This window comes from Micromonospora sp. RHAY321 (genome assembly GCF_023896955.1).
Lineage (GTDB): Bacteria > Actinomycetota > Actinomycetes > Mycobacteriales > Micromonosporaceae > Micromonospora.
Genome location: NZ_JAMHIW010000006.1, coordinates 111555 through 226897 on the forward strand (window position 1 = coordinate 111555; position 115343 = coordinate 226897).

At 73.0% G+C, this 115343-nt stretch carries 103 protein-coding genes, 1 tRNA gene and 2 pseudogenes (1 of these 106 only partly in view); 39 read left to right on the forward strand and 67 right to left on the reverse strand.

Annotated features, from left to right (window positions below):
* Positions 1–38 precede the first annotated feature (38 nt).
* Together M8C17_RS16025 and M8C17_RS16030 are read left to right on the forward strand one after the other, a co-directional pair.
* The gene (locus tag M8C17_RS16025; protein WP_252417477.1) at positions 39–776 is read left to right on the forward strand and encodes a phosphatase PAP2 family protein; all 738 of its coding nucleotides are present in this window, start codon (positions 39–41) and stop codon (positions 774–776) included.
* Between the two features lie 10 nt (positions 777–786).
* On the forward strand, positions 787–2025 hold the full coding sequence (locus M8C17_RS16030) for an APC family permease (RefSeq protein ID WP_308209443.1): 1239 nt from the start codon (positions 787–789) through the stop codon (positions 2023–2025).
* Here M8C17_RS16030 and M8C17_RS16035 read toward each other — a convergent pair.
* Positions 1948–3915, reverse strand: a pseudogene (locus M8C17_RS16035) (TrkA family potassium uptake protein); the annotation flags it as partial. The gene M8C17_RS16030 and the pseudogene M8C17_RS16035 sit on opposite strands and share 78 nt — an antisense overlap.
* Positions 3916–4009: 94 nt before the next feature.
* On the opposite strand from M8C17_RS16035, the gene M8C17_RS16040 reads away from it, so the two are divergent.
* From M8C17_RS16040 to M8C17_RS16055, 4 genes are all read left to right on the forward strand, one after another.
* Positions 4010–4498: an MSMEG_6728 family protein gene (locus M8C17_RS16040; RefSeq protein ID WP_252417261.1), complete on the forward strand. Its 489-nt coding sequence runs from the start codon at positions 4010–4012 to the stop codon at positions 4496–4498.
* Between the two features lie 49 nt (positions 4499–4547).
* Positions 4548–6110, forward strand: a complete 1563-nt coding sequence (locus M8C17_RS16045) for an FAD-dependent oxidoreductase (protein ID WP_252417262.1) — start codon at positions 4548–4550, stop codon at positions 6108–6110.
* Positions 6111–6176: 66 nt separating this feature from the next.
* Positions 6177–7388, forward strand: coding sequence for a hypothetical protein (locus M8C17_RS16050; RefSeq protein WP_252417263.1), 1212 nt, complete (start codon positions 6177–6179; stop codon positions 7386–7388).
* A gap of 226 nt (positions 7389–7614) precedes the next feature.
* Positions 7615–8058, forward strand: a complete 444-nt coding sequence (locus tag M8C17_RS16055; RefSeq protein ID WP_252417264.1) for an HNH endonuclease — start codon at positions 7615–7617, stop codon at positions 8056–8058.
* A gap of 69 nt (positions 8059–8127) precedes the next feature.
* Here M8C17_RS16055 and M8C17_RS16060 read toward each other — a convergent pair whose 3' ends face one another.
* The 3 genes from M8C17_RS16060 to M8C17_RS16070 form a co-directional block, all read right to left on the reverse strand.
* Positions 8128–9699 carry a serine/threonine-protein kinase gene (locus tag M8C17_RS16060; RefSeq protein WP_252417265.1) on the reverse strand — a complete coding sequence of 524 codons (1572 nt, stop codon included), beginning with the start codon at positions 9697–9699 and terminating at the stop codon, positions 8128–8130.
* A gap of 96 nt (positions 9700–9795) precedes the next feature.
* Positions 9796–10563, reverse strand: a complete 768-nt coding sequence (locus M8C17_RS16065) for an enoyl-CoA hydratase/isomerase family protein (protein WP_252417266.1) — start codon at positions 10561–10563, stop codon at positions 9796–9798.
* Between the two features lie 140 nt (positions 10564–10703).
* The gene (locus tag M8C17_RS16070) at positions 10704–13097 is read right to left on the reverse strand and encodes a M4 family metallopeptidase (protein ID WP_252417267.1); all 2394 of its coding nucleotides are present in this window, start codon (positions 13095–13097) and stop codon (positions 10704–10706) included.
* A 195-nt stretch (positions 13098–13292) separates the two neighbouring features.
* Between M8C17_RS16070 and M8C17_RS16075 the strand changes: the two genes are divergently transcribed.
* Positions 13293–13817 (forward strand): protealysin inhibitor emfourin, encoded by a 525-nt coding sequence (locus M8C17_RS16075; protein ID WP_252417268.1) that lies wholly within the window; start codon positions 13293–13295, stop codon positions 13815–13817.
* A gap of 11 nt (positions 13818–13828) precedes the next feature.
* Here the strand turns inward: M8C17_RS16075 and M8C17_RS16080 are convergent, their stop codons facing one another.
* The 7 genes from M8C17_RS16080 to M8C17_RS16110 all read right to left on the reverse strand — a co-directional run bounded on the left by M8C17_RS16080 (position 13829) and on the right by M8C17_RS16110 (position 18323).
* On the reverse strand, positions 13829–14467 hold the full coding sequence (locus M8C17_RS16080) for a histidine phosphatase family protein (RefSeq protein ID WP_252417269.1): 639 nt from the start codon (positions 14465–14467) through the stop codon (positions 13829–13831).
* Positions 14468–14534: 67 nt separating this feature from the next.
* Positions 14535–15200: a DUF998 domain-containing protein gene (locus M8C17_RS16085; RefSeq protein ID WP_252417270.1), complete on the reverse strand. Its 666-nt coding sequence runs from the start codon at positions 15198–15200 to the stop codon at positions 14535–14537.
* 10 nt (positions 15201–15210) lie between these two features.
* Complete coding sequence (locus M8C17_RS16090; protein WP_252417271.1) at positions 15211–15630, reverse strand: VOC family protein; 420 nt, start codon at positions 15628–15630, stop codon at positions 15211–15213.
* A 56-nt stretch (positions 15631–15686) separates the two neighbouring features.
* The gene (locus M8C17_RS16095) at positions 15687–16085 is read right to left on the reverse strand and encodes a helix-turn-helix domain-containing protein (protein ID WP_252417272.1); all 399 of its coding nucleotides are present in this window, start codon (positions 16083–16085) and stop codon (positions 15687–15689) included.
* Positions 16086–16206: 121 nt separating this feature from the next.
* The gene (locus M8C17_RS16100) at positions 16207–17262 is read right to left on the reverse strand and encodes a hypothetical protein (RefSeq protein ID WP_252417273.1); all 1056 of its coding nucleotides are present in this window, start codon (positions 17260–17262) and stop codon (positions 16207–16209) included.
* A gap of 139 nt (positions 17263–17401) precedes the next feature.
* Complete coding sequence (locus tag M8C17_RS16105; RefSeq protein WP_252417274.1) at positions 17402–18019, reverse strand: TMEM175 family protein; 618 nt, start codon at positions 18017–18019, stop codon at positions 17402–17404.
* A gap of 227 nt (positions 18020–18246) precedes the next feature.
* Positions 18247–18323: transfer RNA gene (locus tag M8C17_RS16110), tRNA-Thr, on the reverse strand.
* Positions 18324–18678: 355 nt separating this feature from the next.
* Between M8C17_RS16110 and M8C17_RS16115 the strand changes: the two genes are divergently transcribed.
* Entirely contained in the window at positions 18679–19770 is a 1092-nt protein-coding gene (locus tag M8C17_RS16115) for an ABC transporter ATP-binding protein (RefSeq protein WP_252417275.1), read from the forward strand.
* A gap of 119 nt (positions 19771–19889) precedes the next feature.
* Here the strand turns inward: M8C17_RS16115 and rlmB are convergent, their stop codons facing one another.
* Both rlmB and cysS read right to left on the reverse strand, forming a co-directional pair.
* Complete coding sequence (gene rlmB / locus M8C17_RS16120) at positions 19890–21023, reverse strand: 23S rRNA (guanosine(2251)-2'-O)-methyltransferase RlmB (RefSeq protein ID WP_252417276.1); 1134 nt, start codon at positions 21021–21023, stop codon at positions 19890–19892.
* Positions 21023–22438, reverse strand: a complete 1416-nt coding sequence (gene cysS, locus M8C17_RS16125; protein WP_252417277.1) for a cysteine--tRNA ligase — start codon at positions 22436–22438, stop codon at positions 21023–21025. The genes rlmB and cysS overlap by 1 nt, the downstream gene beginning before the upstream one ends.
* A 63-nt stretch (positions 22439–22501) precedes the next feature.
* On the opposite strand from cysS, the gene M8C17_RS16130 reads away from it, so the two are divergent.
* A complete protein-coding gene (locus M8C17_RS16130) occupies positions 22502–23212 on the forward strand; it encodes an IclR family transcriptional regulator (RefSeq protein ID WP_374558488.1) in 711 nt (236 codons plus the stop codon).
* Positions 23213–23352: 140 nt separating this feature from the next.
* A complete protein-coding gene (locus M8C17_RS16135) occupies positions 23353–24273 on the forward strand; it encodes a hypothetical protein (RefSeq protein ID WP_252417279.1) in 921 nt (306 codons plus the stop codon).
* A gap of 239 nt (positions 24274–24512) precedes the next feature.
* Here M8C17_RS16135 and M8C17_RS16140 read toward each other — a convergent pair whose 3' ends face one another.
* On the reverse strand, positions 24513–26222 hold the full coding sequence (locus M8C17_RS16140; RefSeq protein WP_252417281.1) for a S8 family serine peptidase: 1710 nt from the start codon (positions 26220–26222) through the stop codon (positions 24513–24515).
* Positions 26223–26558: 336 nt separating this feature from the next.
* Complete coding sequence (locus tag M8C17_RS16145) at positions 26559–27524, reverse strand: DMT family transporter (protein ID WP_252417282.1); 966 nt, start codon at positions 27522–27524, stop codon at positions 26559–26561.
* Between the two features lie 85 nt (positions 27525–27609).
* On the opposite strand from M8C17_RS16145, the gene M8C17_RS16150 reads away from it, so the two are divergent.
* Positions 27610–28155: a CGNR zinc finger domain-containing protein gene (locus tag M8C17_RS16150; protein WP_252417283.1), complete on the forward strand. Its 546-nt coding sequence runs from the start codon at positions 27610–27612 to the stop codon at positions 28153–28155.
* Here M8C17_RS16150 and M8C17_RS16155 read toward each other — a convergent pair.
* From M8C17_RS16155 to M8C17_RS16180, 6 genes are all read right to left on the reverse strand, one after another.
* Positions 28122–28721 carry a GNAT family N-acetyltransferase gene (locus M8C17_RS16155; RefSeq protein WP_252417284.1) on the reverse strand — a complete coding sequence of 200 codons (600 nt, stop codon included), beginning with the start codon at positions 28719–28721 and terminating at the stop codon, positions 28122–28124. The genes M8C17_RS16150 and M8C17_RS16155 overlap by 34 nt on opposite strands.
* 66 nt (positions 28722–28787) lie before the next feature.
* Entirely contained in the window at positions 28788–30197 is a 1410-nt protein-coding gene (locus M8C17_RS16160; RefSeq protein ID WP_252417285.1) for a class II fumarate hydratase, read from the reverse strand.
* A gap of 35 nt (positions 30198–30232) precedes the next feature.
* Positions 30233–33214 (reverse strand): AfsR/SARP family transcriptional regulator, encoded by a 2982-nt coding sequence (locus M8C17_RS16165; protein ID WP_252417286.1) that lies wholly within the window; start codon positions 33212–33214, stop codon positions 30233–30235.
* Between the two features lie 260 nt (positions 33215–33474).
* Complete coding sequence (locus M8C17_RS16170) at positions 33475–35142, reverse strand: fumarate hydratase (protein ID WP_252417287.1); 1668 nt, start codon at positions 35140–35142, stop codon at positions 33475–33477.
* Between the two features lie 149 nt (positions 35143–35291).
* Positions 35292–36737: a PQQ-binding-like beta-propeller repeat protein gene (locus M8C17_RS16175; RefSeq protein WP_374558560.1), complete on the reverse strand. Its 1446-nt coding sequence runs from the start codon at positions 36735–36737 to the stop codon at positions 35292–35294.
* A gap of 104 nt (positions 36738–36841) precedes the next feature.
* Complete coding sequence (locus tag M8C17_RS16180) at positions 36842–37330, reverse strand: Lrp/AsnC family transcriptional regulator (protein WP_252417289.1); 489 nt, start codon at positions 37328–37330, stop codon at positions 36842–36844.
* A gap of 139 nt (positions 37331–37469) precedes the next feature.
* Here M8C17_RS16180 and hppD point away from each other — a divergent pair, with 139 nt between their 5' ends.
* Genes hppD through hisC form a run of 4 tightly spaced genes read left to right on the forward strand, consistent with a single transcriptional unit; the run spans position 37470 to position 41513 of the window.
* A complete protein-coding gene (hppD, locus tag M8C17_RS16185; RefSeq protein ID WP_252417290.1) occupies positions 37470–38675 on the forward strand; it encodes a 4-hydroxyphenylpyruvate dioxygenase in 1206 nt (401 codons plus the stop codon).
* An 11-nt stretch (positions 38676–38686) separates the two neighbouring features.
* Positions 38687–39385, forward strand: a complete 699-nt coding sequence (locus M8C17_RS16190; protein WP_252417291.1) for an RDD family protein — start codon at positions 38687–38689, stop codon at positions 39383–39385.
* Positions 39382–40413 (forward strand): RDD family protein, encoded by a 1032-nt coding sequence (locus M8C17_RS16195; RefSeq protein WP_252417292.1) that lies wholly within the window; start codon positions 39382–39384, stop codon positions 40411–40413. The genes M8C17_RS16190 and M8C17_RS16195 overlap by 4 nt, the downstream gene beginning before the upstream one ends.
* Positions 40410–41513, forward strand: a complete 1104-nt coding sequence (gene hisC / locus M8C17_RS16200; protein WP_252417293.1) for a histidinol-phosphate transaminase — start codon at positions 40410–40412, stop codon at positions 41511–41513. Before M8C17_RS16195 ends, hisC begins: the two co-directional genes overlap by 4 nt.
* 42 nt (positions 41514–41555) lie before the next feature.
* On the opposite strand, the gene M8C17_RS16205 is transcribed toward hisC, so the two are convergent.
* The 5 genes from M8C17_RS16205 to M8C17_RS16225 form a co-directional block, all read right to left on the reverse strand.
* Positions 41556–42815 (reverse strand): PQQ-binding-like beta-propeller repeat protein, encoded by a 1260-nt coding sequence (locus tag M8C17_RS16205; protein ID WP_252417294.1) that lies wholly within the window; start codon positions 42813–42815, stop codon positions 41556–41558.
* 77 nt (positions 42816–42892) lie between these two features.
* Positions 42893–43375 (reverse strand): SRPBCC family protein, encoded by a 483-nt coding sequence (locus M8C17_RS16210; protein ID WP_252417295.1) that lies wholly within the window; start codon positions 43373–43375, stop codon positions 42893–42895.
* Between the two features lie 132 nt (positions 43376–43507).
* Positions 43508–43717, reverse strand: coding sequence for a DUF397 domain-containing protein (locus tag M8C17_RS16215; RefSeq protein ID WP_252417480.1), 210 nt, complete (start codon positions 43715–43717; stop codon positions 43508–43510).
* A 221-nt stretch (positions 43718–43938) separates the two neighbouring features.
* A complete protein-coding gene (gene fahA, locus M8C17_RS16220; RefSeq protein ID WP_252417296.1) occupies positions 43939–45135 on the reverse strand; it encodes a fumarylacetoacetase in 1197 nt (398 codons plus the stop codon).
* On the reverse strand, positions 45132–46001 hold the full coding sequence (locus tag M8C17_RS16225) for a hypothetical protein (protein WP_252417297.1): 870 nt from the start codon (positions 45999–46001) through the stop codon (positions 45132–45134). Before M8C17_RS16225 ends, fahA begins: the two co-directional genes overlap by 4 nt.
* Before the next feature lie 94 nt (positions 46002–46095).
* On the opposite strand from M8C17_RS16225, the gene M8C17_RS16230 reads away from it, so the two are divergent.
* A complete protein-coding gene (locus tag M8C17_RS16230; protein ID WP_252417299.1) occupies positions 46096–47262 on the forward strand; it encodes a homogentisate 1,2-dioxygenase in 1167 nt (388 codons plus the stop codon).
* Between the two features lie 21 nt (positions 47263–47283).
* Here M8C17_RS16230 and M8C17_RS16235 read toward each other — a convergent pair whose 3' ends face one another.
* The 4 genes from M8C17_RS16235 to M8C17_RS16250 are packed head-to-tail and all read right to left on the reverse strand — an operon-like array spanning position 47284 to position 50056.
* Positions 47284–48312 (reverse strand): tetratricopeptide repeat protein, encoded by a 1029-nt coding sequence (locus M8C17_RS16235; RefSeq protein ID WP_252417300.1) that lies wholly within the window; start codon positions 48310–48312, stop codon positions 47284–47286.
* Positions 48313–48322: 10 nt separating this feature from the next.
* The gene (gene ispF, locus M8C17_RS16240; RefSeq protein WP_252417481.1) at positions 48323–48808 is read right to left on the reverse strand and encodes a 2-C-methyl-D-erythritol 2,4-cyclodiphosphate synthase; all 486 of its coding nucleotides are present in this window, start codon (positions 48806–48808) and stop codon (positions 48323–48325) included.
* A gap of 13 nt (positions 48809–48821) precedes the next feature.
* Positions 48822–49517, reverse strand: a complete 696-nt coding sequence (gene ispD, locus M8C17_RS16245) for a 2-C-methyl-D-erythritol 4-phosphate cytidylyltransferase (protein ID WP_252417301.1) — start codon at positions 49515–49517, stop codon at positions 48822–48824.
* Positions 49518–49570: 53 nt separating this feature from the next.
* On the reverse strand, positions 49571–50056 hold the full coding sequence (locus M8C17_RS16250) for a CarD family transcriptional regulator (RefSeq protein WP_007073334.1): 486 nt from the start codon (positions 50054–50056) through the stop codon (positions 49571–49573).
* Between the two features lie 327 nt (positions 50057–50383).
* Here M8C17_RS16250 and M8C17_RS16255 point away from each other — a divergent pair, with 327 nt between their 5' ends.
* A complete protein-coding gene (locus M8C17_RS16255; protein ID WP_252417302.1) occupies positions 50384–51079 on the forward strand; it encodes a hypothetical protein in 696 nt (231 codons plus the stop codon).
* Between the two features lie 9 nt (positions 51080–51088).
* Here the strand turns inward: M8C17_RS16255 and M8C17_RS16260 are convergent, their stop codons facing one another.
* The 4 genes from M8C17_RS16260 to M8C17_RS16275 all read right to left on the reverse strand — a co-directional run bounded on the left by M8C17_RS16260 (position 51089) and on the right by M8C17_RS16275 (position 54884).
* A complete protein-coding gene (locus M8C17_RS16260) occupies positions 51089–51724 on the reverse strand; it encodes a hypothetical protein (RefSeq protein ID WP_252417303.1) in 636 nt (211 codons plus the stop codon).
* Positions 51725–51755: 31 nt separating this feature from the next.
* On the reverse strand, positions 51756–52805 hold the full coding sequence (locus M8C17_RS16265) for a type III polyketide synthase (protein WP_252417304.1): 1050 nt from the start codon (positions 52803–52805) through the stop codon (positions 51756–51758).
* A gap of 94 nt (positions 52806–52899) precedes the next feature.
* Positions 52900–54069 (reverse strand): acyl-CoA dehydrogenase family protein, encoded by a 1170-nt coding sequence (locus M8C17_RS16270; RefSeq protein ID WP_252417305.1) that lies wholly within the window; start codon positions 54067–54069, stop codon positions 52900–52902.
* Positions 54070–54110: 41 nt separating this feature from the next.
* Positions 54111–54884: a bifunctional 2-polyprenyl-6-hydroxyphenol methylase/3-demethylubiquinol 3-O-methyltransferase UbiG gene (locus tag M8C17_RS16275; protein WP_252417306.1), complete on the reverse strand. Its 774-nt coding sequence runs from the start codon at positions 54882–54884 to the stop codon at positions 54111–54113.
* Positions 54885–54930: 46 nt separating this feature from the next.
* Here M8C17_RS16275 and M8C17_RS16280 point away from each other — a divergent pair, with 46 nt between their 5' ends.
* The 4 genes from M8C17_RS16280 (at position 54931) to disA (ending at position 59548) form a co-directional block, all read left to right on the forward strand.
* A complete protein-coding gene (locus M8C17_RS16280) occupies positions 54931–55770 on the forward strand; it encodes a UbiA family prenyltransferase (protein WP_374558498.1) in 840 nt (279 codons plus the stop codon).
* A gap of 139 nt (positions 55771–55909) precedes the next feature.
* Entirely contained in the window at positions 55910–56689 is a 780-nt protein-coding gene (locus M8C17_RS16285) for a hypothetical protein (protein ID WP_252417308.1), read from the forward strand.
* Between the two features lie 85 nt (positions 56690–56774).
* A complete protein-coding gene (radA, locus tag M8C17_RS16290) occupies positions 56775–58232 on the forward strand; it encodes a DNA repair protein RadA (RefSeq protein ID WP_252417309.1) in 1458 nt (485 codons plus the stop codon).
* 131 nt (positions 58233–58363) lie between these two features.
* Positions 58364–59548 carry a DNA integrity scanning diadenylate cyclase DisA gene (gene disA / locus M8C17_RS16295; RefSeq protein ID WP_252417311.1) on the forward strand — a complete coding sequence of 395 codons (1185 nt, stop codon included), beginning with the start codon at positions 58364–58366 and terminating at the stop codon, positions 59546–59548.
* 6 nt (positions 59549–59554) lie between these two features.
* Here the strand turns inward: disA and M8C17_RS16300 are convergent, their stop codons facing one another.
* The 3 genes from M8C17_RS16300 to M8C17_RS16310 all read right to left on the reverse strand — a co-directional run bounded on the left by M8C17_RS16300 (position 59555) and on the right by M8C17_RS16310 (position 61498).
* Positions 59555–60274 carry a hypothetical protein gene (locus tag M8C17_RS16300; protein WP_252417312.1) on the reverse strand — a complete coding sequence of 240 codons (720 nt, stop codon included), beginning with the start codon at positions 60272–60274 and terminating at the stop codon, positions 59555–59557.
* A gap of 118 nt (positions 60275–60392) precedes the next feature.
* A complete protein-coding gene (locus tag M8C17_RS16305) occupies positions 60393–60989 on the reverse strand; it encodes a peptide deformylase (protein WP_252417313.1) in 597 nt (198 codons plus the stop codon).
* Entirely contained in the window at positions 60986–61498 is a 513-nt protein-coding gene (locus M8C17_RS16310; protein ID WP_252417315.1) for a glycine cleavage system protein R, read from the reverse strand. Before M8C17_RS16310 ends, M8C17_RS16305 begins: the two co-directional genes overlap by 4 nt.
* Positions 61499–61594: 96 nt before the next feature.
* Here M8C17_RS16310 and M8C17_RS16315 point away from each other — a divergent pair, with 96 nt between their 5' ends.
* Entirely contained in the window at positions 61595–62506 is a 912-nt protein-coding gene (locus tag M8C17_RS16315) for an A/G-specific adenine glycosylase (protein WP_252417316.1), read from the forward strand.
* Between the two features lie 86 nt (positions 62507–62592).
* Here the strand turns inward: M8C17_RS16315 and M8C17_RS16320 are convergent, their stop codons facing one another.
* The 3 genes from M8C17_RS16320 to lysS all read right to left on the reverse strand — a co-directional run bounded on the left by M8C17_RS16320 (position 62593) and on the right by lysS (position 67565).
* Positions 62593–65124: an ATP-dependent Clp protease ATP-binding subunit gene (locus M8C17_RS16320; RefSeq protein ID WP_252417317.1), complete on the reverse strand. Its 2532-nt coding sequence runs from the start codon at positions 65122–65124 to the stop codon at positions 62593–62595.
* A 476-nt stretch (positions 65125–65600) separates the two neighbouring features.
* Positions 65601–65945 (reverse strand): Lsr2 family protein, encoded by a 345-nt coding sequence (locus M8C17_RS16325; RefSeq protein WP_252417318.1) that lies wholly within the window; start codon positions 65943–65945, stop codon positions 65601–65603.
* Between the two features lie 111 nt (positions 65946–66056).
* Positions 66057–67565 carry a lysine--tRNA ligase gene (gene lysS / locus M8C17_RS16330; protein WP_252417320.1) on the reverse strand — a complete coding sequence of 503 codons (1509 nt, stop codon included), beginning with the start codon at positions 67563–67565 and terminating at the stop codon, positions 66057–66059.
* Between the two features lie 88 nt (positions 67566–67653).
* Between lysS and M8C17_RS16335 the strand changes: the two genes are divergently transcribed.
* Positions 67654–68403: a class I SAM-dependent methyltransferase gene (locus M8C17_RS16335; protein ID WP_252417321.1), complete on the forward strand. Its 750-nt coding sequence runs from the start codon at positions 67654–67656 to the stop codon at positions 68401–68403.
* Positions 68404–68426: 23 nt separating this feature from the next.
* Here the strand turns inward: M8C17_RS16335 and M8C17_RS16340 are convergent, their stop codons facing one another.
* Entirely contained in the window at positions 68427–69185 is a 759-nt protein-coding gene (locus M8C17_RS16340) for a type III pantothenate kinase (RefSeq protein ID WP_252417322.1), read from the reverse strand.
* A gap of 119 nt (positions 69186–69304) precedes the next feature.
* Here M8C17_RS16340 and M8C17_RS16345 point away from each other — a divergent pair, with 119 nt between their 5' ends.
* Positions 69305–70396 carry a hypothetical protein gene (locus tag M8C17_RS16345; protein ID WP_252417323.1) on the forward strand — a complete coding sequence of 364 codons (1092 nt, stop codon included), beginning with the start codon at positions 69305–69307 and terminating at the stop codon, positions 70394–70396.
* Positions 70397–70414: 18 nt separating this feature from the next.
* On the opposite strand, the gene nadC is transcribed toward M8C17_RS16345, so the two are convergent.
* The 6 genes from nadC to M8C17_RS16375 form a co-directional block, all read right to left on the reverse strand.
* Positions 70415–71311, reverse strand: coding sequence for a carboxylating nicotinate-nucleotide diphosphorylase (nadC, locus tag M8C17_RS16350; RefSeq protein WP_252417325.1), 897 nt, complete (start codon positions 71309–71311; stop codon positions 70415–70417).
* The gene (locus tag M8C17_RS16355) at positions 71308–73002 is read right to left on the reverse strand and encodes an L-aspartate oxidase (RefSeq protein ID WP_252417326.1); all 1695 of its coding nucleotides are present in this window, start codon (positions 73000–73002) and stop codon (positions 71308–71310) included. Before M8C17_RS16355 ends, nadC begins: the two co-directional genes overlap by 4 nt.
* A gap of 99 nt (positions 73003–73101) precedes the next feature.
* Entirely contained in the window at positions 73102–73998 is an 897-nt protein-coding gene (locus tag M8C17_RS16360; protein WP_252417327.1) for a septum formation family protein, read from the reverse strand.
* A 95-nt stretch (positions 73999–74093) separates the two neighbouring features.
* Positions 74094–74522, reverse strand: a complete 429-nt coding sequence (gene panD / locus M8C17_RS16365) for an aspartate 1-decarboxylase (protein ID WP_252417328.1) — start codon at positions 74520–74522, stop codon at positions 74094–74096.
* Positions 74523–74563: 41 nt separating this feature from the next.
* Entirely contained in the window at positions 74564–75412 is an 849-nt protein-coding gene (panC, locus tag M8C17_RS16370) for a pantoate--beta-alanine ligase (protein ID WP_252417330.1), read from the reverse strand.
* Positions 75413–75467: 55 nt separating this feature from the next.
* Positions 75468–76448 (reverse strand): Rossmann-like and DUF2520 domain-containing protein, encoded by a 981-nt coding sequence (locus M8C17_RS16375; RefSeq protein WP_252417331.1) that lies wholly within the window; start codon positions 76446–76448, stop codon positions 75468–75470.
* 163 nt (positions 76449–76611) lie between these two features.
* Between M8C17_RS16375 and M8C17_RS16380 the strand changes: the two are divergent.
* A pseudogene (locus M8C17_RS16380) lies at positions 76612–77791 on the forward strand (SAM-dependent methyltransferase).
* On the forward strand, positions 77788–78975 hold the full coding sequence (locus tag M8C17_RS16385; protein WP_252417332.1) for an NADH-quinone oxidoreductase subunit D: 1188 nt from the start codon (positions 77788–77790) through the stop codon (positions 78973–78975). The pseudogene M8C17_RS16380 and the gene M8C17_RS16385 overlap by 4 nt, the downstream one beginning before the upstream one ends.
* Positions 78976–78993: 18 nt before the next feature.
* Here M8C17_RS16385 and M8C17_RS16390 read toward each other — a convergent pair whose 3' ends face one another.
* From M8C17_RS16390 to M8C17_RS16405, 4 genes are all read right to left on the reverse strand, one after another.
* On the reverse strand, positions 78994–80757 hold the full coding sequence (locus tag M8C17_RS16390) for a hypothetical protein (RefSeq protein ID WP_252417333.1): 1764 nt from the start codon (positions 80755–80757) through the stop codon (positions 78994–78996).
* 109 nt (positions 80758–80866) lie between these two features.
* A complete protein-coding gene (locus M8C17_RS16395) occupies positions 80867–81871 on the reverse strand; it encodes a glycine betaine ABC transporter substrate-binding protein (RefSeq protein WP_252417335.1) in 1005 nt (334 codons plus the stop codon).
* 228 nt (positions 81872–82099) lie between these two features.
* Complete coding sequence (locus M8C17_RS16400; RefSeq protein ID WP_252417336.1) at positions 82100–82837, reverse strand: ABC transporter permease; 738 nt, start codon at positions 82835–82837, stop codon at positions 82100–82102.
* On the reverse strand, positions 82834–83520 hold the full coding sequence (locus M8C17_RS16405) for an ABC transporter permease (RefSeq protein ID WP_252417337.1): 687 nt from the start codon (positions 83518–83520) through the stop codon (positions 82834–82836). Before M8C17_RS16405 ends, M8C17_RS16400 begins: the two co-directional genes overlap by 4 nt.
* A gap of 2 nt (positions 83521–83522) precedes the next feature.
* Between M8C17_RS16405 and M8C17_RS16410 the strand changes: the two genes are divergently transcribed.
* Positions 83523–84527: an ABC transporter ATP-binding protein gene (locus M8C17_RS16410; protein ID WP_252417338.1), complete on the forward strand. Its 1005-nt coding sequence runs from the start codon at positions 83523–83525 to the stop codon at positions 84525–84527.
* Between the two features lie 70 nt (positions 84528–84597).
* On the opposite strand, the gene M8C17_RS16415 is transcribed toward M8C17_RS16410, so the two are convergent.
* The 7 genes from M8C17_RS16415 to folP form a co-directional block, all read right to left on the reverse strand.
* Positions 84598–85098: a hypothetical protein gene (locus tag M8C17_RS16415; protein ID WP_252417339.1), complete on the reverse strand. Its 501-nt coding sequence runs from the start codon at positions 85096–85098 to the stop codon at positions 84598–84600.
* Between the two features lie 56 nt (positions 85099–85154).
* Entirely contained in the window at positions 85155–85463 is a 309-nt protein-coding gene (locus tag M8C17_RS16420) for a hypothetical protein (RefSeq protein WP_252417340.1), read from the reverse strand.
* Positions 85464–85515: 52 nt separating this feature from the next.
* Positions 85516–86730: an ABC transporter permease gene (locus tag M8C17_RS16425; protein WP_252417341.1), complete on the reverse strand. Its 1215-nt coding sequence runs from the start codon at positions 86728–86730 to the stop codon at positions 85516–85518.
* 119 nt (positions 86731–86849) lie between these two features.
* Complete coding sequence (locus M8C17_RS16430; RefSeq protein ID WP_252417342.1) at positions 86850–87389, reverse strand: DUF3180 domain-containing protein; 540 nt, start codon at positions 87387–87389, stop codon at positions 86850–86852.
* 19 nt (positions 87390–87408) lie between these two features.
* Positions 87409–87936, reverse strand: coding sequence for a 2-amino-4-hydroxy-6-hydroxymethyldihydropteridine diphosphokinase (folK, locus tag M8C17_RS16435; RefSeq protein WP_252417343.1), 528 nt, complete (start codon positions 87934–87936; stop codon positions 87409–87411).
* The gene (gene folB, locus M8C17_RS16440; protein ID WP_252417344.1) at positions 87933–88298 is read right to left on the reverse strand and encodes a dihydroneopterin aldolase; all 366 of its coding nucleotides are present in this window, start codon (positions 88296–88298) and stop codon (positions 87933–87935) included. Before folB ends, folK begins: the two co-directional genes overlap by 4 nt.
* A 73-nt stretch (positions 88299–88371) precedes the next feature.
* Positions 88372–89241 carry a dihydropteroate synthase gene (gene folP, locus M8C17_RS16445; protein WP_252417345.1) on the reverse strand — a complete coding sequence of 290 codons (870 nt, stop codon included), beginning with the start codon at positions 89239–89241 and terminating at the stop codon, positions 88372–88374.
* 356 nt (positions 89242–89597) lie between these two features.
* On the opposite strand from folP, the gene M8C17_RS16450 reads away from it, so the two are divergent.
* Genes M8C17_RS16450 through M8C17_RS16480 form a run of 7 tightly spaced genes read left to right on the forward strand, consistent with a single transcriptional unit; the run spans position 89598 to position 97981 of the window.
* A complete protein-coding gene (locus M8C17_RS16450) occupies positions 89598–89912 on the forward strand; it encodes a hypothetical protein (RefSeq protein WP_030327982.1) in 315 nt (104 codons plus the stop codon).
* A gap of 13 nt (positions 89913–89925) precedes the next feature.
* Entirely contained in the window at positions 89926–90288 is a 363-nt protein-coding gene (locus M8C17_RS16455) for a hypothetical protein (protein ID WP_252417346.1), read from the forward strand.
* 49 nt (positions 90289–90337) lie between these two features.
* Positions 90338–93682: an ATP-binding protein gene (locus M8C17_RS16460; protein ID WP_252417347.1), complete on the forward strand. Its 3345-nt coding sequence runs from the start codon at positions 90338–90340 to the stop codon at positions 93680–93682.
* Position 93683: 1 nt separating this feature from the next.
* A complete protein-coding gene (locus M8C17_RS16465) occupies positions 93684–95639 on the forward strand; it encodes an MFS transporter (RefSeq protein ID WP_252417348.1) in 1956 nt (651 codons plus the stop codon).
* Positions 95636–96193, forward strand: a complete 558-nt coding sequence (locus M8C17_RS16470) for a hypothetical protein (protein WP_252417349.1) — start codon at positions 95636–95638, stop codon at positions 96191–96193. The genes M8C17_RS16465 and M8C17_RS16470 overlap by 4 nt, the downstream gene beginning before the upstream one ends.
* Positions 96190–97365, forward strand: coding sequence for a M23 family metallopeptidase (locus tag M8C17_RS16475; RefSeq protein WP_252417350.1), 1176 nt, complete (start codon positions 96190–96192; stop codon positions 97363–97365). The genes M8C17_RS16470 and M8C17_RS16475 overlap by 4 nt, the downstream gene beginning before the upstream one ends.
* A 13-nt stretch (positions 97366–97378) precedes the next feature.
* Positions 97379–97981 (forward strand): hypothetical protein, encoded by a 603-nt coding sequence (locus M8C17_RS16480; protein WP_252417351.1) that lies wholly within the window; start codon positions 97379–97381, stop codon positions 97979–97981.
* Between the two features lie 2 nt (positions 97982–97983).
* Here M8C17_RS16480 and M8C17_RS16485 read toward each other — a convergent pair whose 3' ends face one another.
* The gene (locus M8C17_RS16485; protein WP_252417352.1) at positions 97984–98550 is read right to left on the reverse strand and encodes a hypothetical protein; all 567 of its coding nucleotides are present in this window, start codon (positions 98548–98550) and stop codon (positions 97984–97986) included.
* Positions 98551–98745: 195 nt separating this feature from the next.
* Between M8C17_RS16485 and M8C17_RS16490 the strand changes: the two genes are divergently transcribed.
* The gene (locus M8C17_RS16490) at positions 98746–101295 is read left to right on the forward strand and encodes an FtsK/SpoIIIE domain-containing protein (RefSeq protein ID WP_252417353.1); all 2550 of its coding nucleotides are present in this window, start codon (positions 98746–98748) and stop codon (positions 101293–101295) included.
* Positions 101296–101323: 28 nt separating this feature from the next.
* Complete coding sequence (locus M8C17_RS16495; protein WP_252417354.1) at positions 101324–102043, forward strand: hypothetical protein; 720 nt, start codon at positions 101324–101326, stop codon at positions 102041–102043.
* A 91-nt stretch (positions 102044–102134) separates the two neighbouring features.
* On the opposite strand, the gene folE is transcribed toward M8C17_RS16495, so the two are convergent.
* From folE to M8C17_RS16515, 4 genes are all read right to left on the reverse strand, one after another.
* Positions 102135–102800, reverse strand: coding sequence for a GTP cyclohydrolase I FolE (folE, locus tag M8C17_RS16500; RefSeq protein ID WP_252417482.1), 666 nt, complete (start codon positions 102798–102800; stop codon positions 102135–102137).
* A 35-nt stretch (positions 102801–102835) separates the two neighbouring features.
* The gene (gene ftsH, locus M8C17_RS16505; protein ID WP_252417355.1) at positions 102836–104857 is read right to left on the reverse strand and encodes an ATP-dependent zinc metalloprotease FtsH; all 2022 of its coding nucleotides are present in this window, start codon (positions 104855–104857) and stop codon (positions 102836–102838) included.
* Between the two features lie 467 nt (positions 104858–105324).
* The gene (hpt, locus tag M8C17_RS16510; RefSeq protein ID WP_252417356.1) at positions 105325–105900 is read right to left on the reverse strand and encodes a hypoxanthine phosphoribosyltransferase; all 576 of its coding nucleotides are present in this window, start codon (positions 105898–105900) and stop codon (positions 105325–105327) included.
* A gap of 100 nt (positions 105901–106000) precedes the next feature.
* Positions 106001–106150, reverse strand: coding sequence for a hypothetical protein (locus M8C17_RS16515; protein WP_252417357.1), 150 nt, complete (start codon positions 106148–106150; stop codon positions 106001–106003).
* A gap of 138 nt (positions 106151–106288) precedes the next feature.
* Here M8C17_RS16515 and M8C17_RS16520 point away from each other — a divergent pair, with 138 nt between their 5' ends.
* Positions 106289–107251, forward strand: a complete 963-nt coding sequence (locus M8C17_RS16520; RefSeq protein ID WP_252417358.1) for a GlxA family transcriptional regulator — start codon at positions 106289–106291, stop codon at positions 107249–107251.
* A gap of 204 nt (positions 107252–107455) precedes the next feature.
* On the opposite strand, the gene tilS is transcribed toward M8C17_RS16520, so the two are convergent.
* The 3 genes from tilS to dacB all read right to left on the reverse strand — a co-directional run bounded on the left by tilS (position 107456) and on the right by dacB (position 111114).
* The gene (gene tilS, locus M8C17_RS16525) at positions 107456–108448 is read right to left on the reverse strand and encodes a tRNA lysidine(34) synthetase TilS (RefSeq protein WP_252417359.1); all 993 of its coding nucleotides are present in this window, start codon (positions 108446–108448) and stop codon (positions 107456–107458) included.
* Positions 108449–108458: 10 nt separating this feature from the next.
* The gene (locus M8C17_RS16530) at positions 108459–109529 is read right to left on the reverse strand and encodes a zinc-dependent metalloprotease (protein WP_252417360.1); all 1071 of its coding nucleotides are present in this window, start codon (positions 109527–109529) and stop codon (positions 108459–108461) included.
* A gap of 103 nt (positions 109530–109632) precedes the next feature.
* On the reverse strand, positions 109633–111114 hold the full coding sequence (dacB, locus tag M8C17_RS16535) for a D-alanyl-D-alanine carboxypeptidase/D-alanyl-D-alanine-endopeptidase (RefSeq protein ID WP_374558563.1): 1482 nt from the start codon (positions 111112–111114) through the stop codon (positions 109633–109635).
* Between the two features lie 519 nt (positions 111115–111633).
* Here dacB and M8C17_RS16540 point away from each other — a divergent pair.
* A complete protein-coding gene (locus M8C17_RS16540) occupies positions 111634–112140 on the forward strand; it encodes an inorganic diphosphatase (RefSeq protein ID WP_252417362.1) in 507 nt (168 codons plus the stop codon).
* Positions 112141–112171: 31 nt separating this feature from the next.
* Here M8C17_RS16540 and eccD read toward each other — a convergent pair whose 3' ends face one another.
* Positions 112172–113575 (reverse strand): type VII secretion integral membrane protein EccD, encoded by a 1404-nt coding sequence (gene eccD, locus M8C17_RS16545; protein ID WP_252417363.1) that lies wholly within the window; start codon positions 113573–113575, stop codon positions 112172–112174.
* A gap of 101 nt (positions 113576–113676) precedes the next feature.
* Here eccD and eccCa point away from each other — a divergent pair, with 101 nt between their 5' ends.
* A protein-coding gene (gene eccCa / locus M8C17_RS16550) for a type VII secretion protein EccCa (protein WP_252417364.1) crosses the window boundary here: on the forward strand, positions 113677–115343 show its 5' portion. 2308 nt of this gene lie beyond the right edge of the window; only the first 1667 of its 3975 coding nucleotides appear in the window; the start codon lies at positions 113677–113679; its stop codon lies off the right edge, out of view.

Consider the following 115343-nt stretch of genomic DNA (forward strand, 5'->3'; position numbering starts at 1 on the left):
GTGGTCCCGTGCTCAAAGCCACGGCGGTACGACGTGACCTGCGGCTACGGCCGGTCCGGCCGGCTGGCTGGTGGTTCGATGCCCTGCTGCTGGCGGTCCTGGTCGGGCTGACCGTGGCGCTCGCCGCGGACCAGCTCTTCGGGCTGGACCGGGCGGTGGCGGACTGGGCCGACGGGCACAGGCCCGCAGTCGCGTACTGGGTGGCCCGGGTGCTGAACCTGCTCGGCCAGGGCACCCCGCTCACCCTGATCGCCGCCGGGCTGGGCGTGCTGCTGGCCGTCCGGCTCCGGTCGGTGCGTCCGATCCTGCCGCCCGTGGGCGGGTTCGTGCTGACCTATCTGACCATCGGCCCACTCAAGGTGTGGACCGCCCGGGCGGCGCCGAGCGCGAGCGTCAAGGAGCCCTTCCTGCCGCCCGAGCAGACGCTGCCGCTGTTCCACGACGACCTGCCCGTCCGTTTCGCCCAGTCCTACCCGTCGGGGCACGTCGCCAACGCGATCGTCTGGTACGGCGTCATCGCGCTGCTGCTCGCCCCGCTGGCGCGCAGCTTCGGCCGGCAACTGCCGGCCCGGCTGGTCACCGTGGTCCGGGTGGTGCCACCCCTGGTGGTGCTCACCACCACCACCTACCTGGGCTGGCACTGGTTGACCGACTCGGTGGCCGGGCTGCTGCTCGGGCTGTTGCTGGACCGGCTGCTGCACCGGATGCCGTGGGACGACCTGCCGCTACCCGGCCGGCTCCGTGAATGGGACCGGCCGTTCACCTCGTCCCCCTAGGGTGCGGCGTGTGAACCAACTGGCTCGGCGGCTCGGCGTACCCGATGCGGTGATCATCGGTCTGGGCTCGATGCTCGGCGCGGGCGTCTTCGTGGTCTTCGGCCCCGCCGCCGCGGCGGCCGGCGGTGCCGGCCTGCTGCCCGCCCTGGTGCTGGCCGGCTTCATCGCGTACTGCAACGCGACCAGTTCGGCCCGGCTGGCGGCCCGCTACCCGGAATCCGGCGGCACCTACGTCTACGGGCGCGAGCGCCTCGGACCGTTCGCCGGCTTCCTCGCCGGCTGGGGCTTCGTGGTGGGCAAGACCGCGAGCTGCGCGGCGATGGCCCTGACCATCGGGGCGTACCTGTGGCCGGGTCAGGCCCGGCTGGTCGCGGTCGGCGCGGTGCTCGCGGTGACCGCGGTGAACCTGCGCGGCATCGGCAAGACGGTCACCGTGACCAGGGGCCTGGTCGCGCTGGTGCTCGCGGTGCTGGCCCTGGTCGCGGTCGTCGGCGTCGCCGGTGGCGACCTGAGCCTGGACCGGCTCGGCGACCCGGGTGGCTCCGGCCGGGGCGTGCTCACCGCCGCCGGGCTGCTCTTCTTCGCCTTCGCCGGGTACGCCCGGATCGCCACCCTCGGCGAGGAGGTCCGCGATCCGCAACGGACCATCCCCCGCGCGGTACCGCTGGCGCTCGGCGTGGTGCTCGCGATCTACCTGGTGCTGGCCGTGGTCACGCTCGGCGTACTGGGCGCCGACCGGCTGGCCGGTTCCGCCGCGCCCCTGGTCGACGTGGTGACCGTCGCCGGGCAACCCGGCCTGGCCTGGGTGGTCCGCGCCGGGGCCACGATCGCGGTGATCGGGGTGCTGCTGTCCCTGGTCGCCGGGGTCGGCCGGACCACGCTGGCGATGGCCCGCCGCCGCGACCTGCCGGGCGCGCTGGCCGCCGTGCACCCGGTGTACCAGGTGCCGCACCGTGCCGAGGTGGCGGTGGCCGCCGTGGTGATCGTGGTGGTGCTGCTCGGCGATGTGCGGGACGCCATCGGCTTCTCCAGTTGCACGGTGCTCGTCTACTACGCGATCACCAACGCGGCGGCGCTGACACTGGGCCGGGAGTCGGGGCGGAGACTACCGGTTCAGGTGCTCGCCGGGCTGGGGCTGGCCGGTTGCCTCCTGTTGGCGGTCAACCTGCCACTCGGCAGCGTCCTCGCGGGCTTCGGCGTGCTCGCCGTCGGCGCTGCCTGGCACCTCCTGCGGCAGCGGGCTCGGTGACGGCACCGGAGTCCGCACCGGATGAGCCGCGCCGGGAGCGGAGGCGGCGACCTCCCAGTCCGCCGGCACCGGCCTCGGCACCGTCGGCGGCTCACCGAGGACGGCCCCGGCCGGCCGGGGCACCGAGCCGGTACGGGCGGGCGGGGCGCACTGCCTGGTCAGCCAGTCCAACCCGCGCCGGCGGGCGACCACGGTGAGCCGGTCGCCCGCGAAGATCACCTGTCGGGGGTCGAGGTCCTTCCACCAGATGGTCCTGGCGCCGCCGGCCGGGGTCCGGGCGATCAGGCGGACCTGCCCGTCCCGGTTGACCACGTCGAGCGGCCGGCCGTCCAGCTCGGAGCCGGGGGCGACCGGCACCTCGGCGACCGGCAGCGCGTGCCGGTCGACGGGGATGGTGGTGATCACGGCGCGTTCGGTGAGGGCTCCGATGAAGGCCGGGGCCGCGAGGTAGGACACCGAGCGGGACACTCCGAGGGCGAAGGTCTCCTCCACCCGTTCGGCGAAGTCACCGTCGAAGAGCCGCAGCACCACCCGCAGGTCGTCGCGGAGGTCCCGGGCGGCCAACGCCGCCTCCAGGTTGGCCACGTCGTCGGTCGACGCCACCACCAGCGCCTGGCAGTTCGCCACGGACGCCGCGGCCAGGGTCTCGGGCAGCGCCGCGTCCCCGACGATCAGCGGCACCTCCAACTGGCGGGCCAGGGTGGCGCCCCGCGGCTCCGGGTCCTTGTCGATCGCCACGACCTCGACGTCGTACTCGCGGAGCTGGGCCATCACCCGGGTGCCCACGTTGCCGAGGCCGACCACCACGAAGTGGCCCTCCCGGGAGGGCTGCAGCCGGCCGGTGTGCAGGGCCAGCCGCGCGTTGACGATGCCGTCCACCACGACCGCCGTGATCAGCGGGATCAGCGCCAACCCGGCCAGGTTGAGCACCACCTGCATGATCTGCGCGTCGGCCGCCTTGGCGGTGTCCGGGTCGGCGCCGCTGAGGGTGGTGACCAGCGTCAGGTAGAGCGCCTCGGCCGGGGAGACGCCCTCGGCCCTTGAGATCAACGCGCCGAGCACCGCGATCACCGCGAGCACCAGCATCACCGCGATGCCGATCTTGCGGGTGGCGAAGCCGCGTACCGCGCGCAGCAGCACCGCCATCGGACGGCGGCGCCGTCGCGCCCGGACCAGCCGGCGGGCGGCGACCTCCGTGCCCGGCGGCTGCCCGGTCGCCTCGGCCAGCACCAGGTCGGCGCCGGCCTGGTCGGCCGGCAACAGCTCCACCCCCTGCTGCTCGGTGAAGTACGCCAGCGCGCAGACCACGTCCTGCGGCCGGACGTCGCCGAGCCGGGCCACCCGCAGCGTCTTGTCCCGGTGCTGGAAGGAACTCGGGTCGACCTCGCCGAGCGCGGCGGCCACGAACGCCGGCGCGGCCATCTCGGCGTCGGAGAGGACCTCGACCGGCGCCTTGAGCAGCTTGCGCACGCCGTCGGCGAGCGTGCCGTTGAACATCCGCAGCACCTGACGGACCCGCTGGTCGACGGCCTGCGCGCAGAGCGCCGCGTGCAGGTTGCCGACATCGTCCTGGTGCAGCAGGGCCAACCCCGTCGCACCGGCCAGCCCGGCGGCCTCGAAGGTCGCCACGTCCAGCCGGTCCGAACGGACCACCCGGACCCCGCGCAGCCCGGCCACGTCCGGCCCGTTGCTGCGGTAACGCTCCGGCACCACCACGGTCACCCGCGCCCCGCCGGCCGGCAGGTCGGATTCGAGCATCGCCCGGGCCACGTAGTAGGCGAGCGCATCCCGACCGCAGATCACGTAGTGGGGTCGCGGGTCACCGGCGGAGCGCAGCCGCCAGTTCCACTCGACCGCCCGTCGCGCCCGGTCCCGCCACGGCTCCGCCATGCCCGGATCGTAGTCAGCACCACCACGGTGGGCGACCCCGTCCGGATCATCCCCGGCCAGGCATGCCACCCCGGGCGGCGGGTAGAGCAGCGGCATGCAGACCTTCCTCCCGTACCCGGACTTCCTGGCCAGCGCCCGGACGCTGGACCAGAAGCGGCTGGGCAAGCAGCGGGTGGAGGCCATCCAGGTGCTGCGCGGGCTCACCCGGCCGGGGTACGGCTGGCGCAACCACCCGGCGGTGAAGATGTGGGCCGGGTACGAGGAGGCGCTGACCCGCTACGGGCTGGACATGTGCGCGGTCTGGACCGAGCCGGGGCGGGCCGACACCTGCGCCGCCACGATGACCATCGACCTCGCCGCGGCCTGCGGAGCCGGCGTCGTGCGTACCCAGACCGAGCTGGCCGAGGCCGGCGAGCTGCCGCCCTGGCTGGGCCGCGACGACCTGCACCTGAGCCACCGGTCGTCGCTGCTGCGCAAGGACCCCGGGCACTACCGCCCGATCTTCGGCGACGACGTCCCGGAGGACCTGGAGTACGTCTGGCCCGCCTCCGACCGGGCCCGCCGCTGCCTACCGCTCGACTGACCGGCCGGTGCGGCAGACTGGAGACTCCGTCAGCCCTGGGGAGATGCTCATGGCACTGTCGCAAGTGGTGGGGCGGCTCATCGGCGTACGGCAGCACCAGGTGGACCCGGGCGGCGGTGGCGCCGACCGCGTGCCGGGACCGGTCGCGGCGGTGGTGGTGGGTGGCGGCATCGCCGGCATGTCGGCGGCCGTGGTGCTGGCCGAGCGCGGCGTGGCGGTGACGGTGCTGGAGGCCGCGCCCACCCTCGGCGGCCGGCTGGGCGCCTGGCCGGAGACCCTCGCCGACGGCACCCAGCAGAACGAGCACGGCTTCCACGCGTTCTTCCGGCAGTACTACAACTGGCGGTCGATCCTGCGCCGGATCGACCCCGATCTGGGCTTCCTCACGGCGATCCCCGGCTACCCGATCCTCAGTGCACAGTGGCCGACCGAGGAGTTCGGCAAGCTGCCGCCCGCACCGCCGGCGAACCTGCTCGCGCTGCTGCTGCGCAGCCCCAGCCTGCGCCTGGCTGACCTGAGGTCGATGGACCGGGACGCCGCGCTGCCGCTGCTCACCTACGACCCGGTCCGCACCTACGCCGAGCTGGACGACCGCACCGCCGACGAGCTGCTGGCCTCGCTGCGGCTGCCGGACCGCGCCCGGGCGATGCTGTTCGAGGTCTTCTCACACTCGTTCTTCAACCACGAGGCGGAGATGTCGGCCGCCGAGATGGTCGCCCAGTTCCACTTCTACCTGCTCGGCAACCCGGAGGGGCTGGCCTTCGACTGCCCCGACGAGGACTACGGCTCGGCCATCTGGGAGCCGCTGACCCGGCACGTGGAGAAGCACGGCGGCACGGTGCTCACCGGGGCCGCCGCGACCGGGGTGCACCGTGACGGCGGCGGCTGGCGGGTGACGACCGCTGACGGCGGCAGCCACCCGGCGGGCCATGTGGTGCTGGCCGTGGATCCACCGGCGCTCGCCGCGCTGGTCGGGGCATCCCCCGACCTGGCCGCGCACGCACCGGAGCTGGTCGCGCGGATGCCCGCCTTCGGCACGCCCGGGCCGCCGTACGCGGTGGCGCGGTACTGGTGCGACGGGGACGTGGCCGCCGAGCGGGCGGTGTTCAGCGGGGTGTCGAGGCAGCCCACGCTGGATTCGGTGACGCTCTACCACCGGCTGGAGAACGAGTCACGGCGCTGGGCGCGGCGGACCGGCGGGTCGGTCGTCGAGTTGCACGCGTACGCCTGTGAGCCGGGGTTGCCGGCGGAGGAGCTGGCCGAGCGGATGCGCCGCGAGCTGGTGACGCTCTGGCCGGAGGCCGCCGGCCTGCGGGTGCGCGAGCTGCGGGCGCGGGTGGAGGCGCAGGCGCCGGCGTTCACCCCGGGCAGCCACGCCTGGCGACCGGGGGTACGCACCGACGCGAGCGGCCTCTACCTGGCCGGGGACGGGATCGCCACGGACTTCCCGAGCGCCCTGATGGAACGCTCCGCGGCGACCGGCATCATCGCCGCGAACCACATCCTGCGTGCCGAGGGCGGCGCGGCCGAGCCGGTGCGCTCGATCCGGCCTCGGGGCCTGCTGGCCGGGCGGGGCCGACCTCACCACGAAAAACCATCAAAACTGCCATAAGGGACAATACGCTGCCGTACGCTCGGTTGATCATCCGTCGATCGACCGGGCGGGAGGCAGCGGGAGATGTCGCCACTGCACCGCGCCGGCGCGCAGAGCGGGCCACCGGTCGAGGAGATCGGCCGGGACGACGCGTACCCCCTGATCCGCGACGAGCGCGCCTGCATCGTCACCGCCCTGCGGCTGGGCTGGTGGATGGCGGACGCGTACCACCACGGCCAGCACGCCGAACTCGGCCTAGCCGCCGACGCCCGTTCGCCCGGCCCACCGGCCAAGCTCTCCAACTTCACCGAGATGTCCGCGCCCCGGCGGATGCGGATGTACCTCGACGGAGTGGACGTCGCGCTGGGCCAGATCGCCGAGCTGACCCGGCACACCGGGCCACTGCCGGACACCTCGGCCTCCCGGGAACGACTACCCGACCTGGACCGACCCGGCCCCGCCGACCCGGGCCCGCTGCTGCTCGCCCTCGACGACCTCAACATGGAGGTCCTGCGCTGGGCGATGGCCACCAACCACCGGATCGGGCTCGCCTACCGGCTCGGCCGGTCGCTGGCCGACACCGTCCGATCCGGTGACGCCGCCCAACTGGCGCGGCGCTTCGGCGGGCGGCAGATCGAGATCAGCCGGTGGCTGGAGGAGCTGGCCAGTGTCCTGCCGCCGTACTCCGCGGCGGTGGTGCGCCGCTCGCTGACCACCTGGGCGACCGCCGTGGAGAAGGCGGGCCGGGGCGACCCGACCGAACCCGCCCTCGCCGAGCTGGCCCGGGAGCTGCGCAACCAGGGCGACCTGTGGCGTGGCGTGCTCACCGGCGGCCTGCATCCGCGCGACCTGCTCGACGAGGAGGACTACGCGGTGGTCGCCCGGAACCTGATCATCCGAGATCGCCGGTTGGTGGCGCAGGCGGCCCGGGGCATCTTCTGGCCGGTGCTGGTGCCCCTGCTGGTGGTGCTCTTCGCGGTGGTCGGGGTGAGTGCCGCCGCGGCGTCCGGCTCGCCGGCGACCCGAGCCACCGTCGCCCTGCTGGGACTCGGTGCCGGGCTGGCCGCCATCTGGCGGTCGGTCTCCGGGCCCGCTCTGGCGGTCGCCGGCGAGGTCAACCGGCCGCTGCTGGACAGCGAACTCGCCGCGCGGATGGCCGTGCGGGTGGACCGCCCGCTGGCCACCGCCCGGCAGGCGGCCGGAACCACCAGCCGGAGGAGCCGTCAGCGCCGCCCGGACGAGCCGGACGGGCGATCGAAATACGTTGCCCACCTCTCCGGTGCGGACCTACCGTGAGCGCGCAAGGTCAACCACCGCCGCGGGAGCAGATCATGACGATGTCGCACGTCACCACCGTGCCATCTGTGCTGCCCGGCGACGGTTGCCGAGCGGAAGGTCCCCGGGCGGGCCGGCCCGACTGACGCGTGTCCGTACGCGCCGAGCCGCCCGTCCGACAGCCGGACCGGGCGGCTCTTCGCTGTCCGGAGCAACTCGTCCGTCACTGCCCTGGAGGGAGATCCCGGTGGACGCCGTCCTCGTCATCAACGCCGACCTCGGCCCGCTGCACCGGGTCACCGTTCAGCACGCCGTCCGGATGCTCTGCCGCCGGGTGGCCGAGATCCACGAGGCGGAGCCGGACCAGGTGATCGGGGTCTTCCCGATGCCCCGGGTGGTGCGGCTCGTCCGCTACGTGGTCACCCGGTGGCGGTTCAGCTCCGGGCCGGCCTGGTCCCGGGCCGGGGTGTTGCGCCGCGACGACCGGTGCTGCGCCTACTGCGGCGGCTCGGCGTCCACCATCGACCACATCCTGCCCCGCTCGCGCGGCGGCCGGAACACCTGGCGTAACACCACCGCCGCCTGCTACGGCTGCAACCAGCGCAAGGGCGACCGCACGCCGGCCGAGGCGGGCATGCCGCTGCGCCGGGAGCCGGTGAACCCGGGCTGGGCGGCACTGGCCGGGCGGTGACGGACCGGCCGGCGGGAACGGGGGGCCGCGTCGGGGTACGCCCCGGCGCGGCACCCGCCGGCCCCCCGGTCAACCGGTGCGCTCCTTGACGTTCGGCTTCGGGCGCCCGTTGGCGCAGTGCACCCGGATCTCGCTGCGGTGCTCGGCGGAGGTCAACTCGACGCGGATCTGCTTCGCCGGGCCCTGGTCGTACGCCTCCGCCCGGTAGCCGGCGGCGGGCGTCACCGCCAGCACCTCGGCCGACCCCCCGAGGCAGCGAACGGTCACCGTCCCGCCCCGGGCGTCCACCGGCACGCCCGGTCCCGGAGCGGGCGGCGGGGCTCCGGTCGGGGCCGGCGCGGAGGTGCTGGTGGCCGGACTCGGGGACCGTGTGCCCGCCGGACCCGTCGGTGTGCCGGTCGGCGCGACGGCGGGCGGGCGGGGAACGGCGGGCTCGATCGGCTCGGCGGGCTCGATCTGCTCGGCGGTACGTGGCAGCCCGACCGTGGTCGTGCCGTCCGGCCCGGTGCCGGTGCGGGGCGCGCCCGATTCCTGTCGCCGGCCGCCGGGGTCGCCGAGTGACCCGCCCATCGCCACCGCGGCGACCACCGCGCCGCCGACCGCCAGGACGGCTCGCCGTCGACGCCACGATTCCCGCCGCACGGCACCACCCACCGGTCCGGCCGACCGGGCGGTCGGCACGTCCGCGTTCTCACCGGACGGCGGCGGGCTCGGTCCGTCCACGTCGGCAACCGCCTCGGCCCGGACCTGAGCCGGTTCACACGCGCCGCCGATCACTTCGGCGCCGGCCGCTTCGGCGCCGGCCGCCGTCGATCCGCTCGCGACGGCGGCCGCCTCGCCCGCCGTGAGCAGGATGCGGGCCGCCTCGGCGGCCGGGGGGCGGTCGGCAGGGTCGTGAGCCAGACACCAGCGGTAGAGCCGCTGGATCTCAGGTGGCACCCCGTCGATCGCGGGCAGCGGGTCCGGCTCGACGTGCGCGGGTGCGCTCGGCATCCCGGTCGTCGCCTCGGTACGCCAGGGCAGCCGGCCGGTCAGCACCCGGTGCAGGAGCAGGCCGAGCGCGTACACGTCGCAGGCCGGCAGCACGTCGCCGGCTTCCAGCCGTTCGGGCGCGAGGTAGGCCGGTGTGCCCAGCAGCCGCCCCTCGAAGTCGATCTCCGAATCGCCGACGGCCGCCGCGATGCCGAAGTCGAGCACCTTGACGCCGGTGGGGGTGAGCATCACGTTGCCCGGTTTGATGTCCCGGTGCACCAGCCCTCGGGCGTGCGCGGCAGCCAGGGCGGCCGCCACCTCGGCGCAGACCCGCAGGCCCGCGCGGGGCGGCAGCGGCCCGGTCGCCAGCCGCTGTTCGAGGGTGTGGCCGCCGAGCAGTTCCATCACCACGAACGGAACGTGCGAGCCGTTGAACGACGACTCGCCGTAGTCGTAGACGCTGGTGACGTGCGGGTGCGACAGCCGGGCCGCCGCCTTGGCCTCGGCCCGGATCCGTTGCCGGGCGCTGGCGTCCGAGGCGACGAGCACCTTCACCGCCACATCCCGTTCGAGCACCTCGTCGTACGCCCGGTGGACCGCGGACATGCCGCCGCTGCCGAGGCGCTCCAGGAGCCGGTAGCGGCCCGCAAGCAACTGATCACGCTGCACGATGGACAGCCTGCCGCACCACCAGGGTCACGCGCCAACCGGGTATCGAACCGGCCCGATACGGACCACCCGCTGACGAGGTCGTCCGCGACTGGATCAGTCGCCGGCCGGAGGCCGCCAGGCGAAGCGGGGCGGCCTCCGCTCGGCAATCGCCGCCACCCCCTCCCGGGCCTCGCCGCTGGTCGCCACCTTCCGGTGCCACCAGGCGACCCGGGCCGGGCCGGCCCGGTCGTCGACGATCTCCTTGGCGGCGGCGACACTCAGCGGCGACCGCTGGGCGATCGTCGCGGTGAGGTCGTCCACCCGCGCGCCGAGCCTGTCACCGGGCAGCACCTCGTCGACCAGGCCGATCCGGAGCGCTCGCTCGGTGTCGATCAACTCGGCGGTGAACAGCAGGTGCTTGGCGGCGGACGGGCCGACCAGCCGGGCCAGCCGGCGGGTGGTCGGCGCCGGGTAGACCAGCCCGAGCCGGGCCGGCGGTACGCCGAACCGGGCGTCGTCGGCGACGATCCGCAGGTCGCAGGCGACCGCGAGCTGGCAGCCACCCCCGACGCAGGCGCCCCGGATGACCGCTACGGTCGGCTTGCTGAAGCCGGCCAGCCGCTCCTCGGCGGCCACCGCGATGCTGGCGTCACCGGCGTCCAGCAGCTCGGCCAGGTCGCCCAGGTCGGCGCCGGCGCAGAAGGCGTCGCCCGAACCGGTGAGCACCAGCGCGCGAATGTCGGGGTCGGGCTCCAACCGGTCGAGCAGCTCGGGGAGCTGGCGCCACATCGCCGCCGTCATGGCGTTGCGGCGAGCCGGGTTGTGGATGACCACCGTCGCCACCGGTCCGTTCACCTCGACGGTCAACTCCGCGTCCGACACGTCCACCCCTTCCCGCGTCACCTGTCCGACGCCGCCGATCCGGCCCGCCCGCGGCGTGCGCCGGTGCCGCGACCATAACGGCGCGGACCCGGCGACCACCGTCGAGGGTGGCCGCCGGGTCCTGTCGGCGATCGGTCAGGTCAGGAGACGGTGACCGCGGTGTCGTCGACCACGAAGGACGTCTGCAGCGAGGAGTCCTCGGTGCCGGTGAACCTCAGGCTGACGCTCTGGCCGGCGTACGCGGCCAGCGAAAAGGACTTCTGGCTGTAGCCGGTGGCCCTGTTCAGGTTCGAGTAGGTCGCCAGCGTGGCCAGCACCGTCCCGCCCGAGTTCAGCACCTGTACGCGCAGCGTGTCGTACGCGACGCTGGTGGTGGTCTCGGCGGAGTCGATGTGCAGCCAGAAGCTGACCGTGTAGGACGAGCAACCCGGCGGCAGGCTCACCGACTGGGCGAGCGTGTCGGTGCGGGTGGTGCCGTACCCGTTCAGCCACGCCTTGTACGACCCGGTGCGGGCGGCCTGGCCGCTGGAGTTGGTGATCACGCCGGAGCTGGCCGTCCAGCCGGTCGCGCCGGACTCGAAGCCCGGGTTGGCGAGCTTCTGGCCGGGCGCGGTGCACCCGCCCCCGGTGCCGTTCACGGTCAGCGTGTACGTCGCGTTCCGGGTGACCGAGCCCGCGCCGTTCACGGTGACCGAGTAGGTGCCGGGCGGGGTGCCGGCCGAGGTGCTGATGGTGAGGGTGGACGAGCCGCCCGAGGTCACCGAGGCGGGGCTGAACGCGGCGCTCGCCCCGCTCGGCAGGCCGGACGCGGAGAACGTCACCGTCTGCGCCGAACCGCTGGTGGTCGCGGTGGCCACGGTGGTGGAGGCCGAGCCGCCCGGGTTCACCGAGCCGGCGGTCGGCGAGAGCGACACCGAGAAGTCGTTGCCGGTCGAGCAGGGTGCGTCGTTGCCGGCCACGTTCACCGCGGTCCAGGCCGCCTGCACGGCCCGGTACTCGGTGGAGCAGCTGCCGTACAGGTCGGTGGCGGCCCGCAGGCTGTACGCCCGGGCGGTGTTCGCCGGGTTGCTGGTGTTGACGTACGACGTGTTGGACGTGAAGTAGATGTCCAGCGCCCGGAACCAGATCTTCTCCGCCTTGGCCCGGCCGATGCCGGTCATCGCGGGTGCGGAGCCGCAGAGCGGCGAGGTGCCGTACGCGGTGGCGCCGGTGCCCTCGGCAAGGTTGAAGTAGAAGTGGTTGGCGACTCCGGAGGAGTAGTGCACGTCCTTGTTCTTGGTGCTGGTGGACCAGCAGGTGTCGGACGAGCCGTCCAGCGACGGGTTGTACATGTAGCGCAGCGGCGTGCCGTTGCCGTTGATGTTGATCTTCTCGCCGACCTGGTAGTCACCCGGGTCGGCGGAGGTGTTGGCGTAGAACTCGACCATGTTGCCGAAGATGTCGCTGGTGGCCTCGTTGAGGCCGCCGGACTCACCGGAGTAGGTCAGGCCGCCGGGAACAACGTTCTCGGTCACGCCGTGGCTCATCTCGTGCGCGGCCACGTCGAGAGAGACCAGCGGGCGGGAGTTGCCCGAGCCGTCGCCGTAGGTCATCCGGGAGCCGTCCCAGAAGGCGTTGACGTAGTTGTTGCCGTAGTGCACCCGGCTCGGCACGCCGGTGCCGTTGCCGAAGATGCCGTTGCGGGCGTGCGTGTTCTTGAAGTAGTCGAACGTCTTGGCGGCGCCGAAGTGCGCGTCCACCGCGGCGGACTGCCGGTTGGAACTGGCGCCGGTGCCCCAGGTGTTGTCCGCGTCGGTGAAGGTGGTGCAGCTCGACGTGCCGTTGTTCATGTCGCAGGTCGAGCCGTTGCCGTGCGACGGGTCGATCATCTGGTACGTGCTGCCGGAGAGCGTCGTGTCGACGGTGACCGCGCCGGAGTAGATGCTGTTGCCGGTGCCGTTCACCGCCTCGATCTCGTCGTATGACCCCACGGCCGCGCCGGTGGTGGCGTCGGTGATCACGTGCAGCCGGGACGGGGTCTGCCCGTCGGGCTGCCAACCGCTGACCACGGTCTCCCAGGCCAGCCGGCCCTGGCCGGAGCTGGCGTCGACGAACAGCTCCGGGGCGCCGACGGCCTCGACCGTGCCGGTGAACCCTGCGCGGGCGGTCTTCTTCGCCGCCGCGGCGGCGACCTTGGCCGTGGTGCCCAGGGTCAGCGGTGCGGCCAGGCCGACGGAGCTGCCGGCGTAGGTGCCGCTGGGCGTGGTGTGGATGACGAAGTCACCGCCGTACACCCGCAGGCCCTGGTAGGTCCGGGTGTAGCGGGTGTGCGCCGCGCCGGTGGCGTCCACCCTGGTGCTGTGCACCTGGTAGGACTCCGCGCTGGAACCCTGGACGGCGCCGGGGTTCGCTCGCAGGACGGTCGCCGCCCGGGCCGCGGCGGAGGCGTCCGGCGCGGGGGCGGTGGGTGGTGCCGCATGCGCCGAGGTGGCGACGCAGGTCAGCAGGCCGCTGGTGAGCAGCGCTGCGCTGACGGCGGCGAGTGGTCGTTTCACGTGCCCTCCTGAAAGGAGAAAGATTGTGACGGGGGTAGTCACGCATGTAGATATAACTATGTGTCGAGGAAAAGAGAAGCCTTGGACCGCTTGCAGACATCGACAGTGGCCGTTCGGATGAGGGGTGTGACAAGGGAACCGACCAAACGAGCCGCGCGTCCGAGCGGCATGAGACCCGCCTCGACGACCGGCGTCATGATCGCCCTCCTGGCCGCCACCCTGGCCGGCTGCACCGCCGCCGACCCGGCCGACAGCACCCCGGACCGACCCCCGGCAACCGCCGGCCCGACCTCGACCGCCACCACACCGCTGCCGACCACGGCGCCCGCCACCCCGGGCGTCCCCGCCCCGACCGGCCCCACGGCCACCGACGGCGCAACCGGACGCGTGATGCTGTTCCGCTCCGGTGGCTTCGCCGGCCGCGGCGACGCCGTCACCGTCGAACCCGACGGCCGGTGGACGATGGTGGACCGGGCCGGCAGCCGACGAACCGGCCGGCTCGACCCCGCGGACCTCGGTCGGCTGCGGGGACTGGCCGCCGATCCCCGGCTGACCGCCGAGGCCCGCCGCCCGACCGCCTCGACCGGCTGCGCGGACGCGTTCAGCTACCGGCTGACCGTCGGCACCGTCGAGACCGGGTACGTCGACTGCCCCGCCGACCCCGCCCCGCCACCGGCCACCCGGGCGCTGGTCGAGCTACTGCTTCGGGCCACCGGCTGACCGCCCGCGGCTCAGACCAGGTAGTCCGGGGGCAGGCCGGTGCCGCGCAGCTCCGGCGGCAGGTGCGCCACGTCGTTGACGGCGACCAGGTTCGGCGGGCCGGCCGGGCCGTACCGGATGACGGTCAGCCCCGCGTTGTGCTGGTTCAAACCCAGCCACCGCTGCTCCGGCGCGTCGAGGGCGTGCCGGATCAGCCAGGCGATCAGGAAGCTGTGCGTCACGACCAGCTCGCGGACCGGTTCGGCGCCACCCACGCCCCCGGCTTCCTCGGCCACCGGGCCGGCGAACCGCCGTACCGCCTCCGCCGTCACCCGTGGCCCCTCGACCCGTTCGGCCGCCGAGAACTGGGCCAGGAAATGGGCGTACGCCGGAGGCAGGCCGGCGGGCTCCGTGTCGTGGGGGAGGTGGTCACCGGCCAGCTCCGTGGCGTACACCGGAACGCCGGGCAGTGAGGCGGCGACCAGCTCGGCGGTCTCCGCGGCCCGGCGCAGCGGCCCGTGGTGCACGGCGGTGAACGGCCGGCCCCGCAGCCGCTCGCCGAGCAGCCTGGCCTGCCGCCGACCCCGCTCCGACAGGCCGGCCTCCGGCGACTCGGTCGCCGCGTCCTCCTGCTCGCCGTGCCGGGCCAGGTACAGCAACCGGGTGATCATGTCCCCCAGCCCAGCACACGGGAGGCGCGGAGTCGACCCCGCGCCTCCCGGTCTGACGGCAGCCGGCTCAGTCCACCCGGCCGGACGCCGCCTGAGCGAAGGTGACCGACACCCACAGCCAACCGACCGTCACCGCCAGGCCGAACGCCACCATGACGGCCGGAGCCGGGCGGACCATCAGCGCCACCCAGGCCACCGCGAAGAAGGCCCCGGTCGCCAGGCTGAACCCGGCCCGACCTCGCGCCCCACGCCGCGCGGCCCGGCGGCCGGCGACCACCGTCGCCACGATCAGCGAGACGAAGGCGACCGCCGCCACCAGGAAGTGCAGGCCGCCGTGCCAGCTGATCTGGCCGGCGCCCCGGGGCGTGCCGACGGGAAACCCGTCGGCCGGGTCGGCGCTGAATATCGCCGCACCCACCAGGCCCAGCCCGTACAGGACGAGCAGCCGGGGCACCCACGCCGAACCGGTGTCGGTGGAACGCCGGAGCGCCCCGGCGGCCAGCACGCAGAGCGCTCCGGTGACCAGGAATGTGGTGATCTGAATCCAGCCCAGCTCACCGGTGCTCAACACGCTGGCCGGATGCCGCCGGAAGTCGAAGCCGTCCCTGGTCAGCCCCTGGAGCAGCGCCGAGCCGACGAAGATCGGACCAGCGAGCACGCCGCCGGCCAGCAGCGCACGGTCCAGGCCGGCGACGGCCGGTCGGACCCCGGGAAACGGAACCGCCTGGCTCATCGGTGGTCCCTCAGGCCCGGGGGAACATCTGGCCGATGCGGATCCGGTTGCCGAACGGGTCCCGGATGCCGAAGTCGATCCCGTACGGGCGCTCGGTCGGCTCGTCGGTGATCTCGACCCCCCTGGCCACCAGCTCCTCGTACGTCTTGTGGGCGTCGTCGGTGGTCATGAAGAGGGAGCCGCCCAGCGCCCCCTTGGTGAGCAACTCCCGGACCGTCGCCGCGGTGGCCGGGTCCATCGCCGGCGGGCCCGGCTTCTCCAACAGGATCTCGCGCTCCGGGTCGCCGGGCAGGTTGACCGTCAGCCACCGCATGAAGCCGAGGTCCTGGTCGGTGTTGAGTTCCATGCCGAGCTTGTTCACGTAGAAGTCGAGCGCCTCGTCCTGGTCGAGGACGTAGATCTGAGAGCGGCTGATCGCGTTCATCGTCATGGCAGTCACGCTAGACGTGGCCCCTGACCTGCTGCTTATCCAAAACTGACCTGTTGCTATCCAAAACTGCTTGGTCGGGTCCAGGCCTTGGTGAAACAGGACGGCACGTTCGTCGGCGTCCCGCGCCGACGGAAGTCCGAGGGTGACTCGCCGACGATCTGCCGGAACGTCCGGCTGAACGTGCCGAGGCTGCTGAAGCCGACAGCGAAGCAGATGTCGGTGACGTCCCGCCGGGTCTCCACCAGCAGCGACATGGCCCGCTCGACCCGTCGACGTTGCAGGTAGCGGTGCGGGGTCTCACCGAAGGTGGCCCGGAAGGTCCGGATGAAGTGCGCCTCGGAGACATGGGCGATCCGGGCCAGCGCCGGAATGTCCAGCGGCTCGGCGTACGCGCGGTCCATCGCGTCGCGGGCACGCAGCATCGCCCGGTTCGACTCCTCCACCGCGCGACTCATCAGCTCGCGTCACACCCGATCCGTTGGACGACACCGTCGCGGGCGGGTGCCCGCGCTCGTGCTGCCGCCCAGCATACGGCCGGTGCCCGCCGCCGCCGCTCGCCTGCGGTCCGGGGGCTGGTCAGCCGCCGGGCGGGGGCAGGACCGACGTCTGGGTGACGTCCTGTGCCCGCAACTTCCCGTACACGGTCTCCGACGTGAAGCCGCCGATGAATCCGATGGCCAACACGAAGAACACGAGCTGCCGCGCGCTGCCGTCGGCCAGCAGATCCGGGTTGGTGGAGAGCTGGGCCGCGACGAACAGGAGGAACGCGATGACGCCGGCCGCCGAACCCACCGCCGCCGCTCGCAGCCAGTTGCCGCTGCCGTCGTAGGCGTTGCGGACGACGGCCCCCCAGGCCGACGCCAGCAGCGGAGCCGCCACCAGCACCGAGATGGCCTGCCAACCGCCAGTGGGCGCGGCATGGGCCAGAGGGATCGTCGCGACGGCGAGAACGAGCAGGACCAACGCCGTGACCAGGCCGGCCACCGTTCGCCGACGGGCGGTGCGCTCGGCCTGTCGGGCGGCCTGCTCCTGCACCCGGTGGCGTTCGACCTGGGTACGGAGCCCTGCGACGATCGACTGGGCGGCGTCCGGCTGCCACGGCCTGGCCAGCAGCGCCACCTCCTCCTCGGTGGCCACGTTGCGCTCACCGTTGAGCCGGTGCCAGACCTTCTCGGCACCACCACCGAACGCCGCCACCGGGGCGATCGGGACGCGCCGGGACAGGCCGAGGAGCCCGGCGATGAACGTGGACCGCCCGCCGCCCACCAACAGCAGGGCGTCGGCCGTCAGCAACGACCGGTAGAAGGCGACCTCCCAGTCGTCGGTCGACTCGGGCACGACCGTGAAGACCGACGGGTTCTGGTGGGCTTCCTCGAAGCCGACGTCCTTCCCGTACCGCCCGCGAACCAGGATCGACCCGCGCTCGGCCCGACCGGAGCCCACGTACCCCCGCACGACGTCGCACTCCAGGTACCTCGGGTCGCTGGAGTAGACGATGATGTGGCATCCCTGTGCGGCGAGTTCCGCTCCCAGCTCCACCGCCGCGGCCGCCGCAGCCTCCGGATCACGCACGGCGGGCGAGTAGGCGCGGTCCACCTGGGCGCTCCCGATGATCGCGACGACCGGGTTCATGCGACTCCTTCGCGGTCGGTGATACCGGCACTATAGGAGTGGCCGGCCATCGAGCGCGGTTGCTGCCGCAATGACCCGCAGCATGGCGACAAAGAGCATCATCATGAGCGGCACAAGGACGCCCTCGCTCGGCAGCGACTCATTGCTGCCGCTCGGCTGTTGGAGAGCCGACCACCTCGAGGCGTTCGAAGATGTAGTAAACGGGGACGGCGCCGATGATGGCCAGTGCCGCCGGCGGGCTGACGAACGCGACGGCGATCGCGGCCAGATACAGGACCGACGCTGCCCCGAATCGCAGCCGCGCCTTCCAACGTGCCCGCTGCGGCAACGGCTGCTTGAGCCGCCCGGAACGCAAGGTCCATTCGAAGATCCCTGCGAAGCTGAATCCCATCCCCATGAAGGCAGCCGCATACAGAAGTACCGCTACCCGGGCGTCCTGCCCGCCCAGTGCGAGGTACTTGGCCACCGTCGCCGTATCTACCGGGATGAGGACGACGAACAGCAGCAGGACGAGGTTGAGGAGGGCCAGGGTCCGGTCAACGACGACGACGTTCTGGACGAGGGCGTGATGGTTGATCCAGATCAGCCCGATCGTGGCGAAGCTGATCAGGTAGGCGACAAATGCAGGCCAGTGGTCGGCGACCTGATGCAGGAGCGGGCCATGACCCGGGCCGGCCACCGCCAGATTCAACGCGAGTAGCGTGATCGCGACCGCGAAGACCGCATCGCTGAATACCTCCAGCCGAGTTCGGCTCACTCCACAGTTCTACCGCAACGGCATGATTTGCCACGGGGATTCAGCCCTGGCCAGGTACCACCGGGCCCGGCCGCCGCAACCCACCCGCCCTGATGGCGGCGTGTCGGAGGCTCGCCGAGGCGGCGGCGCGTGCGGCCCTCTCGGGCGCCTTGACGGGCGGCTGTCGTGACCCGGTTGCGTCAACCGGTCGACTCACGGCAGTGCCCGTCGGGAAAGCCTGGTGGAATTGGAGCCCCCGGCCGGGATCGAACCGGCGACATCTCGCTTACAAGGCGAGTGCTCTGGCCAGCTGAGCTACAGGGGCGCGTGCGTCGAGGTCAGCATAGCGACTGACGTCCGGTTATCCCGCTCGCGAGGCCTCCCGAGCATGGGAAACGTCAACAACCCGACGCCCGTACGGCCTCGCGCCGTCCACTCGTACGTCGATTGATGTCTGACCGTGCCTGAGTGCCCGGATTGTGTAGGCAATGCGCCACCCCTGATACTCCCCTGCCTTGGCAGCGCGGGGAAAGCCGTTTACGGTGCAGTGACACGGAGGACAGGTGCGGTCGCCCTCGCGACCGACCCGGCCGTCCGTTGACCGGCACGGCCACCGTGCCGGTCGCTCCTTCACTCGGATCGTCCGGCACGTTCCTGCCGGTGAAAGGAAGCGCTTCACCATGGCTACGGTCACCTATTCCAAGGCATCCCGGGTCTACCCGGGCCAAGAGCGTCCCGCCGTCAACGAGCTGGACCTCGAGATCGGCGACGGCGAGTTCCTCGTCCTGGTCGGCCCCTCCGGTTGTGGCAAGTCCACCAGCCTGCGGATGCTCGCCGGCTTGGAGGACGTGGACGCCGGCTCGATCTACATCGACCAGCGCGACGTCACCCACCTGCCCCCGAAGGCCCGCGACATCGCGATGGTCTTCCAGAACTACGCCCTCTACCCGCACATGACGGTGTACGAGAACATGGCGTTCGCCCTCAAGCTGCGCAAGACCTCCAAGTCGGAGATCGACCGGCGGGTCAAGGAGGCAGCCGGGCTGCTCCAGCTGGAGGAGTACCTCAGCCGCAAGCCGAAGGCGCTCTCCGGTGGTCAGCGTCAGCGTGTCGCGATGGGCCGGGCGATCGTCCGCGAGCCGCAGGTCTTCCTCATGGACGAGCCGCTGTCGAACCTCGACGCCAAGCTGCGCGTGCAGACCCGTACCCAGATCGCCTCGCTGCAGGCCAAGCTGGGCGTCACCACGGTCTACGTCACGCACGACCAGGTCGAGGCCATGACCATGGGTCACCGGGTCGCGGTGCTGCTCGACGGTGTCCTCCAGCAGGTGGACACCCCGCGGGCGCTCTACGACACCCCGGCCAACGTCTTCGTCGCCGGCTTCATGGGCTCCCCCGCCATGAACATCAAGACCGTCCCGCTGAACGAGCAGGGCGCCGAGTTCGCCGAGCTGCAGATCCCGCTGACCCGCGAGCAGGTCGCGGCGGCCCGGGCCGAGGGCGGCGACGGCAAGGTCACCGTGGGCTTCCGCCCGGAGGACTGCGACCTGGTCAGCCCGACCGAGGGTGGCATGCCGGTCGTCGTCGAGCTGGTCGAGGACCTGGGCTCGGACGCCAACGTCTACGGCCACGCCGCCCTGGGTGGCAACTCGGAGCGCTTCGTCGTCCGCACCGACCGGCGCTCGATGCCGAACATGGGGGACACCGTGTTCGTCAAGCCGCGCACCGGCCGCAGCCACGTCTTCCACGCCACCACCGGCAGCCGGATCTGACGTAACGCCGTACCAACGGGGCGGTCCGCTTCGGCGGGCCGCCCCCGCTGTCTGCCAGGTCCCTCGGACGCGACGAGGCCCCGTCCCCACAGTGGGAACGGGGCCTCGTCGACGTGTCGTTACAGTTCCGCCGCGCGGCGACGGGAGACCTCGGCCAGGGCGACCGCAGCGGCCACGCTGGCGTTGAGCGACTCGACTTCGGAGATCATCGGGATGCTGACGGTCAGGTCGCAGGTCTCGCCGACCAGCCGGGACAGCCCGCGCCCCTCCGAGCCGACCACCACGACCAACGGGCCGACCGCGGCCTCCAGGTCGTAGAGGTCGGTGTCGCCGTCGGCGTCCAGGCCGACGACCGTGAAACCGGCGTCCCGGCAAGCCTTCAGCGACCGGGTCAGGTTGGTGACCTGCGCCACCGGAACCCGCGCGGCCGCGCCGGCGCTGGTCCGCCAGGCGGTCGCCGTGATCCCGGCAGCCCGACGCTCGGGTACGAAGACACCCTGCGCGCCGAACGCGGCCGCCGACCGGATGACCGCGCCCAGGTTGCGGGGGTCGGTGACACCATCCAGCGCCACCAGCAGAGGGGCCTGCTGCTCCACCGCCGCGGCGACCATGTCCTCGAACGGCTGGTACGCGAACGGCGGCACCTGGAGCCCGACGCCCTGGTGCAGCACCCCGCCGGTCATCCGGTCCAGCTCGGCCCGGCTGATCTCCAGGTTGGCGATGCCCCGGTCGGCGGCGGTCCGGATGATCTCGTTGATCCGGTCGTCCATGTCGATGCCCTGGGCGGTGTAGAGCGCCGTCGCCGGCACCTGGGCGCGCAGCGCCTCCAGCACCGGGTTGCGCCCGACCAGCAGCTCCGGCGTGTCCCTCGCCGGGTTGGACTTGCGCCCCGGGGTAACCCGGGGACCCGACCGGCCGCCGGGCTTGCCGCCGCGGCCGCCGGTGCTGCCACCCCGGTTGGCCGGAACGCCCCGGCCGCCACCCCTGCCCCAGGTGGTGTCCTTGCTGCCCGGCTGGCCGATCTTCGGGGCACGCCCCTCCTCAGCCGCCGCCCGACGCTCCTTGTCCTGCTTCCAGGCGGTGCGCTGGGGCAGCTTCTCGGTGCCCGAGTAACCCTTGTGCCAGGGCCGCTCGTCGGCGGGAAGGGTGCGACCCCGCCCGGCCAGGGAGTCCTTGTTCTTGCCGCCGGAGCCCTTGGGGGCGCCCGCCTTCGGCGTCAGTCGCCGGCCACGGCGCTGCGAGTTGCCGGCCATCAGTCCTGCTCTCCAATAGTCCAACGGGGCCCCTGGGGGGTGTCTTCGACCACCACGCCGGCCAGCTTGAGCTGGTCGCGTACCGCGTCGGCGGCGGCCCAGTCCTTGCGGCCCCGGGCCTGCGCGCGCTGCTCCAGGGCCAGCGCGATCAGGGAGTCCACCACGGCACGCAGATCATCCGTACGGCCGCCACCGGTCCAGGCCGGGTCGAGGGGGTCGATGCCGAGGATATCCAGCATCGCCCGCACAGAGGCCAGGGTGGTGCGGACGGTCACATCGTCGCCGGTGCTCAGCGCGGTGTTGCCGTCCCGGAGCTGCTGTTGCAGCACCGCCAGCGCGGCGGAGGTGTTGAGGTCGTCGTCCATCGCCGCGGCGAACCCGGCCGGCAGCTCGCCGAGGTGCCCGGCACCGACCCGCTCGGCGGCCCGCAGCACGAAACCCTCGATCCGGCGGTACGCGGTGGCCGCGTCGCGCAGCGAGTCCTCCGAGTAGTCGATCACGGAGCGGTAGTGCGCGGCGGCGTAGTAGTAGCGCAGCTCCACCGGCCGCACCCCGAGCGAATCCACGTACCTCAGATCCAGGGCGTTGCCGGCGGACTTGCCCATCTTGGCCCCGCCGATGCTGAGCAGCCCGTGGTGCACCCAGTAGCGGGCGAACGGCAACCCGGCCGCCTGGGACTGGGCGATCTCGTTCTCGTGGTGCGGGAACGTCAGGTCCAGCCCGCCGCCGTGGATGTCGAACTCCGGACCCAGGTAGCGCCAGCACATCGCCGAGCACTCGATGTGCCAGCCCGGGCGACCCAACCCCCACGGCGACGGCCAGTAGGCGTCCGCCGGCTCGCCCGGCTTGGCGCCCTTCCAGAGCGCGAAGTCGCGCGGGTCCCGCTTGCCGCGGTCGGGGGCGTCCCCGGCCGACTGCATCGCGTCGGGCGACTGACCCGACAGCGACCCGTACGCCGGCCAGGAGGCCACGTCGAAGTAGACGTCGCCGGAGCCGTCGGAGGCCGGGTAGGCGTGCCCGTCGGCGATCAGCTTCGTGATCAGCTCGTGCATCTCGGGGATGTGCCCGGTGGCGCGCGGCTCGTAGGTGGGCGGCAACACGTTCAGCGCCCGGTACGACTCGGCGAGGATCAGCTCGTTCGCGTACGCGATCGACCAGAACGGCCGGCCCTGCTCCCCCGCCTTGACCAGGATCTTGTCGTCGATATCGGTCAGGTTGCGGATGAAGGTGACCTGGTAGCCGACGGTCAGCAGCCAGCGACGCAGCACGTCATAGTTGACGCCGGAGCGAAGGTGACCGATGTGCGGCGGGGCCTGGAGGGTGAGACCACACAGGTAGACCCCCACCTTGCCGGCTTCCCGCGGGACGAAGTCCCGCACCGATCGGGTGGCGGTGTCATACAGGCGTAGCGTCACCGTACAAGGGTAGCCGTCCGCGCCTGTCCGAGTCCGCCGGTGCCGGGTCGTACGCTGCCAGGCGTGGATGCGACCGCACGCCCCGGCGAACCGCCGGCCCGCCCCAGCGCCAGCGCCCGCCGGGCCGACGACGCCGGCGGACGGGGTGGGGAGGCATCACAGACCCTGGACCGCGGGTTGCGACTGCTGCACCTCGTCGCCGACGCGCCGGGCGGGCTGACGGTCACCGAGGTGGCGAACCGGCTCGGCATCGGCCGGGCGGCCGTCTACCGGCTGGTCGGCCCGCTGACCGGGCACGGCATGCTGCGCCGCGACGGCGACGGGCGGCTGCGCCTCGGCGCCGGGGTGCTGCACCTGGCCCGGCGCGCCCAGCCGCTGCTCGCCGAGGGGGCGCTGCCCGCGCTGCGCCGGCTCGCCGAGCAGGCCGGCGCCACCGCACACCTGACCGTGGTGGAGGGCGGCGAGGGCATCGCCCTGGCCGTGGTCGAGCCGAGTTGGACGTCGTTCCACGTCGCGTACCGGACCGGGGCGCGGCATCCGCTGGACCGGGGCGCTGCCGGTCGGGCCATCCTGGCCGGCCGAGCCGGGGTGGCGGAACCGGTGAGCAGCAGCGGTGAGTTGCAGTCCGGGGCGTACGGGGTGGCTGCGCCGGTGCTCGGTGTGCCCGGGCTGGAGGCCAGCGTCGGAGTGGTCGCGCTCGCGCCGCTGGACGTCGACACGGTCGGCCCCCAGGTGCTGGCCGCCGCCACGGCCGTCGCCGTCGCCCTCCGCTGACCCACCCACCTCACCGAGGCCCGTGCCATACCACGATCCGCGAGTGCGTCCGCTCTTGTCCACAGGGGCCGGCCGGGCACCTGGGCGGGGTTTTCCACAGGGGTTTCGAGGGCCGCTCGGCGGTCGGCACGCTGCCTGCCATGCCGCCACGTCCGCACCGACCCGAGACTCTGGCCTGGCAGGTCTTCCGCGGCTCCGACGCTGTCCGGGACGACCTGCTCACCGAACACCAGCTGCGCAGCACCGCCTGGGTGCGACTACGCCACGACGTGTACGCCGACGCACGACTGGACCGGGACCACGCCCTCGCCTGTCGCGCGGCCCTCCTGCGGCTACCGCCCGGCGTGGTGGTCGCGGGCCCGTCAGCCGCCTACCTGCACGGTGTCCAACACGCCGCCACCTTCACCGACGACGTGCACATCCTGGTGCCATCCCCGCTGCGGATCGGCGCGCAACGCGGCCTGCGCGTGCACGCCAACCCCATCACCCCGCTCCCCGACGTCGCAGCGGAGTGCTCAGCAGGCGTCGGGAACGCGATACCCCGCTCGGACCCCGGTCAGGCCGCCTGGGAGACGGCCGTCTGGTTGGAGCCGGTCCGTGCGGTCACGATCGTCGACGCACTGCTGGGGCAGGGGCTGACGGATCGCGACACCCTGGCCGGCGTGGCCGCCCACAACATGCACCGGTCTGGCGGGCGGCGGGCACGGTGGGTCTTCGAGCTGGCCGATCCGGGCGCCCAGTCGCCGCCGGAGTCGCAGTTGCGGGTTCGGCTGGTGCTCGGCGGGCTGCCCCGGCCGGTGGTCCAGCATCCGGTCCGGCTGGCCAACGGTGTCGTCCTGCATCTCGACCTGGCCTGGCCCCAGTTTCGGGTGGCGGTCGAGTACGACGGGCAGTGGCAATCCGACGCTGATCAGTTGCACCGCGACCGCCGCCGGCTGAACCTGCTCGTCGGCGCCGGGTGGCTGGTGCTGCACGTGACCAGCCGACGCCTGCACGCCGAGTTCCCGGCGGTGCTCCGCGAGGTGCGCGGCGCGCTGGCCGGTCGGGGTTGGCGCCGGTGAGTGCCCCGACTGACAAGGTCGACTCGGCTTCCTGGGAAACCGCGCGGTCCGCAGGCCCGTGACACCCCGCCATCAAGGAACCCGAGTCGATCAAGGCGTGCGACCACAGCGCGAGGCCGAGACGCGCACGGCCGAGACGCGCACGGCCGAGACGCGGACGGCCCAGACGCGGACGGCCCAGACGCGGAAACGACGTCGGGGCCTGGCCGACGTGGTCGACCGGGCCCCGACGTGCTGCCTTACGGCTGGGCGTTCGGCTTGAGCGGGGTCTTCACCGCCGCGTAGGCGTCGACGATCCCGTAGCCGTAGAAGCCGTTGAAGTTGACCCCACCGGCGCAGTAGGCGTCGTAGGTCTCGTCCCGGCCCTCATTGCGGTACTGCTGCAGCCGCGGCTCCGGGCAGGCGTGCTCGGCCGCCGTCCGGTAGAGGTGCTGCTCGACCAGGTCCGGCGACATCCCGAAGCCACCCCGGCGCTCCGCCTTGCCGAACCGGCTGACGATCAGCGCGGCCACACCGGCGGCGTGCGGGGACGCCATCGAGGTGCCCTGGAGGTAGGTGTAGTAGCCGCACTCACCGTTGGCCTTGCACTGCTTGAAGACGAGCGTGGCCACCCGCGGGTCGATGTTGCCGTTGGCGTCCACCCGGGGGTCCGGGATGGTGGCGGAGATCGGCTCCTCCTGGAGCACCTTCAGCGGGTAGGTGGAGAGGATCCGGTTGCCCGGGCTGTTGTACGACGGGGTCCCGAAGCCGTCCCGGGCGAAGCCACCCGGCGCGGCGACCGAGATCTGCTCGGTGCCGTAGTTGGAGAAGTCCGCCTTCTTGCCGGACGGACCGACCGACGACACGCCGATCACGTGCGGGCCCTCTGCGGGCAGGTCCCAGCAGCTGTTGTTGTCGATCGGCCGGTCGTACGGGGCGGCGCCGTAGTCCGGACTGGTGGTGTCCGTGCGCGGGGCGCCGAGGTCCTCGTTGTTGTTGCCGAGCGCGCCGACCAGGGTGACGCCCTTGTTGTGGGCGAAGGTCAGCGCGCGCTTCATCGCCTTGATGATGGCCCGCTGCTCGGCCTGGCTCGTCGGGGAGTCGGCCGGGTTGGCGGTGCAGTTGTAGAGCCACGGGTCGACGTAGAACGACATGTTGACCACGTCGATCCCGGACCGGCCGGCGTAGAGCAGAGCGTTGACGACCGGGTTGAGGAAGAAGTAGCCGGAGTCCTGGCCACCCTTCAGCTCGACCAGGGAGACGTTCGGGGCGACGCCGGAGAGGCCGAGACCGTTGGCCGCGGCGCCGATGGTGCCCGCCACGTGGGTGCCGTGCCCACCGTCGTCGGTGCCCACCGCGTCGAGGCAGCTCGGCACCTCGCACGGGCCGTCCACATCGGTCATGTCGGGCGCGAAGTTGCGCGACAGCGACCAGTTGAAGTTCGGCGCGATGTCCGGGTTGCTGGCGTCGACGCCGGTGTCCAGCACGCCGACGGTCACCCGGCGGTCACCCGGCTCGATCTTGCGGGCCTGGTCGGCCCGGATCATCTCCAGGCCCCAGAGCTTCTCGTCGAGCGGGTCGAGCTTGGCGCCCTTCTTGGCGGCGGCACCGGCGGCGGCCGTGTTGGCCAGCACCTGCTCCTGCTCGACCCGGTCCAGCTTCGGCTTGCGGCCGATGGCCTTCTGCTCGGCGGCGCCGATCAGGGCCGGGGCGGCCGTGGCCCTGGCCGCGAAGTCGGCCCGGTCACTGGTCACCTGGAACATGCCGACCTCGTCGGACCGGGCCACCACCGTGCCGCCGGCGGCACGGATGGCGGCCACCGCCGCGTCGGCGGCGACGCCGTCCTCGGCGACGACGGTGAAGGTTCGAGAGCTGGTCGGCGCGGCGCTGGCCGGTACACCCAAGCCCGCAGCCGTAAGTGCCAGCACAGCCGCGGTCGCGACGGCACCGGCGGTGAAGCGCTTGCTCACCACATCGGATCCTCTCGTTGAGGGACGTGGCAGCCATCACACAGCACCCGGCGGGTTTTCGCCACGTCAGCGTCCGTTATGGCGATGAATCTCTCCTTCATCCACCCGGATCGACGCGAGCCCCGTCCGGGTCGGCGCGAACCCCGGGCAGATCGGTCCGTACCGCCGGCCGGTCAGCCGGCATCGCGGGCAGGTCGGCCAGCAGACCACCGGAAGATCGGCCACGGTGGACACTGCGACGTCGGGTACGCACCCGGCCGGCCTGGGCAGGCCGTGCGGTTCAACCACACCGAGCGCGCAGGCCCGCCCGCCGGGAACCGCCGAACACCACGGTGCCTATCGGCTGTCGGTGGCCAGCGCGGGCTCGGACGCGGCGGGTGCCGGCGCCGACGGCGACCCGCGCAGCTCGTCGAGGCGCACCAGGGCGACCCCGGCGACGATCAGCGCGCCGCCGAACAACTGCCAGGCGGTGGGCAGTTCGTCCAGGAACAGCCAGGCGATCAGCACCGCGAAGAGCACCTCGGTCAGCCCCACGAACGACGAGAGCCGGGGGCCGAGGATCCGGGTGCCGGCGATGCCGGCCATGTACGCGATCACGGCAGCCACCAGGGAGAGCCCGACGATGGGCAGCAGCCAGCTGGTGCGCTGCCCGGCGAAGGTGACCTCACCGAAGGTGGCCCGCAGCGGCAGCACACCGGTCAGCCCGATGATGAGCAGCGCGGCGGCGCCGACGGCCATCCCGCCGCTGGCCATGGCGACCGAGGGCAACCGGGGATCGACCCGACCGGCGAGCACGAAGTAGCCGGCCAGACCGAGTGCGGCGCCCAGCCCCCAGAGCACGCCCACCGGGTGGAAGTCGGCGGTGCCGGCGAGGTCCAGCACGAACGCCAGCCCGGCCAGGGCGGCCACCGATCCGGCCACGGTGAGCTGGCGGGGGCGCTGCCCGTGCCGCAGCCACATCCAGGCGACGACAAGGATGATGCCGAGGTACTCGAGCAGCAGCGCGACGCCGACCGGCAGGTAGCGCACCGCGTTGAAGAAGCAGACCTGGGCCAGCGCCACACCCAGGAGCCCGAACATTCCGATCGCCGCGGTGTTCTGCCGCAGCACGTGCCACCGGCCGCGCAGCGAGAGCAGCGCGGGGATCGCCAGCACCAGGGCGGCCACGCCGACCCGGGCGATCACGGCGGCCTCGGCCGACCAGCCGGCCTCGATGAGCGACCGCGCGAAGGTGCCCGAGGTGGCGAAGGTGAACGCGGAGACCAGCGCCAGCGCGGCACCGGCGGCGGGTCGTGACTGCATCTCGCGCTCCTCGGGACGGCACCGTGTCATGAGCAAACTATCCTTGTGCCCATGACGCTAGGCGGCCCCTGTGACAGGAGTCAAGTTGCTTTTCGCTCATGACACCGAATGTTCGCTGATCGCCGCCGCCGCGCTCGTCAACACGGCGGGCCGGGACGGCGAACTGCTGCCCGACATCGCCGCGCTGGACGCGTTCTTCGTCCGGCACTCCTACAGCGGCCGGCACGAGCACACCGAGGCCGAGCTGCGCGCCGTCCGGGAGCTGCGGCCCCGGCTGCGCCGCATCTGGTACGCCGAGCCCGCCGAGATCGTCGCCGTGGTCAACGGCCTGCTGCTCGAACACCGGGCGCTGCCACAGCTCATCGAGCACGACGACGAGCCGTACCACCTGCACGCCGTACCCCGGGATGCGCCGCTGGCCACCCGGATCGCGGTGGAGGCCGCGATGGCGATGGCCGACCTGGTCCGTGCCGGGGAGCTGAGCCGGCTGCGGATCTGCGAGTACCCGGACTGCGACAACGTGGTCGTCGACCTGTCCCGCAACCGGTCGCGGCGGTTCTGCGACGCCGGGTGCGGCAACCGTGCCGCCGTGACCGCCTACCGTGCCCGGCGGGCCGCCGGCCGTTCCTGAACGGTGTCCGCCCACTCCCCGGCCCGCAACTCGTACTCCACCTCGCCGTGCTCGGTGCCCGGAATCGGGTCGTCCCACTGCAGGTGGAAGGTCCGTACGTAGCGCAGGCCCGCCTTCGCCATCACCCGCCGGGAGCGTTCGTTGACCGCCATCGTCTCGGCCCAGACCCGGCGCACGCCGACGGTGGCGAAGGCGTACCGGACCAGCGCCCGGGAACCCTCGGTGGCCAGCCCACGCCCCCACGTCGAGCGGCGCAGCCGGTAGCCCAGCTCGGCCTCCGTGCCGTCCTCCGACGGGTCGAGCGCGAACCAGCCCAGGAAAGCGCCGGTCTCCCGGTCGAGCGCCGCCCAGCGGCCGAGCCCCGGATGCCGGTCGTACTGGGCCAGCAGCCTCGGCAACTGCTCGTCCCGGACCGTGGCTGGCGGGGTGGCGACACCACCGGTGAGGAAGCGCATCACCTCGGGATCGCTGTCCAGCTCGACCAACGCGTCCACGTCGGCCATGGCGAGCCGCCGGAACCGCAGCCGCTCGGTCACCGGCGGCAGGCCCTCGTCTTCTCCGCCCATGGCGGGATCATCGCGCCGCGAACCGACACCGTCGAGCCGATTTCCGGCGCACCGGCGACCACCCGGTCAGGGATGGGTCATCCGGAGCAGGTCGAGCGCCTCGTCGAGCTGGGTCTCGCTGAGCTTGCCCGAGTCGACATGCCCCCGGGAGATCACCACCTCGCGGATCGAGGTCTGCCTGGCCAGCGCCTCCTTGGCGACCGAAGCGGCCTCGTCGTACCCGAGGTAGCGGTTGAGCGGGGTGACGATCGACGGCGAGCCCTCGGCGTACGCCAGGCAGACCTCGGCGTCCGCGACCACGCCGGCCACCAGGCGGTCGGCGAACAGCCGGCTCGTCGTGGCCAGCAGCCGGATCGACTCCAGCAGGTTGCGGCCCATCACCGGGAGCATCACGTTCAGCTCGAAGTCGCCCTGCGAACCGGCGAAGCCGACCGTGGCGTCATTGCCGATCACCTGGGCACAGACCTGCCGCATCGCCTCGGCGACCACCGGATTGACCTTGCCCGGCATGATCGAGGAGCCGGGCTGGAGGTCGGGGATGCGCAGCTCCCGCAGGCCCGCCCGGGGGCCGGAGCCCATCCAGCGGATGTCGTTGGCGATCTTGTAAAGGCCGATCGCCACCGTCCGCAGCTGCCCCGAGGTCTCCACCAGCGCGTCGCGGGCACCCTGTGCCTCGAAGTGGTTGCGCGCCTCGGCCAGCGGCAACCCGGTCGACTCGCGCAGCTTGCCGATCACGGCGGCGGCGAAGCCGAGCGGGGTGTTGATCCCGGTGCCCACGGCGGTGCCACCCAGCGGCAGCTCGGCCAACCGGGGCAGCGCCGCCTCCAGCCGCTCGACCCCGTAGCGGACCTGGGCGGCGTACCCGCCGAACTCCTGCCCCAGCGTGACCGGGGTGGCGTCCATCAGGTGCGTACGCCCGGCCTTGACCACGGTCTCGAACTCTGCCGCCTTGACCTCCAACGCCTCCGCGAGGTGGGTCAGCGACGGCAGCAGATCCTCCACGATGAACTGCGTGGCGGCCAGGTGGATCGAGGACGGAAAGACGTCGTTGCTCGACTGGGAAGCGTTGACGTCGTCGTTCGGGTGCACGTCCCGGCCCAGCTCCCGGGTGGCCAGGGTGGCGATCACCTCGTTGGCGTTCATGTTGGACGACGTCCCCGACCCCGTCTGGAACACGTCGATCGGGAACTGGTCGTCGTAGCCGCCGTCGGCCACGTGGGCCGCGGCCGCGGCGATCGCCGACGCCACGTCCGCGTCGATCACACCCAGCTCGCCGTTGACCTCCGCGGCCGCACCCTTGATCTGGGCGAGCGCCTTGATCTGGGCCGGCTCGATGCCCCGGCCGGAGATCGGGAAGTTCTGCACCGCACGCTGGGTCTGCGCCCGCCACAGCGCCTCGGCGGGCACCTCCACCTCACCCATCGAGTCACGTTCGATCCGGTAACCGGTCGCCTCTGGAGTCGTCACGCGTACCATCCTGCCGCGCCCGTCGCCGACTTGCAGATGATCCGTCAGTCCAACTCGGCCAGCAACTGCTCCACCTCGCGCTGGTCCGGCGAGTCGATCTCCCGCAACAGGTACATCGCCCTGACCAGGTGCGCGCGGCACGCCGCCGGGTCCGTGTACCGAACGCAGCGGGCCATCCCCACCAGCGCCCGGGACTGCTCCTGACGGGCGGCCAACCGGGTGGCGTCGGCGAGCACCCGGCGGTGCAGGTCGAGGGCGCTGGTCACGTCACCCTGATCCAGGATCGCCCGGGCCAACAGGTTGCGCGTGGCGCACTGGGCGATCCGGTCCCCCGCCTCGGCCATCGCGACGAGGGCCGCGCGGTGCAGGTCGGCGGCGCGCTCCGGGTGACCGGCCTCCCGTTCCATGGTCGCGATCTCGTTGAGCACCTCGCCCTCGCCGAAACGAGCACCGGCCCGCCTCTTGAGACGCAGCGCCACCCTCAGCAGCCGGGCGGCCGGCGCCAGGTCGCCCATCCGGTGCCGGATCATGCCCAGGTGCCCGAAGGCGTTGCCGATCTGCCGCGGGTCGCCGATCTCCCGGCCCAGGGCCAGGTGGCGCCTCGCCGTGCGCAGGGCCTCCTCGTGCCGGCCCCAGAGGAGCAGGGCGATCGACAGATTGTTGAGCACGTTCGCCAGCGCCACCGAGTCCTGCATCCGCCGCGCCAGCGCGGCGGACGCGTCGTAGCACTCCCGGCCCCGGCGGTAACCGCCGTTGGCGGCGTGCGCGGTGCCCAGGTTGCCCAGGGTGTTACGGACATCGCGACGCGACCCGAGCCGGCGGTAGAGGTCGACCGCCCTCTCCATCAGTCGGATCGACTCGGAGTACCCGCCGAGGCGGTAGTGGGCCGACGCGAGGTAGTTCAGCGTCATGGCCACCGCCGCGTCGTCACCCAACTCCTCGGCGGCGCGCAGGCCGACGGTGTGCGTTTCGATCAGCTCGTCGAGTCGACCGCCCTCGAACTGGGCGTGCCAGCAGGCCCGCGCCAACTGCCAGCAGTGGCGCGGAAACCCTTCGGCATCCGCGAGCCGGACCAGGGCGCTCAACGCGGGCAGGTTCTCGTCGAACCAGGCCCGACCCTGCTCCGCGACGAGCGCGACCAGGTCGGGGCGGACCGGCTCGGGCAACAGCGTCAGCGAGTGACCCGACGACAGCTCCGTCCTCTGGGCGATCGTCGCGGCGACGTGCAGGTGGTGGCTGAGCAGTCGCTCGACACCGTCCCGCCGCTCGGCGGCCCGCTCCGGCCCGGCAACCAGCGTCCGCGCGTACTCCCGGACGAGGTCGTGCAGTCGGTACCGGCCCGGCTCCGCCTCCTCCGCGAGGTGCGCGTCGACCAGCTCGTCCAGCAGGTCCTGTGCCTCGGGTAGGGGCAGCTCCGCGAGAACGGCGACGACCGGGTTGTCGAACCGTACCCCCGGGTGCAGGCCCAGCAGCCGGAACGCGCGCTGCGCCGCCGGCGACACCTGGGCGTACGACAGGGCGAAGGCGCGGCCGACGGACCGCTCGCCCGCTTCGAACTCGGCCAGCGGGTCCCGCCGGGAGGTCAGCCGCTCGGCCAGGTCGGCGATCCGCCAGCGGGGGCGGTGCGCCAGCCGGGCGCCGGCCAGCCGGATGGCCAGCGGCAGGTGCCCGCAGCGGCGGACCACCTCGGCGGCGGCCTCCGGCTCCGCCGCCACCCGGTCCGCGCCGGCCACCCGCCCGAGCAGCTCGACGGCCTCGTCGGCGTCGAGCACCGGTAGTGACGACGGTCGTCCCTCGTCCACCCCGACCAGCCGACGGCGGCTGGTGATCAGGACGAGGCAGCGCGGGCTGTTGGGCAGCAGCGGGGTCACCTGGTCGGCGCTGGCCGCGTTGTCGAACACCACCAGGGCGCGCCGGCCGGCCAGCTCCGTCCGCCAGAGCGCCAGCCGGTCGTCCAGGTTCACCGGCACCCGCTCCGCCGGAATCCCGAGCTGACGCAGCAGGGTCGCCACGGCCGCGCCGGGCGTCAACGGGCTGCGCTCGCTGTGCCCGTGCAGGTCGATGAAGAGCTGGGCGTCCGGGTAGCGGTCGGCGAGAGCCGTGGCGACGTGCACGGCGAGGGTGGTCTTGCCGCTGCCGGCCATCCCGTCGATCAGTTGGATCTGGGCGACGTTCTCCTCCACCTCCTTGACCAGGCGGGCGACCGTCTGCTGCCGGCCGGTGAAGTCACCGATGGCGCGAGGCAGCGAGCGGACCGGGGCGACCGGGCGGGTTTCCCGGCCGGCCAGGGCAAGGTCGCCGGCGAGCACCCGTTGGTGCAGTTCCTGCAACTCGGCGCCCGGCTCGATGCCCAACTCGTCGGCGTAGATCCGCCGGCCCTCCCGGTAGACCGCGAGCGCGTCGGCCTGCCGGCCGACCGAGGAGAGCGCGAGCATCAGGTGGACCCGCAGCCGCTCCCGCAGGGGGTGCTGGTCGACGCTCTCGGTCAGCTCCTCGATCAGTTCGGCGGCGCGCCCGAGGCGCAGCTCGACGTCGACGCACTCCTCCAACGCGGTGAGGCGCTGCTCGTCGAGCGCCTGCGCACGACGGCGGACGCTGCGGCCGGGGATGCCGCCGAGCGCCGGCCCCCGCCAGAGCGCCAGGGCAGCACGGAACCGGTCACGGGCGTCGGTCAACCGCCCGGCCGTGACCGCTGCACGGGCTGCCTCCACACCCCGGGTGAAGACCTCGGCGTCCAGCTCCGCAGGCCCGGTACGGACGCCGTAGCCCGCAGGGTCGGTGACGATGGTCTCCGGCGCCAACCCGAGCTCGGCGAGCCGGCGCCGCAACCGCGACACGCAGGTCTGCAACTGTGCCCGGGCGGTGACCGGCGGGTGCTCCTCCCAGACCGCGTCGACCAGCTCCTCGACCGGCACCAGCCGGTGGGCGCGCAACAGCAGCATGGCGAGCACGATCCGGTCGCGACCGGCGGTGACGGTGGACTCGCCACCGCCGACCCGCAGAGGCCCCAGGATCCCGAACCGCATCTGCTTCCCCCGCATTGACCGTGCAACTTCCAGCAGAGTAGCCCGGCGGTCACGGATCGCCCCGATCCGTCGATAGTGATCTGAGAGCGGATCGACAGCGACAACCCGGAGACTCGCTCCGGGTTGTCGGTGACGACATCCGACGGGGGCGGTGCGCCCGTTCCACCCCAGCGGGGCGGGCGCACCGATGTCGGTAGTGCACGGACGACAGAGGGGGCATCGGGCCGATCAGCCCGGTGCCCCCTCGCGTGTCGGCCGGGTCAGCGGCGGCCGACGGTGAGCACCGGCTTGGTGACCTCGGCGAAGAAGTCGTTGCCCTTGTCGTCGACGACGATGAACGCGGGGAAGTCCTCCACCTCGATCTTCCAGACCGCCTCCATGCCCAGCTCCGGGTACTCCAGGACCTCGACGTGCTTGATGCAGTCCTGGGCGAGGCGTGCCGCGGGGCCGCCGATCGAGCCGAGGTAGAAGCCCCCGTGCTGCTGGCAGGAGCGGGTCACCTGGCCCGACCGGTTGCCCTTTGCCAGCATCACCTGCGAGCCACCGGCGGCCTGGAACTTCTCCACGTAGGCGTCCATCCGGCCGGCCGTGGTCGGGCCGAACGAGCCCGAGGCGTAACCCTCGGGCGTCTTCGCCGGGCCGGCGTAGTAGACCGCGTGGTCCCGCAGGTACTGCGGCATCGGCTCGCCGGCGTCCAGCCGTTCGGCGATCTTGGCGTGGGCGATGTCGCGGGCCACCACCAGCGGGCCCGACAGCGACAGCCGGGTCTTCACCGGGTACTTGGACAGCTCGGCGCGAATCTCGTCCATCGGCCGGTTCAGGTCGACCCGGACGACCATCTCGGCGTCGAGAGAGTCGTCGGTGACGTCGGGCAGGAAGCGCGCCGGGTCGGTCTCCAGCCGCTCCAGCCACACACCCGACGGGGTGATCTTGGCAACCGCCTGCCGGTCCGCCGAGCAGGAGACGGCGATGGCCACCGGGCAGGAGGCGCCGTGCCGGGGCAGCCGGACCACCCGTACGTCGTGGCAGAAGTACCGGCCACCGAACTGCGCGCCGATGCCGAAGTTGCGGGTCAGCTCCAGCACCTGGGCCTCCAGCTCCAGGTCACGGAAGCCGTGTGCGCTCATCGAGCCGGCGGTGGGCAGCGCGTCGAGGTACTTGGCGCTGGCGTACTTCGCGGTCTTGAGGGCGTACTCGGCGGAGGTGCCGCCGATGACGACGGCCAGGTGGTACGGCGGGCAGGCGGCGGTGCCGATCAGCCGCAGCTTCTCCTCCAGGAACTGCATCATCCGCGTCGGGTTGAGCAGCGCCTTCGTCTCCTGGTAGAGGTACGACTTGTTGGCCGAGCCGCCGCCCTTGGCCATGAACAGGAACTTGTACGCGTCGGGGTGCCCGTCCGGGTCCTCGGCGTACAGGTCGACCTGGGCCGGCAGGTTGCTGCCGGTGTTCCGCTCGTCCCACATGGTCAGCGGGGCAAGTTGGGAGTAGCGCAGGTTCAGCCTGGTGTACGCCTGGTAGACGCCCCGGGAGATGGCCTCGGCGTCGGCGCCGTCGGTCAGCACGTGCCGGCCGCGCTTGCCCATCACGATGGCGGTGCCGGTGTCCTGGCACATCGGGAGCACCCCGCCGGCGGCGATGTTGGCGTTGCGCAGCAGGTCCAGGGCGACGAACCGGTCGTTCGGCGAGGCGGCAGGGTCGTCGATGATCGCCCGGAGCTGGGCCAGGTGCGCCGGTCGCAGGAAGTGCGCGATGTCGTGCATCGCCTCGGCGGTCAGCGCGGTGAGCGCGGCCGGCTCCACGGTGAGGAACCGGCGGCCTCCCGGGCCGTGTACGACGTCCACGCCCTCGTCGGTGACCAGGCGGTAGTCCGTCTGGTCGGGGCCGGTCGGCAGCAGGGGGGCGTACGAGAATGCGGCGGCACTGCTCATGAGCGGCAAGCCTAGGGCAGACCGGTCGATCATTCCCACCCGCCGGGCTGCTCGTGGGACGCCGCTCTCATCCGCCGGGTGGGCCCGCGCTTCCAACCCCTACCGGGCACCGCCACTCAGGGCGAGGCACGCCCCGAGGGACCGTGAGCTCAGCCGTCCTTGCCATCGGCCGGGTCGGGGCAGAGTTCGCGCTTGGGCCCGCAGGTGCCGCCGTCGTCGGGGTTGGAACCCGGGCCTCCCGGGCCGGGGATGCCACCGTCGCCGGGCGGCGGGGCGGGGCCGCCGCCGGTGGCGCCGAAGCGGACGTACCCGATCTCCCGCCCCTCACCGATGATCATGCCTTGGGGCCCGACGGCGAGGGCGTTGGCGGAGGTCCGCAGGGCGGCCAGTTCCCGGCCGGTCCGCGGGTTCACGGCGACCAACCGGTTCGGTTTCTCGTCGGCGACCACCGCCGCGTACGGGGTGAGCGCGGCACCCGCCTTGCCGCTGGCGGGCCGGGTCCAGAGGACGCGGTCGGTGCCGAGCTCCCGGGCCACCACGGACCGCTTGTCGGCGGCCCGGAACACCGCGTAACGGTCGTCGACGGCGATCAGCCGGGCGTTCGGTTCGCCGACCCAGAGCAGTCGCCCGTCGTACCCGTCGATCACCGCCTCGCGGCCGTCCGGGCCGACGCCGATCAGGACGTTCCGCGCGCCCTGCGGGTCCTCCCGCTGGACGCAGCCGGCGCTGTCGGCGGTGCGCAGGTTGACCCCGGCCCGCTGCCAGGCCTCCTGGCCGGTCGCCGGGTCCCGGGCGGAGATGGCGAAGTAGCAGCTGCCGTCCTGGGAGCGGGCGACGATCCGCAGCATCCGGCCGCCCACCACGGAGAGTCGCTCGTCCTGGCCCGGTTCGACGTTCTGCAGCACGCGCCCGGTGGCGGTGTCGACCACGTGCACGCGGCCGTCGACCGGGAAGCCGAGCAGCGGTGGCGCCGGCTCGGGCCCGGCTACCCCGTCGTCGACCCGGGTGGCGGTGAGCCGGCGGGTGCCCCGCAGGCCGGGATTGTCCGCGAGCAGTCCACTGTGCACTCCGGGCAGGAAGGCCGTCCACAGTGGCGCGGTGCCGCGCGGGTCCCAGGCGCTCAGGGTGCAGTCGGTGGCGTCCGTGCAGTGGGCGTCCAGCAGCAGGTTCCGGTAGGTCCAGACGGCCACCGCGTCGTCGTCGCGCCGCCGGGTCGCTCCGGTGGTCGGGTCGAGCAGTTCGTAGCCCTTGACCAGCAGCTTGCCCACGGCGACGACCGGGTCGCGGTCGCCGCCGGCGACCGCCGACCAGTCGGCCTTGCGCTCCCAAAGCTTGTCGCCGGTGGCGAGGCTGCGGGACTCGACCCGGGTGCGTTGCTCGACCACCACGGTGTCGCCGGCGATGGTCACGCTGCGCGGCGTGCCGCCGACCCGCTGCTGCCAGACCACGTCCGGTTCGGAGATGGGTTGGCTGCGGTCCACCCAGTCCCACAGGCCCGGGAAAGGGTTCCACACCCCGGTGGCGGCGAGGGCGACGACCACGGCGAGGCCGAGCAGCAGGCCACCGCGCACGCTCCCCTTCGCCACACCGCACACCGTAGCCACGATCACGGATCTTCCGTACGCCCGCGCCGCCGTGTCGCCGCGCTTTCTGCGGCCGGAGGTGTTAACAGGGGCCTGCGCGACCGGACGGCCGGTCCCTACTGTCGTACGGCGCTGCGGATCAGGGGCAGCGTGCGGTACGGGATCTGCTCGGCCAGCGCGATGATCGTCGACGCCCGGGTGATGCCGGCGAACGAGACGATCTGGTCGATGACCCGTTGCAGGTCGGTGTTGGAGCGGGCCACGATCCGGCAGAGCAGATCGCTGGAGCCGGTGATCGTGTGGGCCTCCAGCACCTCGGGGATCGCGGCCAGGTGGGCGGTGACCGGGTCGTGGCCCTGCCGCTGACTGATCTCCAGGGTGACGAAGCTGGTCACCCCGAACCCGATCTCGGCGGGTGAGACGTCCGGGCCGAAGCCGCGGATGACACCCCGGTCGACGAGCTTGTCCAGCCGGGCCTGCACGGTGCCCCGGGCCACGCCCAACCGCCGGGAGCACTCCAGCACCCCGATCCGCGGCTCGTCGGCGAGCAGTTCGATCAAGCGCACGTCGAGCGCGTCGAGCTGTACAGCCTGCTCACCGTTCATGGGTTAGGACCATACCGAATGTGCAACCTGACCAGCGTCTACTCCGACAGTTGCCCAGCCGGGGGCGGCAGCGCGATCCTCGCCACAGCAACCGACAACGGCGGCCCACGAGGCCGGCCGGTACGCGAGGGAGGCCACCATGACCCAGGCGATCGACCGACCCCAGTCGACCGAGGACGTCGACGTCGACCAGCTCGTCGGCGCCGTCGACCACGACATCAGCCACGACCCGTTCCCGGTCAAGGGCCTCGACCACGTGCACTTCCTGGTCGGCAACGCCAAGCAGGCCGCGCACTACTACTCCACCGCCTTCGGCATGACCTGCGTGGCGTACCGCGGGCCGGAGCAGGGCTACCGCGACCACGCCCAGTATGTGCTGACCAGCGGCTCCGCCCGGTTCGTGCTGACCGGCGCGGTGCGCCCGGACGCCGACGGCGCCGAGCACGTGGCCCGGCACAGCGACGGGGTCAGCGACATCGCCCTGGAGGTGCCGGACGTCGACAGCGCGTACGCGCACGCCATCGCGCAGGGCGCCGCCAGCGTGGTCGAGCCGCACGAGGTGACCGACGAGCACGGTACGGTCCGGCTCGCCGCCATCGCCGCGTACGGCGACACCCGGCACACGCTGGTCGACCGGTCCCGCTACACCGGCCCGTTCCTGCCCGGCTTCGTGGCCCGCGGCCCGATCGTGGACCGGCAGCCGATGATCGACGCCGGCATCCAGCCGAAGCGCTTCTTCCAGGCCGTCGACCACGTGGTCGGCAACGTGGAGCTGGGCCGGATGGACGAGTGGGTCGAGTTCTACAAGCGGGTGATGGGCTTCTCCAACATGGCGGAGTTCATCGGCGACGACATCGCCACCGACTACTCGGCCCTGATGAGCAAGGTCGTGGCGAACGGCACCCGCAAGGTCAAGTTCCCGCTGAACGAGCCGGCGATCGCTCGCAAGAAGTCGCAGATCGACGAGTACCTGGAGTTCTACCAGGGGCCGGGCGCCCAGCACATCGCGGTCGCCACCAACGACATCCTGGCCAGCGTCGACGCGATGCGCGCCGCCGGGGTGGAGTTCCTCGACACCCCGGACTCGTACTACGAGGACCCGGAGCTGCGCGCCCGGATCGGCAACGTCCGGGTGCCGATCGAGGAGCTGAAGGCCCGCCGGATCCTGGTCGACCGGGACGAGGACGGCTACCTGCTCCAGATCTTCACCAAGCCGGTGCAGGACCGCCCGACCGTCTTCTTCGAGCTGATCGAGCGGCACGGCTCGCTCGGCTTCGGCAAGGGCAACTTCAAGGCGCTCTTCCAGGCGATCGAGCGGGAGCAGGAAGCCCGGGGCAACCTGTAACACTTGCGGGCGTGACGCAGCCTCCGTCGTACCCGACGCCGCCGGCCGGTGGGCCCCCGCCCACCGCCGGCGGCTTCGCGCCGCCCGGACCACACCCCCAGGGGTACGCCGTGCCGCCGCAGTACGCCCCGCCCGGGTACGCCCCGCCGCACTGGTACGCGGGACCACCCCGACCGGTGGCCCCGCCACCGACGCTGAGCCCGGGCGGGCAGCCGCTGGCCAGTTTCTCCGACCGGCTGCTGGCCGCCCTGATCGACACCGCGGTGTTCATGGTGATCGGCATGGTGCTCGCCGTGCCCGCGATGATCATCTTCTTGGTCGTCGTCATGCCCGACCTCGTCCGGGTGGCGCCGGACGGGACCATCGGAGAACCCGACTTCCTCAACGACTTCCTGCTGCCGCTGCTGTGGTTGGAGCTCGCGATCGTCGCGATCTCGCTCGTGATCGGGTACGTCTACTACGTCGAGATGATGTTCAAGACCGGCCAGACCTTCGGCAAGAAGAGCATGAAACTGCGCATCGTGCCGCTCGACCCGACCCGCACCCTCGACCGCCGGGCCGCCGCCAAGCGGTACCTGGTGCAGCAGGGCACAGGCCTGGTTCCCGGTCTCGCCTACCTCGACGGGTTGTGGCAACTGTGGGACAAGCCCTGGCAGCAGTGCCTCCACGACAAGGCCGCCCGAACGGTCGTCGTTAAGGTGTCCGGGTGAGCGTGCAACCCGGCTGGTACGTGGACCCCGCCGATCCTGAGACCCGGCGGTACTGGGACGGTGAGGGCTGGCTCGGTGCGCCCATCCCCGTCGACGCCACCCCGCCGGAGGGACCACCCCCGGTCGAACCCCCGCCCGCCCCGGTCACCCCGGCCGCGCCCACCACGCCGGCCGCCCCCGGCCCAGGGACCGCCGGGCCGGGTTGGCCGCAGCACCCCGGCCCGGGGCACGGCCCGCAGCCTGGGCACGGCCCGGGCTGGGGGCCGCAGGCCGGTCCACCCGGCTCGGCGCCGCAGGATGGCCCGCCAGGAGGGGCACCGCAGGGTGGCTGGGGGCCGCAGGCCGGCCCACCCGGCTGGGCACCGCAGGGTGTTCCGCCAGGCTGGGCGCCACAGGCCGGCCCGCCCGGGTGGCCCGGACGGCCGCCAGAGCCGCGTCCCCACGGTCTGGAGCTGGCCGGCTACGGTCGCCGGCTGACCGCCCGGCTGATCGACTTCGGCATCGTCTTCGCACTGAACGCGGTGGTCAACGGCTGGTTCGTCTGGCGGTTGGTCGAGGAGCTGCTGCCGTACTGGCGGGAGGTGATGCGGCGAGCGCTGGAGGGCAACACCTCCACCGAAGGGCTGCCGCCGATCGGCGAGCAGGCCGGGCTTCTCCAGATCGTGATCCTGATGATCGCCACCGCGCTCTGGCTGGCGTACGAGGTGCCCGCCATGGCCGCCGGCGGGCAGACCGTCGGCAAGCGGGTGATGCGCATCCGCGCGGTGCCGCTCGCCGCCGACCAGCCGCTGGGCTTCGGCCGGGCGCTGCGCCGGTGGACCACGCTGGGCCTGCCCACCCTGCTCTGGTACTGCGCCGGGCTCGGCCTCGTACTGCAACTGGTCGACGCGCTCTCCCCCCTCTTCGACCACCCGCTGCGTCAGGCGCTGCACGACAAGCGCGCGCAGACGGTGGTCGTCCAACTCCCCGTCACCACCGGCTCCGCCGCCCCGAACGACCGCAACCAGCCCTCGGGAGACACCCCATGACCGACTCCGGACGTCAGCAGCCGGCGCTGCGGCTGACCCGCGCCGACCTGGACGCGCTGCCCAACTACGTACCGGGGCGCAGCCCCGCGGACCTCGCACGCGAGCTGGGTCTGCCGGAGGCGATCAAGCTGGCCAGCAACGAGGTGCCGTACGGGCCGCTGCCCGGCGTGGTGGAGGCGGTCACCGAGGCGATCACCGCTTCGCACCGCTACCCGGACATGGGCGTGGTGGCGCTGCGCGAGGCGCTGGCCCAGCGGTACGGCGTCGACGCCGACCGCATCGCCACCGGCTGCGGGTCGGTGGCGCTCGCCGAGCACCTGGTCCGGGCCACCTGCCTGCCGGGCGACGAACTGCTCTACGCGTGGCGGTCGTTCGAGGCGTACCCGATCATCGCGGCGACCAGCGGCGCGACCAGCGTGCGGGTGCCCAACGACGCCGGGCACGGGCACGACCTGGCGGCGCTGGCCGCGGCGGTGACCGACCGGACCCGGATGATCCTGGTCTGCAACCCGAACAACCCCACGGGCACCGCGGTACGGCGTGCCGAGCTGGACCGGTTCCTCGATGCGGTACCGGACGACGTGCTGGTGGTCATCGACGAGGCGTACCGGGAGTTCGTCACCGACCCGGACGTGCCGGACGGGCTCGACTACCTGGACCGGCCGAACGTGGCGGTGCTGCGCACCCTGTCCAAGGCCTGGGGCCTGGCCGGGCTCCGGGTCGGTTGGCTGGTCGCCCAGCCGGTGGTCGCGGCGGCGATCCGCAAGGTGGTGACCCCGTTCTCCACCAGCACGGCTGCCCAGGCCGGCGCGCTCGCCGCGCTGACCCAGGCCGGCGAGATGGAGCGGCGGTGCGCCCTGGTCGTCGCCGAGCGGGACCGGGTGACCGAGGCGGTGCGGAAGTTCGTGCCCGACGTGCCGACCAGCCAGGCCAACTTCGTCTGGCTGCCGTTGGGCGAGCGGGCGGTGGCGTTCGGCAAGTCGTGTGAGGCGCGCGGGGTGATCGTCCGGCCGTTCCCGGGTGACGGGGTCCGGGTCACCATCGGCACCCCGGTCGAGAACGACGCGTTCCTGGTTGCCGCGGAGGCGGCGCTGACCTGATCGAACTCGGCTTCCGTGGCCTGGCCGGCCGACGCCCCACGATCAGGTGGCGGCCAGGATCACCGCTTCGGAGGTCAGGTAGTAGCGCTGGTCGTCTCCGTCCGGGTCGACGGGCTCGCGGAGCCGTTCGACCGACAGGTAGCCGTCCATCGCGGCCACCGCCCCCGGTGCCCAACCCGTCCCGTCGGAGCCGACGTTCAGCGAGAAACGGGACAGCTGCCCACCGGTCACCGGATCAAGCGTCACCAGGTCGTTCTCCCCGGTCAGCAGGTGCGCCCGGCCGGGTTGCACGGCGAGCATCCGGGCCTCCGCGCCCAGGCCACCGACCCGCCACAGCTCGGCACCCGAACGTGCCGACCGGCCCACCGCCACCCCGTCGAGCACGGCGACCGCCTGGTCACCGACGAGAGTGGCGCCGGCCGGGTCCAGCGCGGGTGCGGCGACCGGCTCACCGTCGCCCAGGAGCCAACCCCGGCCACCCGCGTCACCCGGCCCGGCGGTCCGCACCGCCGCGCAGTCGGACCGGCCGGTGCGGCAGCCGAGCGGCGTCACCACCAACCCGTCGGCAACCCCCGACGGGCGCCAGCGGTCACGCACCGCACCGGTGGCCGCGTCCCGGAACTCGACCGTGGCCGGGCCGGCGCAGCTGTCCAGGCCGACCAACTGCCCGGACACGCTGGTGCCGACATCACTGCGGCAGCGGCCGGGCAGGTCGACCCGCCACAACTCCCGGCCGCCGGTCACCTCCACCCCCCGCGCCTGGGTGTCCCCGGTGACCACGAGCACCGACCGGCCGTCGGCCAGGTCGGTGAGGTAGAGCCCGCGCGGGTCCCAGACGGTGGCTGCCCCGGTACGCCGAACCACGGCCCCACTCTCGGCGGGCACCGGACCGTCGGCCCGCCAGAGCACCCGGCCCGTCGGCGCGTCGAGCGCGACCAGCCTGCCGTCGGACCAGCGGCTGACCACCGTTCTGCCGCTGGCCACCACCCCGGTCAGCTCCGCCGGCCAGCGCCGGTACGACCAGTACGGGGTGGTGCGGTGCCGCCCGTCGACCGGGCGGTCGGCATAGACCTGACGGTGTGCGGCGTACACCCGCAGCCGGCCGTCCACGATCAGCGGGGCGACCGGCAGCCGACCGACCACGCCGGCGGGTGGCTCGGCCGAGGCCGGATATTCGCCCCGGGCCACCGTGCTGACCTCGGCCGGCGCGAGCACCCGGTGGACGATGACCGCGACCGCCGTGGTGGCGAGCAGCGCCGCCACCACCGCCACGAGCCGTCGCCGGCCCTTCGGGAACCCCATGCCGCACCTCCGCCCGGCACCCTACCCAGCGGAACCGGCCGGACCCCGGTCAGGTCACGCCGGCTGGGGTGTCGGGGTCAGGCGGCTTCGGCGGACCCGGCGGCATGGGCCGCGACGGTCAGATCGGCGAGATCACGGCGGAGCGCCACCTCGACTGCCCGGGCGGCGAGCCCGCCGAGGAGCAGGGCCACGACCCGGCCGTACGGGGCGGTCGGCACCGCTTCCTGGGTGACGGTGACCGCCGTGCAGCCACGGCGGCGACGCCGGACCTGTCGCAGGCTCCAGGTGATCCGGTAGTCCGCGCCGGCACCGGAGGAGCAGAGGACCAGCCGATGGGGGGCGAGCGCCTCCACCACCAGGAACTCCTCGGTCAGCGTGCCGCCGCCCGGCTGGGCGCGCTCCTCGCGCCACGCGGTGCCCGGCCCGAAGGGGCCGGGGGTGAGCAGCTCGACCGGGCCGGCGGCGGTCAGCCGGGAGGCGCGGCCGGGCAGGTCGGTCAGCAGACGCCACACATCGACAGCGTGCGCCTCGATGAACCCGGTAACCGCCACCGTCGACATGCCACCCTCCCGTGATCTCGACGGTACGCGGGGTGAGGGCTGGACGGGGCCCCCGGGACGGAATTTCCACCGCCCGGAGGCCACGCTGTCCATTTCGGTGGTTGCTCGGCGCCGGTCGTCGACCGGCGCCGGTCAGCGCTCGAAGCGGCCGGCCCGGATCGCTCCGATGAAGGCTGTCCATCCCGGCGGGCTGACGGCCAGTGTGGGACCGGCCTGGTCCTTGGAGTCGCGGACCGCGACCAGACCGAGGACGTCGACCAGGTTGTCCGCCACCTCCACGCAGAGCCCCTGGTCATTGGAACGGCTGCTGGTACGCCAGACCGCGCCCGCGAGATCGTGCATCGTCATCTACCTCCGTGTGCGATGGGATGCCCCACCGCTGCCGGCCAGACGACCGGCCCGTACCGCGCGGCGGGGCGACGGAATCCGGGACGATCAACGGGGAAATCCGGATCGGTGATCGCACAGCGGGTGCGATCAACAGTCCCGCCGACGAGACGGGTCTGTCGGGTGGGTGACCAGCGCGGTTCCCGGCGGCCCGGTCCGTCTGGTGGCCCGGCGACTCAGCGGGCCGGGCGGACCGTTCCGGTGACCTCGCCGAGGGCGATGGTGGTGCCGTCCGGGCCGGGAGCGGTGGCGGTGATGGTCACCGTGTCGCCGTCGGCGAGGAAGGTGCGGCTCTCGTCGCCGAGCTTCACCGGCTCCGCCCCGCCCCAGGTCAGCTCCAGGAACGAGCCGACCTGCCCACGGTCCGGGCCGGAGACGGTGCCCGAGGCGTACAGGTCGCCGGTGCGCAGGGAGGCGCCGTTGACGGTGAGGTGCGCCAACTGCTGTGCCGGAGTCCAGTACATGGTGGCGAACGGCGGCTCGCTGACCCGTTCGCCGTTCCACTCGACCGCCAGCCGGAGGTCCAGCCCCACGTGGGGCACGTCGCGCAGGTAGTCGGCGACCGGCGGATCCTGGTCGGGGGCCGGTACGAAGGCGTCGGCGAGCGCGTCCAGCGGCGTCACCCAGGCCGAGACCGAGGTGGCGAAGGACTTGCCCAGGAACGGGCCGAGCGGCTGGTACTCCCACGCCTGGATGTCACGGGCCGACCAGTCGTTGACCAGCACCACCCCGAAGACGTGGTCGGCGAAGTCGTCGACGGACACGGGTGTCCCCAACGGGCTGGGCACACCGACCACGAAGCCGACCTCCGCCTCGATGTCGAGGCGTACGGACGGGCCGGTGACCGGGCCTTCGGCGGAGGCGCGCTGCCCGGTCGGGCGGACCACCGGCGTGCCGGAGACCACCACCGTGCCGGCACGCCCGTGGTAGCCGATCGGCAGGTGCTTCCAGTTGGGCAGCAGCGGCGGCTGGCCCGGGCGGAAGATCTGCCCGACGTTCGACGCGTGGTGCTCGGACGAGTAGAAGTCGACGTAGTCGGCGACCTCGACGGGAAGCAGCAGCTCCACCTCGTCCAGCGGCACCAGCAGCGGCTCCACCGCGCCCCGGTGCGCCGGGTCGGTCAGCAGCTCGGTGATCCGCTGCCGCACGGCCGTCCACTGCGGACGACCCAGCGCCATGAACTCGTTCAGGGTGGGCCGGCACAGCGCGCCGGCGGCGAGCACCAGGTCGGCGGCCTCCGCCCCGGCCAGGTCGAACACCCACGACCCGATCCGGACGCCGATCCGCGGCCGGCCCCCGTTCTGCCGGAACACCCCGTACGGCAGGTTCGTCACCCCGTACGGCGAACCGTCGGCGCCGGTCACCCAGGTCATGCGTCGTAGCCCCCGTTCACCAGCCCCAGCCGGATCAGATCGGTCAGTGGTTCCAGGATGCTGCACGAGCCGAAGCCGACCCAGAGCGGGCGGGGTGCGTCCAGCCGGCCGGTCGTCCGCTCCAGCAGCGGGCGCGGGTCGGCGACAGTGAGCAGCTCGGCGACCGGGCCCACGCCGTCGCCCTCGGCCGCCGCCAGCGTCGCGGCCAGCACATTGGCGTAGCCGTGGTGGGTGAACCCGGTCTCCGGGTCGAGGTGCCGGACCGCCTGGTGCAGCCCCGCGGTCAGCTTGAACGGCAGGTCGCGGTCCCGGCAGGCGCAGATCACCGCGGCCAGCTCGGCCGGGGTAGGAAAGAGTTCGGCGGCCAGCCCACCGGTGCGGAACTTGGCCGCGACCGGCACCCCGTCGGCCCGGGCGGCGACGAGCGCGTCCAACGCGCCCATCAGCCCGAAGGTCAGCGGCAGCTCGGCGTAGACGGCCTCGACGTCCGGCAGGGAGTCGGCCACCCGCAGCAGCTCGGCGATGCCGGGCAGTGGGTCCTCGCCCCGCCGGGCGACCGCGACCTCGACCTGTCGGGCGGTGACGCCGTCCGGCGCGAGGAACGACAGCGCGAAGGGCAGGTTCCCGATGCCGGTGTCACCGATCGCGCCGATCACCAGGCCCTCGCCCGGGTCGACGAGGCCGCTCAGGTCGCCGCGCGTCAGGGTCGAGGCCGGGACCAGCAGCGGGCCGACCAGGTCGGCGTACCAGGCGGTGCGGTGGCGGCGGTGGGCGGCCAGCGCCTCGTGCAGCGTGGCGCTACCCGGAGGGAAGACGGCGGCGTCGTCCACCAGGCCGTCGAGGAGTGCGGGCACCTGCGTTGACACGGAACAAGAATGTACGGGACGCTACAAGGAACGGACAACAGCGTCCGATTATCGGACGCCTCCGGCCGGTGAACGGGACATATCGGGAGGCGAGATGCCGTACTACCGCAGCGTCGGCGAGGTGCCGCGTAAGCGCCACACCCAGTTCCGCCAGCCCGACGGCAGCCTCTACGCCGAGGAGCTGATGGGCCAGGAGGGCTTCTCCTCCGACTCGTCCCTGCTCTACCACCGGCACGCGCCCACCGCGATCCTGGCCGCCGACGAGTTCACCCCACCGGAGTTCACCCGGACGCCGAACCTGCCGCTCAAGCCCCGCCACCTGCGCACCCACAAGCTCGACACCGGCGGCGCCGACCCGATCCTCGGCCGGCAGTACCTGCTCGCCAACGACGACGTCCGGATCGGGTACGTGCTCGCCGACCAGCCCTCGCCGCTGTTCCGCGACGCCACCGGCGACCACTGCCTCTACGTCGAGTCGGGCACGCTGCGGGTCGAGTCCCCGTTCGGCGTGCTGGAGGCGGTGGCCGGTGACTACGTCGTCATCCCCACCTCGACCATCCACCGGCTGGTGCCCACCGGTGAAGAGCCCGTCCGCCTGCTCACCATCGAAGCGTCCGGGCACATCGGCCCGCCCAAGCGCTACCTCTCGGTACGCGGCCAGTTCCTCGAGCACTCGCCGTACTGCGAGCGCGACGTCCGCGGCCCGGAGGCCCCGCTGCTCGTCGACGGCGAGGAGGCGGAGGTGCTGGTGCGCCACCGGCGTGGTTGGACCCGTTACGTCTACGCCCACCACCCGTTCGACGTGGTCGGCTGGGACGGGCACCTCTACCCGTGGGCGTTCTCCATCCACGACTTCGAGCCCATCACCGGCCGGATCCACCAGCCCCCGCCGGTGCACCAGACCTTCCAGGGCCCCAACTTCGTCATCTGCTCGTTCGTGCCCCGCAAGGTCGACTACCACCCGGACTCGATCCCCGTGCCCTACAACCACCACAACGTCGACTCCGACGAGATGCTCTTCTACACCGGCGGCAACTACGAGGCCCGGCGCGGCTCCGGCATCGAGCAGGGCTCGATCTCCCTGCACCCGTCCGGTTTCACCCACGGCCCCCAGCCGGGTGCCGCCGAGCGTTCCATCGGCGCGGACTACTTCGACGAGTTGGCTGTCATGGTCGACACCTTCCGCCCGCTGGATCTCTGCGACGCGGCCCGCAGTTGCGAGGACGACGGCTACGCCTGGACGTGGGCACGTCGCGCCTGAGCTGGCCGGCCGCGCGCCGGGTCAGCGGATGGCGGTGCGGGTGAAGATGGCGAACTCGGCGACCGCGGTGGCGGCGACGGCCAGCACCAGCGGCCACGGCGAGCCGATCACCGCGTACACCAGCAGCAGCACCGGGGCGGCTCCCACCGCGTAGATCGCCAGGGCCAGCGACCGGTCCGAGTGCAGCAGCTCGGGCAGGACGGTCCGGGTCAGCCCCGGCAGCCGGGCCGCCAGTTGCCACACCACGACCCCGCCGGTGAGCGCGGCGAGCACGGCCAGGAGGCGGGAGAACCCGTCGTTCGCCGAGGCGGCGAACGCCACCACCACCGCGGCCACCAGCGACCAGCCCGCGCCGTAGAGCACCAGCCGGTGCAGGCCGTGGGCGATGGTCCGCCCCGAGTCCATCCGCTTCGGGCTGATCGTGGCCGCCTCGGCGAGGTGCTCCAGCGCCTCCGACCAGCGGCGCTGCTCCAGCCGGATGACGCCCACGTCGTGTCGGGCCTCGGCGAGGCGCGGGTCGAGCCGCAACGCCTCCCGGTAGGCCCGCTCGGCCAGATCGAACAGCTCCAGCCGGGCGGCGACCAGGCCGAGCACCAGGTGCGCCTGCGGCTCCTCGGGGGCCAGCTCGACCCCACGCCAGGCCGCGTTCAGCGCCGGCTGGCCGTTGCGCGCGCCGGCCAGGATCGCCGCCGCGCTGCGTTGCGCGTACGCGTCGGCCGGGCCGAGCGCGAGGATCCGGTCAGCGGTGGCGGCGGACTCGGGGTAGCGCTCCAGGTCGGCCAGCGCCATGCCTCGGGCGACCAGTGCGGGGAGCGCCTCCGGTGCGGCGGCCACGGCCGCGTCGGCGGCGGTGAGCGCGTCGGCCGGCCGGCCGGCGGCCAGGTGTACCCGGGCCAGCATGGTGAGCACGTCGGGATCGTCGGGCTGCAGGGCGAGGCCGTAGGTCAGCTCCCCGGCCGCCTCGTCGTGGCGGCCGAGCTCGGCGAGAAGCTGGGCTCGCTGGAGGTAGCCGTCGGCGGCGGACTGGTCGGGGGCGGGTTCGCTGGACATCGCGGCGAGCCTAGGTGGCCGGCGCGTCGTACACCAGGGCCACCGCGATACCGGCCAGCCCTTCCTCACGGCCGGTGAAACCGAGCCCGTCGGTGGTCGCCGCGGAGAGGGTCACCGGCGCACCGACTGCAGCGGAGAGCACCTGCTGGGCCTCCTCGCGGCGTCGGCTGATCTTCGGCCGATTGCCGACCACCTGCACGGACACGTTGCCGATCTCCAAACCGGCGGCCCGCACGCGCCGAGCCGTCTCGGTCAGCAGGGCGACGCCGGTGGCGCCGGCCCACTCCGGCTGGCCCACCCCGAAGACGGAGCCGAGATCGCCCAGGCCGGCGGCGGAGAGCAGCGCGTTGCAGGCGGCGTGCGCGGCCACGTCGGCGTCCGAGTGCCCGGCCAGGCCGTCCTGGTCGGGCCAGAGCAGACCCGCCACCCAGCACGGCCGGCCAGGCTCGAAGGCGTGCACGTCGGTGCCGATGGCCACCCGGGGAACGATCATGATCAGAGGGTACGCGTCACTCGGCGGCAGCCAGCAGATGCTCCGCCAGCGCCAGGTCGAACGGGCGGGTGATTTTCAGGGCGTACTCCGAGCCCGGCACGCAGCCCACCGTGACGCCCTGCTTCTCGACCAGACCGGCGTCGTCGGTGAGCGGATCACCGGCCGCGGCATGCGCGGCGGTGAGCACGGAACGGCGGAAACCCTGCGGGGTCTGCACCGCGCGCAGGGCGGATCGGTCGACGGTGCCGAGCACCACCTCGCCGGCGCCGACCTCCTTGATCGTGTCGACGACCGGCAGGACCGGGATCACCGCGTCCCGCCCGCCCCGGACCGCGGCGGCGACGGATTCGACCAGCTCGGGCGGGGTGAGCGCACGGGCGGCGTCGTGCACCAGGATGATCTCCGGGCCGGCGGGCACCGCGGCCAGCGCGGCGGCCACCGATGCCTGCCGCTCGGCGCCACCGGGCACCACGGTCACCGGCGCCACCGCAGCGAGCAGCTCGCGCACGGCCGTCACCTCGGTCGCCGGCGCGGCCACCACGATCGTGTGTACCGAGGGCGCCGCGGCCAGCCGGCGCACGGCGTGCACGAGCAGCGGCTCGCCGGCCAGCAGGCGCAGCGCCTTGGGTCGGCCGGGGCCGAGCCGTACACCGGCACCCGCCGCAGGAACGAGGACCGCGACGTCACCGCGCGGATTGAGCTGCGCGGTCACGTCACGGTCCTCGGTTTGTTCGCTACGAAGTGGGTACGACGATGCTGTGCGGACTAGGCCTCGGTGAGCACCTTGTCGAGCAGCGTCTCCGCCTCGTCCTTGGTGCTCTTCTCGGCCAGCGCGACCTCGCCGACGAGAATGTCACGGGCCTTGGCGAGCATTCGCTTCTCACCCGCGGAAAGGCCCCGCTCCCGCTCCCGACGCCACAGGTCTCGCACGACCTCGGCGACCTTCAGCGGGTTGCCGGAGGCCAGCTTCTCCAGGTTGGCCTTGTAACGCCGCGACCAGTTGGTCGGCTCCTCGGTGTGCGGAGCCCGAAGAACGTCGAAGACCTTGCCGAGGCCTTCTTCGCCGACCACCTCACGCACACCCACGATCTCGGCGTTCTCGGCCGGCACCCGGACCGTCAGGTCACCCTGAGCAACCCTCAGGACGAGGTACTGCTTGGGCTCGCCCTTGATGACCCGAGTCTCGATTGCCTCGATGAGTGCGGCCCCGTGGTGGGGGTAAACAACGGTCTCGCCGACACTGAAAACCATAGGTTCGAAACCCCTTTCGCTGTGTCTAGGGTAACACGGTCAGGCACCGATGTCTCACCGATGTCCTGACCGTTGGCGCAGCTCAGGGGCCCTGTGAGAGGTCTTTCTTCAGCTTGACAGGCGGTCAAACCAATGGTTCGAACACGCTCCGTAACGTACGGATGACTTCCCGGTACGGGTGAACAGAACGTCGAGATCAAGGGCTATGCGCTCACCTCATGGTATCCCGCCGAGCGGAACTGCGCCCAGGTGTAGCGGGAGGTGCCCCCGTGGGGGACGCTGGAGGCGGAACCGCACTCCGCTCTCGAGACGCTGTCAGGGGGTCCGATGGGCAGGCCAGACGCAGAGGGCCAGGGGCCGTCCGAAGGGCTGCCCGACCTGCCACCCGAGTGGGGTCGCGTGGTGGTCCCCGACGACGCCTCCGCGCTCGCCGCCGAGGCGGCCGAACTCCGCCGTGAACTGCGCCGGGCCGCCGGCCAGCCCGGCGACGGCCCCCGTGCCCTCGCCCTGCCGCTGCTGGTCCTGCTGGTGGCGCTGCTCACCACGCTGGTCGGCCTGCTCGCGGTCACCTGGCCGCGCGCCGGTCGCGGCACCGACCGCCCGACTCCCGCCCCCTACTCGCCGCCCGCCGCCCTCACCGGGCGGCCGCTGCCCGCACTCGACCTGGTCGACGCCACTCAGGCGCCGGTGCCACTGCGTGGCCTGCTGCCCGCCATGATCATCCTGTTGGACGGCTGCACCTGCCCGGAGCGGGTCGCCGAGGCGGTGGGCGCGGCACCCGCCGGGGTTTCCGTGGTCACCGTCAGCGGAGGGCGGACGGTGACGGCCCAACCGTCGACCGGACGGGACGTACGAGCCCTCGCCGATCCCGCCGGCGGCCTGCGCGCCTTCGTGGGTCAACCGGCCCACCCCGGCACCGCGACCGCGCTGCTGGTCGACCGTGCCGGTGTGGTGACCCGGGTGCTGCCCGAACTGGGGCCGGTCGACGCGTACCGCGCGGACCTGACCGCCCTCGCCGCCTGACCGCCCCGCCTACCGGGGCAGTGCGACGAGCTGCGCCTCGACGTCGACGGGCCGATCGCCGACAGCCGACAGGGACACCCGGAACGGCCCGCCACCGGGCAGCACCTCGGCGGAGGCGATCATGCCGTCGCAGTCGATGCGCGGCGGGCCGGCGATTTCGGCCCCGGTGCTCGTCACCGCCATCGTGCCCGGGCGTGTGCACCTGTACTGCAGCAGATAGCGGGCGCCGTCATCGGTGGACTGCCGGGTCATGCCCTGGCCAGGGACGAGCTCCCTCTGCTCCCGCCAGATCGTCTCGCGGAACGAGGGCAGATCACCCTCGGAGAAGAGCAGTCCCGGATCGCCGTCGATGTCGGTGATCATGCCCGTCGCCGGGTCGATCATCGCTCTCGGGGCGCTCTGCACCCTGAAGCCCTCGCCCGTCTCGGGATCCACCCGCACCGTCACCCGCTCACCAGGGACGGCAGTGGCCATGACGCGCTCCAACTCCGTGCTGACGCTCGGCTCGGCTGTCGGGGGGCCGACCGGCCCGGCCACCGGAGCGGGCGCGGCGGTACGCCACCACCAGCCGCCCACCGTCAGCGCGGCCAGGGTCACCCCGGCCAGCACCGCCGACCGCAGCCGGTCGTCCGCCGCCGCGTCCATGCGGCGAGAGTACCGCCGGGCCGCCGGACGGTCAGCCCTGCTGATCGAGCAGAGCGGCGTACAGGGTCAGGCCGGGGCCGAACGCCAGCATGACGATCCGTCGCGGCGCCGGCGTCTGACGGCTCAGCCGGTCAAGGATCAGCAGGACGGTCGGCGACGAGCAGTTGCCGTGCTCGTCGAGCGTCGCCCGGGACGCGGCCAACGCCTGCGGCGGCAGGGCCAACTCCCGCTCGACCACGTTGAGGATTCGGGGCCCGCCCGGGTGCACCGCCCAGCCGTCCACGTCGGAGCGGCTGGTGCCGTGCCGGGCCAACAGGTCGTCGACCAGCGCACGGACGTGCCGGGAGAGCACCTGCGGCACCTTCGGCGACAACCCCATCCGGAAGCCGCTGTCCGTGACGTCCCAGGTCATGTGGTCGGCGGTGGAGGTGTCGGTGACCGAGGTCAGCTCGCGCATCGCGTACCCCGGGCCGCCCGGCACGACCACGGCGGCGACCGCGGCGTCCGAGAAGAGTGCGTGCGAGACGATCTGCTGGGTGTCCACCCGGGCGCTGGACGGCTGGATGTGCAGGCTGGTCAGCTCCGCGCAGAGCAGCAACGCCGGGCGACCCCGCGCGGTGACGAAGTCACTCGCCGCCCCCAGCCCCGGCAACGCCGCGTAGCAGCCCATGTGACCGATGAACATGCGCTGGGTGTCCGGGGCCATGCCGAGATCCCGGGCGAGCAGGATGTCCAGCCCGGGGGTGGCGTACCCGGTGCAGGAACAGACGATGAACAGCCCCACGTCGCCGGCGCCCAGCCCGGCCGCCGTCAACGCGCGGCCGACCGCCTCCTTGCCCAGCGGCAGCGCCTCCACCTGGTAGCGACGCATCCGCCGTTCGGTCGGCCAGTCCGAGACGTCCTCCAGCAGGGGGTTGACCGCGGCCTGCCGCCGCGTAACCCCGGAGTTCGCGAAGATCCGCTGGGCCAACGACCGGGTGGTGCCAGAGAAGTGCCGGGAGAAGAAGCCCTCCCACAACTCGTCCTGCAGGGCGGACGGCGGCTGCGCCGTCCCGAGCCCCGCGATCACTGGTACGGGCACGATCCCCACCTCTCGTCCGACGCTGTCCTCCCCCGGGCCGTCCCACCGGCCACCGTGGCCGGCCAATCCCCCACGGCGGTCGAACCGCTGCGGCTCACCAACGCGGGGCCGATCCGTCGCGGTCCGGGTCTCCGCCGAGCGCGGCGATGCCGAGCCAGTCGGCGCAGACGTCCGACGTGGCCGGATGCAGCGAGCCACAGCGGGCATCCCGGTAGAGCCGCTCCAACGGATGGCCGCGCCGGGTCGCCGAGGTGCCCGCCGCCTCCAGCATCGACGCCGCCACGTCGGCAGCCGTGGTGCCGGCCAGCAGCTTCGCCCGCCACACCCAGCGGTTGGTCTCCGCGTCGCCCGGCATCTCGTCCACCCGTCGGGCGGCCTCGGCCACCACCAGTTGCGCCGCCGCCGTGGCCGCGTCCGCCCGCCCCAGTCGAGCGCGCACCGCCGGCAGGCCGGCCAGGTTGCGGGCGTTGAGATGCTCGGCCGCCGCGTCGATCGCCGCGCGCGCCACCCCGACGTAGACGGCCGCGTAGCTGGCCACCAGCCAGTGCGGCATCAGCTGGGCGACCACCAGCGCCAGCCCCTCCACCCCGCCGAGCAGCCGGTCCGCCGGCACCTCCACGTCCAGGTGCAGGTCGTGCGAGGAGGTGGCGCGCATGCCGAGCGCGTCCCACGTCGGCTCGACGGTCAGCCCCTCCGGGCCGGCCGGAACCAGGAACTGGGACACCATCGATTGGTCGGCGGAACTGCGTGCGGCGACGAGGTAGCCGTCCGCGTGCCCGGCACCCGAGCAGAACGTCTTGCTGCCCTTGAGACGCCAGCCCCCGTCGGTCGCCTCGTAGACCGTGCTCAACTGGGAGAGCCGGGCACCGGCGCCGCGCTCGCTCATCGCGACCGCGTACCAGGAACCCTGCGCCGCGGCGGTGAGCAGCCGGTCGCGGGCGGCCAGCGCCTCGTCCGGCACACCCAGCGCCTCGGCCAGCTCCTCGGTGACCGCGCCCAGCGCACCGGTCACCGAGGCGTGCATGTTGAACACCAGGGCGGTGGCGCCGTTGCCCCGGGCAAGTTCGGTGGCCACGGCGGCGTACTCGGCGAAGCTGGCACCCAGGCCACCGAGGGCCCGGGGCACCATCAGGCCGAACAGGCCGGCCTCCCGTAGGTCATGGAAGTCCTCGACCGGGAAGGAGCCGTCCCGGTCGTGCTGTGCCGCCCGCGCGGCGAACCGCGGCGCCAACCGGCGGGCCGCCTCAAGCGCGTGCACCGTCATATCGCCCCCTTCTCGGCGTCCCTTACCCCCGCCACGACCGACTATCCGTTGCGGACTCCCCGACCCTGGTACAACACGGCAGTGGAGCGGGTCGGCACGATGCGCGGAGCACGGCCGCCGGTGCCGGCACCGGGCGTCCGGGACCCGCGAGCCCGCCGCAGCAGCCAGGCGACCAGGCCGCCAACCTGCGGGCGGATGCCGCGCAACCGCAGTGTGACACCGTGCCGGGCGCACTCGGCCACCAACGCGCGAGCGTCCACGAACAACCGTGGATCGTGGATGCCGCGCGGCACCGTCGGCAGTCGCTCGGCGATCCGCACCGCGACCAGACGTGCCAACGCCGTGTCGTTCAGGGTGTCCAGCACCAGCAGGCCACCGGGGCGCAGCACCCGACACGCCTCGGCCACCGCGCGCCGCCAGTCCGGCACATGTTCCAGCAGCTCACCGGCGGAGACCACGTCCGCGCAGCCGTCGGCGAGCGGGATGGCGGTGACGTCGGCCTGGAGCACGCGCACCCCGTGCTCGGCGGCCTGGACCAGCGCCGAGCGGGTCAGGTCGACGCCGACGTGCCGGTATCCCTTGCCCGCCAGGTGCGGGGCGAGCAGCCCGGCACCGCAGCCGAGGTCGACCAGGAGCGCGTCGGGTCGGGTGGCCGGTGGCACCATCGCCGCGCGGGCCTCGGCGAGCCAGTGCAGCATCGCGAACGCGCCATCCGGACGCCACCACTCCCCGGCCAGGTCGTCGTACTGGCGCGGATCGTTACGCGGCAGCACCCGGGGGCCGGTCGACGCCGCGGCCGCAGCCACGTCTCGCATGGCTCTGAGCGTGGCACGACTGCTCGGTAACGACCAGACTTCCCTTATGTCGTCGAGGGTGTTAGGGCTGGTCAGGGCGAGCCATCCGGAACCGGGCGCGGCGGTGACCACGGTGGCCGGTCTGCTGGCCTGGGGAGTGGGGCACCGGCCGGCCGGAATCGCCTCGGTGGTGCTCGCCGTGCTGGCCAGCCAGCTCGCCGTGGGCTGGACCAACGACGCGCTGGACGCCGAGCGGGACGCCACCGTGGGGCGTACCGACAAGCCGGTCGCCGCCGGCGCGGTCGGCCGGCGCACCACGGCCTGGGCCGCGGCGGTGGCCGCGGTGGCCTGTCCGCTGGTGGCGCTGACCACGAACCCCACGGCGGCGTTCTGGCTCACCGTCGCCCTGGTCTCCGCGCTGCTCTACGACTGGCCGCTCAAGGCAACGGTCCTCTCGGTGCTGCCGTACGCGGTCTCCTTCGGCGCGCTGCCCGCCTTCGTGGTGCTGGCACTGCCGGGCGAGCCGGCCCCGCCGGCCTGGCTGGTGACGGCGGGCGCCTGCCTGGGTGCCGGCGCGCACTTCGCCAACGTGCTGCCCGACCTGGCCGACGACGCGCGCACCGGCGTGCGCGGCCTGCCACACCGGCTGGGCGCGACCGGCAGCAGGGTGGCGGCCGCCGGGCTCCTCCTCGCGGCGACCGCGGCCCTGGTCCTCGGGCCACCCGGGCCGCCGTCGGCGGTCGGGTTGGCGGCGATCGGCACGGCCGCCGTGGTGCCGCCACTGAGCTGGTACGCCGGACGCTCGGCGGTCCGGGCCGGCCGGCGGCCGGTGGCGGCCTTCCGGGCGGTGTTGCTGGTGGCCCTCATCGACGTGGTCCTGCTGGTGGCGAGCGGTCGGGTGGTGTGACCGGCGCCCGGGAAGGTGGCATTGCCGGGTCCGCGTGCGGGCCTCGATCAGCTCCAACTACCCTGGAGCGCGGTCTGCGCGGGTATGGCCACCGTGCCCGGCGTGCGGCCGGGTGGGGATCGTGACGAGGAGGACCGACGTGACGCGCTCGATCAGGGGATCCCGGCGGGCGGCCCTGCTGCTGTCCGGGATTGCGGCGGCGACCAGCCTGCTGGCGTCCGGGTGCGGCGCCGGCCAGATCGCCGAGACCGCCAACAAGGAGCCGTCGGTCCAGGGCGTCAACCTCACGGCCGGCAACGGGGCCTTCGCGGTGCGTGGCCTGCTCGTCGACTACCCCGGCGCCGAGGGCTACAAGGCCGGGCAGGACGCCCTGCTCAACGCCGTGATCTACAACGACTCGAGGGACACGGTGACGGTCACCGTCACCACCGAGAGCGCCCGCGAGGTCGTGATCAGCGGCGGCTCGGCCAGCCCGTCGCCGTCCGCCTCCGCCTCGGCCAGCCCGTCCGAGTCCGGCTCGCCCAGCCCGTCGACCTCCGGGTCCGACTCGGCCAGCCCGTCGGCGACCCCGTCCGAGACCGGGTCGTCCTCGGCCACCCCGTCCGCCCCGGAGTCGGCGCGGGCGTCGGGCTCGGCCAGCCCCTCCACCCCGGGTCAGCCCGCCCGGATCGAGCTGGCGCCGCTCAGCTACCTCCAGCTCAACTCCGAGGCCACCCAGCAGCTCCGGCTGATCGGCCTGACCGAGGCGCTGCGCTCCGGCCAGAACGTCTTCGTGACCTTCGACTTCGGTAACGGCAACACGGTGACCGGGCCCGCGCCGATCGCGGTGCCGCTCACCCCGGCGGCACCCCCTTCGCCGATCATCGAGCGCGAGGGCGGCTACGAAGGTCAGGAAGAGGGTGGCTCCGGCCACGGCTGACCTGATCCCGGCATCGACGAACACCCCGGCGTGGTGACCACCACGCCGGGGTGTTTTCGTCGTACGCGAGGGCTAGCGTCCTGATGTGACCACCTCCCGATCGGCCGCTCCGCGCGGCGGCACGGCCAGTGGCGCCCGCGGCCGGTCCACCGCCCGCGAGCCCCGTCCGGCCTACGAGTGCGACGCCTGCGGCCACCAGCCGCCCAAGTGGGTGGGGCGTTGCCCGGAATGCGGCGAGTGGGGCTCGGTCGTCGAGAGCACGGTGACCGGTCCGACCGTGTCCGGTCGGGTGGTCAGTTCCCGGCTGCCGGCCGAGCCGGCGCGGCCGATCGCCACCATCAGCGCGGCGCCGGCCCGCGCCCGGCCCACCGGGGTGAGCGAGCTCGACCGGGTGCTCGGCGGCGGCCTCGTCCCGGGCGCGGTGGTGCTGCTCGCCGGCGAGCCCGGTGTCGGCAAGTCGACCCTGCTGCTGGATGTGGCGCAGCAGTGGGCCGCCGGCTCCGGCACCCCCTCGCTGGTTGTCAGCGGGGAAGAGTCGGTCAGCCAGGTGCGGTTGCGCGCCGAGCGGATGGGCACCCTGCACGACCAGCTCTACCTCGCCGCGGAGAGCGACCTGGCGGCGGTGCTGGGGCACCTCGACGCGGTCAAGCCCGGCCTGCTGGTGCTCGACTCGGTGCAGACCATCTCGACCACCGGCACCGAGGGCGTGCCCGGTGGGGTGACCCAGGTCCGCGCGGTCACCGCCGCGCTGGTCTCGGTCGCCAAGGAGCGGGGCATCGCCACCGTGCTGGTCGGGCACGTCACCAAGGACGGCCAGGTGGCCGGCCCCCGGGTGCTGGAGCACCTGGTCGACGTGGTGCTGCACTTCGAGGGCGACAAGCACTCCTCGCTGCGGCTGGTGCGCGGCGTCAAGAACCGGTTCGGCGCGGCCGACGAGGTCGGCTGCTTCGAGATGCACGAGGGCGGCATCAGCAGCCTGGCCGACCCGTCCGGGCTGTTCCTGACCCGCTACTCGGAGCCGGTGCCGGGCACCTGCGTGACCGTCGCGATGGAGGGGCGTCGGGCCCTGGTCACCGAGGTGCAGGCGCTGATCGGCGCGACGGTGGCCGGCTCCCCCCGGCGCACCGTCTCCGGCCTCGACTCGGCCCGGTTGGCGATGGTGCTCGCGGTGCTGCAACGCCGCACCGAGCGGCTGACCCTGCACGACCGGGAGGTCTTCGCCGCCACCGTGGGCGGCATCCGGGTGGTGGAGCCTGCGGCCGACCTGGCGGTCGCGCTGGCGGTCGCCTCCGGGGGTCTCAACCTCGCCATCGCGCCGCACCTGGTGGCGATCGGCGAGGTGGGGCTGACCGGCGAGGTGCGCAGGGTCGGGGCGGTGCCGCGCCGGCTGGCCGAGGCGGCCCGGCTGGGGTTCAAGGTGGCCCTGGTCCCGCCCGGTTGCGGCCCGGCCAGCACCGGTGCCGGTCCCGAGCAGATGCGGGTGACCGAGGTCACGGACGTGCGTTCGGCCCTGCACCATGCGGCCCGCGCGTCCGCCGAGTGACCCACCGTGTCGACGGGGACGGCGATACCGGACAGCACGCCCCAAGCGGGAAACGGTTCGAAGGGCGGCATCGTGACACATCACAGTAACCACGACAGCACCCACCGCACGGCAGTCCGTAGACTGTGCCCGTGCCGATCGACCGCGATACCACCAAGCCTGCCGGCGCGCCGCCTCACGCCCGCACCGGTGGCGTGGGCTCGCCCGCCCGTCCGATCAGCGTGAGCGTGACGGCGGGTGCCGCCGGAAGCGCCGGGGATCCGCTGCGGGCCAACCTGGCCCTGATGGCACCCGGCACCGCGCTGCGGGACGGGTTGGAGCGCATCCTGCGCGGCCGCACGGGCGCGCTCATCGTGCTCGGTTACGACAAGGTCGTCGAGGGCCTGTGCACCGGTGGCTTCCCCCTGGACGTGGAGTTCTCCGCGACACGGGTGCGGGAGCTGTGCAAGATGGACGGCGCAGTGGTGCTCTCCAGTGACGGCACCAGGATCGTCCGGGCGGCGGTGCACCTGATGCCCGACCCGTCCATCCCGACGGAGGAGTCCGGCACCCGCCACCGCACCGCCGAGCGGGTGGCCCGGCAGACCGGCTACCCGGTCATCTCGGTGAGCCAGTCCATGCGGATCATCAGCCTCTACGTCAACGGTCAGCGGCACGTGCTTGACGACTCGGCGGCCATCCTCTCCCGGGCCAACCAGGCGCTGGCCACCCTGGAGCGCTACAAGCTCCGGCTGGACGAGGTCTCCGGCACGCTCTCCGCTCTGGAGATCGAGGATCTCGTCACCGTGCGGGACGCCGTGGCCGTGGTGCAGCGGCTGGAGATGGTCCGCCGGATCGCCGACGAGATCGCCGGTTACGTGGTCGAGCTGGGCACCGACGGCCGACTGCTCGCGCTCCAGCTCGACGAGCTGATGGCCGGCGTGGACGCCGACCGGACGCTGGTCATCCGGGATTACCTCCCGGTCGGCCGCAAGTCCCGCACCCTGGACGAGGCGCTGGTCGAGCTTGACCTGCTGGGTGCCACCGAGCTGATCGACCTGGTGTCGGTTGCCAAGGCGATCGGTTACCCCGCCGCATCGGACGCGCTGGACGCCGCGGTCAGCCCCCGTGGCTTCCGACTGCTGGCAAAGGTGCCCCGCCTGCCGGTGGCGGTGGTCGACCGCCTGGTGGTGCATTTCGGCAGCCTCCAGCGGCTGCTGGGTGCGACGGTGGAGGATCTGCAGGCCGTCGAGGGGGTCGGCGACGCCCGCGCCAGGGGCGTCCGCGAGGGGCTGTCCCGGCTCGCCGAGGCATCCATCCTGGAGCGGTACGTCTGACCCGGCTCAGCCGGTGATGGTGATCTTCACCGGTGCGCTCAGCTTGGTGCCGACCCGGGCGAACACCTGGTACGTCCCGGCCGGCGGGAAGGGCCCGGCGGCCAGCCCGTTGTTGTCGCACCGGCTGGTGTCCCGGCCGTTCCAGCCCACCTGGTAGGCCCGCTCGAAGTTGGGCGTGAAGGACTGCACGTCCGACCCCTGCACCTTGCCGCAGGTGTCCGACGACCAGATCTTCTCGGCACCGGACTTGATGAAGATCTCCTGGAGGTCGGCGCCGACGTTCCGGCTGCACGTCCGCTCCGCCGTGTTTTTGATCTTGAGCTGGAGGTCGACGACCGCTCCGCGCTGCACCGAGGTGGGCTGCGCCACCGAGGTCACGGTGATCTCCGCGTCGGTGCAGGTGCCGTCGTCCACCGACCCGGCCGCGCCCGGCGGCGGCACGTTGCTGGTGATCTCGGGGCTGGGCTCCCCTGCGGCCGGATCGGCCGACCGGGACGCCGGCGGAGCCCCGCTCTGCGGCGTCAACACAGACTCGCCGGGGCCCGGGGCCGCGGCGGACGTCGGCGCCGACGTCGGTGTCGCCCCTGCCTGCGGTCGGCCGCCGGAGCGGCCCGAACCCGTGCAGGAATAGAGCAGGACAATCAGGAAGAGAAGCCCCGCTCCGAGTACGACGGCGCGACGCCGCCAGTACACGGCGGGTGGCAGGGGGCCGACCGTCAGACGCATGATGCCTCCCACCGTAGCGGCGCGGCACCCGGCAGCCCGGCGCGACGCGCCGGAGCGCCACCGGCTCGACCGGTCGACTCTCCAATCAGGACGGACAGTTCGATGGTCCAGCGCCGGGTCAGAGGTAGACCTTGCGCTGGTAGACGGCGTGCGCGCCGGCCACCCGGTCCAGGAACAGCAGCCCGGCGCAGTGGTCGATCTCGTGCTGCAACGCCCGCGCCTCGAAGCCGTCGGTCACCAGCCGGACCGCCTCCCCGGTCCCCGGCAGGTCACCCTCCACCACTAGTCGGCTGGCACGCTTCACGTCCCCGGTCAGGTCCGGCACCGACATGCACCCCTCCCGGCCCGGCTTCCACCGCGTCGCCTCGACCACCCGCGCGTTGCAGAGCACGAAGGTGCCGTGCACGGTCACCGCCTTCGGATGCCCGGTCACATCGACCGCGAAGACCCGGGCACCCACTCCGATCTGCGGTGCGGCCAGACCCACGCAGCCCGGCGAGACCCGCATCGTGGCCACCAGGTCGGCGGCCAGCCGGACGGTCTCCCCCGCGGTTGGGTCGACCTCGCCGCCGGCCCTGCTCAGCACCGGGTGGGGGGCCGACACCACCGGCCGCACCTCGCCCGGCACCGCCAGCGACTCCGGCGTCCAGTCACCCAGACCGGCGTACGTGCCGACCTCCCGGCCCGCGTCCGCCCCGCTCCGCTCGCCCGTCACAGCAGGTCCGGGTCCGCCGGCCGGAGGGTGACCTCCACGCCCAGCTCGGTGGCCGTCCGGTGCAGCCGGTCGGTCAACGTGTCGGCCACGCCGGGCGGCAACTCGACCTCCGCCAGCACCACGTAGAGCGAGCCGGCCAACCGGGTGCTCAGGTCGGTGACGTTCCCGCCGGCGTCCACCAGCACCCGGGTCATGGCCGCGACGATGCCCATCCGGTCCGACCCGTGCACCGCCATCACGTACGGCTCGCCCGCCGGCGGCACCTCCCCGTCCGGGGTGACGGCGCGTACCGTCGCCAACAGCTGGCCCTCGGCGGCCAGCGGCGCCAGCGCGGCCTCGACCTCGGCGGTGGCCGGGCCGGTGCAGATGAGGGTCATCGCGAAATGCCCCCGCAGGCGGGTCATCGTGCTGTCGGTGAGATTCGCGCCCAGTCGGGCCAGTACCTCCGCGACGTCGGCCACGATGCCCGGCCGGTCCCGGCCGATGACGGTGATCGCGAGCTCGTTCATCCGCGCATTCTGCCCGATCCGTCCGCCGCCGCAGCGACACACCGCCCGAGCCGCCCATCCAGCGGGAATGCACCGCGTGACATCATCGACGACGCGATGACTCAACCCGATTTCGCCACCATGGTCAGCCGGTGGTACCAACAGCACGCCCGTGACCTGCCGTGGCGCGAACCCGGAGTCAGCCCGTGGGCCATCCTGGTCAGCGAGGTCATGCTCCAGCAGACACCGGTGGTCCGGGTGGTGCCGGCCTGGCAGGCGTGGCTGGCACGCTGGCCGGACCCGGCTGCGCTCGCGGCCGACAGCCCGGCCGAGGCGATCCGGATGTGGGGACGCCTCGGGTACCCCCGTCGGGCGGTCAGGCTGCGGGAGTGTGCGGTCGCGATCGTGGACCGGCACGGCGGCCAGGTGCCGGACCGGCTGGAGCAGCTTCTGGCGCTGCCGGGAGTCGGCACGTACACGGCGCGGGCGGTGGCCGCGTTCGCGTACGGGCAGCGGCACCCCGTGGTCGACACGAACGTGCGACGGGTGGTCTGCCGGGCGGTGGCCGGCGAAGCCGACGCCGGGCCGGTGACCCGGCCGGCCGACCTGGTCGCCACCGAGGAGCTTCTCCCGCTCGATCCGGCAGCGGCGGCGCTCGCCAGCGCGGCGTTCATGGAGCTGGGAGCGGTCATCTGCACGGCCAGATCGCCCCGCTGCACGGCCTGCCCGGTCGAGTCGATCTGCGCGTGGAGGGCCTCCGGGCAGGAGGCACCGGCCGGACCCACCCGTCGCCCGCAGCGGTACGCGGGCACCGACCGGCAGGTACGCGGGCTGCTGCTCGGCGTACTCCGGGAGGCCACGGGACCGGTTGGGCACCAGCGGCTGGACCAGGTCTGGACCGACGACGTGCAGCGCGCCCGTGCCCTGGCCGGCCTGATGCAGGACGGGCTGGTGGAGCCCGCCGGGGTCGACAGTTTCCGCCTGGTCGGCGACGGCCCGTCGCTGCCCGTCCCCGACCTCACCGCCTGACCCGCGCCCCATCCTTCGGTGGTGGCGAAAAGGCGGGGCCCCGGTGGCTCGCGCCACCGGGGCCCCGCCCCTTGCTACTGGTCGTACTACTCGTCCGCGCCCGCGGCGGCGGTGCCGCCCAGGTCGGCCGGCACGGCGTCCGGAACCTCGACCGGCTTGTCCGCGCCCCGGAAGACGAGCTTGGACTTGTCGATGTCGTTCGGGTCGCCCTCGCAGTCCACCACCACGATCTGACCCGGGGTCAGCTCGTTGAACAGGATCCGCTCGGAGAGGTTGTCCTCGATGTCGCGCTGGATCGTGCGACGCAGGGGACGGGCACCGAGCACCGGGTCGAAGCCCTTCAGCGCCAGGTACTTCTTGGCGTTGTCGGTCAGCTCCAGACCCATGTCCTTGTTGCGCAGCTGCGACTCGATCCGCTGGATCATGATGTCCACGATCGAGAGGATCTCGTTCTGGCGCAGCTGGTGGAAGACGATGGTGTCGTCGATCCGGTTGAGGAACTCAGGCCGGAAGTGCTGCTTGAGCTCGTCGTTGACCTTCTGCTTCATCCGGTCGTAGGTGGACTCGGAGTCCTCCGACTGCTGGAAGCCCAGCGACACCGCCTTGGCGACGTCACGGGTGCCCAGGTTGGTGGTCAGGATGATGACCGTGTTCTTGAAGTCCACGATCCGACCCTGACCGTCGGTGAGCCGACCGTCCTCCAGGATCTGGAGCAGCGTGTTGAACACGTCCGGGTGGGCCTTCTCGATCTCGTCGAAGAGAACCACCGAGAACGGCCGACGCCGCACCTTCTCGGTCAGCTGCCCGCCCTCGTCGTAGCCGACGTAGCCGGGAGGGGCACCCACCAGCCGGGAGACCGTGTAGCGGTCGTGGAACTCGGACATGTCCAGCTGGATGAGAGCATCCTCGCTGCCGAAGAGGAACTCGGCGAGCGCCTTGGACAGCTCGGTCTTACCCACGCCGGACGGGCCGGCGAAGATGAACGAGCCCGACGGGCGCTTCGGGTCCTTCAGGCCGGCCCGGGTACGCCGGATCGCCTTCGAGACCGCCTTGACCGCGTCCTCCTGGCCGATGACGCGCTTGTGCAGCTCGTCCTCCATGCGCAGCAGGCGAGAGGTCTCCTCCTCGGTCAGCTTGTAGACCGGGATGCCGGTCCAGTTGCCGAGCACCTCGGCGATCTGCTCGTCGTCAACCTCGCTGACGACGTCCAGGTCACCGGCCTTCCACTCCTTCTCCCGCTGCGCCTTCTGGCCAAGGAGCTGCTTCTCCTTGTCACGCAGCTGGGCGGCGCGCTCGAAGTCCTGCGCGTCGATCGCGGACTCCTTGTCGCGACGCACCTGGGCGATGCGCTCGTCGAAGTCGCGCAGGTCTGGCGGCGCGGTCATCCGGCGGATCCGCATCCGGGCGCCGGCCTCGTCGATCAGGTCGATCGCCTTGTCCGGCAGGAAGCGGTCGGAGATGTACCGGTCGGCCAGCGTGGCGGCTGCCACGAGCGCGGCGTCGGTGATGCTCACCCGGTGGTGCGCCTCGTAGCGGTCGCGCAGGCCCTTGAGGATCTCGATGGTGTGCGCCAGCGACGGCTCACCCACCTGGATCGGCTGGAACCGGCGCTCGAGCGCGGCGTCCTTCTCCAGGTGCTTGCGGTATTCATCAAGCGTGGTGGCACCGATGGTCTGGAGCTCACCACGGGCCAGCATCGGCTTGAGGATGCTCGCCGCGTCGATCGCGCCCTCGGCGGCACCCGCACCCACCAGGGTGTGGATCTCGTCGATGAACAGGATGATGTCGCCGCGGGTGCGGATCTCCTTGAGCACCTTCTTGAGGCGCTCCTCGAAGTCACCGCGGTAGCGGGAACCGGCGACCAGCGCACCGAGGTCGAGCGTGTAGAGCTGCTTGTCCTTGAGCGTCTCGGGCACCTCGCCCTTGATGATCTTCTGGGACAGGCCCTCCACCACGGCGGTCTTACCGACGCCGGGCTCACCGATCAGGACCGGGTTGTTCTTGGTACGGCGGGAGAGCACCTGCATGACCCGCTCGATTTCCTTCTCGCGCCCGATGACCGGGTCGAGCTTGCCCTCGCGGGCGGCCTGGGTCAGGTTGCGGCCGAACTGGTCCAGCACCAGGCTGGTCGACGGCGCGGCCTCACCCGGCGCGGCGCCAGCGGCGGCCGGCTCCTTGCCCTGGTAACCGGAGAGGAGCTGGATCACCTGCTGGCGGACCCGGTTGAGGTCGGCGCCGAGCTTGACCAGCACCTGGGCAGCGACGCCCTCACCCTCGCGGATCAGACCGAGCAGGATGTGCTCCGTGCCGATGTAGTTGTGGCCGAGCTGCAGCGCCTCGCGCAGCGACAGCTCCAGCACCTTCTTGGCCCGCGGCGTGAACGGGATGTGCCCGCTCGGCGCCTGCTGGCCCTGGCCGATGATCTCCTCGACCTGCTGGCGGACGCCCTCCAGGGAGATGCCGAGGCTCTCCAGGGCCTTTGCCGCGACGCCTTCACCTTCGTGGATCAGGCCCAGCAGGATGTGTTCCGTACCGATGTAGTTGTGGTTGAGCATCCGGGCCTCTTCTTGGGCCAGGACGACAACCCGTCGCGCTCGGTCGGTGAACCGCTCGAACATGCCCTCGTGCTCCTCACGTGCCGTGCGCCTTGATGGTCTAGATCTCGGCGGGGCCGGTGCGCGGACGTCCGGGACGGGCGTCCGTGCCTCCTTACTCTATCGTCGCTGACCGACTCAGCTGAGGTCGTGTGTCTCCGGTGCGGGTCGGTTCCACGTCGTTTTGGACAACCGTCCGCGCTCAGGAGGTGTTCCGGTACCCCTGTCGCTACGCGCAGAGCGAAATCCGACCAGCGCGACGAAGCTCGCTCCCAGCCCTGGAGGGGGGCCGGGAGGGGGGCCGACGCCGACGACGGACGCCGCGCGCGACCCTGGGGGAAGTTCTCCACAGGCTGTGGATAGCTGCTCCACTGGTTGTGGACAACGTCGGGCGGGCGGTAATGCTTCCCGCTGCGGACACGGCGACGCCGGGCCGGAGAATGCCCCGGCCCGGCGTCGGTGTCGCCCTTCGGTGGCCGCTGCCACCAAGCTGCTGACGATCAGCGCTTCGCGTGGAACTCGTCGACGATCTCCTGCGGGATACGACCCCGGTCCGAGATGTCCTTGCCGGCCTTCTTGGCCCAGTCCCGGATCGCCTTGTTCTGCTCCCGGTCGGCGGTCGCGCCACCCCGACCGCGGGCGGCACGCCCACCGATCACCACGCCGCCCCGGCCCACCTTGGTGCCGGCGCCCACGTACGGCGCGAATAGGTCGCGCAATTTCGCGGCGTTGGAACTCGACAGGTCGATCTCGTACTGAACGCCGTCGAGGGCGAACTTGACGGTCTCGTCCGCGTCCCCGCCGTCCAGGTCATCGACCAGCTTGTGAATGATCTGCTTGGCCACGTCCCACATTCCTTTCGAGCAGGGTGCTCCTGCTAACGAGAGCACAATAACCCGCGCGCTGCTCGCCCCGTCAATAGGATGCGGTATCGACGTGGCGCGAGCCGGCCGAGACTACTCGGGCCGGACCAACGGGAAGAGGATCGTTTCCCGAATTCCGAGCCCGGTCAGCGCCATCAACAGCCGGTCGATTCCCATTCCCATACCGCCGGCGGGTGGCATTCCGTACTCCATCGAGCGGAGAAAGTCCTCGTCGAGACGCATCGCCTCGTCGTCGCCACGAGCCGCGAGCTGCGCCTGGGCCATCAGCCGTTCCCGCTGCACCACCGGGTCGACCAGCTCGGAGTACGCGGTGCCCAGCTCGAACCCGAGCACGTACAGGTCCCACTTCTCGGCCAGCCCCGGCTCGCTGCGGTGCGCCCGGGTCAGCGGGCTGGTCTCCTCCGGGTAGTCCCGGACGAAGGTGGGTGCCTGCAGGCCGGGGACGACCAGTTCCTCGAACAGTTCCTCGGCCAGCTTGCCCGGGCCCCACTTCGGGTCCACGGCCAATCCCACCTTGTCCGCGTACTCCACCAGACGGTGCCGTTCGGTGCGGACCGTGACCTCCTCGCCGAGCGCCTCGGAAAGCACCCCGAACAGGGTCACCGACCGCCACTCGCCGCCCAGGTCGAACTCCCGCCCGTCGGCGTGGGTCACCACCGTCGAGCCGCTGACCGCGATCGCCGCCTGTTGCACGAGATTGCGGGTCAACTCGGCCATCGTGTTGTAGTCGCCGTACGACTGGTACGTCTCCAGCATCGCGAACTCCGGCGAGTGCGAAGAGTCGACACCCTCATTACGGAAGTTGCGGTTGATCTCGAAGACGCGGTCGACGCCGCCGACGACTGCGCGCTTGAGAAACAGTTCCGGGGCGATTCGCAGATACAGATCGGTGCTCAATGCATTGCTGTGAGTCACGAACGGTCGGGCCGCCGCGCCTCCGTGCAACAGTTGCAACATCGGCGTTTCGACCTCGATGAAGCCCTGCCCGTGCAGCGAATCGCGCAGGCTGCGCACCGCGGCGGCCCGGGTACGGACCATCTGCCGGGCCTGGGGCCGGACGATCAGGTCGACGTAGCGCTGGCGGACCCGGGCCTCCTCGGAGAGGGGCTTGTGCGCCACCGGCAGCGGCCGCAGCGCCTTGGCGGTCATCTCCCACCGCTCGGCCAGCACCGACAGTTCACCCCGACGGCTGGTGATCACCTCGCCGGTGACGCCGACGTGGTCACCGAGGTCGACGAGGCGCTTCCAGTCCTCCAGGCGCTCCGGCCCGACCCGGTCCAGGGAGAGCATGGCCTGCAGCTCGGTGCCGTCGCCGTCGCGCAGGGTCGCGAAGCAGAGCTTGCCGGTGTTGCGTACGAAGATCACGCGACCGGTCACCGAGACCTGGTCGCCGGTGGCGGTGTCGGTGGGCAGGTCGCCGTAGCGGGCCCGCACCTCCGCCAGCGTGGCCGTACGGGGAAATCCCACCGGGTACGGCTCGACGCCGTCGGCGAGCATCCGGTCCCGCTTCTCCCGGCGGACCTTCATCTGCTCGGGAAGGTCGTCGGCGGGGTCCACTGGCACGGGGTTCTGCTCGGTCACGGCACGCTTCCTCGTCACGGAGATACAGGGGGTCAGGCCCGAGCGTACTCAAGCCCCTGGGGGGCCGTTACCGGATAACCTGCCCGCCATGGCCGATCACACTCAGGCTCTCTCGTTCGGCGCCGCGGCGGCCGATTACGACCGGTTTCGTCCTCGGTATCCGGAGTCCGCCGTACGGTGGGCGCTCGACGGCGGGACCGGCGCGGACAGGCCGCTCCGGGTCGTCGATCTCGGCGCGGGCACCGGGATCCTGAGCCGCTCCGTGCTGGCCCTGGGCCACCGGGTGGTACCCGTGGAGCCCGATCCGGGGATGCGGGCGCAGCTGGAGAGCGCCACCGCCGGCACCACGGCGTTGGCGGGCAGCGCCGAGGCGGTGCCACTGCCCGACGGCGCGGCCGATGCGGTGCTGGTCGGCCAGGCCTACCACTGGTTCGACCGGGAGCGCGCGCACGCCGAGATCGCGCGGGTGCTCCGCCCCGGCGGTACGTTCGCGCCGATCTGGAACATCAGGGACGAGCGGGTCGGGTGGGTGGCGGAGCTGGGGCGGATCGCCCACCTGGGCGACAACGCCGGGAACGTGATCGAGAAGTACACCGACTTCGGCACCGGGTTCGCGCCGATCGAGGTGGGGGAGTTCACCCACACCACGACCCTCACGCCGGACGACGTGGTCGCCCTGATCCGGACGCGCTCCTACTGGCTCACCGCGCCGGCCGAGACCCGGCAGACGGTGGAGCGGGAGCTGCGGGAGCTCCTCGCCAGCCACCCGGAGCTGGCCGGGCGGGAGACGGTCGAGCTGCCGTACCGCACGATCGTGCTGCGGGCCCGCCGACGGTGAGACGTGCCTCGTCCGGGGCGGGGTCAGAGGTTGCGGTCGTAGACCATCCGCAGGCCGATCAGGGTGATCATCGGCTCGTGGTGGGTGATGCTGCGGCACTCGTTGATCACCAGGGAGGCGAGACCGCCGGTGGCGATCACGGCCTTCACCGTGCCCAGTTCCTCGGTCATCCGCTCGACGATCCGATCCACCTGCCCGGCGAAGCCGAAGTACAGGCCGGACTGGAGGCACTCGACGGTGTTCTTGCCGATCACCGAACGGGGCTTGGTCGCCTCGACCTTGCGCAGCTGGGCGGCGCGCGCGGCGAGCGCGTCGAAGGAGATCTCGATGCCCGGGGCGAACGCCCCACCGAGGAACTCGCCCCGACCGCTGATCACGTCGAAGTTCGTGGTGGTGCCGAAGTCCACGACGATCGACGGCCCGCCGTAGAGGGTGTACGCGGCCAGGGTGTTCACCACCCGGTCGGCGCCCACCTCCTTCGGGTTGTCGATCGCCAGTTGCACCCCGGTCCGCACACCGGGCTCGACGATCACGCTCGGCAGGTCGGCGTAGTAACGGCCGAGCATGGTACGCAGCGACCGCAGCGCCGCCGGCACCGTGGAGCAGGCGGCCACCCCGGTGATCTCGACGTTGTCCCCGGCGAGCAGGCCCCGGAACATCAGGCCCAGCTCGTCCGCCGTCGAGCGGGCATCGGTCTTGATCCGCCAGGAGTGCACCAGCTTGTCGCCGTCGAAGGTCGCCAGCACGGTGTTGGTGTTTCCGATGTCGATGCAGAGCAGCACGCACGCAGCCTAGACAACCGCCGTACGGGCCGGTGCGGACCGGCCCGCGGACCGTATCCTTGGTCGTATCGCGACATGAACATGGGTCAATCCACGGCGCGGCCGGACGGGGAGCGGACATGTCGGGGACGTGGTGGATGCGGGGCCGCAACACCCTGCGCCGGCGCCGGAGACACGTGCTGGTGCTGGTCGCGCTGGCCGGCGGCGCCGTCTGGATGATCGTGCAGGCGTGGCGGGCGTCCCTGCGGGAGGCGGGCAGCTTCGCCGGCGATCTCTACCTCAACATCGGCGCCGCGCTGATCATGACGCTCCTGACCTACGTGGTGCTCAACCCGCTCTTCCGCGAACTACAGACGGTCAGCATCATCGAGCACCCCCGGCTGGACCGGGACGCGTTGATCGAACGGGTCGCCCAGTGCCGGGAGATCGTGGCCATCCTGGAGACCTGGACCAGCATGCTGGAGGGCCCGTACGCGGCCCGGTTCGTGGCCGCCCTGCGCTCCGCGCTCGCCAACGGCGCGGCCGTCAAGGTGCTGCTGCTCGACCCGGACTCACCGGCGGTACGGCTGCGCGGCGAGGAGTTGCGCCGACGGGACGCCTCCGTGGCCATCCTCAACAACCTGTGGCACCTGGCACGGCTCAGCGAGGAACTGCCCGAGTCGGCCCGCGCCCGCCTCCAGGTCAGGGTCTACAGTGCCGCCCCCTCGGTGCAGATGTACCGCTGGGACGGCAAGGCGTTCATCTCCTTCTTCCCGGTGCAGGGCAGCACCTTCGACACGCAGCAGATCGAGGCGTTCATCTCCACGCCGCTGGGTGAGTTCGTCGACGACCGGTTCGCCGAGTTGTGGGAGACCGCGCCGCTGGAGGACCTGGCGGCCTGCCTCACCCTGCGGCTCTGCCTGCGCCAGGCCGGTCGGGACCTGGAAACCTGCGAGGCGCTCTACGTCCGCTCCGACGGCGACTGGTACATCGCCGGCACCGACCTGGTGCGCAACGTGGCCCGGCACGGGCTGGCGGGGTTGAGCGTGGTGCTGGACCGGCCCGAGGCGGAGGGCGAGACCTTCGCCATCGGCGAGGCCGACGAGCTGCCGCCGGAGATCTACAACCGGGTGCTGGAACTCTTCCGGGCCAAGTACGGCCTGGACGGCCGGCAGGACACCGAGAACCGGGTGATCTTCAACCTGGCCGCCACCTCGCTGACCACCGTGTGAGCCCGGCCGGGCATCCGATCACTCGATCCGCAGGTCCATGGCGATGTCCAGGATGGGCGACGAGTGGGTCAGCGCCCCCACCGAGAGGAAGTCGACGCCGGTGGCCGCGTACCGGGCGGCCACCTCCAGGGTCAGCCCGCCGGTCGCCTCCAACTCGGCCCGGTCACCCACGGCCGCCACCGCCTCGGCCAGCGTCTCGGGGGACATGTTGTCGCAGAGCAGGAAACCCGCGCCGGCCTCCACCGCCTCCACCGCCTCGTCGACCGTGGTCACCTCGACCTGCACCGGCACCTCGGGGAACGACTCCCGGACCCGCCGGTACGCCGCGGTGATACCCCCGGCGGCCAGCTTGTGGTTGTCCTTGATCATGGCCACGTCGTAGAGGCCCATCCGCTTGTTGGTGCCCCCGCCGGCCCGCACCGCGTACTTCTCCAGCGCCCGCAGGCCCGGCGTCGTCTTGCGGGTGTCCAGCACCATCGCCTTCGTGCCGGCCAGCGCGTCCGCCCAGGCACGGGTGTGGGTGGCCACCCCCGACATCCGGCAGAACAGGTTGAGCGCGGTGCGCTCGGCGGTGAGCAGCAGCCGGGTCGGCCCGGTCACCGTCACGAGCACGTCGCCGCGGGCCACCCGCTCGCCGTCGCGGGCCAGCACCGACACCTCGACGGTACGGCCGAAACCCGTCACCTCACCGACCAGCTCGAACACGGCGGCGGCCACCGCCGTCCCGGCCACCACGCCGTCCGCGCGGGCCACCAGGTCGGCGGTGTCGGTCTGCTCCGCCGGGATGGTGGCCACGCTCGTGACGTCCAGGAAGCCCGGCCCCAGATCCTCGACCAGCGCCTCCTCGATCACCCGCCGCACCTGAGCCGGGTCCAGTCCGGCCGCCTGCAACGCGAGCCGCGTCGACTCCGTCATCGCCTTCCCTCCCACTGCTGCGTCACCATGCCCTGCGCCCCGACCGACCCGACCAGGTGGCCCAGCCACCGCTCGTCGGCCGTCGGGAAGTCCTCCCGCCAGTGGCAGCCCCGGGTCTCACCGCGCGCGTACGCGGCCGCCACCAGCGTCGATGCCACGGTGAGCAGGTTGGTCGCCTCCCAGTCCGCGGTCCGCGGACGGCCCCGGGCGGCACCCACCTCGGTCAGCGTCCCGGCCGTGTCGGCCAGCGTCGCTGCGGAGCGCAGCACACCCGCGCCCCTGGTCATCGCCCGTTGCAGGGCCGGCGTCGCCTCGGCCGGCACGACCCAGCCCGCACCACCACGCCAGGCGCCGGTGTCGGCCGGCTGGACCTGCTCGGGCAGGCCGGCCGCGATGTCGTCGGCGATCCGCCGGGAGAAGACCAGACCCTCCAGCAGCGAGTTGCTGGCCAGCCGGTTCGCGCCGTGCACGCCCGTGCAGGCGACCTCGCCGCAGGCGTACAGGCCGGGGATGGACGTGCGGCCGCGCAGGTCGGTGCGGACGCCGCCGGAGGCGTAGTGGGCGGCCGGGGCGACCGGGATCAGGTCGGTGGCCGGGTCGACGCCGATCGCCAGGCAGGACGCCACGATGGTCGGGAACCGGCTGGCCAGGAAGGCCCCGCCCAGGTGCCGGGCGTCGAGGAAGACGTGGTCCGCGCCGGTGGCCATCAGCACCCGGTGGATGCCCTTGGCCACCACGTCCCGCGGAGCCAGCTCGGCCAACTCGTGCTGGCCCACCATGAAGCGCTTGCCGTCCGCGTCCACCAGGTACGCGCCCTCGCCACGCAGCGCCTCCGAGACCAGCGGCTGCTGCGCGTGCCCGGCACCGGGCACACCCGCGCCGGGCGGGGTGATCAGAGCGGTCGGGTGGAACTGGACGAACTCCACATCGGTCACCGCCGCGCCGGCCCGCATCGCCAACGCCACCCCGTCCCCGGTGGAGACCGCGGGGTTGGTGGTGGCGGCGAAGATCTGGCCCATTCCACCGGTGGCCAGCACCACCGCCCGGGCCAGCAGCGCCCCCACACCGTCCTCGCTGCCCTCGCCGAGCACGTGCAGGGTGATCCCGCACGCCGGGCCGAGCCCGTCCGGGCCGTCTCCGGGGGCCCGCAGCAGGTCCAGCACCAGCGCGTGCTCGACCAGCCGGATCCACGGGTCCCGCCGTACCGCCGCGTGCAGGGCCCGCTGCACCTCGGCCCCGGTGGCGTCCCCGCCGGCGTGCACGATCCGATCCGCCCGGTGCCCGCCCTCACGCGTCAGCATCAGCGAACCGTCCGGATGGCGGTCGAACTCGGCGCCGATCCGCATCAGCTCCCGCAGCCGGACCGGGCCCTCCTCGACCAGCGCCCGGACCGCCGCAGGGTCGCAGAGCCCGACCCCGGCGATCTCGGTGTCCCGGGCGTGCGCCGCCGGGGTGTCCGCCGGGTCGAGCACCGCGGCGATGCCGCCCTGCGCCCACCGGGTCGAGCCGTCGTCAATGTTGACCTTGGTAACCACCGTGACGTGCAGACCCGCCTCGCGCAGGTGCAGCGCCGCCGTCAACCCGGCCACCCCGGAACCCACCACGATCACGTCGGTGGTCTCCACCCAGCCGGGTGCCGGGGCGGCCAGCAACGAGGGCAGGGCCGGCAGGTCCACCGTCGGAAGGTCCATCCCCCCAGTCAACCCGAACCGTCCTCGTCCGGGGCGGCGGGGGCGCGACGAGTGGTATGGACTACCCCGTCCGGCCCCGGCCCTGCCGGCGGCCCACGGTCACTTCGTCCGGACCGGCAGGCCGGCCGGCCCCGCGCCCCGCAGCGAGGCGGTCACCGTACGGTCGCTGAGCCACAGGTAGCAGCGGACCCCCCGGTCGCCGACGCGCCAGCGCCCCGCACCCGGCGGGCGGACGACCACACCGCTGCGGAACCGCAGCTCGGCGTCGTCCGGCACACCCACGTACCGGCCCAGGACCGTGCGGCAGCCCGTGTAGAGGGGCGCCCAGTCCGCGTCGCGGGTCGGGTACGGGGTGTCCGGCGCTCGCCACACCCCGACGAACTCCGCGTCGTGGCGGGCACCGCACTCCACCGGGACCAGTGTCTGCACACCCCGGCCAGCGCCGCCGCGGGTCTGCTGGCAGCCCAGCCGCAGCGCCGAGGCCCCCTTCAACGCGTCCCGCAGACTGCCCGACCGGACCACCACCGTGGCCGCCGCCTCGACCGTGGTCAGCTCGCTGAGATCGCACCGGTACCAGCGGGAACCGGCCGCCCAGCCCGGACCCGAGGGCAGCGCCACCGACAACCGCAGCCGGCCGGCCCGCCAGTCGTCGCCCACGTACCCGGTGGCCCTCGTGTCGCACTCGGCGAAAGCGCCCCGCAGCTCGGCGGAACCGCCGGCCGGGGGCGCGGCCCGCTCGACCGGGAACGCGCCCACGTGCACGGTCTCCACCCGGTGCGGGCCGGCGCAGTCCACCGGCTGGTAGCTGGCCAGGGTGACCACGTCGGTGAAGTCGGCGGCCTGACACACGCCGACGGCCGGGGTGAACGCCGTCGCCGGCGGCAGCGCCGCCCAGTCGTCGGTCAGATCACCGTCCAGGCCGCCGGACCCGCCGCAGCCAGCCAGCAGAGCCGCCGTGACGGCAGTGGCGAACAGGGTCGTCATGGCACGGCGCATCGCGGCCTCCCCCAGCCACCGACCATCTTCCGACGGCGTGCCAAGGGTAACCGGACATGACCTTCCGGTGACAGACCGGAACCATCGTGCGTGGGTCAGACGCGCACCACGGCCAGCGGACTGGGCACCGGGTCACCGGCCGTGCCCGGTGCCGCCGCGGCCGGGTCGGCACCCAGCTCGACCACCCGGTTGTCGGCGTCCACGTGCACCACCCGCGGCTGGTACGACCGGGCCTCGGCATCGTTCATCTGGCCGTACGAGATCAGGATGACCAGGTCACCGGGGTGCACCAGGTGCGCGGCGGCGCCGTTGATGCCGATGACGCCGCTGCCCCGCTCGCCCGGGATGACGTACGTCTCCAGCCGGGCACCGTTGGTGATGTCGACGATCGCCACCTGCTCGCCGGGAAGCAGGTCGGCGGCGTCGAGCAGGTCCTCGTCCACCGTCACCGAACCGACGTAGTGCAGGTCGGCCTGGGTCACGGTGGCCCGGTGGATCTTCGACTTGAGCATGGTCCGCAGCATCGGGGTGGCCTTTCGCGAGGGTGGTGGAGGGTGCGGCCGGATCAGGGGCGGGGGGCGAGGTGGATCGCCGCGTTGTCGATCAACCGCGTGCTGCCCACCCACGCGGCGATCACCAGCCGCGCCGGCCCGGACACCGGCCCCGGCTCCAGATCGGGATCGGTCAGCACCAGGTAGTCGAGCCGGGCACCGGGCGTACCGACGCCGAACGCGGCGTGCGCGGCGGTCAGCACCGCCCCCGCGTCCAGGCCGTCGTCGGCGGCCCGCGCACCGGCCCGCAGCGCGGCGGACAGGCTCAACGCTGCGGCCCGTTCCGACTCGCTCAGGTAGCGGTTACGGCTGGACAGCGCCAGGCCGTCCGGCTCGCGGACGGTCGGCACGCCGACCACCTCGACCGGCACGTCCAGGTCGCGGGCCATCCGCCGGACCAGGGTGAGCTGCTGGTAGTCCTTCTCGCCGAAGAACGCCAGGTCGGGCCGGGTCAGCTGGAGCAGCTTCAACACCACGGTGAGCACGCCGTGGAAGAACCCGGGGCGGCTCGCGCCCTCCAGCTCCGATCCGAGCGGACCCGGGTCGAGCCGCACCCGCGGCTGACCGTCCGGGTACATCTCGGCCACCGACGGGGCGAAGACCAGGTCGGCGCCGGCCCGCCGGCACACCTCCAGGTCCGCGTCGAGCGTCCGCGGATAGCGGTCGAAGTCCTCGTTCGGCCCGAACTGCAAAGGGTTCACGAAGATCGTCACCAGCACGTGGTCGGCCCGTTCCCGGGCGGCACGCAGCAGCGTCTCGTGCCCGGAGTGCAGCGCGCCCATGGTCATCACCACGGCGACCGTGCCCTTCAGCGCGGCCCGGGCCTCGGCCAGGTCGACGCGGGTGTGCACGAGCTGAGTCATGCCGCCACCTCGGTTCGCGACTGCGGGGCTCGCAGGATCGACTCACTCCTCGCGCTCACGCCGCCACCTCCCGTCCGCTGTCAGCCAGCACGCCGAGCAGCGACTGCGCGTCCACCGGTCGGAGCCGGCCGGCGGCGATCGCCCGGTCGGCGGTACGCCGGGCCAGCGCCAGGTAGGCGGGCACGGACTCCGGCGCGGTCTCGGCCAGCCGGGTGAGGTGCCGCTGGACGGTGCCCGCGTCGCCGCGGGAGACCGGGCCGGTCAGCGCGTCGTCGCCGAGCCGCAGCGCGTTCTCCAGGGCGGCCCGCAGCAGCGGGGCCAGCACCTTCTCCGGCTGGGCCACGCCCGCGTCGCGCAGCCGGTCGGCCGCCTCGTTCACCAGGGTCACCAGGTGGTTCGCGCCGTGCGCCAGCGCGGCGTGGTAGAGCGGGCGGTCCGCCTCACCCACCCACTCGGGCACTCCGCCGAGGTCGGCCACCAGCCGGGCGGCCAGCGGGCGCAGCTCCGCCGGGGCGGTCACCCCGTACGAGATGCCCGCGAGCCGGGCCAGGTCGTCCGGCGTACCGGTGAAGGTCATGGCGGGGTGCAGGGCGAGCGGCCGGGCACCGACCGCGACGGCCGGCTCCAGCACCGACAGCCCGTGCGCGCCGGAGGTGTGTGCGACCACCTGACCCGGGCGCAGCGCGCCCCGAGCGGCGAGGTCGGCGACCACTCCGGCCAGCGCGTCGTCCGGCACCGCGATGAGCAGCAGGTCGACGGCGGCGTGTGCGACGGCGACGGCCGGACGGCGGGGCACGTCGGGCAGCAGCAGGGCGAGCCGGGCGCGGCTGGCTCCGGAGCCGCCGGCGACGGCGGCCACCCGGTGCCCGGCGGCGGCGAGTGCGGCGCCCAACACGGCACCGACCCGGCCCGCGCCGACGACACCGACGGTGAGCAGGCGGGAGGTGGCGGCAGCCGGGGCGCCGATGACGGCGCGATCCCGCGGTGCGGCAGGCCCGAGTTGGGCGGCCGGACGCGGGCGCAGCGGTGCGCTCATGACGACGATCCAGTCCTCGAGAAGGGGTACCGGTCGATCGCAAGTATGCGCCCGGCCCGCCGAACCGGGACAAGCATGTGTGAAAACGCTCACGGCCCGAGGAAGGGGGGTGGGTGACCGTAGGGTCGGCACGGTTGACGCACCCAGAAGACGGGACGAACTGATGCCGGTTTCCTGGCGGGACGCGATGGGCCAGGCCCTCTACGGGCCGGGCGGCTTCTTCGTCGCCGGTGCCGGGCCGGCCGACCACTTCCGGACCAGCGTGCACGCCTCCCCTGCCTTCGCCAGCGCCCTGCTGCGCCTGATCACGCAGGTCGACGCGGCCCTCGACCACCCCGCACGACTTGACGTGGTCGACGTGGGTGCCGGTCGGGGGGAACTCCTTCAGACCCTGCTCAGGCTCGTCCTGTCCGAGGGCGCCGCCGGGGTCGCGGTGGGGGTTTCCGGGGAGTCCACCCGCTCCGGGCGGTCAGGCTTGATCCCTCCGCGGGCGGGCTCCCCGGAAACCCTGACCTCCACGGCCGCCGCCCGTCCGTCGCGGGATGAGCCGTCGTCGGTCCCGGTTCGTCCGTCGGTCGCGGAACGGGTGCGGTTCACGGCGGTTGAGCTGGCACCTCGCCCCGCACACCTGCCAGAGGACATCGACTGGGTGTCCGAGATCCCTGCCGGAATCACCGGGGTGCTCCTGGCTACGGAGTGGTTGGACAACGTGCCCCTGGACGTGGCGGTGCACACCGACGACGGCTGGCGGTACCTGCTCGTCGAGCCGACCAGCGGGGTGGAGACCCTTGGGGAATCCGTCAGCACCGCTGATCTTGGTTGGCTGACGACATGGTGGCCCAGCCCCACGAGGCTGCCCGGAAACCCCCCACGGCGACCACCCACGAGCCGAGATCGGCCGAAGCAGAGATGAGGCGTGGGCCAACGCGGTGCAGAAGATCGAGCGGGGCCTGGCGGTGGCAGTCGACTACGGGCACCTGCGGGAGAGCAGGCCGGTCGACGGGACGCTGACCGGGTACCGGGGTGGGCGGCAGGTGCCTCCGGTGCCCGACGGGTCGGGTGATGTGACCGCGCACGTGGCCATGGACTCGGTCGCCTCCGCCGGTGCGGCGGTCGCCCGGTGCGCGTACTCCCTGGTCTCGCAGCGGGAGGCGTTGCGGGCGCTCGGGGCCGACGGTGGCCGACCGCCGCTGAGCCTGGCCGGCACCGACCCGGCGGGGTACGTGCGGGCGCTGGCCGCCGCGTCGGCGGTGGCCGAGCTGACCGACCCGGCCGGGCTCGGCGGGCACTGGTGGCTGCGGCAACCGGTCGGCATCCCGCTCGGGCCGGCCGTGGCACGATGACGGGCATGACCACCGACGCCGGGGACCTCCGTGAACTGACCGTCGGCACCGGGGCCGGGCTGGTCGCCGGCACCGGCGACCAGCAGCTCGGCACCGACATGGTGTTGAACATCGGCCCGCAGCACCCCTCCACGCACGGCGTGCTGCGGTTGAAGCTGGTCCTCGACGGCGAGCGGGTCATCGCCTGCGAACCGATCGTCGGCTACATGCACCGGGGCGCGGAGAAGCTCTTCGAGGTGCGCGACTACCGGCAGATCATCGTGCTGGCCAACCGGCACGACTGGCTGTCGGCGTTCTCCAACGAGCTGGGTGTGGTGCTCGCGGTGGAGCGGCTGATGGGCATGGAGGTGCCGGAGCGGGCCACCTGGCTGCGGATGGCCCTCGCGGAGCTGAACCGGGTGCTCAACCACCTGATGTTCCTCGGCTCCTACCCGCTGGAGATCGGCGCGATCACACCTGTCTTCTACGCCTTCCGGGAACGGGAGACCATCCAGGCGGTGATGGAGGAGGTCTCCGGCGGCCGGATCCACTACATGTTCAACCGGGTGGGCGGCCTCAAGGAGGAGGTGCCGTACGGCTGGACCGGCCGGGCCCGGGCGGCGATCGGCGAGGTACGACGGCGACTGCCCGACCTGGACCACCTGATCCGGCGCAACGAGATCTTCCTGGCCCGCACCGTGGGGGTGGGCGTGCTCTCCGCCGCCGACGCCGCCGCGTTCGGCGCGTCCGGGCCGGTGGCCCGGGCCTCCGGGCTCGACCTGGACCTGCGCCGCGACGACCCCTACCTGGCCTACGACGAGCTGGACGTGCCGGTGGTGACGAAGACCGCCGGGGACTGCCACGCCCGCTTCGAGGTGCTGCTCGACCAGGTGTACGCCTCACTCGACCTCGCCGAGCAGTGCCTGAACCGGGTGGACCGGCTGACCGGGCCGATCAACACCCGCCTGCCCAAGGTGCTCAAGGCGCCGGAGGGGCACACCTACGCCTGGACGGAGAACCCGCTCGGCATCAACGGCTACTACCTGGTGTCCCGGGGCGAGAAGACGCCCTGGCGGTTGAAGTTGCGCACCGCCTCGTACGCCAACGTGCAGGCGCTGGCCACCCTGCTCCCCGGCTGCCTGGTGCCGAACCTGATCGCCATCCTCGGCTCGATGTTCTTCGTGGTCGGGGACATCGACAAGTGACCCGAGCCCGGCCCTGGCTCAGCGCCAGCGGTCGGTGACCGGGGCGCCGCCGGCGCGCGGCACGTCGTCCTGCGGCGGATAGCCGTACCGCTCCTCGACGCGGCGCCGGCCGGCCCGCTCCGGTGCGGGGTCCGCCTGGTGGCCGCGCTGGCGCGGTGGGCGCCACTCGTCGGGCACCGGCACGCCGCCGGCCGGCAGCGCCGGCCGGTCCTCCGGCTCGGCCCGCCAGCCGCCGTCGCGGTCGTGCCGGCGCGCCGGCTCGTCCCGGGGGTACGGCTCGCGCTCGTCGTAGCGGTGCGGCTCGTCGTAGCGGTGCGGCTCGTCGTAGCGACGCGCGTCCTCGTGCCGGCGTGCTCCCTCGTGCCGGCGGGGCTCCTCGTGCCGACGGGGCTCCTCCTGCCGGACGGACGCCCAGCGGTCGGCCACCCGGTACTCGGTGCCGGTGGCGTCCGCCTGCACCTCGGCCCGGCGCTCACCGACGCGCAGCTCACGGCCGTGCTCGTCGTCCCGGACGGCCGCCCACCGGTCACCGGCCCGCAGCTGCGACCAGTACTCGCCGGTGTCGTCCGCCCGCAGGGGCGGCCCGGGCTGGGGTGCCGCCGCCCGGTCCGGCGCACGCTGCTCCGACCAGCCGCGGTCGTCGTGACGGTCGTCCGGGTTCGCCCAGGCAGCAGGGTGCGACCGCTCCGGAGCGTGCTGCGGTCCGGCATCCCAGCCGGGTTCGTCGGGCTCGTCGTGCGCGTCGCGGGGATCGGGCCACTCCGGCTCGTCGCGGCGGGCCGTCCAGCCGGGCCCGTCGGCGGGTTGGGCACGGTCGTCGCCGTGACCGGACCGGGGACGCTCCTCGGGCTCACCCCACGAGCGGTCCGCCGGCCGGGAACGCTCGTCCGCGCCGCCGCCCCGGGTCCACTCCCGCGCCGGCGCGGTCCACTGGCCTCCGTAGCCACCGCCGTACCGCCCACCGGGCTCGGCCGGACCGCCGTCCACCACCGTGTGCCGGGTGGTCACGTGCACGGTCTCGGTGTGCCGGACCACACCGACCGGCCGGTGCGCCGGCTCGGAACGGTCCTGGTCACGAGGGCGGGGCGCCGAGCCGTACCCGGTGGCTCGCTGCGCGCCGTACACCCCGCCGGCCGTGGGCGGCTCGGCACCGTACGGCCCGGCGCTGACCGGAGGCTCGGCGGCGACGTCGGCGGCCGGTCGCGGGTACGCAGGCTCGTCGTCGGCACGCTCGGGGCGGCCCCAACCGGGGACGGCGTCGGGGGCTGCCATCCGGGCCCGACCGGCCGGGGTGTCACCGGGCACCGGCACCCGACTGCGGGCGGCCGGAGCGGCCTCGACCGGCTCGGCGGCCGGCACCCGTGCCCGGCCGGCACCCGCCGGGTCGACGGAGGCGGCGGCACCGGCGAGAGCCGCACCGCTGGCGTCGAGGCGGCGACGGACCGCGGCGAGGCCCTCCTGTGCCCGCTGCGCCTGGTCGAGTGCCTGGTTACCGCGCTGCGCGGCGGCCACGATCTCGGTGCGCAGCTCCCGGCGCAGTTCCTCGATCTCGTCCAGCAGCTCGTCGGCCTGCGCCGAGGCACCGTCGGGCCGCAGCGCGATGGAGAGGCCGATCAGCACCACCGCCACGATGGCGAGCACCGCCGCGAAGCGCAGCGGCCCGTTGCCGTCGGCGACCAGCAGGATCAGCGCCGCCACCGGAGCGAGGCCCACGCCGGCCCAGAAGAGCATGGTCAGCAGCGGCGGTTGACGCCGGGCGTCGGGAGTGACCGGGGCTGGCATGGCTGTGCAGCCTACCGACGATCCCCACCCGAGGGAACGGGTCCCCGGCACGCGCGGACGCCCCCGCCCCGGGTGGGGCGAGGGCGTCGTCAGCACGCCACGAGGTGGCTCAGCTGGTGGCGAAGGCGCCGTCCGAGGAGAAGATCAGGCCGACGCTGATGGAACCGGTGCGCAGCCCGTTCTTGGTCAGCGGACCGCCCTGGTCGAGCGAGGAGAACGACCCCACCGAGAGGCCGTACGTCTTCTCCAGGCCCGGCTTGCAGAACGGCCGCTGCTGGCACTCCGGCGGACCACCCAGCACTGTCGCGTTGCCGGAGCACTTCGCGGCCAGCTCGGAGAGGGTCCGCACGCCGTACTTGTCGGCGAAGGCCTGCGTGACCGCGAAGGCGTTCTGGTCCTGCGCGGCAGCCGGGGTGCCGAAGGTGATGCCCACCTTGTCACCCTCCGCCTTGAGTGCGGTCACCGTGGTGTTGATGTCGGGCGAGGAGACCGGCTGGGCGTTGGGACCCTTGGCCTTCGTGTTGAGGAACTCCGCCATCGTCGCCGCGTACTCCGGGACGACCTGGACCTCGCCCTTCTCCAGCGCCGGCTCGTACAGCTCGCGGTTGCCGATCTGCTGCACCTTGACCTGGTAGCCGGCGGCGGTGAGCGCGATCCGGTACAGCTCGCCCAACGTCTGGCTCTCGGCGAAGTTGCCGGCACCCACCACGATCTCGCCGCCCGGGCCCTTGGCGATGCCCGCGGTGATGTTGTTGGCGGAGGCGAACTCCTCGGCCGCCACCTTGGGGGTCTTGCGGTCGTCGTTGACGGCCTTGTTGAGCTGGATCAGCTTCGGCGTGTCGAGCGCCGCCGAAACCTTGTCCAGCGCGGCGATCAGCTGCGGGTTGGCCGCCTTGCTGTTGACCGCCGGAATGACGTTGTCGGAGTTCTGGAGCTTCTTGTCGTCCTGCAGTGCGATGAGCTGCTGCCCGGCGACCGGGGCGCAACCGGCGCCGGAGGCGCCCTGCTGCGGTGCGTCGGTGCCGGACGAGCCGGCGTCGCCGCACCCGGTGAGGAGCGCCGCCGCGGCGACGGCGCCGACCGCCCCGAACGCCAGACGTGTACGTGCGCGCATGTGCCCGCCTTCCGTGTCCCGGCGCGACCCGTCCCGGGCCGGCCGCGTGTCCGACGGGCGAACCTGGCTGTCGGTCGCCCGCGAATGTCCACCCAACATCGTCCGCAACCGACCGACAACCTTGGGAGGGCTTCGTCACCGCATCGTCACCGGCCGGCCCGCCGCCGGTCGGTGGTTCGACGATCGCTCACCCGGACGGATCACCCCGTCGGGACGTGCCCGGGTGGGTCAGGCGCGGCCGGTGGCGTCGGCGGGTCGGGGTCGCGCCGCGCCCTGCCGTACGCGCCGCAGCGGACGGGGGGTGACCAGGCGTTCGAGGCCGCTGAGGAGCACCTCGGCCAGAAGCGCGAGACCGGCCACCAGCAGGCCGCCGGCCACGATCTGACCCCCACCGGCCGCGATGCTCAGCCCGAACCCGGTGCGGATGATCTCGCCGAGGCCCCCACCGTTGACGAACGACGCCAGCGCTGTGGTGGCGATCACCTGCACGGCGGCGGTCCGGAAACCGGCGGCCAGGTAGGGCACGGCGAGCGGCAACTCCACCCGACGCAGCAACTGCCCGCCGGACAGGCCCATCCCGCGAGCCGCGTCGCGCGCCTCCGGGTCGACCTGGCGTACGCCGAGGTACGCGTTGGCCAGCAGCGGCGGAATGGCGAAGACGGCCAGCGCCACCACCACCGGCGTGCGGCCGAAGCCGAGGAAGGTCAGCGGCAGGATGGTCAACAGCGCGAGCGTGGGGATGGCCAGGGTGGCGTTGGACACCAGCACCACCAGGCCACCGCCGCGCCCGGTGTGCCCCAGCCAGAGCCCGAGCGGCCAGGCCACCAGGCAGCCGAGGGCCACCGCGGCGGCGGAGATCGCCAGGTGCTCGCCGAGGCGGTCCAGGATCCCGCCGGGGTTGGTCCAGTTCAGTGGGTCGTTGAGCCACAGCACCGCCTGGTGCACGGGGCTCGCCGCGGCGCTCACCGGGCGCCCCGCGCGGCCCAGGGGGTGATCAGGCGGCCGACCAGGACCAGCAGCAGGTCCAGCAGCACGGCGAGCGCCACACAGAGCACGGTGCCGGTCATGATCTCCGCCTTGTAGAGGTTGTTCTGGAACCCCGCGAAGATCAGCTGCCCGAGACCGCCGTGCCCGACCAGCACCCCCACGGTGACCAGCGCCACCGTCGACACGGTGGCCAGTCGCAGCCCGGTCAGGATGCCCGGGATCGCCAACGGCAGGTCGATCCGGAACAGTCGTCCCCACCGCCCGTAGCCCATGCCCTCGGCGGCCTCACTGACCTCCGGCGGCACCTGGTTGAGCCCGGCCACCACGTTGCGGACGATCAGCAGCAGCGCGTACAGGACCAGTCCGACCAGCACGGTGGTGGCACCGGTGCCCAGGTATGGCGCGATGAACGCGAACAGGGCCAGCGACGGGATGGTGTAGATCACGCCGGTGACGCCGAGGATCGGGCCGGCCAGCGGGCGGAACCAGTACGCGACCACGGACAACGGCAGAGCGACCAGTGCCGCGATCAGCACCGCGCGCCCGGTGAGGGAGGCGTGTTCACGCACGGCGGCGAGGATCGTGTCAGAGTTGTCCCGCACGTACTGCCAGGAGAACCAGGGGTTTCCCGGGTCGGCCCGGTAGCTCAGGCGGAAGGACATACGTGGACGTTACCCCGGAGGCCTCCGGCGTGGCCGAGAGCGCTCGCGCCGCGTCGATCTCCCTGCAGGGCATCCAGAAGCGCTACCCGAACGGCACCGAGGCCGTCCGGGACCTCAGTCTGGAGGTCAAGGCCGGCGAGCTGGTGGTGCTGATCGGGCCGTCCGGCTGCGGCAAGTCGACCGTGCTCCGCATGATCAACCGGCTCATCGAGCCCACCGCCGGGCGGATCATGCTCGGCGACGAGGACGTCACCGACGTCGACCCGGTGCGGTTGCGCCGACGGATCGGCTACGTGATCCAGAACGTGGGGCTCTTTCCACACCAGACCGTCCGGGCGAACGTGGCCACGGTGCCCGGGCTGCTCGGCTGGTCCCGCAGTCAGATCCGGACCCGGGTCGACGAACTGCTCGACCTGGTCGGCCTCGACCCCGCCCAGTTCGGCCGCCGCTACCCGCACGAGCTGTCGGGCGGGCAGCGGCAGCGCGTCGGGGTGGCCCGCGCCCTCGCCGCCGACCCGGTGGTGCTGCTGATGGACGAGCCGTTCTCGGCCGTCGACCCGATCGTCCGGGCCCGTCTTCAGGAGGAGTTCCTCCGCCTCCAGGCCGAGGTCCGCAAGACGATCGTGCTGGTCACCCACGACCTCGACGAGGCGGTCCGGCTCGGTGACCGGATCGCCGTGCTCTCGCAGGGCGGGCACCTGGAGCAGTACGACACGCCGGCAGCCCTGCTCGGCGACCCCGCCACCCCGTTCGTACGCGAGTTCGTCGGGGCCGACCGGGGCATCCGCCGGCTTGCGGTCACCCCCCTGGACCGGGAGGCGCTGGACCCGGTGCCCGGCGACGCCGCGGCGGACCTGCCCACCGTCGGACTGGACGGTTCCGCGTACGACGCGCTGGCGGTGCTGCTCACCTCGGGACAGGACCGGCTCGTGGTGACCGACGAGGGCCGGCCGGTGGGAGCGCTCAGCCGACAGCGCCTCCTCGACCTCGGCCGCCCGGCGAACTGACCGGGCCGACCCCGCTCGGGCGGCCTGCACGGTGTCCGGCCGAGCGGTCAGGCCGGTGCGTCCGGCCGGGTCACGCCCGGCCGCCGAGGCTGGCGGTGCCGATGATCCACCCGGAGAGGAAGCCGTAGCCGGCGCCCTCGCTGGCCCCCCGCAACGCCGCCAGCAGCGACGGCTCCGGGCCAAGTAGCGCCGCCAGTACGGCGGCCAGCCCGCCGGCCAGCACGTACGCGGCCCAGCCGGAGAAGAACTGGCTGACCGAGCCGGGCACCCGGGCCACCTGGGCGGCGGGCAGCAGGTACAGCAGGGCCACCGCGAGGACCACCAGCAGGACCGCCCGCACGTCGGCGGCGAACAACCCGCCGGGCTGCCCGTCCGCGTCCAGCCGCCAGGCCGGCCAGGCGAGCACCCGCAGGTAGAAGGCGACGCCCGACTCCGGGTCCGTCTGGGTGCCGGCCCACCGGGTGTACAGCGGGCTGCCACACAGGCCGACCAGAAACAGAACGGCGAGGGCGCCGGTGCCGGCGGCCGTCCCGTAGCGGCTGACCGGGCCGGTGCGGTGGAAGAGTGCCATGATCCGCCCAGTGCCCGACCCGGCCGACCGGGCAAACCTGGGCTGCCCCGACCGGCTCAGTGCTTCAGCAGGTAGTCGATGAAGGCTGCCCGCAGCAGTGGCGCCGACTCCTCGTAACCGTGACCCGTCAGCTCCCGCCACAGCGCGGCGGCCTCGTCGATCGTCGGGCCGATCGAGTTGGGCGCGCCGTCCAGGACCGTCGCCTCGTCCGCGTTCGGCAGACGCCGCAGCACCGACCAGAAGAAGCCCACGTCGCGGTGCTCCCGGGCCCGGGCGAACGCCCGCTCCCGCAGCTCCTCGGTGGACAGCAGGTCGAGCTCCTGGAACGAGGCTCCGCCGGGGGTGGCGGCAGGTGTGTCGGTCATGCCGCCGAGCCTAACCGTCGAGATCAGCTCCGGCTCGCGGACGCGACACGGCTCACCGGTCATCGGCGTCCCACCGGCGCGGGCTGTCCTCCCAGCGCGGATCCCGCCACGGATCGACCTGCTGGGGCGCGGCGGGCGTCGGCAGCGTAGGGGGCCAGTTGTCGACCGGCTGCGACAGCGGCACGGTCCAGCCCGTGCTGATCGTGCCGTCGCCGACCGGTTCCGGCCTGTCGGTGCTGCCCGGCCGGGGCCGCCCGAACGTCTCGACCAGTCGGGTGACCAGCAGCCCGACGCCGAGCGCCACACCGCCGACCGTCCAGGTGTCCACCGTCCAACCGCGCGCCCGCGCGTACGCCTGGAAGACGGCGACCAGGCCGACCGCCAGCAGGGTCCCGAACACACCGCCCCGGCGGCCGAACGCGCTGGTGCCGCCGAGCAGGGCCACCCCGATCGCCAGCACGGTCCAGTCCAGCCCGGACGTCGGCGCGACCGGCCCGGGGCCGTTGGCGGCGAGCAGCACTCCGGCGAGAGCGGCCAGCACGGTCGAGCCGATCAGCGCGACGGCGGTGACCACGGCGGCCACCACTCCCCGGCGGCGGGCCGGATCCGTGACCGGCCGGTACCGGCCGACCAGCCGACGGATCGCCCGGATCGCGCCGAACAGCCCTCCGAGGACCGCGACCGCCGCGAACCCGGCGAAGAGGTAGCCGGCGCTACGCCCCGGGTCGTAGTCGCCCTGCACCAGCACGGGCGCCGACCGGCGTTCGATGTACACCACCACGCCGGCGGCGCCGGCCAGGCTGGCGGCCCAGCCGGGCACGTGCAGCACCACCACGGCCAGCGCCAGCGCCAGCCCGCCCAGCGCGGCGACCGCGATGGCCGGGCCCACGGAATCCCGCAGGCCCTGGTCGCCCTGCTCCGCGTAGTGCAGTGCGGCGGCGACCGCGATCGGCCCGACGGCCAGGTTCGGGGCGGCGGTGCGCAGGCTCAGCCCGGCGGCGAGAGCGAGCAACCCCAGCCCGACCGCACCGACCAGCAGCGTGCGCAGGCCCGCGCCGCGCAGCGCGGCCGGGTCGGCCCGCCAGAGCAGCCAGCCCAGGACGGCGAGACCGACCAGCAGCAGGATCTCCCAGAACACGTGCACGCCGACCCGGTCCCGGCCGGGCTCGCCGTGGGTGGGGTCGTCGAAGACGTTCTCCAGAACGGCGGCGGGCACCCCGGACGAGGGCTCCGCCGACCGGTCCCGGCCCGTTTCTTCGTACGCCATGACGCTGCCTCCCCGCTGGCCGGCCCTCCCCGGTCCCGCGCGCGGACGGACCGGGGGCGGCCGTTGCTCTCCGGTCGCAGGCACCGTACCCGCGCCCGGAGCCGGGCGTAACCCCCTGCTCAGCGCTGGCCGGGGCGGCTCTCCCGCTGGTCGGGCTCGCGCTCGTCGTCCGGGCGCTCCGGCACCCGGCAGGAACGCTCCAGCCAGAGTGCGGCGCCGACCAGCGCCAGTGAGGCGAGCAGGCCAGCGCCGGCGGCCGGACGATCCTCCGTGGCGGCCCGGGTGGTCTCGACGAAGAGCCAGCCGGTGAGCCCCGCGTAGAAGCCGGCGAAGATGGACGCGGCCAGCGCCGACGCCTTGGCGAGCACCACGAACCGGGCCACCATCAGCGGGTTCACCGGATCCCGGCCGGGCTTGCGCTCGATGCGGCCCCGCGTGTTGACCGCCGCGTACCCCTCCAGCACGGCGAGCCCGGCCAGCGTCACCACCGGCAGCCAGGGCAGCCGGGGGATGCCGCTGTAGTAGAGGGTGCTGATCAGCAGCCACGCCACCGCCGCCGCGGCCAGGGCGGCCACGACCAGAGTGGAGATGCGGGTGGGGCCCATCCGTGACCGGTCCGGGCCCGGCCCGCCCGGTGGTGGGGACTTCGCCTGCGTCATGCCGGCCGGCTCCGCTCGGTCATGCCGTCGACTCTAACGCCAACTCCGGCCGGGGACGCAGATCCAGCGCGTCCTGGGCCGCCGGGCCGGTGGTGAGCAGGTCGGTCAGCCAGCCGTGCCCGGGCAGCCGCCCGTACGGCTGGATGTCGATCCACGGCCGCAGCACGAAGGCGCGCAGGTGCGCCCGGGGGTGCGGCAGGGTCAGCTCGGGATCGTCGCTGAGCACCGGCTCGTCGTCGTCACCCCAGACCGCGATCACATCCACGTCGAGGGTGCGTGGCCCGAACCGCCGCTGTGGGTCACGGACCCGGCCGGCAGCGTGCTCCGCGGCCCGCGCCCGCTCCAGCCAGTCGCGCGGGGCGGCGGCGTCGTCCTGTGCCAGCAACACCGCGTTGAGGTACGCGGGCTGGTCGGCGTCGCCCCACGGTGGAGTCTCGTACACCCCGGACAGCACCAGCACGCTGTCGCCGAGCGTGGCGACGGCCGTGCGCAGATGGCCCAGCCGGTCGCCCAGGTTGCTGCCGAGCGACAGCACGGCCCTGGTCACCGGGCACGCGCCCGGGTCATGGTGACGGCGACGTCGGTGAACGTGTGCGGCACCGGGGCCTCCGGCTTGTGCACGGTGATCGTGGCGGTGTCGACCCGCTCGTCGGCCAGGCAGACCGTGAGCAGCCGGTCCGCGAGGGTCTCGATCAGGTTCACCGGCTCACCGGTCACCACCGCGACCAGGCGTTCGGCCAACTCGCCGTAGTGGACGGTGGCGGTGACGTCGTCGCTGGCGGCGGCCGGGGCGAGGTCCAGTTCGAGGGTCGCGTCGACCACGAAGTCCTGCCCCTGGGCGCGTTCGAAGTCGTACACCCCGTGCCGGCCGCGGGCCCGCAGGCCGGTGAGCTGGATCCGGTCGGTCATCGCATCCCCTCTCGCCGGTCGGCCACCCGACCGGTCGCTGCCGCAGCCGTCGGGCGCACCCGACGTGGGCCGGTCATTCGGGCCGCCCCGGGCCGACCCGCGTCGGGGCCAGCCGCGGACGCCCGGTGGCGACCCACACGGCGAGCGCGTCGGCGGTGGCGCGCACGTCGTGCACGCGTACCCCCCAGGCGCCTGCCGCCACGGCCAGCACGCTGGTGGAGACGGTGGCCGCCTCCCGCTGCGCGGTGGGCCGCGGCGTGCCGTCCGGGCCGGCGAGCAGCCGTCCGAGATAGGACTTGCGGCTGGCCCCGAAGAGCAGCGGGTACCCCAGGTCCAGCAGCTCCGGCAGGCGGGCGCTGAGTTCCCAGTTGTGTGCGGCCGTCTTGGCGAAACCGAGGCCGGGGTCGACGATGATGCGGTCGGCCGCCACACCGGCGGCCAGCGCCGCGTCGATCCGCTGTGCCAGCTCGGCCCGGACGTCGGCCACCACGTCGGTGTAGCTGGCCAGCTCGCGCATCTGCCGGGAGTGACCCCGCCAGTGCATCAGCACCCAGGGACAGCCGGCGTCGCGGACCACCCGGGCCATGTCCGGGTCGGCCAGCCCACCGGAGACGTCGTTGACCACCGCAGCGCCAGCGCCCAGGGCGGCCTCGGCGACCCGTGCCCGGCTGGTGTCGATGCTGACCCGAACCCCGGCGGCGGTCAGCTCCCGGATGACCGGCAACACACGGTCGGCCTCGGTTTCCGAGTCGATCCGCTCGGCGCCCGGACGGGTCGACTCGCCGCCGACGTCCACCAGGTGCGCCCCGGCGTCGCGCAGACGGACGCCATGTCCGACGGCAGCGTCGAGGTCGGCGTACCGTCCGCCGTCGGAGAAGGAGTCCGGCGTGACGTTGAGGACGCCCATCACCACCGGGCCCGGAGCCCGTACCAGATCGGTCACGACTAGACGGTACCGGTCGCGGCGACGGCGCCCACCGACCCGGGTCGGCCCTCGCCTCACCACCTCTGACGTGCACATTGGAACAGGTGTACGATCGGTCGTCCGGGCACGATCGGGCAGTCCCGTCACGGCTTGTCGCAATCCGGGGCGGCCCGTACGCTTTGGAATTGGCCAGCATCGAGATGGCGAAGCGTGGAGGGAGGGCCGAAGCGGGGAAAATCCGCCCAAAGCTCGCCACTCTCCGTGGTGAGTAACGAACGCAGGGTCGAGAACGCTGCGCCCTGCGAGCACATTTCCCGCCAGGCTTGCCTAATGCACCGCCGCGGCACCGCCGGCCGCGCTATGGGGAGGTTCCAGTGATCGCCTTCGAGCTCATGGAGACGGCGTCGTCCGGCGTCGCCCACGCGCTCTCCACCCTGGCGTCGGCTCCACTCGCCGAGCCGGCACCGAAGGGGATCGACACCAACAGTGTGGTCACCTTCTTCGCCAGCAAGATCGCGCCGATCCTGCTGGCCGTCCTGGGCGTCATCTTCATCGGCCGAGCCAGCCGGGGCGAGATCTCCAAGGTCCTGACCAGCTCCGCCATCGCCATCGTCGGGCTGGCCTTCATCGCCGGCGCGGCCACACTCTTCTTCGTCGGCGATTACCTGATCGACCTGATCTTCGAATAGGCGCGGTCATCAGATGCGGCTGCGCACCGACGACGACATCTACCGGGCCCGCCTGGTCTACCTCGGGCCGCCCGGTTACACCCTTCCGGTCCATCTGCCGTACGCCCAGTACGGGCTCTTCATGCTGCTCGTCCCCCTCTACATGTTCATCCACTGGCTGTTCACGCTGAATGTCGAGCTGTTCCCCGCCTGGGAGATCGCGCTCGCCATCGTGACCACGTCGTTCATCTTCCGGCACGTCGACCCGGATCGGCCGGCGCGGGTTGTCATCCGCACCGCACTGACCGACTGGCGACGCACCCGGGAGCCGGCGATCGAGCAGCGCGACCCGCGCCTGGTCGGCAGCCGGATCAGGATTCGGGAGGAGCTGGCATGACCGGGCGTACGCCGATCGGTCCGTCGCACGACGCGGGTGAGGCGGTCGCATGAGTCGCTCTTCCACGCCGGGGTCCCCGGCCGGCCACCCGGCCGGGCCGGCAGGTCACCGTGCGCAGTCATTTGACTACACCGACACCGAGGACGAGGTGGCGCTGGATCCCGCGCTGGTGACCTCTCCCGGTCACGGCGCGGTCGGCGTCTTCCAGGCGCCCCGACCGGTGCCGCGCCGGACGCCACCCGCCGAGCCCACCGCCGTGTCGGCAGGCGAGAACGCCGACATCGACTCCCCGTTCCTGGACCTCTTCGGCGCGTCCCGGCCCGGCGGAGCACGGGCCGTGACCGCCGGCCCGGCCACCCGGGAGCAGCCGGCGATCCCCCAGCAGCCGCCCGCCGCCCAGCCGACCCGTCGGGTGCCCGACCCAGAGCCATCATGGACAGCCGACCAGTCCACCGACGTCGGACGACCCATCGAGCCGCGGCGCGCGGCCGGCGGTCCCGCCGTCGAGTCCCGCGTGCCACACCAGGCCGGCGACCGGCTGCCGATGCTCCGCCCACCCCACGAGCCCGACCCGACGGCCGGAGGCGCATCGCCGTCGTCGGCCAACGGTCCGGCGACCCTGCCAGCCAACTCGGCGCCTTCGGCACGGGCGGCCGAGCCGGCCAGCGCCGTACCGGCGGACCGGCCGGCCCTGGAACGCGCGCCGAGGCGTGGCGCCCCAGGCCGGCCCACCGCGGTCGGTGCCGAGCAGACCGGGCGGGAGGTGGCCACACCCCGCCAGCGCCCGGCGGCCCGGCCGGACAAGCCGACCCGCGTCCGCGCCCCGAAGATCAAATTCGGGGACCGGGACCCGTCGGTCGAGCTGGCCATCACCGAGATCGCCGGCCACCTGACCTTCACGCCGAACACCGTCACCGCCTGGTACTGGCTACCCGAGGTGCGCTGGGCCTTCCGGCCCGACGCCGAACGCGAGGCGCTGCTGTCGGCGATCTCCGAGCAGTACGCCGGCCTGGCGGGCTTCCGGCTGCACCTGCGCCGCACCACCCGCCCGTTCCCCGCCGACGAGTGGGCGCGCACCATCGACGCACACACGCCGGCACCGCTTCCTGACGTGCCCGGCACCGCCGGCTGGGCCGACCACCTGGTCGCCGCGCAGCGGCACCTGATGGCGGTCAACCACGCCGAGGGCCAGACCTACCTCGGCGTCACCTTCGCCCGCCGGTCGCTCGGCGACTCGCTCACCGAGCGGTTGCTGCGCACCTTCGGCCGGGGCACCGCCGAGGGCGAACGCCGCAAGCTGGGCCGCACCGTCGAGCAGTTCGACGAGGTGCTCGGCGCGTTCGGCATGCGCGGCCGACGCGTCACCGCACAGGAGCTGGAATGGCTGCTCTACCGGTCGGTGGCGCTGTGCATGGCGCCGCCCGGCCGGCTCTCGCCCGTGACCGACGGGCGCTGGGAACGCGGTGACCTGCTCGCCATGACCGAACAGGTCGAGCGCTACCGCACCCCGTACGGCTCGACCGTCAAGCTGGTCAACCGGATGACCGGCGAGGAACGGCACGTCGCCGTGCTCGCCGTCGGCCGGATGGAACCCCTGGAGATTCCGGAGCGGCACGAGCCCTGGCTGCACTTCCACGAGCGGCTGCCATGGCCGATGGAGATCTCCACCCGGGTCGACATCCTCGGCTCCGGCGACTCGTTCCGCAATCTCGAACACCGGCTCCGGATGATCCGCTCCCAGCAGCTCGACTACGCCGAGCACGGCATCGACGCCCCGCCCGAGCTGGAACGACTGGCCAAGCGGGCACTGGTGATCGGCGACGAGATGACCACCGGGCTGCCCGTCGACTCGGCCCGCGCACACGGCTGGCACCGCATCGCGGTCGGCGGCCGGACCAGGGAGGAGTGTCTGGAGCGGGCCCGCCGGCTCATCCAGCTCTACTCCCGGGAGCTGCGCATCTCGCTCCAGCACCCGAAGAACCAGGACTGGCTGGCCCGCGAGTTCATCCCCGGCGAGCCGATCGCCAACACCGGCTACGTCCGCCGGATGCCCGTCCCGCTGCTCGCGGCCGCGCTCCCCCAGGCCGCCTCCAACGTGGGCGACCGGCGGGGCGACCTGATCGGCCGCACCGCGGGCACCTGCCGCCGGCCGGTCTTCCTCGACCTGCACTTCCCCATGGAGGTACGGGAACGCTCGGGGCTCGCGGTCTTCGTGGCCGAGCCGGGCGGTGGCAAGTCCACCCTGCTCGGCGCACTCGGCTACCTCGCCGCCCGACGGGGCGTCCAGGTGACCCTGCTCGACCCGTCCGGGCCGCTGGCCCGGCTCTGCGCCATGCCCGAGCTACGGCCGTACTCCCGGGTGCTGAACCTGACCGGCTCGGAGCACGGCACCCTGGCGCCGTACTCCCTCATCCCGACGCCACTCCGCAGCGAGTTCGGTGCCGGGGCCGCCGGTGACCGGGAGTTCGAGATCGCGGTCTCCAACGCGCGGGCCGAACGGCGGATGCTCGTCCAGGACATCTGCATGATGCTCGTGCCACCGCAGGTGGCCCGGGAGGCGTCCACCGCCACCCTGTTCCGGCACGCGGTCCGCCAGGTCCCCGCCGAGGAGACGTCCACGCTGGACGACGTCGTGAGCTGCCTCGGGCGGCTCGACGACGACGCCGGCAAGGAGCTGGCCAACCTGCTGCTGGACACCGCCGAGATGCCGCTGGCCATGCTCTTCTTCGGCCGGCCACCGGAAGGGCTGCTCGGCGCCGACGCGGCCCTCACGGTGATCACCATGGCCGGGCTGCGACTGCCCGACCTCAAGATCGAACGGGAGTACTGGTCCGCCGAGGAGGCACTCGCCCTGCCGATGCTGCACACCGCGCACCGGCTCGCCGTCCGACGCTGCTACGGCGGGTCGATGTCCTCGCGCAAGCTCGTCGGCCTGGACGAGGCCCACTTCATGGAGGGCTGGCGGTCAGGACGTTCGTTCCTGGTCCGACTCGCCCGGGACTCCCGCAAGTGGAACCTGGCCGCCCTCGTCGCCTCCCAGAACCCACGCGACATCCTCGGCCTCGACGTCCAGAACCTCGTCTCCACCGTCTTCGTCGGCCGGATCGCCGAGGACGCCGAGATCGCCTCCGAAGCGCTACGGCTGCTGCGGGTACCGGTCAACGACGGTTACGAAGCCACCCTGGCCTCGCTCTCCGCCGCCGACACCAGCTCGGCCGCCCGGCTCGGCTTCCGCGAGTTCGTGATGCGCGACGTCGACGGGCGGGTGCAGAAGGTCCGGGTCGACGTCTCGTACGTCGAAGGGCTGCTGGACCACCTCGACACGACGCCCGCCGCGATCGCCGCAGCGGCCGGAGTGCTGCCGAGCATCCCCCTGCCGGATCTGGAGGCGTGACATGGCGAGGGCCCGGGCACGGATCGCGGCGTTCCTGCTCGCCCTCGGCGTACTGGCCGGGGCCTCTCTCACCTGGCCACTGATCGGCGCGGAGGCCGCGGCCGCCGCCCCGCCGGCCGCCCAGGCCCGCGCCGACCTCTGCACGACCCAGGAGTGGCAGGCCGACTTCCGGACCTGCGTGAACAAGCTCAAGGAGGTCAGCGAGACCGAGGTCACCTGCCGCAATGCGCCGACCCCCGGTACGCCGGACTCGGGGCTCGCCGGCTGGTTCGCCGGTCGGCCGGACTCCGCCAAGCAGCCCGGCCCGAAGGGGCTCTACAGCGACTACGGCTATGCCGGCTACAGCTATCCGACGTACGACATCCCCGGCGGCTGTGCGTCGTCGGTCCTGCACCCGGACTACAAGTTCACCACCACCGTGGCCAACGGCGAATTCATGATCGCCACCGCGATCATCGGCGCCTCGAACGCGCTGCGGGAGCGGGCCTGGGACCCGAGTTCGATGTGGGGTTGGGCCGATCCCCTGGTCGAGCAGGCGACCAAGGCCGTCTACCAGAAGGTGTTCAGCGTCTTCGGAATCGTCACGCTCTGCGTGGTGGGGCTCTACCTGCTCTGGCGCTCCCGTCAGTCGGACATGAGCAACGCCATGACCACCGCTGGTTGGGCGCTGCTGGTCATGGTGGCGGTCACCGCGCTGGCCGCCTGGCCGGTCAAGTCGGCGAATATCGCCGACGGCACCCTGGTCACCACGCTGGGCGTGGTGCACGACGCCGTCGGTCCCGCAGCCCGCGACACCCCGCCGGATCAGTGTGACGATCCAAATCCTGAGGCTTGTAAGGACAACCGACCGCCCGCCGTGCGGGCCAGCGACACCGCCACCGAGGCGATGCTCTACCGCAACTGGCTGCGCGGGGTGCTCGGCTCGGCCGACAGCGAGACCGCTCGCAAGTACGGCCCCGCGCTCTACGACGCCAAGTCCCTCTCCTGGGAGGAGGCGGAGAAGCTGCGCGCCAACCCGGCTACCCGGAACGCGACGATCAAGGCGAAGCAGCAGCAGTGGGCACGGGTGGCTCAGCAGATCCAGACCGAGGATCCGGAGGCGTACGAGTACCTCCAGGGGGTGCGGGACATGGACCGGGTCGGCGCCGGCTTCATCGCCGTCCTGGCCTCGGTGCTCTTCGCCATGTTCGACCTGACCGCGTCGCTGCTGGTCCTGCTCGGTTTCCTGATCTTCCGGTGGGCGGTGATCGCGGCGCCGATCCTCGGCACCGTCGGCCTGCTCCGGCCCGCCAGCGCAGGGCTGCGGCGGCTCGCGAACGCCGTGGTCGCCGCAGTCTTCAACATCGCCATCTTCGGCACCGGGGCGGCCATCTACCTGTTCGCGGTTGATCTGATCATGAGCACGCCCACCCTGCCCGGCTGGCTCCAGGTGGTGCTGGTCTGGCTCTGCGGAGTGGTCGGCTGGCTGCTGCTGCGGCCGTACCGGCGGATCACGCAGCTCGGCGGCAAGGACAGCAGCGAGGCGGTCAGCTCGGCCGGGTCCTGGCACCGCCGGTTCTTCCGAGACATGCGGACCGCCGCACGGCTGGACGTGGCGGAACCCGGCGGCACGGCGGAGCCGATCGGGGGACGTCGTCAGTCGCCGGTCGCCGAGCGGACCTCGCTGCGCCCGGAGGCGCGGCAGGAAGACGTCGGCTCCGCGCCGACCCGCCCGACGGACGGCCAGCGCACCGGTACCGGGCGCCCGGACGGTAAGGAGCGTGCGGACGAGGTGCCAGCGGAGGAGACGGGCGGCCAGAACCGCCCGGTCCCGCCCCGGCCCCGCCGCCGGCAGCCGGCGACCTGGACCGAGCCGGACGTGCCGGCCGAGAACCCGTCATTCGTGGTCTACCGACCGGGCTCCGTCGAACAGACACCGGACCGCCCCGGACCACGGGTGCGCTCAGAGGCGCGGTGACCACGATGCGACGGGCACTGGAGTTTCTGGTCACCCGGGTGCTGCGGTCGCGGCTCGGGGTGGCGCTGGTGATCGCGGTGCTCGTCTTCGGCGTACTCGGAGCGGCCCGGCTGGTCTCCGGCCCCGGCGACCCGGGGATCGGATTGAGCAACCGACCGAACCAGCCGATCACCACTGTTGATCCCACGGCCGGCGACGACGGTCTGATCGCCACCGACGCACCGCCGTCGCCGGTGACCCGGCCGGGCGACCGCACGCCCGAACAGACCGCCGACCGGTTCGCCGCCGCCTGGCTCGGCCGGCCCGGAATGAACGCCGAACAGTGGCAGACCGGCCTGCGGCCGCTCTCCACCCCGGCGCTGACGGAGAAGCTGGCCGGCGCCGACCCCGGCGGAGTCCCGGCCGAGGAGGTCACCGGACCGCCGGTGGTGCAGTCGCGCACCGAGACGTTCGTCGAGGTGCTGCTGCCTCTCGACACCGGTCGGCTCCGACTGGAACTGGTCGCCGCGGACGGCGGTTGGCTGGTTGACGTTCTGGACTGGGAGCGCCCATGAACGACGGCAGGGCCACCGCCCCCCTCCGCCGGCCACTGCGGGTCGGCGTTCTCGCTTCAGTGCTGACCGGGGTGCTGCTTCTGCTCTGCTGCGCCGGCGGCACCGCGGCCTTCTTCCTCAGTGGTCTCAGCGGTGACGCGGAGGAGGGGGACACTCTGGCCAACGAGGACTGCGGCCCCGTGCGGCCGGTCGACATCGCCGGCAAGCTGCCCCGGTTCACCGAGTACGGCGACGCCCAGGTCCGTAACGCCGCGATCATCATCAAAGTCGGCCAGGACATGGGGGTGCCCTCGCGGGGATGGGTGATCGCCCTGGCCACGGCGATGCAGGAGTCCGGCCTCCGCAACCTGGCGAACAGTGGCGTGCCGGCGTCGCTGGCCCTGCCGCACGAGGGCGTCGGCGCTGACCACGACTCACTGGGCCTGTTCCAGCAGCGGCCAGGTTGGGGCACGGTCGCCGAGCGGATGACTCCTGCGTACACGGCCCGCAAGTTCTACGAAAAGCTCGTCGGGGTGCGGAGCTGGCGACAACGACCGCTGACCGCTGTCGCGCAGCAGGTCCAGATCAGCGCCTACCCGGACGCCTACGCCAAACACGAGGAGCTGGCCAGCCGGATGGTGAACGCGTTGTCCGGCGGCGCGGCCCGCACCGTTGAGATCAACGGCAAGGCGATATGCGACGCGGCCGAGGGTGGTCAGATCGCCGCCTCCGGCTGGACTGCCCCGATCCCCGGTCGGGTCGGCTCCGGCTTCCGGACCGCCAGCCGGCCTGGCCACGACGGGGTCGACATCGCGGCAGCCAAGGGCACCGAGATCCGCGCTGCGGCCGCCGGTCGGGTGCTGGTCGCGAAGTGCGACCCGGACAACAACAACCGACTGGACTGCGACGTGGACGGGTACCCCGACAAGGGCGGCTGCGGCTGGTTCGTCGACCTGCAGCACGCCGGTGGCTACATCACCCGGTACTGCCACATGGTGGTCAAGCCCCGCGTCCAGCTTAATCAGATGGTGGCGGCCGGCGAGGTGATCGGCCAGGTGGGCAGCAGCGGCAACTCCTCCGGTCCCCACCTGCACTTCGAGGTGCACCTACGCAACGACCGGACCAGCCGTGGCGCCATCGACCCGAATCAGTTCATGCGCGCGCGGGGTGCCCCGCTGCGCCGGCCGGCGTGAGGTCGACGAAGGCATGAACGAACCCCTGCCGGACCCGTTCGCGGACCAGCCGGACTGGGCGCCCCGGCCACCCCGACCGCTGGCGATCGTGCCCGCCACCGAGCGGGTGGAGCTGCGCGGACGGCGCGTGCTGGTCGGGCTTCCCGGGCTGGGCTGGCGGGGAGATCTGCGTGCCGACGACCGCGTGGTGCAGGGCGCCCGGACCTATGTGCCGGTGATTCCCGAGCACGAGTGGTACCGGGCCGAGGCCGATCAGGTCGAGGTGTTCGCGCCACTGGTCCCGGTGGACCGGGTCTGGGTGGAGACGCTCGGCGGCCGGCCGGGCCAGGACGCCTCCCCCAGCAGCACCGGCATCCGGCTGGTCTCGCTCGACGGCCCGGCTCACCGGTCCCCCACCCCGGTGTTCGAGGCGGACGCGGTGACCGGGCGCCGGGTGGTGCATGTCGAGGGCGCCCAGGAGCACCGCGACCTGCGCGCGGTCACTGAGACCTATTCGGGTGCCGAGGGTGACATCTGCGTCCGGATCACGCCCGAGGTGGAGTGGTACCGCTGGGCCTGGCGCGGCCAGTCACCCACCACCCTGGAGGTCCCGGTCCATCTGCTGTGGATCGAATGACGTCAACCGGCGCGTGTGCCGCCGCAGACCCGCCAGCCATCCTTGTCTTCGACAACGCTGAACACCCAGTTCTCTCGCCGGCTGCTCCTGGGAACGCCGTCGGCAGAGCCGGCAATGGTGAGCGTCGTACCGACGGATTCGCCCTCACTGGACGGAGTCCTGGTCAGCGGACCCCAGCTGACTCGCACGACCACGTCAAACTTCGTCTCACGCTGCTCGACCTCAAGACGGAGGTCCCGCATGGCCTGAAGCTCAGCACCGCCGCCGTCACAGGTGAAGAGATCGGCCCTCGTGTCGTTGCGATCCACGAGGAACGCGCGTAGATAGTTGTCCACCACCACGTCCGGCGCACTGCGGTCCGGGGCCGAGGCGCGGTCGTACAGCACATAACCGGTGATGAGAGCGCCGACGCAGAGCAGGGCGAGCACCCCACCGACCACCGTGAGCACCGTCCGCATCCGACGGCGTGGCGGCTGCGGCGCCGGCGTGGCCGGGGCCGGTGGCAACTGCTCGGACGGCGTCCGCTGGGCCGGTACGCGGGAGACCTGGGAACCGGCGGGGGGCTGCACTGATTCCACCTCCTGAAGTTATCGGCTGGACGCCCCGGAGCCAATGCCTCAGATCCAGCGGATCGTGACGGACCCCTCCCCACCGGTGAGATCCACGACAACACCGGCGCACCGCCGTGGCACCTCCCGGAGGAGATGCTCCGGCTGGGATACCGTCTCTGATCGGGGAGGGGTTGCCAACCTCGGGCAGAGGGGGTGGACGCGGTGGCCGGTCCGAAGGCACGCACGAACCGCGCCGCAGCTCTGCACCGCCGGGCGGCGGCTGTCGCGACCGCTGCCGCCGGCATCCTCGACGAGACCCGACCCGCCCCTGCCGATCAGCGCCGCCAGTACGAGGTGGCGGACCGGCTGCGGGCTGTGGCGGCAGGGCTGGCTCCGGGCTGGTCGGGCGCCGTACTGGACTCGCTCACCGTGGACTTCCCGGCGGGCGACGGCCCACCGCCCTTCGTCCGGGTCGGCACGGCGGCGCCGCTGGACGATGCCCGCTTTCCCGCTCTGGTGCCGCTGTTCGGCACCGGGCACCTGTGCGTCGACACCGATGCCCGGGAGCCGCGGGTGGCGGGGTTGCTGCGGGCCGTGCTGCTGCGGTCGTTGGGCGGGGCGCCAGCGGGCGCCCTGCTGGTCCGCGCGGTGGACGCCACCGGTGCCGTGCTCGCCCCGTTCGGGGCGCTGGCCGACGCCGGCCTGTTGCCGCCTCCGGCGGTGGACGTGGCGGGCCTGCGCGCGGTGCTGACCGAGGCGGAGCAGTGGGTCACCCCGGGTGCGAGCGGACCGCGTCGACATGACCGGACGCTGCTGCTGGTGGTCGCCGCGCTCCCGGAGCGGACCGGCCCCACCGACCTGGCACGGATCGAGGCGCTGGCCGAGCGGGGTCCGTCGGCCGGGCTGCACCTGGTGGTGGCCGGCTGGCCTCCCACCGGGCGGGCACCGCTGCCGCACGCCACACCACTGGTGCTGCGCAACGCGTACGCGCTGCTCGGCGATCCACCGGCGGCGTCGTTCGCCAGCCCCGGCGCTGATGCGCCGGGCGGGCTGAACTCACCGGTCTTCGTCGAGGCGGATCCGCCGGCGGAACTGGTGGACGCGGTCTGCCGGCGGCTCGCCGCGCAGGTGGAGGCGGGCTCCCGGTTGGCCCTCTCGGATCTGCTTCCGGTGACGGGTGAGCAGCTGTGGTGTTCGGATCCGGTGGACGGCTTGACCACCACGGTCGGTGACGCCGGTGGCAGGCAGGTGTCGCTGGGCTTCACCGAGCTGACCCCGCACTGGCTGGTGAGTGGCCGGTCCGGGGCGGGCCGTGCCGCGTTCCTGACGACCGCGCTGCTCGGGCTGGCGGCCCGGTACGGCCCCGACGACCTGGCGCTCTACCTGGTGGATCTCGGCGACGGCGAGTCCTTCGTGGAGTTCCTGCAGACCGAGCGGGACCGGTCCTGGGTTCCGCAGGTGCGGGCTGCCGCGATGGCCGCCGACCGGGAGTACGTCCGGGACCTGCTCGACCAGTTGACGGCCGAGGTGCAGCGCCGGGCGGAGGCGGGCGCACGGGCCGGTGGGCAACGGTTCGCGGAGTTGCGCCAGCACAAGCCACTGCCTCGGATCGTCTGTGTGCTGGACAATGTGCCGCTGCTCTTCGCCGAGCGGGACCGGCTGGCCGCGGAGGTGGCCGCCCAGCTGGACGGGTTGGCCCGCACCGGCCGGGCGTACGGCGTCCACCTGGTGCTGGCCGGCGCGGGTGAGTTGGGGTTGAGTGCCCGCGCGGACGCTGGGCACCGGGATTCGGTGCTGGGGCAGTTCCCGGTGCGGGTGGCGTTGCCGGGCGGTGGCCCGGTGCTGGAGCCGACCAACGATTCGGCGGCCGGTCTGCCGGTGGGCAGCGCGGTGGTGAACACCGCTGGCGGGCTCGGCGGCCCTCGGGGCGCGATCCGTGGTCACGAACGGCTGATCCGCCACCCCGATCCGCAGGACCACCCGGAGGTGGTGGAGCGGCTGCGGCACGAGCTGTGGACGGCCCGGCCGGCCGGGTCGGTGCCGCCGGTGGTCTTCGCCGGCTATGCCCGGCCGCTGCTCGCCAACGATCCGCGACACCGGGCGGCGTTGGCCGGGCAGGCCCACGGGCCGGCCGCCCTGCTCGGCAGAGCGGTGGACGTGGCCCGCTCGACGGTCGCCGTACCCCTGGGTCCCGCTGCGGGGCGCAACCTGGCGGTGCTGGGGTCGGGTCCGGCGGCGGGTGGCCTGCTGGCGACGGCGGCCCGGAGCACCGGCGACCACCATCAGCCGGGCACCGCCCGGTTCCTGGTGGCGGCGCCGGACCCGGGCGCCCGACCGCTGGCGGAGTCGTTGACGGCGGAGCTGACCGCCCGGCATCCGGCCACCATGGTCGACCTGTCGACGCTGCTCGCGGACGGGGACACGGCTCTGCCCACGTACCTCGTGGTCTTCGGGCTGGACCGGCCAGGGCCCCGGGAGCTGCCGGTGGACCGCCTGCGGGCGCTACTGCGGGACGGACCGCCGGCGGGCCGCCACCTGCTGGGCTGGTGGCGGGCGGTGCCGCCGTTCGCCGCGCTGCTGGAGCCGGAGGGCGAGGTGGACAAGCTCGCCGCGGTGGCCGTGCTGGACGTGCCGACGGCCCAGCTCACTGCGGTCTTCGGTCGGCCGGTGGAGTGGCGGGCGCGCCCCGACCGGGCGGTGCTCTGGGATGGTCCGGACGAGCGGGGCACGGTCCTGGTGCCGTTCGCCGACGAGGCCGGGTGATCCGGTGGTGCGGGCGGGAGGTGTCGGCATGGGTCCGAAGACGACGGTGACCGGGCCGGGTCGGCAGCGGGTCGCCGAGCCCGGCGTGGACGTCGCGCCGGTCGGCGCGGAGCCGGTGCCGGCCTGGTCGGAGTACCTCGCCGCCGCCCGCCAGTTGGACGGTGTACGCCGCAGCGCGGCCGCTGCCGCCGGTGAGCAGGCCCGCTCCGCGGAGGCTGCCCGGGAGGAGCTGACGATCGTCCGCACCGGTCTGGCGAGCCAGCAGGAGCGGCTGCGTGAGCTGGGCGTACCGGCGATCTCGCTGGTGCCGTCCCCACCGGAGTTGACCGAGGCCGCCCGGTCGATGGCCGGCGGCCCGGCGGCCGTGCTGGCGGCGCTGCGCGTGGCACGCGGGCAGGCCGAGGCGGCTGACGCGGCACTGGCCGCGCGCCGCCGGGTGCGCCCGGGGTCCTGGCCCGCGCGGCCCCGCAACCTCCTGGTGTACGGGCCGTTGGCGCTGCTGGTGCCCCTGATCCAGGTCGTGGTGTACGTGGCGACCGGCGCGGGCGCGGCGAGCGTGGCCGCGTTGATCTGTGGGCTGCCGATGCCGGCGGTCGCCTTCGTGGCCGCCTGGGTGGGTGTCGGGCGGGTGTTCCGGGCCGGCCCGGGTGAGCGGCTGGATCGCACGGTGCGCTTCGGTGCGCTGGTCTGCCTGGTGCCGGCGGTGCTGGTCACGGCCGGCCTGTTGCTGGCCCTGCTGGCGGGCTGACCGACCGCACCGGGCCGGAGGACGCGGGTTCGGCGACGAAACGGCCGGCCGTCCCGGAAGGGGTCGGCCGGCCGTTCGCGTGTCCGGTGTGTCAGCGGGGGATGATCAGCGCCATCGCCTCGGCCCGCGACTTGGAGTCCGTCTGCAGGATGCCGCGCACCGCCGACGTGATGGTCTTGGCTCCCGACTTCTGGATGCCGCGCATCGCCATGCACATGTGCTCGCACTCCAGCACGACCACGACGCCGCGCGGGGCGAGCTTGCTCATCAGCAGGTCGGCGACCTGGGAGGTGAGTCGCTCCTGCACCTGCGGCCGGCGGGCGAAGACCTCGACCAGCCGGGCCAGCTTGGACAGACCGGTGATCCGTCCGTCCGGCCCGGGGATGTAGCCGATGTGCGCGCTGCCGCGGAACGGCAGCAGGTGGTGCTCACAGAGGCTCATCACGTCGATGTCGCGGACGATCACCAGCTCTTCGTGGTTGGCCTCGAAGGTGGTGCTGAGCACCTGGGCCGGGTCGACCCGCAGGCCGGCGAAGAGCTCGGCGTACGCCCGGGCGACCCGGGCGGGGGTCTGCTGGAGCCCGTCCCGGTCCGGGTCCTCGCCGACCGCGATCAGGATCTCCCGGACCGCCTTCTCGATGCGGCCGAGGTCGATGGCGTCCTCGATCGGCCTGCCGGTCAACTTGCCGCTGATCAGCCGGGCGGCCACGTAGTCCAGCCCGTCGTCGCCGTCGGGCTCGGTCGCGGAGACGGCCAGCTCCCGGTGCGGGGAGCTGGCCGTCGAGTCGTTGCTCAGTGCGTACCGTCCGAGTTGTTCGATCCGGTGGAGCCGCCGCCGACCGCCGCCTGCGCGCCGTCGGCCTGGGCCTGTGCCTTGAGCTTGTCCTTCTCCGCGGGCGTGAGCACGGGCGGCTCGGTGGAGGGCTGGCGCTTGCCGAAGCCGTTGTACGGCGCCAGCGGCGGGCGCTTGACCACCCGCGCGCAGATCCGGGCCATGTCGGCGGTGGAGAGGGTTTCCTTCTCCATCAGCTCGAGCACGATGCTGTCCAGGACGTCCCGGTACTCGACCAGAATCTCCCAGGCCTCGTCGTGCGCCAGCTCGACCAGCGCCCGCATCTCGCCGTCGATCTCTGCGGCCACCGAGTCCGAGTAGTCCCGCTCGTGGCCCATGTTGCGGCCGAGGAACGGCTCGTCCCCGCTGGTGCCGTACTTGATCGCACCGAGCTTGGAGCTCATGCCGTACTGGGTGATCATCGCGCGGGCCAGTTGGGTGGCCTTCTCGATGTCGTTGCCGGCACCCGTGGTGGGCTCGTGGAAGACCAGTTCCTCGGCGGCCCGACCGCCCAGCGCGTACGCCAGGGTGTCGATCATCTCGGCGCGGGTCTGGGTGTACTTGTCCTCCGTGGGGAGCACCAGGGTGTGGCCCAGCGAGCGGCCACGCGACAGGATCGTCACCTTGTGCACCGGCGCGGCGTGCGGCAGCGCCCAGGCGACCAGCGCGTGCCCACCCTCGTGGTACGCGGTGATCTTCTTTTCCTGGTCGCTCATCACCCGGGTCCGCCGCTGCGGACCGGCGATCACACGGTCGATCGACTCTTCGAGCGAGTCGTTGCTGATCGCCCGCTGGTCCTTGCGGGCGGTGAGCAGGGCCGACTCGTTGATCACGTTGGCCAGGTCGGCGCCGCTGAAGCCCGGGGTACGCCGTGCCACCGAGTCGAGGTCGACGTCGGGGGTGAACGGCTTGCCCTTGGCGTGCACCCGCAGGATGGCCTTGCGACCCTCCATGTCGGGGGCGTCCACCGGGATCTGCCGGTCGAACCGGCCCGGACGCAGCAGCGCCGGGTCGAGGATGTCCGGCCGGTTGGTGGCCGCGATCAGGATGACCCCGCCCTTGGTGTCGAAGCCGTCCATCTCGACGAGCAGCTGGTTGAGCGTCTGCTCGCGCTCGTCGTGACCGCCGCCCATGCCGGCGCCACGGTGCCGGCCGACGGCGTCGATCTCGTCGACGAAGACGATCGCCGGGGCGTTCGCCTTGGCCTGCTCGAAGAGGTCACGGACTCGGCTGGCGCCGACACCGACGAACATCTCGACGAAGTCGGAACCAGAGATGGAGTAGAAGGGCACCCCGGCCTCGCCGGCGACCGCGCGGGCCAGCAGAGTCTTGCCGGTGCCGGGCGGGCCGAACAACAGCACGCCCTTCGGGATCTTGGCGCCCAGGGCCTGGTACTTCGCCGGGTTCTGCAGGAAGTCCTTGATCTCGTGCAGCTCCTCGACGGCCTCCTCGGCACCCGCGACGTCCGCGAAGGTCGTCTTCGGAGTGTCCTTGGTGATCATCTTCGCCTTGGACTTGCCGAAGTTGAGCACCCGGGAGCCGCCGCCCTGCATCTGCGACATGAAGAACAGCAGCAGGAGCACGAGCAGCGCGATCGGCAGCAGGTTGACCAGCAGGCTCACCCAGATGCTGTCCGACGAGACCTTGGCGTCGGCCGGGCCGGTGACCCGGTTGTTCGCCTTGGCGTCCAGCACCTCGTTCCAGACCTGGTCGCCGGCCTGGTACGGGAACTGGGCCTCGATCTTGTTGGTGGTGGTCTCGCCGAACTTCGTCTTCTGGGCCAGGTCGAGCTGGAGCGTCTGCTCCTTGTCCTGGAAGACGACCTTATTGATCTTGGCGGTGTGGAGCTGGTCGAGCGCAACGGAAGTGTCCACGCGGTGGTAGCTGGGACCAGCGGTGAACAACTGACTGAGCACAACGGCGCCGAGGATGACCAGGATGATCCAGACCACCGGTCGGCGGAAGAAACGCGTACGTTCCATACTGTTGTCGAGCGCCGGAGCGCCCGCATCCTCCTGATCGACGTCCTGACCGTCTGATGGTGTTGCCGCGATGAGCGGCGGCCGGAGCCGCCGTGCGGGCCGGCCTCGACCCCGAAGCGCGCAAACTGCCGCGCCGCGGTCATTCGACGGTACACCGTGTACGCGAGGAGTGAGCTTGCGAGCCCCGCACTCGGCGCACGTTCGCCATCGACGGCGCGCACCGTGGGCAGGCTCGCCAGCCCCGCACCGACACGTACGGCGGGTCCGGGCAGAAGCCGGCGTGGCGGAGAGTCCGGCCCGCCCACCCGAACGCCCGGTCACGCGGTCGAGGGGGTCGGGCGCGGATGAGCCTCCGCGCCACCGTGCTCCACGGTAACCGCAACACCTGAGAGTGCGCTGAACGTCGGCTTGACGGATGCCGATGCGAGTTGGCCTCACGCCGCCCGGGCGCGCGGGCCGAGCCGCCGTCAGTTGCGGGCGTACACCTCGGGCTTGAGCACCCCGACGTACGGCAGCTCCCGGTAGCGCTCACCGAAGTCCAGGCCGTAGCCGACCACGAACTCGGTCGGGATGTCGAAACCGACGTACTTCACCGGGACGGGCACCTTGACCGCGTCCGGCTTGCGGAACAGCGCGACCACCTCGACGCTCGCCGCGGAACGGGACTCCAGGTAGCGCAGCAGCCAGGAAAGGGTCAGCCCGGAGTCGACGATGTCCTCGACGACCACCACGTGCCGGCCGGCGATGTCCCGGTCCAGGTCCTTGAGGATGCGGACCACGCCGGAGGAGGTGGTGCCCTGGCCGTAGGAGGAGATGGCCATGAAGTCGAGTTCGGCCGGGGGGCCGTTGCGGCCCAGCGCCCGGGCGAAGTCGGCCATGAACATCACCGCGCCCTTGAGCACGCAGACCAGCAGCAGCCCGTCGCCCACGTGGGCGTAGTCCGCGGAGACCTGCTTGGCCAGTTCCGCCGTCTTCTCGCGGATCTGCGCCTCGGAGATGATCACGTGGTCGATGTCGGCGTCGTACCAGGAGCCATCAGCCATGACTCCTAGCCTGCCGTACGTCGGATGGCCTCCGTCGGCGGGGCCGCACCTTTTGGCGCGGTCCCGCCAGGGATTTTCGCCGCAAAAACCACCAAACACATCAGCTGGTACGGGACCGCCAGCGGCGGCCGTCATCGCTGGGCTTCCAGTCGGCCGAATCGTGGCTGTCGGCGGTGAGGCCGGAGGCCGAGGCGGCGACGAGCAGGACGAGGAACAGGAGGAAGAGCAGGAACTCCATGGCGGCGCTCACTTTCGCATGATTGCTGTCGGTTTCGCCGCCGGTGCGCACCGGACTGAGACCAGTCTGCGACGACTCGCGCCGACCGGACAGCGGCAGAGATGCCATCGGGCATCGATTTCCTGCCACCTGTTGGGTTACCCTCGTCACATGCTTCGCTCCGTGGCCGTCCTCGCCCTCGACCAGGTCGCTCCGTTCGAGCTCGGCGTGCTCGCCGAGGTGTTCGGCACCGACCGGACGGCCGACGGATTCCCCGGTTACCGCTTCCACGTGTGCAGCCCGGACGGCGCGCCCGTACGCACCTCGTCCGGCTTCCACCTCACCCCGCACGCCGATCTCGGCCCGGTGGAGGACGCTGACCTGGTGGCCGTACCGGCCCACAGCCAGGGCACCACCGTCCCGGGTCCGGTGCTCGACGCCCTACGCCGGGCCGACGCGCGCGGCGCGTACCTGTTCAGCGTCTGCTCGGGGGCCTTCCTGCTCGGCGAGGCCGGGCTGCTGGACGACCGGGAGTGCACCACCCACTGGCGGTACGTGGACGAGCTGCAGGACCGGCACCCGCGCGCCCGGGTCCGCTGCAACTCGCTCTACGTCCAGGACGGTCGCCTGCTCACCAGCGCCGGCACCGCGGCCGGCATCGACGCCTGCCTGCACCTGATCCGCCAGGAGCACGGCTCGGCCACCGCGACCCGGCTGGCCCGGCGGATGGTCGTCCCGCCGCACCGCGACGGCGGCCAGTCGCAGTACGTCGAGGCGCCCATCCCGAAGGCCCCCGAGGCGCCCACCCTGGAGCCGGTGCTGGAGTGGCTGATGGGGCACCTGGACCGGACGATCACGGTGGAGGAGCTGGCCGCCAGGGCCGGCATGGCGCCCCGCACGTTCGCCCGGCGGTTCCGGGCCGAGACCGGCACCACCCCGCACGACTGGCTCACCAACCAGCGGGTGCTGCTCGCCCGGCGGTTGCTGGAGGAGACCCCGCTGAGCGTGGAGGCGGTCGCCGACCAGGCCGGCTTCACCGACGCGGCGGCACTGCGCCACCACTTCAGCCGCCGCGTCGGCGCCACCCCGCACAGTTACCGGACCACCTTTCGCGACCGGGCGCACAGCGCCTGAAGCCAGCCGGCACCGCCTCGTAGAGCCAGATGACCAGGGCAGGTGGCCGACCCCTGGTGCACCACCGGCAGCCTTTGCTCAGCTTCAACCCACGCACCATCGCGGCTCGACAAGTGTTGCGCCGGTTGAAGCAGAGCAAAGGGACCGCAGGGTGGTGGGGCGGGTCTTCGGCGGGGGGCGTTCGAGGCGCGGACCGGTGGCGGATCAGCTGGGATTCACCGGCGACAGCCGGCCGTCACGGCGGAGCACCCGAACACCCCCGGGCAGGTCGGCGGGGCCCTGACCGTGCCACTCGGTGATCAGGGCGTCCAGCGCGGCGACGTGCCGGTGCGAGAGGGCACCCGGCGGGGCGCCCAGCTCACGCGCCCAGGTGTGCAGCACACGGCCGCGCACCGCGGGAACCAGGCCGGCCAGCGCCGACACGGAAAGCCCACCGTCGGAACACCGGGCCGCCGCCAGCGCCGTCTCCGCCAACTCGTCCAGTGCGGCGTTGTCTGCCGCCACCAGCAGGGCGGTACGCGCCAGGTTGTCCAGGACCCCCGGCCCGAGCGCCCCGACCAGCGCCGGCAGCACGTCGGCCCGTACCCGGGACCGGGCGTACGACGGGTCGGTGTTGTGCGGGTCCTCCCACGCGGTCAGCCCGAGCACGGCACACGCGGCCCGCGTCTCGTCCCGGCCGACCGTCAGCAGCGGGCGCAGCAGCGGCACCCCGGCCAGCTCGCGCCGGGCGGGCATCCCGGCCAGCCCGCGCGGACCCGCGCCCCGGGCGAGCGCGAGCAGCACGGTCTCCGCCTGGTCGTCGCGGGTGTGCCCGGTCAGGACCGCGACGGCGCCGTGCTGCCGGGCCACCTCGGTCAACGCCTCGTAGCGGGCCTCCCGGGCGGCCGCCTCCGGCCCGCCCACCCGCCCGGCGACCTCGACCCGGGCCACCGTCACCGGCGCGAACCCGGCCTTCCTGGCCCAGGCGGCCACCGCCTCGGCCCGTTGTGCCGAACCGGTCTGCAGGCCGTGGTCGACGGTCACCAGGCCGGCGGTCCGGCCCAGCCGGGGCGCCACGAACACGGTGGCCGCCGCCAGGGCGAGCGAGTCGGCCCCGCCCGAGCAGGCGACCAGCACCGGCCCGCCGGACGGCAGGCCGGTCAGCGCGCGACGGACCGCCACCCGGATCGCCGCCACCGGCGGGGCGAGCGCGGCCACCGGCGGACGGTCAGCCGGCGGCCGGGACGGTGCCGGCCGGGCCGTGCACCCGGGCCACCCAGGCATCCGGGTCGCCCAGCTCGGACAGGCGCGGCAGGGTGAGCGGCGAGTTGAAGATCGAGTTGAAGCCCTCCATACCGACCCGCTCGACCACGCCGTGCACGAACTTGCGCCCCTCGGCGTACTGGCGCATCTTGACGTCCACCCCGAGCAGCCGGCGGATCGCCTTCTCCAGCGGGTTGCCCGCCTCGCGGCGGCGGTTGAACGACGCCCGGATCCGCTCCACGCTCGGGATGACCTGCGGCCCGACGCCGTCCATCACGAACTCGGCGTGCCCCTCCAGCAGGGTCATCAGCGCGGTGAGCCGATCGAGTACGGCCCGCTGGGCAGGGGTCTGCACGATGTCCAGGACGCTGGTGCGGCTCTCCGGGTCGCGGACCGCGTCGGACAGGGTGGCCACCCCGCGCCCCAGCCGCTCGACCAGGTGCTCGCCACCGCTGGACGAGGCGTCCACGAACGCCTGCACCTCGCTCAGGAAGTAGGCCCGCATCCACGGCACGGCGGTGAACTGGGTGCGGTGGGTGACCTCGTGCAGGCACACCCAGAGCCGGAAGTCCCGCGGGTCCGCGCCCAGCTTCCGCTCCACCTCGACGATGTTCGGCGCGACCAGCAGCAGCTGGCCCGGGTCGGCGGAGAAGACCTCGTACTGGCCGAGGACCCGGCCGGAGAGGTACGCCAGCACGGTGCCGGCCTGCACGCCGGTCAGCCGCGACCCGATCGCCTCGGTCAGGGCACCGGGCTGCTTGTCGCCGGAGAGCCGGCTGACCAGCGGGGTGATCACCTCACGCAGCCCGGCGATGTTGGCGGCGGCCCAGTCCCGGCGGTCGACCACCCGCACCGGCGGGTGGGACACCTGCGCCCGCAGCCCCGTGTAGTCGGCCACGTGCCCGGCCGCCTCGTCGGTCAGCCGACGCAGGTCGCCGACCACGTCGGTGGCCTCGGCGTACGACACCCGAGGGCCCGACTTGCTCAACGCCCCCGCGGTCGCGGCGGCCAGATCCCAGTCCACGAACTGCGCCATGGACCCACCGTACCCGCGCCGCAACACCCCGGCCCGGGCTCGCGTCGGCGCTCGACGGTCCTCCCGGCTCGGTCGACCGGGGGCAACGCCGGGACGACGGCCGTCAGGCGCAGCCGCAGCCGGCCAGCGCGGCGGTGATCCGGTCCAGCGCCGGTTGGGCGGTGTCCGTGCCGCCGGACGCGTGGTCGGTGAGCACCGCGAAGGTGAGCAGACGGCCGTCGGCCGTGGTGACCAGGCCCGCGATGGAGTGCACGCCGGTCAGGGTGCCGGTCTTGGCCCGCACGGCACCCGCCCCGGCGGCGGTGCCGGGAGCGCCCCGGTAGCGGTCGTCCAGGGTGCCGGACCAGCCACCCACCGGAAGGCCACCGAAGATGCCGGCCAACTCCGGATGGTCCGGGCTGGCGGCCAACCGGATCAGGTCGGTCAGCAGCGACGGGCTGATCCGGTTGCGGCGGGACAGCCCGCTGCCGTCGGAGAGGGTGATCTCGTCGGCGGGCAGGCCCAGCTCGGCGACCTCCGCGTCCATCGCGGCGGCCGCCCCGTCGAAGGAGGCCGGCTGATTGCGGGCCAGCGCGACCTGGCGGGCGAGGCCCTCGGCCACCAGGTTGTCGCTCTCGCTGATCATGATGTCGACCAGCCGGATCAGCGGCGGAGACTGCACCACGCCGAGCTCGCTGCCCGGCGCCGGAGTGCCTCCGGTGGCGGGGGCCTGCGCCGGGGCCGTACCGCGCTTGACGGCGCTGGCCGGTACGCCGAGCAGTCGGGCGAACGACCGGCCGGCCGCCAGGTCCGGCTCGGCGACCCGCTCGGCGCCACCGCTCTCGGCACCCGGGTCCTTGCGCGCGCCGTCGGTCATCAGCGCGGTCATCGCGCCGCCGTACCCGCCGGTGGGGATGTCGTCGTCCCAGCCCGGGCCGTAGACCGGGCCGGAGTAGACCGAGCCGTCCACGATGACGCTGGTCGGGGCGGTGCCGCCGAGCGCGGTGCGCACCTGGGCGGCCAGGTCGTCGAGGCGCGCCGCCCCCGGGTAGTAGCCCTTCTTGTCGACCGCGAGGGTGGGATCCCCGCCGCCGACGATCACGACCTCGCCAGCCTTCGCACCGGCCACCGCGCGGGTGGGGATCCGGTACCCGGGCCCGCGGGCGGCCAGCACGGTCACCCCGGTCGCCAGCTTGGTCACCGAGGCGGGCACGGTGCCGTCGTCCGCCCCCTTGGCGAACAGCGTCTGGCCGGAGGTCACGTCGGCCACCGAGACGTTCACCCGGTCGCCCAGGGGGGCGGCGGTGACCAGCGGGTCCAGTGCGGCGCGTACGCCCTCGGGGGTGGGCAGCGGGGCGTTCGGGTCCGACGCGGCCAGCACCTCCGACGGGTCGGGCTCCGGAGTCGCGCCGGCGGCGGCCGGCGCCGGCTCGGCGTCGTCGCCCAGCCAGCCGGCGACCGGGCCGGGCCGGGTCACGAAGACCCCGACACCGGCGAGCACCAGGAGCACCACCAGGGTCAGCACGACCGGGAGCCGTCGGCGGCGTGGCGCGGCGGACGCGGGCGGCGGGGCGGTGGGCGGTTGGGTGCCCGCCGGAGCCGGCAGCGCGGAGATCGGCGGACCCAGCGGCGGGACTCCGGTCGGGACCCGAGGGTTCGGGCCGTCGCCGGACACCGGGCTGGTCGGGATCGTCGCCCTCCCGATCGGCGGGGCGCTCGTGGGTCGATCACCGCCGAGGACCGGGAACCGACCGGTGCTCGGGCCGGTGGGCGCCGACCCTGCCGGCGGACGCCAGGGCAGCGGTGCGGCACGCTCAGGCCCCGTCTCCGGGCTCTGGGCCGACGGGCCGGCCGCCCGAGGAAGGTGGGCGTCAGGCACCGGGACACGCCCGGTGGCACCGCCGGAGCCGGATCGTCCGTTACCGCGCGCGTCGCCCCCGTCCGGGCGGTAGTGTGAATCTTCCCTCCCCACGACCCCCTCCTCCCCCAGCGAAAATCGGCTTGGGTGACACTACTTCGGTCCGAAGACTATGCGGCGGCCGGAGTCGGCGGGTGGGCATTCACCTGTCCGGGGGGCCGCCAGTGGTTTCCGTTAGCCAGCGTGGGCAGACGAGGGAGCGTGCAGATGGATTTCGACGTGACGGTTGAGATCCCCAAAGGTCACCGGAACAAGTACGAGGTGGACCACAAGACCGGCCGGATCCGGCTGGATCGCACCCTCTTCACCTCCACCCAGTACCCGGCCGACTACGGGTTCATCGAGGGCACCCTGGGAGAGGACGGCGACCCGCTGGACGCTCTCGTGCTGGTGCCCGAGCCGACCTTCCCGGGCTGTCTGATCCGCTGCCGCACCATCGGCATGTTCCGGATGACGGACGAAAAGGGCGGCGACGACAAGGTGCTCTGCGTGCCCTACGAGGACCCGCGCCAGGAGCACCTGCGTGACATCCACCACCTGGGCGAGTTCGACCGGCTGGAGATCCAGCACTTCTTCGAGGTGTACAAGGACCTGGAGCCGGGCAAGTCGGTGGAGGGCGCAACCTGGGTCGGCCGCACCGAGGCCGAGGCCGAGATCCACGCCTCCTACCAGCGGGCCCGCGACGCCGAGGCGCGCGGCGAAACCGCCCACTGACGAGCACTGACGCACCGGGCCCGGGGGCCGCTCAACCGAGCAGCCCCCGGGCCCGGTCGTACAGGTCGAGCACCGCGCAGGCGACCGGCACCACGGCGACCACCAGGGCCGTGTCGGCGAGGTCCGCCACTCGGCCCACGTACGGCGAGACCGGCCGGCGGGAGTACCCGGTGCCGGCCGCGACAGCCACCAGTGCCAGCGCGGCGCCGCCGAGGACCAGCGCCAGCCGCCCGGTGTCATCGGCCCGGCCCACCAGCACCGCGCCCAGGATCGCGTAGCCGGCCAGCCCGGCGAGCACCGGCGGCACCCGGTGCCGCAGCGCCACGAACAGCCGCGACCGCAGCAGCAGCACGGCCGAGGCCACGGCCACCAGCACCCGGCCGGCCATCCCGCCCGCCAGCCCGAGCACCGCCGCCGCGGCCACCGCCAGCAGGGCGTGCCCGAGCAGCATCCCGGTGAGCATCTCCTCGGTGCGGGTCACCGCCGCGTGCACCCGACCACGGTCCGGCAGGTCCCGAATCCGCTCCGGCTCCCCGGCGGGGGCGGCGGCCGGCAGGGTGATCGGCGGCAACGGCAGCTTGCCCAACCGGATGGCCAGCAGCGGGATCACCCCGACGGCGAACACCAGCGCGCTGAGCAGCACCGCGGCCGTGCCGGCCGGGGTCAGCAGCAGCCCGCCGAGCGCCGCACCGGCACCGATCAGGCCGACCGTGACGCCGGCCACGAAGACCCGCAGCCGGCTGGCCACGCCGAGCAGCCCGAGCAGTGCGACCAACAGCAGCGCCACCGAACCGGCCAGCAGCTCGGGGGCACCGACCCAGCGCGCCGGGCCGAGCGGCCCGACCGGGTCGCCCGAGCCGACGGCGAGGGCGCCGGCAGCGAACGCGTACGGCAGGGCGTAGCCGCCGAGCGTCGCCCCGGCGGTGCCGTCCCCGTTGGCACGGGACGCGACCGTGCCGGCCACGGTGAGCAGCAGCGCCACGACGGCCGCCGCCAGCCAGCCGGGCCGGTGCGCCGGTGCGCCGGTGAGCAGGGCGAGCAGCCCGACGCCGAGCGGCACGGCGGCGCCGGCCAGGCCGGCCGCCCGGGTGGCGGCGGGCGACCATGCCCCGCCCCGGCGGCGGGCACCGTCGGCGATCGCCTCCACCACGTCGTCGTACTCCAGCTCGGGCCAGTGGGCGCGGGCCGGCACCAGGTGCAGCACCTCACCGTCGCGGACGCCCTGCGGCAGCAGCGCCTGGGCGGTCGCCAGCAGTGCGCCGTCCGTGCGGCGCAGCACCCAGCCGCCGTGCCGCTCACCGTCGTCGGCCAGCCCTTCACCGGCGTGCCTGAGCACGTCGGGCAGCAGCTCGGCGAGGGGCACCTGCTCCGGCAGGGCGACGTCCACCCGCCGTTGCGGAGCGCTGATGGTGACGCGGGCCAGCCCGGTTGTCATCGATTGATCTCCATATCGAGGGGGGTCGGAGGCTGCGCGGACGACAGGACTTTACCTACCATGAGCCAGGCTCGGGTTACCCAGCGCAGTCAGGAGGCCGAGTGTCCACCGTCGTCATCAAGCGCCCACCCCGCCGGGCGGCGCCCGAGATCCCCGCCGGCGAACTGCCGGTCGAGGCACCGCCGGAGATCCCCGCGGTGACCGGAGGGCGGTGGCAGCAGATGCTCATGCTGCTGCCCATGCTCGGCGGCACGGTGGCGATGGCGATGATGTTCGGCCGGGGCGGTGGGGCCTACTCGTACGTGGTGGGCGGGATGTTCGGGCTGTCCTCGCTGGCGATGCTGGTGACCTCCTGGGGCAGCGCCTCGGGCACCCCGAAGAAGTCCGAGATGATGGCCGCCCGCCGCGAGTACCTGCGCCACCTGGCCACGCTGCGCCGCCGGGTCCGGCAGACCGCCGGACAGCAGCGGGCCGGGCTCTACTACCGACACCCGGACCCGGGCCGGTTGTGGTCGACCGTGGACAGCCACCGGGTGTGGGAGCGGCGGCCCGCAGACCCGGACTTTGCGGTGGTACGCGTCGCCGTCGGGCCGCAGACGCTGGCCACCCCGCTCGTTCCTCCGGTCACCCGGCCGCTGGAGGAGCTGGAGCCGATGACCGCCGGCGCGCTGCGCCGCTTCCTGGACGCGTACTCCGTGGTGCCGGACCTGCCGGTGGCGCTGTCGCTGCGCAGCTTCGCCCGGGTGCACGTGCGGACCGCCGGCAGCCGCACCGGCCCGGCCTCCGGCGGGCCGCCCACCGGCGACCCGGCGGCGCAGGCGCTGGTCCGGGCCGTGCTGACCCAGCTGGCCGTCTTCCACGCCCCCGACGAGCTGCTGGTCGCGATCTGCGCCGGGCCGGAACGCCGGGCCGGCTGGGAGTGGGTGAAGTGGCTTCCGCACGCCCACCATCCCGGCCGCACCGACGCGCTCGGTCCGGTACGGCTGGTCGCCAGCTCCGCCGCCGAGCTGGAACGCCTGCTGGGCGACGTGCTGGCCAGCCGGTCCCGGTTCAGCCCGGTCGGCCCGGCCACGGACGGCCCGCACGTGGTGGTGGTCCTCGACGGCGGCGACCTGACCGGCGCCACCGACCTGACCGGCGACGGCGGCATCGACGCGGTCACCGTCCTGGACCTGGACACTCCGCCGCCGCGCCTGCTCGACCGGTACGCGCTGCTGCTGGAGCTGCGCGGCCGGCGGCTGCACTCCTGGTCGGTCGAGGGGCACGCCGAGGTGGGCACCGCCGACCAGCTCGACCCCGCCGACGCCGAGGCGGTCGCCCGGCGGCTGGCGCCGCTGCGGCTGGCCGGCGCGGCTCGTGGCCCGGACGCCCCGCTCCAGGCCGACCTGGGCCTGCCCGAGCTGCTCGGCCTCGGCGACCCGGAGAGCTTCACCGCCGAGCAGGGCTGGGCGCCGCGCTCGGCGCGGGACCGGCTGCGGGTGCCGATCGGCGTGGGCGCCGACGGCGGGGCCATCGAGCTGGACCTCAAGGAATCCGCCCAGGACGGGATGGGCCCGCACGGCCTGCTCATCGGGGCCACCGGTTCCGGCAAGTCCGAGCTGCTCCGCACGCTGGTGCTGGGGTTGGCCGCGACCCACAGCTCCGAGCAGCTCAACTTCGTGCTCGTCGACTTCAAGGGCGGCGCCACGTTCGCCTCGTTCGACCGGCTGCCGCACACCGCCGCCGTGATCACCAACCTGGCGGACGCGCTACCCCTGGTCGACCGGAT

Coding starts and splice junctions, on each gene's coding strand:
- M8C17_RS16275 (WP_252417306.1), bottom strand. CDS start 54,884: ATGCGAGACGTGGCTGCGGCCGCGGCGTCGACCGGCCCCCGGGTGCTG.
- M8C17_RS16495 (WP_252417354.1), top strand. CDS start 101,324: ATGGGTCCGAAGACGACGGTGACCGGGCCGGGTCGGCAGCGGGTCGCC.
- M8C17_RS16310 (WP_252417315.1), bottom strand. CDS start 61,498: ATGAACGAGCTCGCGATCACCGTCATCGGCCGGGACCGGCCGGGCATC.
- M8C17_RS16425 (WP_252417341.1), bottom strand. CDS start 86,730: ATGGCGTACGAAGAAACGGGCCGGGACCGGTCGGCGGAGCCCTCGTCC.
- M8C17_RS16540 (WP_252417362.1), top strand. CDS start 111,634: ATGGATTTCGACGTGACGGTTGAGATCCCCAAAGGTCACCGGAACAAG.
- M8C17_RS16270 (WP_252417305.1), bottom strand. CDS start 54,069: ATGACGGTGCACGCGCTTGAGGCGGCCCGCCGGTTGGCGCCGCGGTTC.
- M8C17_RS16135 (WP_252417279.1), top strand. CDS start 23,353: ATGCCGCCACGTCCGCACCGACCCGAGACTCTGGCCTGGCAGGTCTTC.
- M8C17_RS16260 (WP_252417303.1), bottom strand. CDS start 51,724: ATGGACGCGGCGGCGGACGACCGGCTGCGGTCGGCGGTGCTGGCCGGG.
- M8C17_RS16480 (WP_252417351.1), top strand. CDS start 97,379: ATGAACGAACCCCTGCCGGACCCGTTCGCGGACCAGCCGGACTGGGCG.
- M8C17_RS16040 (WP_252417261.1), top strand. CDS start 4,010: ATGCAGACCTTCCTCCCGTACCCGGACTTCCTGGCCAGCGCCCGGACG.
- M8C17_RS16360 (WP_252417327.1), bottom strand. CDS start 73,998: ATGCGCCGTGCCATGACGACCCTGTTCGCCACTGCCGTCACGGCGGCT.
- M8C17_RS16520 (WP_252417358.1), top strand. CDS start 106,289: ATGCTTCGCTCCGTGGCCGTCCTCGCCCTCGACCAGGTCGCTCCGTTC.
- M8C17_RS16145 (WP_252417282.1), bottom strand. CDS start 27,524: ATGCAGTCACGACCCGCCGCCGGTGCCGCGCTGGCGCTGGTCTCCGCG.
- nadC (WP_252417325.1), bottom strand. CDS start 71,311: ATGACGGAGTCGACGCGGCTCGCGTTGCAGGCGGCCGGACTGGACCCG.
- M8C17_RS16420 (WP_252417340.1), bottom strand. CDS start 85,463: ATGACCGACACACCTGCCGCCACCCCCGGCGGAGCCTCGTTCCAGGAG.
- panD (WP_252417328.1), bottom strand. CDS start 74,522: ATGCTGCGGACCATGCTCAAGTCGAAGATCCACCGGGCCACCGTGACC.
- M8C17_RS16315 (WP_252417316.1), top strand. CDS start 61,595: ATGACTCAACCCGATTTCGCCACCATGGTCAGCCGGTGGTACCAACAG.
- M8C17_RS16475 (WP_252417350.1), top strand. CDS start 96,190: ATGAACGACGGCAGGGCCACCGCCCCCCTCCGCCGGCCACTGCGGGTC.
- M8C17_RS16455 (WP_252417346.1), top strand. CDS start 89,926: ATGCGGCTGCGCACCGACGACGACATCTACCGGGCCCGCCTGGTCTAC.
- M8C17_RS16430 (WP_252417342.1), bottom strand. CDS start 87,389: ATGACGCAGGCGAAGTCCCCACCACCGGGCGGGCCGGGCCCGGACCGG.
- M8C17_RS16095 (WP_252417272.1), bottom strand. CDS start 16,085: ATGAGTCGCGCGGTGGAGGAGTCGAACCGGGCGATGCTGCGTGCCCGC.
- fahA (WP_252417296.1), bottom strand. CDS start 45,135: ATGACCTGGGTGACCGGCGCCGACGGTTCGCCGTACGGGGTGACGAAC.
- M8C17_RS16085 (WP_252417270.1), bottom strand. CDS start 15,200: ATGAGCCAGGCGGTTCCGTTTCCCGGGGTCCGACCGGCCGTCGCCGGC.
- M8C17_RS16460 (WP_252417347.1), top strand. CDS start 90,338: ATGAGTCGCTCTTCCACGCCGGGGTCCCCGGCCGGCCACCCGGCCGGG.
- M8C17_RS16205 (WP_252417294.1), bottom strand. CDS start 42,815: ATGGGGTTCCCGAAGGGCCGGCGACGGCTCGTGGCGGTGGTGGCGGCG.
- M8C17_RS16250 (WP_007073334.1), bottom strand. CDS start 50,056: ATGGTTTTCAGTGTCGGCGAGACCGTTGTTTACCCCCACCACGGGGCC.
- M8C17_RS16530 (WP_252417360.1), bottom strand. CDS start 109,529: ATGGCGCAGTTCGTGGACTGGGATCTGGCCGCCGCGACCGCGGGGGCG.
- M8C17_RS16115 (WP_252417275.1), top strand. CDS start 18,679: ATGGCTACGGTCACCTATTCCAAGGCATCCCGGGTCTACCCGGGCCAA.
- M8C17_RS16235 (WP_252417300.1), bottom strand. CDS start 48,312: ATGTCCAGCGAACCCGCCCCCGACCAGTCCGCCGCCGACGGCTACCTC.
- rlmB (WP_252417276.1), bottom strand. CDS start 21,023: ATGGCCGGCAACTCGCAGCGCCGTGGCCGGCGACTGACGCCGAAGGCG.
- M8C17_RS16320 (WP_252417317.1), bottom strand. CDS start 65,124: ATGTTCGAGCGGTTCACCGACCGAGCGCGACGGGTTGTCGTCCTGGCC.
- M8C17_RS16405 (WP_252417337.1), bottom strand. CDS start 83,520: ATGTCCTTCCGCCTGAGCTACCGGGCCGACCCGGGAAACCCCTGGTTC.
- M8C17_RS16255 (WP_252417302.1), top strand. CDS start 50,384: ATGGGCAGGCCAGACGCAGAGGGCCAGGGGCCGTCCGAAGGGCTGCCC.
- eccD (WP_252417363.1), bottom strand. CDS start 113,575: ATGACAACCGGGCTGGCCCGCGTCACCATCAGCGCTCCGCAACGGCGG.
- hpt (WP_252417356.1), bottom strand. CDS start 105,900: ATGGCTGATGGCTCCTGGTACGACGCCGACATCGACCACGTGATCATC.
- M8C17_RS16155 (WP_252417284.1), bottom strand. CDS start 28,721: ATGGGCGGAGAAGACGAGGGCCTGCCGCCGGTGACCGAGCGGCTGCGG.
- hppD (WP_252417290.1), top strand. CDS start 37,470: ATGACCCAGGCGATCGACCGACCCCAGTCGACCGAGGACGTCGACGTC.
- M8C17_RS16395 (WP_252417335.1), bottom strand. CDS start 81,871: ATGCGCGCACGTACACGTCTGGCGTTCGGGGCGGTCGGCGCCGTCGCC.
- M8C17_RS16170 (WP_252417287.1), bottom strand. CDS start 35,142: ATGAGCAGTGCCGCCGCATTCTCGTACGCCCCCCTGCTGCCGACCGGC.
- M8C17_RS16390 (WP_252417333.1), bottom strand. CDS start 80,757: ATGCCAGCCCCGGTCACTCCCGACGCCCGGCGTCAACCGCCGCTGCTG.
- M8C17_RS16075 (WP_252417268.1), top strand. CDS start 13,293: ATGATCGCCCTCCTGGCCGCCACCCTGGCCGGCTGCACCGCCGCCGAC.
- M8C17_RS16165 (WP_252417286.1), bottom strand. CDS start 33,214: ATGCGGTTCGGGATCCTGGGGCCTCTGCGGGTCGGCGGTGGCGAGTCC.
- M8C17_RS16300 (WP_252417312.1), bottom strand. CDS start 60,274: ATGCGTCTGACGGTCGGCCCCCTGCCACCCGCCGTGTACTGGCGGCGT.
- M8C17_RS16050 (WP_252417263.1), top strand. CDS start 6,177: ATGTCGCCACTGCACCGCGCCGGCGCGCAGAGCGGGCCACCGGTCGAG.
- panC (WP_252417330.1), bottom strand. CDS start 75,412: ATGACTCAGCTCGTGCACACCCGCGTCGACCTGGCCGAGGCCCGGGCC.
- M8C17_RS16335 (WP_252417321.1), top strand. CDS start 67,654: ATGGCCGATCACACTCAGGCTCTCTCGTTCGGCGCCGCGGCGGCCGAT.
- M8C17_RS16355 (WP_252417326.1), bottom strand. CDS start 73,002: ATGGACCTTCCGACGGTGGACCTGCCGGCCCTGCCCTCGTTGCTGGCC.
- M8C17_RS16280 (WP_374558498.1), top strand. CDS start 54,931: ATGTCGTCGAGGGTGTTAGGGCTGGTCAGGGCGAGCCATCCGGAACCG.
- M8C17_RS16180 (WP_252417289.1), bottom strand. CDS start 37,330: ATGAACGGTGAGCAGGCTGTACAGCTCGACGCGCTCGACGTGCGCTTG.
- folB (WP_252417344.1), bottom strand. CDS start 88,298: ATGACCGACCGGATCCAGCTCACCGGCCTGCGGGCCCGCGGCCGGCAC.
- M8C17_RS16465 (WP_252417348.1), top strand. CDS start 93,684: ATGGCGAGGGCCCGGGCACGGATCGCGGCGTTCCTGCTCGCCCTCGGC.
- M8C17_RS16415 (WP_252417339.1), bottom strand. CDS start 85,098: ATGGCACTCTTCCACCGCACCGGCCCGGTCAGCCGCTACGGGACGGCC.
- M8C17_RS16045 (WP_252417262.1), top strand. CDS start 4,548: ATGGCACTGTCGCAAGTGGTGGGGCGGCTCATCGGCGTACGGCAGCAC.
- M8C17_RS16375 (WP_252417331.1), bottom strand. CDS start 76,448: ATGAGCGCACCGCTGCGCCCGCGTCCGGCCGCCCAACTCGGGCCTGCC.
- M8C17_RS16210 (WP_252417295.1), bottom strand. CDS start 43,375: ATGTCGACGGTGGCGGTTACCGGGTTCATCGAGGCGCACGCTGTCGAT.
- M8C17_RS16385 (WP_252417332.1), top strand. CDS start 77,788: ATGACGGGCATGACCACCGACGCCGGGGACCTCCGTGAACTGACCGTC.
- ftsH (WP_252417355.1), bottom strand. CDS start 104,857: ATGGAACGTACGCGTTTCTTCCGCCGACCGGTGGTCTGGATCATCCTG.
- M8C17_RS16100 (WP_252417273.1), bottom strand. CDS start 17,262: ATGAACCCGGTCGTCGCGATCATCGGGAGCGCCCAGGTGGACCGCGCC.
- M8C17_RS16230 (WP_252417299.1), top strand. CDS start 46,096: ATGCCGTACTACCGCAGCGTCGGCGAGGTGCCGCGTAAGCGCCACACC.
- M8C17_RS16160 (WP_252417285.1), bottom strand. CDS start 30,197: ATGGTACGCGTGACGACTCCAGAGGCGACCGGTTACCGGATCGAACGT.
- M8C17_RS16080 (WP_252417269.1), bottom strand. CDS start 14,467: ATGATCACCCGGTTGCTGTACCTGGCCCGGCACGGCGAGCAGGAGGAC.
- M8C17_RS16215 (WP_252417480.1), bottom strand. CDS start 43,717: ATGCACGATCTCGCGGGCGCGGTCTGGCGTACCAGCAGCCGTTCCAAT.
- M8C17_RS16090 (WP_252417271.1), bottom strand. CDS start 15,630: ATGACGATGAACGCGATCAGCCGCTCTCAGATCTACGTCCTCGACCAG.
- M8C17_RS16345 (WP_252417323.1), top strand. CDS start 69,305: ATGTCGGGGACGTGGTGGATGCGGGGCCGCAACACCCTGCGCCGGCGC.
- hisC (WP_252417293.1), top strand. CDS start 40,410: ATGACCGACTCCGGACGTCAGCAGCCGGCGCTGCGGCTGACCCGCGCC.